Below are 106,777 nucleotides of genomic sequence, written 5' to 3' on the forward strand. Positions count from 1 at the left end.
CACACCATCACACCTACTGGCTCCCGAACTCACCGAAGAACCACTGGCTCCCCAACAGACCGAATCCGTGGCTCTACTTCACCCCGGTGAAAACAGTCTACCGTTACGTCCCCGGTTTGTCCTCCCCGGCCTGCGCCCCGCCGCGTCCACACCGCGTCGGGGCGCAACCGTGACAGCCTCAGCACGTCGGCGGTTCCCCGTCCAGCTGCACACTGCCCACCCAATCGACCTCCCAGCCGAGCCGCTCGGCTGCATCCCAGACCGCGGCGGCCTGCTGCTCGGGGCCGGACTCCGAGCCGTAGGTGGACCGGCGCCGGGAATTGACGACGATCCGCGGGATGTCGTTCATGAGAGATCCTCGGCGTCAGGGCTGTTCGTGTGGAGGCGCAACCCAAGCTCCAGCGCCGCCATGTGGATCTCCGGCGAGGGCGTCATGCCTTGCCGCTCCAGCTCGGCCGTGACCTGGTCCGCGAACGCCCCCGCCGCGTCGAGGTCCTGCTGCGACAGGTCAGCCATGAGGCTTCTCCCCTGCGGCCTCGGTAAGGACTTCCTCGACTGCGGCCTTGTACCGCTGCTCCACCCGGCTTCGGATGTCGTACAGGTACGGGCGAACCGCCCGCTCGACATCGCCAGGCCTGGTCTCTGTGAGCAAGTCGAGAACGGCCCGCCAATCCTCGCGGTGTACGGCAGCGTGGAGGGGCTTGAGGTGAGCGCGAAGCTTCTCCATGTCCTCATAGGTGGCGCGGTCCCGGTCGGACAGGCCCGAAGCCCAGGTTCGCCGCTTCGTTGGGTCGGCGGGGATCTGCGGGAGCTGGTAGAGCGCTTGGGCGTAGTGGATCTCGTTGGTACTGATCCAGTCTTCGGCGTGCTCGGCGATGGTGTGGATCTCGTCGGGATCGAGTTGGCGGGCGGCGTGGCCGGCGGGGAGGAGGTCGTCGGGGTGGACGCCGAGGTGCTGAGGCATGTGGGCTCCGATCAGCTGGCCGGGGTGGGTGATGCTGTCACAGGGCAGGGCTTGTGTCATCGGGCCGGCTTGATGACGCGCAGCTCGCTGGCGTGGCACAGAACGGGCCCGATGAAGAAGCCGACGCCGTTGACGGTCCACCGGCCTTGAGTGAGCGGGCCAGGCGGGGCCTCGTCGACGATGTAGCCGGTGCGGCCGGCGGTGAGGGGGTCGTTGCGGTCGGCGTCGTCCCCGAAGGGCCAGGCGGTGGTCATGGTCCGATCCATTCCGTCTTGTGTTCGGGGCAGTACCAGACGTCCCGCGTGACGCCGTCGAGGTCTTCGAATTCGTCGCCGTTCCTGCCCGCGTAAGCGCAGTCATCCTCAGCTCGGAGGCAGGCGCAGATGCTGATGCAGCAGGGGTCTTGGGGACTGCACTCGTCTTCGATGCACTGCTCGTCGGTGCAGTACAGGGCGTCCCCGGCGGTCACTGCTGCTCCTCGCTGTCGATCCAGGTGGTCTGCGGCACCTGCCGGATCACGGTGCGGTCGCGGACGATGTACCGCCACGGGTCGCCGCTGGGGTCTAGGGGCTGGGCTTCGATGGCGCCGGCGAACTGGTGCTCGGGGAAGCCGTCGATGATGGCCTGCAGTTCGGTGTGGATGTGGTAGCCGCCGTAGGCGCCGTACTCGGTGAGCGGGACGATGGCCTCGCCGGTGACGGTGGTGACCGTGCCGGTTGGGGTGTGGTCGACGGTTTCGGTGGTGCGGATGCGGAGGTCGTTGAGCGGGCCCGCCTGGGTGTTCCTGATCTGGACCCACGTGAGGGGCGGGGTGATGTCGATGTGTCCGGTGAAGTGCGAGTCGTAGGCGCCCACGGTGTTACTCCTTCTCGTAGTTCGGCCAGGTGTGCCCGTCAGGGTCTTCGCAGTCGCCATCGTGGCCAGGATCGAGGATGCAGAAGGTTTCCTGGCCGATCCCGTTGTGGTCCATGGAGTCGCAGTGGGGACCGGTCCCGATGCGGGCTTCCCGTTCGGCTTCCAGGGCATCCAGGGTGGCTTGTGCAGCCAGTTCGCCGTTTTCGCGGTTACGGCGGTCGATCCAGCCGCGCCGTGCTGCTTCGGAGCGGACGGCGCGCGCTTCGGGGGTGTTGCGGCGCGCCTTGGCGGCTTGGCGTCTCGCCTCTTCGGCGGCGGTGAGGGCGGCATCCAGGCGCCGCATGAACGTCCAGATTCCGTCCGGGTCGGTCACGGCTGCGCCTCGTTGTTGCAGCCGATCTGGTGGTCGCCGCCGGTGCCGGTGCACGTCGGGCACGGCAGCGCCGGAGAGGCAAGCAGGAACTCGTGGATCCGCCGGTTGTACTTGGCGTCCGCGAGGGCGTGATGCTCACCGCCGTCCTGCTGCGGAAGCTTCGGGTCGCCGGCCTGCCAGGCGAGGGACTGCAGTTCGTGGAACCACCGGGGGATGTCCTCGGGCATGCGGGACCAGTCGTTGCCCCAGAGGGAGTGGAGGCGGCACAGGTCTTGGGCGCCGTACCAGGCGTGAAGGTGGGCGGGTTCGTGGTCGCCGAAGTAGCGGGTGATGTCGTCCCGGATCTGCGCGAGCGGTTTGACGTCGGGGTGGAAGTGGTCGAGGAAGCTGGCGTTGTTCTTCGGCAGGTGGGGCCAGACGTGTTTGCCGAGCCAGGGGTGGAAGGCGACGTCGGGCAGGTTGATGTTGGCGTTGATGGCGTAGTAGTCGCGGCCGTGGTTGTCGGTGAGGGCGATGCTGATGAGGCCGCCGGTGGTGGGGTCGGTGGGGATGAACTCGGTGTCGAGGTAGACGTTGCGAATCACCTGGGCTCCTTCGTCACGGCTTGGCGGGGTGCGAAGTTGAGGGTGGCGTGCCACATGTCGCTCGGGTCGCTCTCGTATCGGACGTCGGCGACTTGGTAGCGGGTGTCACGGTCATGGTCCTTCTGGAGGAGCAGGTAGTCGCCTTCGCGGATGCGCGGACCGATGAGCGGGCCCCAGCCGGAGACCTTGAGTTGCCGGCCGCCGTCGGCGGTCTGAGTGACGGCGTAGTCGTGGCCCCAGACGCGTTGGCCGGGGCCGTAGTTGTGGGTGGTGTTCACGCGTGGTCTCCGTCTCTGACGCAGGCCTCGTCACGGAGGCGTTCGAGCTCTGCGTGGTCTCGTTCTTGCGTGTGTGCGATGAAGCCGCGGGCGGCCTGGCGTCGGGTGCAGCCGTGGTCGGGCAGGGTCTCCAAGGTGCGGGTGGTGACCATGGTGTGGCAGTCGGAGCAGCGGATGCGGCCAGTGCGCTGCCACTCGGCTTCCTCCGCGGCGATCTGGTCGTGGTCGGCGTTCACTGCTGCTCCCCTGTGGTACATCCGGTCTGGTGGTCGCCGCCGGTGCCGTCGCAGACCAGGCAGTAGGTGCCAGGCACGTGGACTCGGATGGACTGACCGGGCCGGGACGGCTCCTCGACGAACCCGTCCGCGGTGAGGATCGCGACCAGGGCGGTCTCCATCGCGGCCTTGACGGCCCTGTATCGGGCGACCGTCGGGTGCCGTTCGTCCCAGCCGGCTTGTTCCGCGTCGTAGCTGCCGATGGCGAGGTCATCGTGGACATTCCAGGCGACGATGACGCACCCGTAGGGGATGTCCGCGGTCATGGCGACGCCGGTGTCGAAATCGTCGTCGGGGTGGTCGTCCATGTCGATGAGGTGGAAGCCGGCTTGGGTGAGGCTGTGGCGGACGGCGTCTTCGAGGTCGATGAGGGCGGGGCTGGCGGTCACTGTGGCTCCGTTGTGAGGTCGATGGTGAGCTGGCCGGCGGCCTCGATGGCGGCTCGGCGGGTGGCGGCTGCGGTGTGCCGGTGGTGGTCGCGGTCGTAGTGGAGGTGGCATCCCTGGCACATGGCGCGGAGGTTGGCGGGGTCGCAGTTCTCGGGGGTGTGGTCGAGGTGGGCGACGGTGAGGACGACCTTCGAGCCGGTGCCGTACGCGGCCTGGCCGTTGATGTTCGGGCACCGTCCGTCGTGGGTGCCGCGGCCGCACTCGCCGACGCACTCGCAGCGGCCAGCAGCACGGTTGGTGCGGATGCCGAGACTGATGGCGGGCCAGTCGGCCGGGTAGCGGCCACGGTTCTCCGGGCGTATGGGCACGGTGTCTCCTCGGTCAGGCCGCTGCGCTCTGAACGGCTGACGGGATCACTGCTGCTCCCCTGCGTGGTGGATGGCGAAGCCCTGGGCGAGGTCGACGGGGTGGCGTCGGCCGTCGGCGGTCTCAACGAAGAAGGTGAGGTGCTTGTCGTTGGCGAGGGTGCTGGCGACGACGGTTCCGGTGAACGTCACGGTGACGCGGGCGCCCCGGGGGAAGTTGGCGCGGAGTTCGTCGAGAGGACCCGCAGCGCGGAGGCGGGGATGGGGCGCCTCGACGGGGACGGAGATCGTCGTGGTGTGCGGGCGCAGCGCGGGGACCGGACCAGTGGCGCACTTGCAGAGGGAGCGCGAGGCCGGCTCGGAGCGGTAGGGCTGCTGGCACCGGCCGCACCGCCACTCAGTGACGGTGGTGGTCGCCCGGCTCACGGCCGCCCCCCGGGCTGGGAGCCGGCCCGCTGGCCCGCGTTGCCCAGCCGGATCCGAAGCTCCTGGGCGTACTGGGCGGACACGCCGTGCGGGGAGCAGTAGTCGGCCATCTCGTCGGCGAAGTCGCGGGCCGCCATTTCGACGGCGCGGAGGCGGTGGACCTCGGCGAGCAGGGCACCCACGTCGCCATGTGCGTGGAGGACGAACCGGCGGTTCTCCTCGGCGTACGGGGCGTTGAACTTGAGGACGCCGATCTGTCGGGGATAGCCGTCGATGTGTGTGCGGACCGTGTCGCGGTTCTTGTGAGGCTCGGGGTCGAGGTGCCAGTGTCCGCCCTCGGCGGCGGCGTAGCGGTCGTGGATGGCTGCGAGCCACTGATCAGGCAGTCCGCTGTGCGGGAGGGCTGCGAGGGACGTGTTGGGCTGGGTGGCGGTCATCGTGGGGCTCCTCAGTCGTGATGGCGGGTAGCGATGTGCCAGAAGTGGTCGCCTCGGTCGGCGCTCACTGCTGCTCCTTGTGCTGCTCGCGGGCGGCGAGGTCCGCGACGGGCAGCTCCGCAAACTCGGCTTCGGTGGTGGGTCGCGCCGGAACCTCGTAGTCGAGGGCGAACGGGGCGGCCGACAGCACCGCGTCGGGCCCGGCGTGCTCGCCGGTGTAGCCGCCATCCTGCTCGGCTCCGCAGCTGCAGTAGGCGCCTTCGTAGGCGTAGCAGTGCTTGAAGTGCCGCATGCTGGCCCCTCCTAGAAGAAGTTGGCTTCGAGGAACACGTGCGGGCCGTCCTGGTGGTAGCCGGGCAGGCCGCGCCGGGCGCCGTAGCGGGTGCGCAGCGGCCAGCCCCGACTGTTGCGGGCCTCAGTCATGAGGGCGTCCATCTCCTCGGGCGTGACGTCGTAGCCGGATTCGGCGCGGACAACGACGTCGGGGCGGCGGATGAACGTGGACCAGGCGGCGTAGGTGGTGAGGCCGAGGTCGGGGTGGGAGTGGAAGAGGAATCGGACGCCGCTGGCAGCCTGGCCGATGTGGAGGCCTTCGCGGGTGCTGGCGGGGCCGTTGTCTTCGCCGCCGGGGAAGGGGCCGAAGGCGTAGAAGTTGGTGCTCATGGTGGACCTCCCTCTCAGTCTGTCTATTTTTTAGACACTCCCAGTGTGACCGACCATCAGCCAACCTGTCTAGGAAATAGACAGAACCCGTGGAACCATTTGCCCATGACCGCAGAACACTGGCCCCACACCCTCAGGGAACGCGCTCTCAAGATCCGCGCACAGCTCGACGCCCTCGACGACGAGATCCTCCTCGCCCACGCCGCAGGCCTCTCCTGGCGCGACATCGGCACCTCCGCCGGCATCAACCACGAAAAGGCCCGCCAGGCAGCCGGTCGGGTCGCCAAACGACCCGACCGAAAGCCGCTCCCACCCCTCTCCGGGGCCGGGTAGCCGCTCAGACCGCGCGGCGGGAGTCGTCGTACTCGGCGAACGCCGCCGCGGCCTGCTCGACGTACCGGCACTGCCAGCCGCACTCGCCGTCGGCGTCGTGGAACTGCAGGTGCAGCTCCTCGGGACTGGACCAGGTCACGTCGGCCGGCGTCTTCCGGGTGCGTGAGCAGGGCCGGAACATCCACTGGGCGAGGAACGTGACCGGGTTGTCGCGGTAGTCGCGGCGGGCGGCGTGGGCGTGGAGCCAGCGGGCGAACGTCATGTCGAGGCGGATGGCCGGCGGCTGATTGGAGCCGGGGCAGCCGTCGCTGTAGAACGTCGCCATGGGGTCGAACGGGGCGTGATGGAGTTTCAGGCACCCGTCTTTGCGGATCGGCAGCGTCTGCTCACACGTGCCGCAGATGCCCTCAGGAGGGGGCGAGAACGGCCTCACGGCACCTCCCCCTCCCCCGGCTGCAGCGCGGGCTGTTCGGCGCCCACAGGGGCACCCTGGGCCTTCCTTTCGGCTCGCATGCCGACGAGCCACTTCTCGTACCGGACGGTGGGGTCACCGGAAACACACCAGCAGCCCATCCACTTTGCGTGCACACCGGGGCGATGCCACTCGACGTACCTGTGCTCGACCTCGGTGCCGGGGCACTCGGGGTTGCTGCACGACTTGCTGTCGTCATGGTGGTGCGTCAGGTGACCGTCGCAGTAGAAGCTCCGGCGCCTACCAGCCCCGGCCGCGGCCCACTGCCTGTCGTACGCCTTCAACGCGGCCTGGCACGATCCACGAAGGTGGAACATCGCGGAGCCGTCGCCAAGGTCGGGCCGGATCAGATTCGGCCCGTCGAACCGGTGGTACTTCTGCCGGCTGGTGATGGGCTCCCGGCATCCGTGACAGGAGCCGGGCATGATCGCCATCTGCTGCTCGAAGCGTTCGGACGCGCGCTCGGCAATCCGCTCATTGTGGACCTCGGAGCAGGGCGGAAGCTCACCACAGCGTCGGCACACAGCGTAGTGCTCGGGCAGGGTCCACCACCTGGCAAACGCCGAGCACTGCAGGTGCAGCGCCTTGCCTGTGCCGTCACGTTCGTCGCGCACGACCAGAACGACGGGCCGCTGGTACCAGGTTTCCGGATCGGGGCAACCGTGTTCGGTCCAACTGTCGAGGTACTTGGCGGGCCAGTTCACAGTGTCGACAGTGCGGGTCTCGATGACGCGGTACGGCTCGCGTTCGAAGATGACGATCTGGCCGGGGGCCAGCTTGCCAGCACTGGTGTGGCCAGCGTCGCGCTGTGCCGGGTACCAGGCGTCGGGGTCGACGCGGATGATCACGGGGTCTCCTCCTGCCAGGCGGGTTCATTGCTGCCTTCGGGGCAGCAGTCGTCATCGCGGTTTTCGACGGGGTTGCCGCACCAGGTGCAGTACCAGTAGTCCGGGTTGGGATCGGCCATCGGTCAGGTCTCCCGCCGGGTGCGGGCGGCGAGCAGGGCGTCCGCGGCGCGGTTCTGGCCGAACCGGTACCAGTGCTGATCCGGGCCGGTGTGCGGAGCCGGTGGAAGCGCCTGGATCAGTGCGGCGCCTTCGGCGAGCGTCTCCTCGCGAACCTGCGCCGCGTACTCGTCGAGCAACTCCGCCGCCTGTCCGGGCAGCATGAAACTGACGTGGAACGCCCGCTCGATCCGCTCCCGCGGGGTTCGCTTCGACCTGGCCATCGGTCAGGCCTCCTTCGGGGCGTGGGCGGCATCGAGGGTGAGCGACGTCGGGCACGGGGCGGGAACGAGCACATGGCGCCGCGGTCCGCCGCCAGCCATGACTGAGCACTCGTCGCAGATAGTCAGAGCGCCGCGAACGATGGGCTGGTGCAACTGCCTGATGGCATCAAGGACGCCGCGGATCCGATCAACCTCGCCAAGCATCGCGGCGTAGTCCGCTCGGATCGTCTTGGCGGTGTACTGACTGGGGCGTTCACCGCGGTCACGAATGTCGGCAAGCTGGCCGGTGGTGAGCGGCAGGGCGTCGCTCACTCGTCGCCTCCGCTGGTGTCGTACGGGCGGGCGGTGACGGTCACGGTGCCGTGGTAGCCGGCGGCGCCGAGGGCGGTGTCGATGATCTCGGTGATGCGGTCGGCCTCATCCTCGCTGTCGAGGTTGCCGATCCACACGTCAGCCGTCGCGTAGTAGTCCGCCATCAGTCAGGCCTCCAGGAAGTCAGGCTTGGAACTGCGGTCCACCAAATCCTCCAGCGGCGTCGACCCGTTCGCGACCTCCAGCAGCCAGTCCCCGTGGCACGGCGCGCCAACACGGCACCAGCACATCAGAGTCCGGCCAGCGAGCTGCTCGCGGATGACCCGGAGGAACTCGACGTCGTGGGTGCGGGAGTTGCGGAAGCAGGCGACGGCCTGCTCGGCGGTGAGCGGGCCGTGCGGGCGGCGGTCGGTCCAGCCGCCGGGGAGAACGGTCCAGCCGGTGGAGCCGACGCGCCACGCGTTTCCCCAGGCACTGCCGCGGCCTACGTACACGGCATCGTCGGGGGCGCGCCAGCCTTTGGTGCGGAGGCGTTGGATGCGGGCGGGGGTGGTGACAGTCATGGTTGATTCCTCCCGATCTGAGATGAATTGTTCCAGTTTTGCGGGCGTGCGAATAGCCCGCTGACGTGACGAAATGCGCTCAACTCCCCTTCGGTGTGCCGGAGTCAGTGGGCAGGCCCACGCGTCCCGACCCACTCACGGAGCCGGTTGCACGTCTTGCAGTACCGTCGCCCGTCGTACAGGTACGTGTTCTCTGCGTCGTACGCATGGCCGGCCGGGCAATGAGTCTTGATGGCGTTCCGCACCCCGCCGCGGCCACGCCGCGTGTTCTCGGCGAGCGTGGCCGGTTCGAGGTGTTCAACGTTGATGCACCTGCGGTGCACGCACCGCGGACCCCCCTGGCACGACAGGTCCAGGTTGTGGCACGTGTGGTCAAGAGCCAGCCCCGCCGGTATGGGGCCGACCTTGAGTTCGTAGGCCACTCGGTGCGCGAGCCGGGAGGCCCCGTTCACACTCAACTCCCCGTAGCCGCGCGGGTTGATCGTGCCGGTGTAGAGAACACAGCCACCGGGGCCCGGCTCCGTGCGGGCGTTCAACTTCTCCTCCGCGTGACCGTGGAGAAGGATCGGCGCGAACTGGCCCGTCTGCTTCAGCAGCGCGCGCAGCTTGAGGTAACAGCGCTGGCAGCGGTCTCGTGCATACATTGCCGACGACCCGCAATCGGCGCATCGCCGCGCAGAGGCGGCCATCACTGCTCCCTGGCGAGGTCGGTGAAGCGACTGTAGTGCAGCTGGCTGGCCACGGTGATCGTCGCCGTCGGCCCGTTACGGTGCTTCCCAACGATCAGATCCGCCTCACCGGCCCGCGGCGACTCCTTCTCGTACGCGTCCTCACGGTGCAGCAGGATCACCATGTCGGCGTCCTGCTCGATCGACCCGGACTCGCGCAGATCCGACACCACCGGCCGCTTGTCCTGCCGCTGCTCCGGGCCGCGGTTCAGCTGCGACAGCGCCACCACCGGCACGTTCAGCTCCTTCGCGAGCGTCTTCGCTCCGCGGGAGATCTCCGACACTTCGAGCTGCCTGTTCTCGGCCTTCCCCCCACCGGACTGCATGAGCTGCAGGTAGTCGATGACGACCAGGCCAAGCGGGTGCTTCTGCGCGAGCCGACGCGCCTTGGTGCGGATGTCCATGCCGGTGAGCTGCGCCGAGGCGTCGATGTACAGCGGAGCCGCGGTGATGGCCGGCATCCGGCGGGCGATCCGCGTCCAGTCGTCGTCGGTCAGGTTGCCGGAACGCACCCGTTCGAGCAGGACCTTCGCCTCGGCCGACAGCAGCCGGTCATGGATCTCGCCGCGGCTCATCTCCAGGCTGAAGATGACGGTCGGCAGGCCGTGCTGGATCGCGGCGGAGCGGGCGAAGTCCAGGGCGAGGGTGGACTTGCCCATCGCCGGCCGCGCCGCCACCACGATCATCTGACCGCCGCGCAGCCCTCCGGTCAGCGCATCAAGGTCGGCGTAGCCCGTCGGAACGCCGACGAGCTTGCCCTGGTTCGCCTTGCGGGCCTCGATGTCATCGAGGTGGCCGCCCATTGTGTCAGCGACCGCGAGCATGTCCTCCTCGGCGTGCTCGTCGGCGACCTCGAAAAGCTCCTTCTGTGCGGCGTCCACGATCTCCCGCACGTTGCCCTCGGCAGCCCGGCCCATGTCGGTGATGCGCATCCCGGCCTTGACGAGGCGGCGCAGCACGGCCTGCTCGTGGACGATGCTCGCGCAGTACGCCGCGTCCAGCGCGGTCCTCGCCGTCTCCATCAGGGCGTGGAGGTAAGGGGCACCGCCGACCCGCTGCAGGTCGCCGGTACGGGTGAGCTCCGCGGTGACGGCGATCGGGTCAGTGGGCTCGCCACGGGAGAACAGGCGGACGATGGCCTTGTGGATCTCCTCGTGCGCAGGCCGCTGGTAGTCGCGGGGCTTGAGGACGGAGCAGACTTCGCCGACCTTGTCGCGGTCGAACATCATGCCGCCGACGGTGGCCTGTTCGGCCTGGAGGTTGCTGGGGCCGCCGGCCGGGATGACGTCCGACTCCGGCTCGGGTTCGGGCTCGAAGTCCTCGGGCTGGGGTTCGACGAGGTACATGGTCACAGGGAGGCTCCTGGAGGGTCAGGCCGCGCTGGCGTGGACGTTGGGGTGACAGGCCGGGCAGGGCTGCCCGCTGCGGGTGCGCCAGCGGGGGTTGTGGGCCGCGTGCGGGTTGTTGTCGAGGCAGGTGCCGCACGCCGGCGGGAGGCTGCCGCGGCGGCCGTGGACCTCGGCGTAGGGGCGGAGGTTCGGGATGCGCCGTTTGGCGAGCACCTCCGCCGGGTTGGTGATGCCGTTGGGGTTGGTGCACAGCTCGGCAACGAGCTGGTCGTCGAGCTTCCAGCCGAGGCGCTGTGCCGTAGCAGCGAGGCGGGGGGCCAGGCTCCGGGCGTCGAGGGGGCCGAGGGTCCAGGGCCCCGGGAGGCGGCCGAGGAGAAGCCGGGCTCGGTTGAGGTTTTGGTTCGAGTCCTCCTCCTCCGGGCCGTTCGGGAGGGTTGGCGGCGAGGGCTCGCTCGGCGCGGTCTCCCTGGAGGAGGAGGTAGTTGAGGAGTAAGGAGGAGTAGGGGTCATCTGTTGGATGAAGCATTCGGGGTTTGCTTCACCTGTTGGATGAGGCATCGCGCACGATGCTTCATTCGTCGGGTGAGGAATCCCGTCCAATGCTTCATCTGTTGGGTGAAGATCACCGGATTCTTCATCTGATGGATGAGGAATCCGGGGCGCCAGGACGGGGATCCGATACGTCGCAGTCCGCCCCTTCACCCCAGCGGTCACCACCTCCAGCACACCCTTGCGGATCAGTGCACTCCGCAGGTTCGACCACGCTGCCGGCTTCATCCTCACGCGGCGAAGAATCACCGGGTCGTTGACCGGTGTGAACGTCCGACGTGTCATGTCGTTGGCGTCCCGCGCCAACACCAGCAACCCCTTCCACTCCCCAGTCGTCAACGAGTCCGGGGCGAAGTCCATGACTTCCTCGACCAGCTTGATCCCCATCACGACACCGCCGATGCGGGTACGGGGGTACGCAGGTACACGGCTTCTCCAGCTGGACGTGAAGGTGAAAGAGAATGGGGCCGCCCGCAGTGGGGCGGCCCACAAGGGATGTCAGCGGCCGAGGATCCGGTCGATCGTCCGCTGCGCCGACGCCGCCGGCAGATCACCGGTCACCGTGTGGTGACCCGTCTGCGGCTCGTAGTGCGTCTCGACGTTCTCGAACCCGAGCCGGCGGGCATCCGCAGCGGTCGCAGCGATCCTGCTCGCGGCGCCGGCCTGGTTCTCGTGGAGGGACTGGATCTGGCTCACTCCGGCACCCCCTCGACGAACGTCACGTTGTCGCCGTGCACCGACTGCAGGACCATCACGACCAGCTCGGCGGTCAGGAACCGCGGGTCGAAGCCGACCAAGACCATGTCGGGGGCAGTCCAGACGGTGCGCATCGCGGGCCCATCATCGGGAAGGGTCACGGCGATCAGACCGGCGGTGATACGCGGGCTGGCGGCGCTCAGGGTGGTCTGCATGGCGCTCACTCCCCCACCCGGTCGCAGTTCACGGCCCGCAGGTAGCGGTGCGCGAACAGGCGGGCGCCCTCACGGTCGCCGCGGCGCAGCGCCCAGTTCATCAGGCGCAGCAGGAAGCCGGGCTCGGAGGAGGAGGTCGGCCAGCGGCTGGCGAGGCCGACAGCGAGGTTCTCGGTAGGACGGGCCACAGTGACGGCGATCATCGGGCCACCGCCGGGGTGACGTCGAAGAGGTCACCGAACAGGTTGGTCAGGACGGACCAGGCGTCCTTGCGGTCGATCTGCGCCGGCGAGTACGCGGCGATCACGCCGGCGCCGAAGCGCTGGAAACGCAGCGGGTGCGGGGCGTCGTCGGGCAGGAGGCCGGCCAGAGCGGCCGGGGCAGGGTTGGGGGTAGCGACAGAAGATGCCATGATGGATCTGCTCCTTTCGCGTGCGCCACGGTTTCCAGGCCAGCGGGCGCGCGCGTTGGGTTGAACGGCCCCCTTGCGGGGCCGTTCACTGTTTGATTCCTCAGATACTCATTGCTTGGGCTGACTGCGTAGTTCGTCGATGAAGCGGACGAGGACTGCGAAGCCCTGTGGGCTCATCCGCTCTCGTAGCGTTCGAGCGATGTCGGCGGGCTTGTCGAGGTCGACGGCGATGCTGTTCTGACCCAAGCTGCTTACCGCCCAGAGAATCGCGCGGTAGTCGTGCAGGTCAGACCAGATCTGCACCGAATCTGCAGTGACTGAGCCCTGATCCTGCCATTCGCCGCCAAGGGCTCTCGCAAACCAGGCACGGGCCGAGTACGCGTCAAACGCCCGAAGTGACCTACGAGAGCGCTTCGCCCAGAAGCGCAGTACCGTGTCGAATCGACCGAGGTACATGTTGCAGCGGTAGCAGACGAGCCCGCGCACGACACTAGTCCCGTATCGATGATCGTGGTCGATCACCAGTGGCTTGTCTGCACCACAGAACTCGCAAAGGCCCCGTGACCGCTTCCCGAGAGCGTCGTAGTCATCGCAGGTCAGCGAGTATTTGCGGTGAAGGCCGCAGTTTCCGCTGGCTCGTCGATGCGGAAATGGCTGGGGCATCAGGCGGCGAGCGGGTGACCGTCGGCGCAGAGAAGCTTCTCCACGGGAACGCCGTACTCGGCCGCGAGCCGAACTGCAGTGTCGAGAGAGGGGGCATTCTCGCCCCGGGTAACTCGACTCAGGACCGTGAGATCGATGCCCGTCCGCTTGTGGATCCTGTACAGGCTGGTGTCGCCATTGTCGGCAGCTGCGGATCGGAGCCGCTCCGTGTGGAGCGTGTAGGTCGCCACTTCAAGGCCCCCAAGGTCGATTGGCTGCACCCATTGTGCGGCCACAACCACACCTTAGCAGTCTCTAGTGCGCCTAGACTAGTCCACCTTGGGAGTTGGTTGACCCGTCGAGGCCCGGACGTCTCGACGATCGGAGTGCGGAAACCCCGTATCGGCCCAGGCGATATCGGCTACCCTCCTTCGGGGGGAGGGTCTGCCGAATGATGGGGGTCGCCTGTGCCCAGACGCTGGGAGCTCTACCGATCGCCGATGGGGGCCGACGTCGTACGTCGGGAGATCGACAAGTGCAAGCTGAAGCGCTTCGAGATCGCAAAGCTCCAGGCGATCATGGGGCGCGCCGCCACAGGCACGCTCCGTCCTCCCGACGTCAAGCATCTGGGTGATGGCCTGCTGGAGCTGCGTTTCGAGGGAGAGAAGCGGATCTTCCGTCTCTTCTACTCCGAGGTCGACGACCAGGGGCCTGTCCTGCTCGCGCTCAAGTTCATCAACAAGAAGTCCACACAGGGCATCGCCACGCAGCCCGGCGACATCGACTCTGCGCGCAAGCGGCTGACGGAGTGGTCCGGACGCCAGCGCCCGTGACCGGAGTAGAAGCCCGCCGTTGATGGAATATCTGGCTTAGGCGATACTCGGAGCATTCTTCAAGGGGAGAGAGCACCATGGATGAGCACTTGGCATCACTACTCGGCATCGACCCGGACGACTCGGACGCGAAGCGCGCTCATGAGGACGCGGAAGCCCTGATGCAGCTCATCCAGACGCTCGTGGCGCACCGGAAGTCCTCGAAGCTCACGCAGAAGGCGGTCGCTGCCGACATGGAGACGACGCAGTCGGCGGTGTCGGAGTTCGAGCGGCAGGGTGGTGACCCCCGCCTGTCGACGATCATGAGATATGCGCGGGCCGTCGGCCTGAAGATCTACATCAAGGCACACACTGACCAAGAGGTCGCCCAGCCGTCGAGCAGCTGGACGCAGGTCGCCGAGACGGAAGAGCGTGTCCCCAGCTCTCCTGGCCGGCGGAAGGCAGCATGACAGACAGCACCGCACGGAAGATCACGACCGTCGACGAGCTGCTCGCTGTGGCGCACCTGCATCACATCCAGTACTTCGAGGTGAGCGGGCGCCGCTTCGACGGCTTCGAGCCCCCCAATGACGGGCTGCCCGACGAGGGGTTGGCGCAGGTTCGGCTGATGCAGCTCTTCGACGGCAAGGTCATCGCCGCACGAGCGCGCGCCGAGGTACACGCCGAGGAGGGCGCCCTGGTCGCGGACGTGGCCGCGTTCTTTCACGCCTCCGAGGAACTCAGCGTCACGCCGGATGTCCTTGCCGGCTTCGTCAAGCGCGTCGCCTCGCCCATCATCCGCCCATACCTGCGCGAGGCCATTCACGGCACCGCCATGAAGCTGGGCATGGCCGAGGTGCCCCTCCTTGCCCCACTGGATCATGCAGGCGACGAGGTTCCCAGCCCGGACTTGGCGGGCTGAATCGATTCACCAGCCTTCGCGCACAGCTGCGCCCCGCACCGGGTCCCACCGGGCGGGGCGCAGCTGTGTGTTCAGCGGACGTGGTTGATGAAGGCGCGCGACCCGTCACGCAGGTCGATCGTGGCGCCGTAGCCGACAGCCGGCGGGGTGGGCTGGGATGAGTAGCGCTCGACGGCGGCAATCTCGCCCGGGTCGGCGGCCAGCAGGGCGGCAATGAGCCCGCGCTCGACGCCGCCCAAGCTGTCCATCTCTGCGTCCTCAGGCTTGCCGTACCCGGCCGGCTTCTCCCCCAGCGTCGGGTCCAGCTCGGGGTGGTCGCCCCACTTCTCGCCGGGTGCGCTCATGAGCACGATCTGCCAGTTGGTGGTCCGGCCGCCGGCCTCGACGACGACGCCGTACGGGTGCCGGGTATTGCCGGTGTCGGCAAAGGTCTTCGCCGCCGCGCCCGGCAGGGACGACGCGGCGTCGAGGAGGAGCTGCTGAAAACGGGCAGGGCGCATGAACGTGTCCTTCAGATCGTGGGGGTCTGATCCACCGTACTGGGCTTGACCTTGGACGCAGGGCGACAGCCCCGGAGCCACCAACGACTCCCCCGCCCTTCGAGCACGTGCTGCTGCGCCAGCTCCCAGAACAGAGTTGAGATCGTGGCTGGCGAGGTTCCGTACCTGTCGGCAAGGACGGTGGCGTAGGGAAGCACCTGCCCCTGCCGGTACGTGTCGCAGTTGATATCAGCGCGCAGGAGCGCCTCTATCTCCGCCTTCCGCGGGTCTTCGTAGATGTGAACGGCGTTGCCGAGCGGAGGGTGAGGGTTTAGATGCGACGCGTCGAACCTCGGACGCTCGTTCGTCAGGACCTGCGCCTCAGCCGCTTCGGCCAGTCCCCTGCAGTCGTACCACTCAGCGGTCTTCCGGTGGACGAGGTGCCACCAGGTCTTGTAGAGGCGATGGGTAGTCCACCGCTTCTCAAGGTCGTGGGTGATACCCGCGTACAGCAGCGCATCGTCAATGTCGTAGAACCGATAGAGGGCAGTGCGCCGCTGCGCGAGTGACTCCTTCACAGGTCCCCCCAAGCGAAATGGCGATCGGCTATCGCGGACCGCAGCACCAAGACTTCTCTTGCGATAGAACGAGCCGCGCCGGGTTCGCCCGGCGCGGCCCTACCTCAGCTTGTCCTCGGCCAGGCTGCAGATGCGTCCCTCTGCACGCGGTAGGTCAACGCGAACCGCTCCGACGACATGCTGGTCTCATTGACCTCAGCGGCAATCAGCTCGCCTTCCCGGCGGATCCGGGCAACCCGGGTCACCACAAGGACGGGGATCGCCTTCGAGATCTTCAGCTCTTCCTGCTCACGCTCGGTCGGCTGTCGCGACCAGGCGGTCTCCTCCCATTCAAGAGGGGCCTGGAAGTGCTCCTCCAGGCGGTCGTAAATGCCGCCAGGCCCCGATTTCTCGGCACCCAGCACGGGAAGCTCCGCCACGAGAGCCATCGGCAGATAGCTGGTCGTCAGCTGAAGCACCTGCCTCGGCTTCTTCGAACCCATCTTCCGGTCTCGTACGAGAACGTCCTGGCCCCGAGGGACTCCCAGGAGATCTGCCACATGGTCTGGGGGGATCGCCAGGCCACGGGTGGGTGGCTCGACGGCATCCCAGGTCTTCGCGTTCTGGTCGAAGAAGTAGCCGAGTTCGTCGCGGTAGACGGTGCGGTCCCGGACGATGAGCCGGCTCCGCGGACGCTCTCGCACCCTGGCCGTCTGCCGGTGGGCGACGGTCACGTGCCCCTCAGCTGCGAGCAGATGGAGCGCCTTGTACACGGTCTCTCGGACCACGCCGAAGCGCTCCATCAGGTTTTTCGTCGTAGGCAGGGCCTGGCCGGGGACCAGCCCACCCTCCTCAATCTCCGCGCGCAAGGCGTCCGCGATACGGCGGGATGCATCTCCAGTCATCGGCCCTCCTTCTCTCTGTTCAAGAAACTACCTTCTAGACTAGTCCAGCATCCCTAGCGGGTGCTAGAGTCGTACTGCACCAAGCAAGACGGCCCTGGCGGTGGTCGCACACCGGCCAGGGCTTGGAACGCCCACCTGCAGTTTCAGGAGAGGCACGCCATGCACGATCGTACGGCCGCTGACGCCGGTAGCACACGCCAGCAGGGCCAAGCGTCATCCAGTGGATCTCCTCATCTGCGGCAGCGAAGCGGCCTGTGGTCCGGCCTCGACCCTGTCGAACCCGGCCCGCAGCCTTCTCGCCCTACCCCCGCCTACGGCGCGCCCGACATCGGTCAGCGCCGTTTCCCCAGCAAGGAGGACCCCGTGCTCCACAACCAGGACGACCCGAAGGGTGACCACTCGGCGAACGGTGGTTACGGCCACGACCCGCTGCCGCCGCTGCCGAACCCGCAGCCGGCGAAGTGAGCGGCTGGGACAACCGGCCGGTGATCCCGAGGATCCCGCGGCCGCGTAAGCCGATCGACCCGATCAAGAAGGAAGGGGAGAAGTGATGGCCGTCAGCGACATCGTTCCGTCCGACCTGTACGACCCGACCGGCCGAGAGCTCGCCGAGGTCCTGGCCGCCGCACCTCTCGAAGAGACCGAGAATCCCGACTGGCACTGCACGGTGCATGGCGAGTGGGGTGACGGCGAGTACGCCTGCTCGTACCGGGAGCCCGGCCCGTCCGGCTGCTACGGCCAGTACTGACCCGCCATGGAAGGAGTTCAGCATGCAGCCCCACGAGACGGCGGACGCCTACCGCGCCGCCCGACAGGCCGGTGACGACGTGCTCTGCCAGGTGATTCTGAAGGAGGTCACGGACCGGTTCGACACGCGGACCACCGACGGCAGTGAGCTGGCCGCCCTGTACGGGGCGAACCTGGACACCCCGCTGGCGGAGAAGTGACGCGTACGTTCTGTGACGCGGCCCGGGCCGCTGCGGACCGCAGCCGCCAGGCGCAGCCCGACTGCGACGGCCCGGTCGTCGCCTACGTCACCTGCAGGAAGACCCCGTCCCACGCTTTCGGATGCGTCACCCACGCGGCTCGGATGCTTGCCGCAGTCCCCAGCGCGGATGTGTTTGCCCTGGAGGACTCCCCGCTCGGCACCGTCGAGGCGGTCCGCCGGGCCGCCTCCCAGTTCTGAAAGGTGAACTCTCATGGCCACGATGCAGGAGCGTTACGACGGCATCGTCAGTGTCGAGATCGCTCTCGGCCGGCTGCGGCCGGACGCGACGGCGGCGGAGCGTGAGGCCGCGGTCGATGCGGTCCTCGACGACCTCGACCACACGGTTGACGCCCGTGCGACCGACCTCTACCACCGGCTCGGTGCGGGCGACCGCTACCCGGCCGCTGCCTGAAGGGAACCATCATGCTGTCGCCGTACATGATGCCCACGGGTCGCTGGCCGGCCGACCTGCCGGACCGCGCCACGATCTCCGCTGTGTTCCAGGCCTACGGCCCCAGTCACACCGCCATTCTGCGAAGCCGGGACCTGTCGGACAGCAGGTCCGATGTCTGGGTGACGTGCAGCTGCGGTCTCTCTACCGCCCCCAAGCGTGTGGACCGTGGCAGCTTCCTCGCCGCGATGGACGAGGCCGAGGTTTTCGCGGACCGGCACGTCGAGGAGACCCGCGGGTGAAGCCCGAGGTCCTGCCGCACGAGCGTCGGCGAGGGGTGGACGGTCCTTTGGGATGTCGTCGCTACCACGAGGGTCGCCGCGTCCACGCACATCACTGAGATCCACACCAACTAGCTTGAGAGGAAAGCGTCATGACCGCCATCGACAAGCTCATCGGTGAGCCCGCCCACCTGATCCTGCGTCACCCTGACGGCCGGGACCCGCTGTACAAGCCCGTCCACACCTACGGTGACGTCGACGATACGACCGTGAAGGCGTTCGCGGAGCAGGTGCTGCACCTGCCCGCTGGCCAGGTCGACGTCTACCGCTACAACGGCCAGGCTGCCTGATGGGCTGGTCCTGGGATCACAACCAGACCGGCGGCACCCGTTCCTGCACGGCGCACGCTGAGCTTGGCGAGTACCTGTCCCGGATCGCTCCCCGGCGCGAGTGGGAGGCCGTCAAGGGCCTCTTCAACCGCGGTAGCGGCGACCCGCACGACATTCAGCCCGAGCAGGCCCGGCGCATGGGCGAGGCGTTCAAAACCCTGGCGCCGTTCGCTGACTGCCAGTGGCGCGGCGCTTGCTACGAACTCGGCGCGGCTGCTGCCGAGGCCGGCCGCACCAACTCGGTGTGGCACTGGTCCTAACCGCCCGGGGGCGAGAAGAGATCCGCCAGCCGGTCAACGCAATCTGATTGGAGCGCCACATGTCCAACCTCGGTGTCACGTACGCCAAGTACCCGACCTGCGGCAACGCGAGCAAGACCACGGATGTCATGAGCAACGGTGATGACGCGCTCTGGTGGTGCTGGAACTGCAACGAGCAGGGCGACCGCACGCACATGGGCCGGTACCGGGATGACCAGGTCATCAACCAGATCCGCCGCAAGGCCAAGGCCCACGCCGACGCCTGCGTCATCTGATTTCGCCCCGGGGCGGCCGCACAGCCTGCCAGCAACGCCGGCCGCCCCGGGCCCCTATCAACCCAACTGAGCAGACAGGAGTACCCATTATGAGCCTGCGCGCCCTGTTCCGCGGTATCGATGACCGCCTGACTGGCAACCGTGCGATGCGGGAGGTCCGCGAGGAGCACGACACGTGGGCGCGCACCGCCCAGAAGAACGCCATGTACTACACGATGCTGCCGGCCCTGGGCGAGGACCTCGTCAACGCCGGCCGGATCAGCCGCCCCCTCCACTCCGCCTTCGTCTTCGACCGCCGCTCGAAGGCGGGCCCGCTCACGGGCCAGTGGCTGGTCCGCGGCGGTAACAGCACCAGCTGGGGCCTGTGGAAGCAGCTCGGCCCCCTGACGCTGGAGAAGCAGTGGACGCACCTCGACCAGGTACTCCTCGACCTGCGGCGTGACCTTGAGGTCGAGAGTGGCATGGGCGCGCTGGTGCTGGAGCGGCTCCACGCCTCACCCGAGTACCGGTCCCTCACACAGCGCGTGGGCCGCCAGTACCCGGCCACCGTCGCCGCCATGGCGGCCTGACCGGCCGCCAGCCCCGATGTCCCGTAGCTCGCAGAGATGAGAGGACTCCCGATGACCACCACAATCCTCGCGGTCGCCGACAGTGAGTGGCCCCGGATTTACGCCCTGTTCGACCGCGCGATGACCCACGAGATCGCCGCACAGGCCGGCGTCCCGTTCCCGGACGACGAGTCGTGCCTGGAGGACGTCGTCGACCTCGTGGGCGAGATGTACGGCGTCGACGCGTTGCACATGATCTTCACCGGCCGCTCGCCCCGGGCCTAGCCACCGTCTACCCGCGAGGACGACGGGCGCCACGGCCTCGGGCCGGGCCCCTGTACCGCCGAGCAACCCAACTGAACCAGAGAGGAGGGCCGAGATGCCCGCCACCATCGACCTGGACCTGGACGTCGACCTACTCGGCCCCCTCCTGGTCCGCGAGATCGAGTCCTACCTCGCCGCCGCCGCACCCACGCCAGCGTGGCGCAGCCGCCTTCGCCAGGCCATCGCCGAGCCCTACACCGCCACCACGCCGGTCGAGGCCACCATTGGCGCCACCGAACAGTGGTGGCACGGAGCCCCCACCCCCACCCACACCCTGACCGACCGGATCCTGCGTCGGCGCCCGACCGTCCCGGTCACCGCCCGCCAGTACCTGCAGCTCATGGACAGCTACATCCGGCAGCACGGCTGGACTCAGGGCCGCCTCTGGGACGACACCGGGGCCGTTTGCGTCCTCGGCGCCCACATCCGCGTACTCGCTGCAGGCTACGGCACCCCGGCGACCGCCTGGCAGGCCCGGCTGCTGATCGGCAACGCCCTCGGCTACCAGGGCACCCCGGTGCCCGTCGACACCTGGAACGACCTCCCCACCACCCGCCAGAACGACGTCCACATCCTGCTGCGGGCCGCCGCAGCCTGAACCGAAAGGCCCCACTGCCATGGCCACCATGTCCCTGCGCCACCACGGAGCCAACACCCCCGTCCCGCTCGGCCGCTACCTGATGACCCTCCACACCGACCGGGGAAACAACACCAGCACCAACACGGTCACCTCCCCGCACACGCTCGGCTCGCTCGCCACCGGCCTCGCCACCCTGCATCGCGTGCCCGGGACCGTGGTCGACCTCGTCATCACCACGAAGTAAGGAGCCCCGAATGACCGACACCCAGCAGACCGGCAACGGCATCAACGACAACGCGACCGTCAACGGACACGTCACCCAGGCCGGAACGATCACCGGCACCAACGTCAACCTCGGCACCCTCAACGGCGGCCAGACCGTGATCAACGTCGGCCGCAACTACAGCCCCACCGACAAGAAGCACTGACCCCAACCCGACCACCAGAGGAGATCGAAATGTTCGGACGTAAGGCCGCTGCTGAGCGCCGCCGCGAGGCCGAGGCCTTCAACGCCCAGGTCAGGGCCGAGATCGAGGCCGACCGAGTCAAGGACGACATCCTCGACCTGACCCGCGAACCCCCGGTCCGCATCACCACCCACCTCGACGGGCGCGTCGAGTACCGGCGCATCGACAGGGACTGACCAACCCCCGGGGGTGGCCGACGTAGCGCCGGCCACCCCCGGCCCCCGACCGAGTCCAACCCGAAGGATCACCCGATGAAGGACTACCTGCGCTTTCTCGTGAAAGCCCAGCGCGACTCCCGCGACGAGCTCCTCCGCGTCAGCATCCTCGCCGGACTCGTGCTCTTCGCCGTGCTCTTGGCCGCCACCACCATCTACGCCCTGACCACCCCGTAGCCGATCGGAGCCCGCGATGGCCACCTTCAAGAAGGGCGACCGCGTCCGGATCGCCCGCGACAACTTCGCCAAGCACGAGGCGCCCACCCGCTTCCTCGGCCGCACCGGAACGGTAACCGCCTTCCGCCAGGGCTGGGTCTCCGTCAACGGGCTCCAGGACCCCGGCCAGCCCCACGACCCCAAGTCCTACGGCTTCGAGGCCAGCGAAGTCGAACCCGCCTGAAAGGAGGCCCCAGTGGCCCGCACCGCCGCCCCAGCCGAACAACACGCGCTCACCAGCATCAGCCTCGCCCTCGCCGGCCTGGCCGCCACCCAGACCCCCGGGGCGGCGGTCACCACCATCCTCCTCGCGAGCGTCGCCCACTACGCCATCCTCGCAGTCGCCGCCGTCGCCCTCCGCCTCAACCTCCCCCACCTCCTCGACGGCCACCACAAACAACTCCGCGCCACCGCAGCCCTCATGCTCCTCGGCGCAGCCCACGGACTCCGCGTCGTCGCCACCGCCATCCTCTGGGCCCTCACCACCACAGCCCACGCCATCGACCCCAACCAGCCGCCCACCACCTGACCCGAACAGGAGCCCAGCCGTGACCGCCACCACCGACCAGCCGGCCGCCCCGGCCGAGGCGCCCCGACTCGTCCTCAACCGCGCACAGCGCGGACTCATCGGCACCGTCGCCGCCGGGGCTGTCACCATCGCCGGCATCGGCTTCGCTGGCTCGTACCAGGCCGTTGCCAAGCTCGCTGCGGACAAGCACTTCGGTGACTTCGCCAAGTGGTTTCCCATCGGCATCGACGCGGGCATCGTGGTACTCCTCGCCCTCGACCTGGTCCTCACCTGGGTGCGAATCCCCTACCCCCTGCTGCGCCAAGCCGCGTGGGTTCTCACCGGCGCCACGATCTCCTTCAACGCCGCGGCCGCCTGGGGCGACAATCTCGCCGTCGCCATGCACGCCGCCATCCCCGCCCTCTTCGCCATCGTCGTCGAGGCAGCCCGCCACGCCGTCGGCCGCCTCGCCAACCTCCACGCCGACGCCCACTACGAGAACCCTCCGGCTTCGCGCTGGCTCCACGCCCCATGGCCGACCTACCGGATCTGGCGGCGCATGCGCCTGTGGGGGATCCGCTCCTACGCCGAGGTCATCGAGATCGAGCGGCAGGCCATGATGCTGCGGACCACACTCAAGGTCCGCCACGGACGAGGGTGGAAGAAGGCAGCCGACAAGCGGGAGATCCTCGCCCTCCGACTGGCATCCCGGCTTGGCATCCCCGTACGGGACACCCTGGCAAGCCGCTACGAGTCCGGCGTTGCCAGCCGCCCTGCCACCCCCCGCAAGGCTGCCACCCCTGGCGCCGCCAGGCCCGCCCTGGCACCTTCCAGCACTGCCACTCCCCCGGTTGCCAGTGCCAGCACCACGGCTGCCACCCCCGCTGCCACTGCCAGTGCCCGACCACTGCCAGAGCCCGCCGAGACTGCCAGTGCCACTGCGGCGTCGGTGTGCGTCACTGCCACTGCCAGCGAGACCGACACCGCTGCCAACGCAGACACCCCCGCTGCCAGCACCTCGGCGGCGCCCGCCAGCAAGCCGCGCCCCGCTGCCAGCAAGGCCCCCGCCAGTAGCGAGCAGCGCGACCTCGACGAGGTGGCCGACACCTTCCGGAAGCTCCGCGAACGCCTTGGCCGCAACCCCTCCGACCAAGCCCTCGCCGACGAACTCGGCGTCGGCCGCTCCCGCGCCCAGCAGCTCCGCACCGCCGCCATCAAGGCGGGTCACACCGACCTCGAAAAGCCCCTCCGGGCCGCTTCCTAAGGACAGTGACGTGACGTCGACCATCCGAGCCGAAATCGCCGAGAACGGCCCGCAGACGGCCGTGCGGGGCCGCGTCACGTCGCGTCCCGTCAAGGCTGAACCCGCAGGCCAAGCCCCCTCCACCATCGCGCGCCTGTGCACCTGGTGCACCCGCCGCCGGTACGAGATCGCCCCCGCCGGTGCGCACGTCACCGTCACCGGACTCGCCTGGGCACAGCACATCGCCGGCGTCACCCCCGGCGCCGGCCTCGCCTACACCCTCGGCACCCTCGCGCTCGGCAGCGCGACCGGCTGGGCCCTCCAGAAAGGCCACGCCAAGCTCGCCGTCGGCACCGGCACGGCCGCCGCCGCGGTAGCGGAGGCCGGCATCAATGCCGTCGTCGGCCCCGGTGCCACCGGGCTCGTAGCCACCGCCGTGGCAGCCATCGGCAGCTACACCCTCTACTGGCCGTGGCTGCTAGACCGCCGCCGCAAACTGGCACCCGCGGCTTCCCCCACCGCTGTGGCGGCAGCCCCCGCCGGCACTGAGGCCACCATGATGGCAGTCGTCACCCCTGGCACTGGCAGCGCCGCACTGGCAGCCCCGGAGGGCCCGGCACTGGCAGACAGCCCGGCTGGCACCCGCGACACCCAGAACCTCCGCGACGCCCTGGCAGCGCTCGGCATCGCACCCTTGGCAGTGGACAACTACACCGCCGATGCCAACGGCTGGTCCGCGCTCGTCACCCTGCCAGCCGGGCGCAGCACCAGTCCTGCCACCGTCAAGGCGCAGCGCGAGCAGCTGTCCAACAACATGGGCCTGTCCGGTCGCCTTCGGCTCAGCACGGGTCCGAGCGGCAACCAGCTGCTCGTAAAGGTCGACCTGCACGACGCGCTCGCGGACCCGATCCCTTGGCCGGGTCCCTCCATCACCACCGTGAAGGACCCGATGTCGCTCGGTCTCTTCGAGGACGGCGAGGAGATCCTTCTCGACCTGATGAAGGACCACATCCTGATCGGTGGCGCCACCGACGCTGGCAAGTCCGGCGTCGAGAACGCCATCCTCGGAAACCTTGCGGCCTGCTCTGACGCGCTGGTCCTCGGCATCGACATGAAGCCGGGCGCGCTGGAACTCGGCCCATGGGAGAGCACGATGATGATGCTCGCCGAGGACGCCGACCAAGCGGCCGAGGTCTTCTCGACGGTCAAGGCGGAGATGATCCGACGCGGGAAGTACCTTTCGACGCTCACCGGCCCGGACGGCGCGCGGGTGCGCAAGTGGGTCGCTGGCGACCCAGAGGCTCCGGCGGACTCCGCCGAGTGGGGACACGGCCCGTTCTGGTACCTGATCATCGACGAACTGGCCGAGCTGTTCCGCCAGGCCCCCGATCTGGTGAAGGAACTGCTCTCCCTGAACCAGGTTGCCCGCGCCATGGGCATCCGCATCATCGCGGCCACCCAGTCCCCGTCGGAGAAGGCCTTCGGGGGCCAGGGCACCGATGCCCGGCAGCAGTACGGCACGCGGATCGGCCTTGGTGTGAACGAGCCGATCACCGTCAACCTGATCCTCGGACCCGGCTCCTACGGCGCCGGCTGGACGCTCGACGACCTGGACAAGCCCGGGAAGCTGATGATCTCCAACAAGATGCATAAGAGGCCCCGCGAGGGCCGCTGCTACTGGATCTCGGACGCGCAGATCCTGGCCACGGCCAGGCTGCACCCGAAGACCGGCATGCGCCCCACTCCGCCCAACGGCGGCCCGGGCGGCCGGTTCCTCAAGTCAGTACCCGCGTACCCGGACGGCACCCGGATTCCGGACAACCGAGTCGAGCTGTGGCAGGCGATCGACCGGCGCGGCGCGTCCGGCGTCACCATCAACGGACTTCTCGCCGACGGGTTGACTGGGCTGAACACCCGGACGGCGATCTCGGATCCCGTCCAGACGTGGAAGGCGCGCGGCTGGGTGGTCGAGGTCGGCGTGGCGGAGGACCGCTCCAAGATCTTCGCTGTTGTGAGTCACCTGAAGGCGGCGTGATCATGATTGGCCTCGACTGCCTTGCGGCCGACCGTGGCGTCCGGTGCACATCCGGACCGGTGATCGTGAAGCCGGTCCCGCTGTGCCGGCGCCACCTGGCCGATGTCGTACACCAGGCAACGCAGACCTTCATCGCAGCAAAAGCGGTCCCGCCGTCCCGCGCCGGCGATGACCAGCTCATCGCCAGCGCTGTGGTCGTGACCTCGGAGGCGTTCCTGCATGGTCGCCACCCCGGAGTCGTCTATTTTCTCTCGAATGGGTCCCGGGTGAAGATCGGCTACTCGACGAATCTCAAGGAGCGGATCAGCGCTCTGTCCCTCCGTGAGGACGACGTCCTGCTCTTGCTTCGCGGCGGCATGGATCTGGAGAAGGCCCTACACCGGCGATTCGCCGACGTGCGGGTCACCAGGACGGAGTGGTTCACCTTGGAGGGCCCAGTCGCCGACTTCATCGCCACCCACACACCAACCGCTCCCCCCAACCCCCGTCCAGTGCCTGCGGTCCACTGCCTCCTGCGCTACCCCGATGGCCAGCCCGTTGGCCGCGAGGAGTGGCCTGGCCTCTACAAGGTCTTCTGCCAGCTGTGCGAGGACCAGGGCCACGCCACGAAGCAAGACCTGGTCGACCACGGCCAATTCGGGTCGCGGGACACGGTTCGGCGGGCGCTCGATGTGTGGGTGCAGCACGGCGTCGTGGCGGAGAAGGTCGGCACCGTCAAGCAGTACTCGCTGCCTGCAGCACAGTCGAACTGACGCAACATCCGGCGAGGCGCCCAAATAGGGTGACAAGTCAGCCTTGCGGAGTACGATCGGCGCAACAACTTCATGCACCTCCCGGTGCGCAGAAGTGCGGCTACTTCATGGGTTGAATCAACGCCGCGCTTCGCATTGATCTCGGGAGGCACAGCATCGGGGTGCCCGGTGCGCAGGACACGGCTACTTCTCCTGTCAAGAGGGAGACGCGGGTTCGAATCCCGTCGCCAGCCGCAAAGCTGGTGTCGTCTAGCGGCCCAGGACGCCTTGTCGCCGTATCCGCCCTCGATCTCGGGCACCCCGCTGCTGAAGCCTCCCCTCCACAGTGAGGGGTTTCTTCATGTCCAGGTTCAACACCCGCGGCACCCGCCCGGCTGCCACATCACCCGTCACCACCACCGGCGTGACGACCCGCACAGCCGAAGGCGCCACCGGCCACCTCCGCGACGACCGCAGCGACCTTTTCCTTCTCGCCGTCGCAAACACCGTCAGCACCGACACCTTCTACGAGAAGGCCGGTGAGCGCGACGACCGCTACCGCAGCCTCGTCCGCAAGCTCGCCGTCGAAGACCCCGACTGGACCGCCAGCCTCCTGCGCTGGCTGCGCTCCGAGGCGAACCTGCGTACCGCGTCCCTCGTCGGAGCCGCCGAGTACGTCCATGCCCGTCTCGCCGCGGCCGGCAGCCGCGTGCCCCGCCAGCACGAGACCCACGACCGCTCCGGCCGATGGGAAGGCGACGCCCTGTCGTACAGCACCTCCACCAACCGGGCCGTCATCGCCTCGGTCCTGCAGCGTGCCGACGAGCCTGGTGAACTCCTCGCCTACTGGACCAGCCGGTTCGGCCGCAACGTGCCCAAGCCGGTCAAGCGCGGCATCGAGGACGCCGTCGGGCAGCTGTACACCGAGCGGGCGCTCCTCAAGTACGACAGTCCCTCGAAGGGCTTCCGTTTCGGTGACGTCCTCGAACTCACCCACCCCAGCCCGAAGGCGGCCCGCCAGGGCGACCTGTTCAAGCACGCCATCGACCGCCGCCACAACCGCGACAACCCGATCCCCGAGACGCTGACGACGCTGCACGCCCGCGCGTTCCTCGACACCATCCCGGCCGACGATCGCCGCACCTACCTGAAGACCTCCGGGGCGCAGCTGGCCCTGAAGGACGCTGGCATGACGTGGGAGTCCCTCGCGGGATGGCTGCAGGGGCCGCTCGGCGCCACCGAATGGGAGTCCGTCATCCCGTCCATGGGCTACATGGCCCTGCTGCGGAACCTGCGGAACTTCGACCAGGCTGGCGTGTCCGACGAGGTCGCGGAACAGGTCGCAGCCAGGCTCGCAGACCCGGCGGAGGTCGCCCGTTCACGTCAGTTCCCGTTCCGGTTCTGGGCCGCACACAAGCATGTCCAGTCGCTGCGGTGGGGTCATGCGCTGGAGAAGGCGCTGTCGGCGTCGCTGGCCAATGTGCCTTCGTTGCAGGGGCGGACGCTGATCCTCGTCGACCGGTCGCCGTCGATGTTCCCCGGCTACGGATACTCCACCCCGAACAAGTCGGATATCGCTCTGGCCGAGCAGGCAGCCCTGTTCGGGTCCGCGCTCGCACTGCGCGCCGCCGAGCCCACGTTGGTGGAGTTCGGCGGGTCGAGCCGGGAGATCGCGGTGCCGCAGGGCGGGAGTGTGCTGCGGCTGATGGAGGACTTCGGGCAGGACGGCGGCACGGACATCCCGTCGGCAGTCACCAAGCACTACCGCGGGCACGACCGGGTGGTCATCGTCACCGACGAGCAGACCCAGCCGGGTTTCCTTCCGTCGAACATGCACGGCTACGGCGGCGCCAGGGAGACTGCCATCGACGACCTGATCCCCGCGAGCGTGCCCGTGTACATGTGGAACATGGCCGGCTACAAGGCGGGCGCCATGCCGTCAGGGTCAGGTAACCGGCACGCGCTGGGCGGCCTGACGGACTCTGCGTTCGCCCTGATCCCGCTCTTGGACGCCGGCCGGAACGCGGACTGGCCCTGGACGAAGTAGCTGCAACGCCCGCCCCGGTGCTACCCGGGGCGGGCATCCGCGCGAGAGGATGAGTGCATGGACAGCAGCAACCGCGAGCTTCCGCCCAGCATGGTGCTCCTGACGACCACCGTCGAGGTTAACGGCCAACGGATCCAAGCGCGGGTCCACGCCAGCGTTGAGATGTGGAGCCAGGACGAGCAGTACCAGGAGTTCATGAAGGCCGACCTGCTGCGGTCGCTTGGCGAGGCCATCGTCACGAAACTCAACCCCGAGATCACGGTCACCACGCCCCCGACCACACTGCATGCGGCAGTTACCGAGGCGCTTCGGCCCTTCGACTACCCGACCGAGTACTGAGCAATGACCGCCGACCTGGTGGCGTTCCTTCGCGACCGCCTCGACTACCGGCCCGAGTGAGCGCCAGCGGCCTGAACCCAGCGCCGGGGTGACAGATTCCGGATTGGTGCCACACTGGTCTGATCACCCCGCCGCCCCGGGAGGACCAGCATGCCCGCGCCCGAAGAACCCGAAGTCGACACCCGGTGCGCGCACTGCCCGCGCCTCCTCCGCTGCAACGAACTCCACCGACTCGCCTGCTACGCCTGCGAAGACCGCGCCACCACCCAACTCCGCGCAATGCCAAGCCTCTACCGGAACCTCGGCGACAAGCTCACCCCCACAACCCAAGCCAGCAACACTGGTCGCGTCACCGGATCCCCCGGGAGCGCCCCGCTCGGAGCCGCCCTCACCCCGCTCGACCTTCGTGGCCCCGGCGGCATCGTCTCCCTCCTCCTCGGCTGCGAGCAGCGCTGGCGCATCCACCTCGACTGGGAGCAGCTCCCCCACCGCGGCGACTACGAATCCAGCCTCGCTGGCTGCGTCACCATGCTGACCAACAACCTGCCGTGGGCCTGCGAGCAGTACGCGGACGTCGGCGCAGACCTGCGACTGATCGGCAGCCTCTACTCGCAGGCTGAATCGACGGTCACCGGCCAGTGGGAGGTGCGGGTGCCGGTCGGCTGCTGCCCGGCCCAGACGGAGGACGGCGGGCCGGCGTGCGGCGAACGGCTGAAGGTGTCCCCGTGGGCCATGGAGATCAAGTGCCGAGGCTGCGGCGCGAGATGGGGCCGAGCCGAGTGGCTGAAGCTCGGCGCGACAATCCGCGGCATCGACATGCCTGTCGCGGCTTGACAACCCGTCGGACCGAAGCGACTATCTGATCAACTAGAACATCTGTCGAAAGGGCCGCCCTACACCGGGCGGTCCTTTTCGCGTTCCAGCGGGGCGGTGCAGCAGGTGGACCCCATACTCGTCACCGCCAAGGAAGCCAGCCTGTGGACCGGCCGGCCCGTCGGCACGATCTGGCGCTGGGCCAGTGAGGGCCGGATCAGCCGGCACGAGACGCCGCGAGGCACTCGCTACGACCTTCGCGAGCTGTCGCCTGCCACCGAAGACGGCCCCGGGGCCGTTCCCACCCTCCCCGAAGGCCGCCGAGCGGCCTGAACCCCAAAGCTCCCCGCTGCGTGCCGCCCGCGCGAGCTGGCCGGTGGGGACGGCCCGCCCTGAGGGCGGCGGGCCCCAGCTCGCGGCCTGGCACCACCGCTTCCCGCCAGGCCGCGAGCACCCAACCCCGGGAGGTGCACATCGCCACGGAAGACACCCACACGCCCATGCCAGCCGCGGACCCCGTCACCTTCGAGTCAGCCCTCGGCCACGCCGCAAGACTGCTCCTCCACGCCGAGCTCGAAACGAACCTGCCGCTGATGGAGCGCCTCGAACGCCTCGCGGACTCCTGGATCGCGATCGCCCGCACCCTCACAGAGGCCAATTCGTGACGGCCAGCCCGCAGCGCGCCCTCGACGCCCCCTTCACCCTCCCCGCCGCCTGGACGCCGATCCCCGGCACCTGCTCACGCTGCGGCGCCCGCGCCTGGCTCGGCGAACAACGGTGGTGGCACCAAGGCCCCACCTGTCGAGCCCGGCCCACCAACCGCGTCACCGCCCCCGTCACCGCCGAGTTCATCCCGGACAAGCGGCCGCGCTGACGCCCGCCCACGCACCCGCCCTCACCCGAAGGAGCGCCACGGTGACCGCCCCCATCGGCTACAGCGCCGCCACAGCCACCAGCGGCGCGTTCGGCGCCACCGACACCGGGTTCGTTGAGAACAGCAGCCAGGTTGGCGGCTGGGACGTCTCCGCGTCCCGGTTCAACCTCCTGGAGGTCATGCAGCAGGACGCCAGGCTCGCCATCGACACGCGCGACAACCTGAACCTGCTCCGCAACCAGCTCCTGCCGGCCCCCGCCACTCAGGTCCGGGTCATGGCGTGCGGCGACTCCATCACCGTTGGCTTCGGCTCGACCGATGGCCAGGGCTGGCGCGGCTGGCTGGCCGACCTCATCGCCCGGCAGCGCGTCGCCCCGGTCATGTCGCTCTGCGCGCATGGCGGCTGGTACCTCGCCGACCTCAAAGCCAACATCGGTGCCGCGCTGGCCGCGAACAGCCCCGACCTGGTGCTGATCAACATCGGCACGAACGACAGCAACTTCACGAGCGCGTTCACCGCCACCACCTACGGCGCGCTGATCGACCAGATCCTCGCGTCCAGCCCCACCGTCAAGGTCGCCTGCGCCCTCGTCGCCCTCAGCCAGCAGAACACCGGCATCCTCGCCAGTGAGCAGCAGGCCAACGCCGTCATCACGCAGGCCGTGAACGCCCGTACGTCGACCGGCCGGGTCGTCCTGTCCGACCACACGCACACCACCACGGCCCGCTGGGAAGTCGACGCCACCCAGCCCGGCAGCGCGCCGCCACCCGGCCGATGGACGATTGACGGCGTCCACCCGACCGATGCCGGCTATCTCCAGATGGCTCGCGCCTGGTTTACCACCATCCAGCCGCTCGTTCCCGGCCTCGCCCCGCTCTGACCCGCCCTCAAGGAGTAGCCCGTGTCCATCGCCGACGCCGCCCGCGCCATCGCCGCCCGACTCCAGGCCGAAGGCCATCACCTCGCCGACGACGCGCACAAGCTGTGGGCCCACCTGCACGACGACGAGACCGCCCTGGCCGGCGAAGCCGCCACCGACGTACGCCAGGTGACGACCGACGCCGACCCCGTCATCACCGAGATCAAGACCGACGCCCAGGCCCTCGGCAGCGAGGCCGTCCAGGACGCCGAGGCGCTCGCGGCTGAGGCTGCCGCCGACGTCAAGGGCGCGGTGCAGCCCGAGACCCCGAGCGCGCAGGTCTGACCGTGGCCAGGGGCAACGGGCCGGTCTGCGGCGCGAAGACCCGGCAGGAGGAGTCTGCGGAGCAGTGCGGGCTCCCCGCCGGGTGGGGCACCGACCACTCCGGGACCGGGCGGTGCAAGCTGCATGGCGGCAAGACCCCCGGGCAGAAGCTGAAAGCCGCCCACGAAATCGCCGAGCGGGAGGTTCGGGCCGTGCTCGCCGAACTCGACGTCCAGCCCGTCGATGACCCCCTCACCGCCCTGATGCAGCTCGCCGGCCAGGTCGTCTCGTGGCAAAAAGCCACCGCCGTCCTCGTCAACCGCATCGGCGACGAGATCCGCTACGAAGGACACGCCGGCGCCGAACAGCTACGCGCCGAAGTGCAGCTGTACGAGCGGGCCATGGACCGGGCGAACACCGTCCTGTCCTCCATTGCCCGTCTCGACATCGAGGCACGGCTCGCCGCGATCTCCGAGGCGCAGGCCGACCGGGTCCTGAGCGCGATCGACGCCGTCCTCGCGCACCTCGGCGTCAGCGGCGTTCAGGCTGCGGAGGCCAAGACCGTCGCGGCCCGCCACCTGCGCTCCGTGTAGGCCGCGAGGGGGTGGCAGGTGCGGGCCGACCCTCTCGCTCTCGCCGCCCGGCGACTCGAAGAAGACGGCGCAGCTCGTGCGCGGGTCGACGAGTACGCCGCGGACCCGGCGCTGTGGGCGCGGGAGAAGCTCGGCGAGCACCTGTGGTCGAAGCAGGTGGAGATTGCGGGCTCGGTCCGGGACCATCGCATGACCGCCGTCCAGTCGTGTCACGGCGTCGGCAAGTCGTTCGTTGCCTCCCGGCTCACCGCCTGGTGGCTCGACACCCACCCCGCCGGTGAGGCCCGCGTTGTCACTACCGCCCCAACCGGCGACCAGGTCAAGGCCATCCTGTGGTCCGAGATCAATGCGGCGTTCTCCACCGCCGCCGCCCGCGGCACCCCACTGCCCGGCCGGATCAACGAGACCGACTGGAAGCTCGGGAAGCGGCTCATTGCGTTCGGCCGTAAGCCGAGCGACTACAACCCGCACGCCTTCCAGGGCATCCACGCCAAATACGTTCTTGTCATCCTCGACGAGGCCTGCGGCATCAACAAGCAGTTCTGGACCGCCGCGAACGCCATCGCCACCGGCGAGCACTGCCGCATCCTCGCGATCGGCAACCCCGACGACCCGGGTTCCCAGTTCGCCCGGGTCTGCGCCAACACCGGCCGTTGGAACGTCATCCGCATCTCGGCGTTCGACACTCCGAACTTCACGGGCGAGGCAGTGCCGGCCGAGCTGCAGCCGATGCTCGTCTCGCACGCCTACGAGGCCGACATGCGTGCCGAGTTCGGCGCCCAGTCCCCGACCTACATCTCCAAGGTTCTCGGCGAGTTCCCGTCGGACGCCGAGGACGGCGTTGTGCGGCTCTCCGCGATCCGCGCCTGCGGTCTGCCGCCCGAAGAGCCGCTCAGGTACACCGGTCTCGCCCCCGTCGAGCTCGGCGTCGACCTCGGCGCGGGCGGCGACGAGACCGTCATTCGCGAGCGCCGCGGCATCCGTGTCGGCCGCGAGTGGCGCAGCCGCGAGAAGGACCCCACCAAGGTCGTGCACCTGATCGTCGCGGCGATCCGCGAGTCGAAGGCCACCAGGGTCAAGGTCGACAGCATCGGCATCGGCTGGGGCATCGTCGGAACCCTGCGGGAGCGCCGCGCGCAGGGCGAACACGACGCGGAGATCATCGGCGTGAACGTGTCCGAAGCCAGCAGCGAGCCCGCGAAGTTCGCCCGGCTGCGTTCGCAGATCTGGTGGCAGGTCGGCCGGCAGCTGTCCGAGGACCGCGGCTGGGACCTGTCCGAACTCGGCCCGGACGACAGGGAGCGGCTCGTCTCCCAGTTGACCGCACCCAAGTACTCCACTGACGCGGCCGGCCGGATCGTGGTGGAGCCGAAAGCCGAGACGAAGAAGCGGATCGGCCGCTCCCCCGACAACGCCGACGCCCTGCTCCTGGCGTTCTACAGCGGCAGCGGCCTCGACGCGCACGCCTGGCTCTCCTACGGCCGCCGCAAGGCCGCCGAAGCAGCCCCGGCGGACGTGCCGGACAACCCCAAACCCGGCGCGGCGCCCGACGACCCGGCCCTCGCACGCAAGCAGGCCCGCGACGCAGCCCTCCGCAGACAACGCCAACCCTGAGATGGGAGGCAGCGTGGGCATCCGGGACCGCATCGCCAAGGTCTTCGGCCCCGGCACCCGCGTGCCTGCGGAGATCGTCGCGGCCGAGCAGGCCGCCCAGATGACCATGCGGACGCCGTTCGCGCCGGGCACCCCCCAGATGCCGTTCGACGGCTACTCGCGGCAGCCCCGTTCCAGGGACTTCCCGGCTGGCGTCAACATCGCCGCCCGGCCCCGCATCAACGAGCGCGTCGCCTTCCACACCCTGCGCGGCCTGATCGAGGCGTACGACGTCGCCCAGGCCTGCATCTGGCACCGCATCGATTCCATCCGTGCCCTCGACTGGTCGCTGACCCCGGCGCCCGGATTCCATGGCGACGCCGCCGCGGCCATCGCGCAGGGCATGGCCGTCCTCGCCAAGCCGGACCGGCAGACGCCGTTCGCGAACTGGCTCGCCAAGTGGTTGTACGACGTTTTGGCGTACGACGCGGGCACCCTGTACCGGCTTCGGAACCGGCGCGGCGACGCGATCGGCCTGCGGGTCGTCGACGGCACCACCATCGCCCCGCTGCTCGACTACTGGGGCAACATCCCCGAGCCGCCCGCCGAGGGATACGTCCAGTACGTGCAGGGCCTCCCCTGGAACTGGCTCACCCGGGACGACCTCATCTACGAGCCGTTCCGGCCGCGCGCCAACAGCCCGTACGGCACCGCTCCGCTGGAGACCGTGTTGCTCAACGCCAACACCGACCTGCGGTTCCAGGCCCACTTTCTGGGACGGTTCACCGAAGGCAACGTGCCGGAAGCGTTCGCGTCCGCACCGGAGACCTGGAGCCCCGACCAGATCGAAGAATGGCAGACCGTCTGGGACGCCATGATGCTCGGTGACCAGGCCGCCAAACATCAGATTCGATGGATGCCCGGCGGCAGCGGCATCACTTGGAGCAACGAGAAGGATTTCTCCGACACGTTCTCGCTGTTCTTGATGCGCAAGACCTGCGCGGCGTACCACGTCGTCCCCACCGACCTTGGGTTCACCGAAACCGCCAACCTGTCCTCGTCCGAGTCGCAGGGTGACGTGCAGCACCGCGTCGGCGACCTGCCGCTGATCGCCCACATCACCTCCGTACTGACCGACTTCCTCCAGAACGACCTCGGCCTGCCGGTCTGCTTCACGTTCGACACCGGCCAGGAAAAGGAAGACAGGCTGCAGCTCGCGCAGGCCTGGCAGGTCTACATCGAGACCGGTATGGCCTCTGTCGACGAAGGCCGCGAGGCCCTCCTTGGCCTACCCGGCGACCCCACCCGGCCCACCCCGCGTTTCTACTCCACCCCGCGCGTCGGGCCGATCCCCCTGCTCGCCATCGACGGGGTCGCAGGGCGGGTCGACCCGGAGACGTTCGGCCCCGCCAAGGACCAGCCGGTCCTCGACCAGCCGTACGTACCCCCGCCCGGCGCCGTGCCGGCCGCGGGCACCACCGACCAGGCGGCCGCGGCCGCCGCCGAGGACGCGTACCAGACCCGGTACAACGCGATGGTCCACAACACCGAGGTCGCCAAGGACGGCGGCGCCCAGACCGGGCCCACCACGGGCATCACCTCGGCGACCGGCATCACCGGCTACGACCTCGTCCGCACCACGGACGACGAGGACGAGGACCGGGACCAGCTGGTCAAGCGGGAGCTCGGCTCTTTCCACCGTTTCTCTCGGGCGCGCCGACGCGACGGCCGCTGGAGGGACTTCACCTTCCAGCACGTCACCACCCGACAGGCCCGGCGCCTCAACCAGGCAGGCCGCCTTGCCGTCCGCAAGGCCACGGGGGAGGTCGCCGTCGCCGGACTCGCCGTTCGGGCGGCCGACACCGGTCGCGTCCTCATGCTGCAGCGGGCACTCGACCCCGACGACCCCGCGGCTGGCATGTGGGAGATGCCCGGTGGCCACCTGGAAGGCAACGAGACGCCCCTCCAGGGCGCCTGGCGCGAATGGGCCGAGGAAACGGGCTACATCCCCCCGCCGGGCACACTCACCGGCACGTGGACCAGCGGCGACGGGATCTACCAAGGCACCGTGTGGACCGTCGACTCCGAGACCGCCGTCCCGGTCAGCACAGGCCGCGGCCAGGTCACCAACCCGGACGACCCCGACGGCGACCAGGTCGAAGCCATCGCGTGGTGGGACCCCTGCCTCCTCGCCGGGAACCCAGCCGTACGGGCGGAGCTCCTGGACGGCCTGCCCGGCGTCCTCGCCGCACTCGGCCTCGACAGCCCCGCAGACGTAGAAAAGGCCGACGACGGCGGTGACGCGGACCCAAAAGCCCCGACGCCTGGCCCGGCTGGGACCACGATGAGCGCACCGCCCGCTACTGGGCGCCGCTGATCGCCGCCGCGCTCGGCACCGCACTCACCGTCACGGCCGCAACCCGACTGGCCCAGGCCTTCGCCTCCAACAACGGCGGCAATCGCACGGACCGGCAGACGCTGACCGCGGCCGCCGCCACCTACCTCACGAGCCAGGACATCACTCCCGGGCCCGCGCTCACCGACGCGCTCGCCGGCCTCTACGCCGACGCCTATCTCGTCGGCGCGGTATCCGCCGCGACCGTGACCACCGGCACCACCAGCAACCTGAACAGCTGGCAGCCCGGCGGCGCCCCCGCAGCACAGGCCGGCATCGAGGACCACGGCACCGGCCCGGCCCTCACCATGCTCACGCTCGGGGCCGGCGCCACCGCCGCAGCCCTGACCGCATCACGCATCAATAACGCGGCCAAGGCCCTCGCAGACGGCACCGCAGCCGGCGACACACCGCACAGCATTGGCGCCGCCATGCACGCCGCCCTGGCCGACCCCGACCGCGCCTACGCGGCAGCCGTCACCGAAACGACCCGGGCCATCGCGGCAGGAGCAGCCGACGGCTACCGGCGCAGCGGCGTCGCGCACGGCCGCTGGCAGACCGAGCCAGACGGCCGTGTCTGCCCGGTCTGCGAAGCCAATGCCGCCGCCGGGACGCTTCCGCTTGGCAGCACCTATCCCAGCGGCGACGCCTACCCGCCGGCCCACCCCCGGTGCCGATGCGCCGTCCTTCCCGCCTAGGAGGTCCCCGTGCCCGAGCAGCGCTACGTCCTCGGCATCGCCTACCAGGCGGGACCCGACCCGCGGATTCAGAAGGGCGCCGACGGCGGCCGTGATTTCTTCACCCCGGAGGAGCTGGAGAAAGCCGCGTGGAGCTTCCTCCGGGACGGCGGCTCCCAGGTCGGCCTCAACCACATCGACGGCACGACCGGCGCGGCCACCGTCGTCGAGTCGTACGTGTGGCGCGGCCCCGACTGGGACCTCGGCGACGGCGTCGTGGTGAAGGCCGGTGACTGGCTCGTCGGCGCCGTCCTCGACGAAGCCGCCTGGCACCTCTACAAGTCCGGCCGGATCACCGGTTTCTCGCCGCAGGGAACGGCGCGGCGCATCCCCAACAGGAGCAGCTGATGACCACACCCGCTGACGACGAGTTCACCGAGCTGCGTGACGCGACCATCCCCCGCGTGGACCTGGTCGACAAGGCCGCCAACGGCACGCGGTTCCTCATCGCCAAGAACGCCGCCGACAGCCGGGGCCTCATGGCGCCCGGCTTCGTGCGAGACCTGATCGGCAAGACCGCCGAGCCCACGCCCCAGGAGGAGACCGTGACGATGACCGGCAGCCCCGGGGCCATCGCCAAGCTCATGCACGAGGCCGCGCAGCGCGCACGCCGCCGCGACGACGTTGCCAAGGACGCCGGCATCGGCGCCGACCTCGACGACTCCGAGGACGGCCTCGACCCCACGATGGTCCTTGCGGCCCCCGACGACGACGCGCCCGGCGACCCCAACGACCCCGGCTCCCCCGCTTGGGAGGCGATCGACGCGGCCACCGCCCAGAAGTGGACGAGCATCGCGGTCCGCCTCAAGAACGCCCTCGGCGTCCTCGCCGAACGCGAGATGCTTGAAGCCGCCGGTGCCGACCCCGACGACGCCTACGACGCGTGGGACCTGCAGGACGCCCAGTGCGCCCTCGACTACGTGATCGACACTCTCGCGTCGTTCGCCGTCGGCGAGCAGGCCGCAGCAGACCTGGCCGGCGAGGCCATGGCCACCGTCGGCAAAGCCCTCGCCGGGCTGGAACCCGCCGCGCTCGACACCGTCGAGGCCCTCGGCCAGGTGGCCAAGGCCGGCCGCGTCCTCTCCGCGGCGAACGAGGCCGCGATCCGCACCGCGACCGAGCACCTGCAGAAGGTGCTGGCGTCGCTGCCCGAAGCCCCGGTCGTCAAGACCGCCCACGAGGAGCCCGACATGCCCACGCCCACCCCGTCCGAGGACCGCACCGCAGCGGCCGGCGAGGAGCCCGCGATGGGCACCGCCGAGGTCGAGAAGACCACCGAGCCCCACGCCGGCGAGCCGGTGGCCAAGGCCGACGGCGAGAAGCCGCCCGTGGTCGTCGTCTACGACCAGGCCGGGCGGCTCATCGGCATCGTCGACCCCGCCGACGTCACCCCTGTCGCCAACTCCGAAGCCGAGCCCGACGCCACCGGCACCGGCGACACCGCGGACGCCGAGGACGACTCCGCCGACGACGACACCCCCGACCTCGAACCGCAGCCCGCAGCCGACGCCGGCACCCCCGCCGACGCGCCGCCGGACGACGACGAGACCGTCACCAAGACCACCGACACCGACACCATCTCCGACATGTTCAAGAGCAGCCTCCTGGCTGCGGTCGAAGACGTCCTGACGAAGAACAGCGCCGACCAGGCCGAAAAGATCGCCAAGACCGGCGATGCCGTCCTGGAACTGGCGGAACTCGTCGAGACACTCAAGGGCCGCATCGGGGTGCTGGAGGAACAGCCCGCCCAGCCGAAGATCTTCACCAACGGAGCGACCCCGCCGCGCGAGCACATGCGCGGCCAGGACCACGGCGCACCCCCGGCCGTCGACGTCGCCAAGGCCCGCGAACTCAAGGGCGTGCTCTACCGGGGCACCGCCGCCGAGCAGAACCGCGCCGCCAACGACATGCAGGCCGCCGCCATCGCCGCGCTCCAGGCGATCCACCAGCCGCGGTAACCACCCGCACCCAGACACCCCCCAAGCCTCCGGACGAGCGCCCAGCGCCCCCGGGGGCTTTCGCATGCCCAGGAGGCACCCCTTGACACCGCTCGGCAGCATGACCGAGGACACGCTGGCCGCCATCAGCAAGGCGCAGACCAGCGGAATCCTCAACACGACCGGCATCTACTCGTACGACCTGAGCCAGCTCGTCTCGCTCATCCCGGTCGTCACCCCGTTCCGCGACATCGTCGCCCGCGTGCAGAGCCCCAACGGCAACCCGTACGCCGTGTGGCGGGCCATCATGAACCTCACCAACTCCCAGCCGTCCCCGGCCATGGGGTTCGACTACGCCGCCAACGAAGTGGTGTTCCAGGAGCAGGACTTCCAGGCCCGCTACAAGCCCACCGGGTTCGCCGGCCTCGTCACCCAGGACGCGTACGACCTGGCGCAGGGCTACGGCGACCCGTTCGCCATCTCCACGTTCCAGGTTCTCAACCAGGTCCTGATCGGCGACGACCGGCAGCTCATGGGCGGCCAGTCGTTCCCGCTTGCCCGGCCCGCCGCGCCGACGCTGGCCACCTCGACCACGGGCGGCACCATGGCCGCGACCACCACCGTGTACGTCGGTGTCGCGGCCCGCACCGGCACCGGCTACTACTATGGCAACGGCAACAGTCAGGGCAATAGCGCCAGCATCGCGACTGGTGCCGGTTCCACCAACTCCGTCTCGGCGACGGTCGGTTCGGTGCGCGGCGCGGTCTGCTACGACTGGTTCCAGTCCGCCAACGGGACGACCTGGTACTACTACTCGACCACCACGGTGAACGCGGTCACCATGACCAAGATCATCAACGCGAACCAGGCGCTCCCCACCCTCAACGCCGCCCCTGACCTGTCCACCTCCTGGCAGGGCACCAGCAACGCCTCCCCCACCTACAACGCCGCCGCCGACAACGGCTCCGCCGCCCCCGCCGAATACGACGGCTTCCTCGCCAGCCTCGCCGGCGACTACAACGGCGCCGGCCAGTGGGGACAGCCCGGCACCGGAACCGCCAACCCCTCCATCAACAACTCGCTCAACGGCGCCGCCCTCACACTCACCGGCGGCAGCATCACCGAGATCGAGAACCTGCTCTTCCTCCCGCTCTGGCAGCAGGTCAAGTGCTCGCCCACCGCCATCATGGTCAACGCCGTCCAGGCCCAGTCGATCGCCAACCTCATCCTCGGCTCGTCCTCGGCGACCACCTACCTCAACACCGACTCCGCCGGCCGCGTCTCCGTCACCGCCGGTGGCCGCGTCGGCGAGATCGTCAACGCCCCCGCGGGCGGTGTCACGGTCCCGATCGAGGTCCACACCTCCCTCCCGCCGGGCACGATCATCGCCCGCACCGACCGCGTGCCGTTCCCGCAGGCCAACATCCAGAGCGTCCTGGAGTACCGCGCCCTGCGCGACACCGCCCAGTTTGACTACGGCGTCTCCCGCATCGCCAACACCGCAGGCGGGGGCCCGAGGCGCGAGTACGAAATCCGCAGTGTCGGAGCCTTCCTGAACCGCGCGCCCGTGGCGATGGCGTCTTTGCAGAATGTCGCGTGACACCCGGCGATGACCTGCAGTCCGTCCACGCCAGTTGCAGAGCCGACAACGGCCTTCCTGCCGAACTGATGACAGGAGGGCGGTTCGTAGTGGCCGGGAACTAAGCACTCCCGGCCACTCTGCAACCGTCGACAAACAGAAGGAGGCCCAGATGCCGCCGGCCCGTGCGGGTGTACCTATGCCGAACTTCACTGCCACACAGGAGCTTTTCCGCGCTGACGGGCTGACGCTGAACAGCAACTCGGACAGCGTGACGGCCAACATCACCAACCAGGTCAACGGTGCAACCGGCGGCCTGATTGATGTCTCGTCGGTGTCGAACGGCCTGCTGGTCGTCAACGCCCGCAGCCACGACGGCTCAACCCGATCGTTCTCCGGCGCCGCCCTCGGATTCGCGGGCACGGTCGCGGGCAACATCTCGACCGGCTACGGCCTCACCTACAACGGCCGGATCCGCTGGACGGTCACCGGGACTGGCAGCCCGACTTTCACTGGGGTCAGCTTCAGCCTTTTCGGCCGCTGACCCGCCCTCATCCGCTCCATCACCCTTCGAGGAGAGCAGGCATGCGCCTCTACTCGCGTACGGGCGCGACCGCGCTCGAACACCCCGTCCATGGCCGTATCGAGGCCGACCCGGTTCACGGCGGGTTCGACCTGCCGGAGGAACTCGCCGAGGAGCTGCAGTCGTTTCCGACCTGGGAGACGGACGTGGCTCGGCAGCACCGTCTGATCGCGGAGGAGATGGAGCGGCGCAAGGACCCGGCGACGCTCCTCGACGCGGTACAGCAGCTGGTGCAGGCGGCTCAGGCCGTGAGCGCGGCGCGGCAGGAGTCCGGCGCTGCCGGGCAGGCCGAGGAGTCTGCTCCCGCGAAGGCCGCCCGCGGGCGGAAGGCCGCCGCGAGCCGTCCGGACCCGTCCTCCGAGTAGCCGCCTCATCAGGCCGAGCGCGCAGTCGCGCACCGATCCGAGCAGGGGGTGAGTGGCTGTGGCTACGCCGTACATCACGCCGGGGATGCTGCTGGCGCAGCCGGCGGGGATCAGCTGGAAGGTGATGCCGACCTTGACCGCTGATGCCTCGTCGCAGTTCGCTCAGCTTCAGCAGGTGTGCTGGAGTGCCACGGCCGTCGTGGACACCTACTGCCGGCAGCCTCTGCGGGCGACGGTGGTGACGGAGACGCAGGCCGGTCCGGGCGGGCCGCGGGTCTCGGTGGACCGGCACACCCGCATGGGCGCGGTCGTCGCGCGGCACCGGCATCTGTCGGACGTGTGGGCGGTGCTCTTGTCACCGGCGCGCACCTTTCCTTCGGTGTGGTCACCGGTGCCTGCCGGCCAGTTCCGGCTCCGCAGTTCAGCGGCCTTCGCCGGGCCGGTTCCGGCGACGGGCCCGTCGGGTGGCAGTGCCATCGACGTGGCTCCGGGCTGGATCGACTGGCGGCAGGGGCGGGGCGGCTGGCAGGTGCAGACGTCCTATACGTCGGGTTGGCCGCACGCAGGCCTTACCGCGCCTGCTGCCGCGGGCGCCATGTCGATCAGTGTGGACGACGTGACGGGCTGGGGCGGTGCGCATGGCACGGCCGGGTTTTGCTACGACGGGGCGTCCACGGAGACGATTGCCGTGAGCGGCGCGACTGCCACCGCCCCGGTGGTGCTTCCGAACACGGCAACTGCGGTGCAGACCGGGCCGGGCACCGTTCAGCTCGCCCAGCCCCTGACTCAGAACCACGCGAGTGGGGCTGTCGTGTCGGCACTCCCGCCGAACGTGATTCACGCCGCGGTTCTCGCCGCCGCAGTGGAGGCCCTGGAGGGAATCGACGCCATTGCGGCTCAGTCTCTGTCAGGGCAGCTGGCAGGCGGAACAGGGGCTCTGGCGACCGAGGTCGAGATGCTGCTCGACGACTACCGGCGGGTCGGCTGATGGCCCGCCGCCGGCCGAACCTCGGCAGCGGGGGTGCTTCCGGAACCGCCGGGGTCCTTCGGTTCTGGAACCGCACGATCACGATCATGCGCGGCACGGCCGTCAACGCGTACGGCGACGCGACGGACGTCGGGGTTCCCCTCTATACGGGGGTTCCGGCGGCGCTGGCGGAGACCGAGCAGGTGGCCTTCGACTCGGCGAGCCAGCGGCAACAGATCATCCGCTCGATCACATGCAACGTGCCGAACTGGGCCGATGTACGGACCACGGACACCATCCGGGACGAGACGACCGGCCGCTACTTCATGATCGAGAACATTCAGGAGCAGCCCGGCATCGGCTACTACCCGCCGCCGAAGACACTGACGCTGCGCCTGAGGTCGGGCGTCACCGCCGCATCGGACTGAGGAGGCTGCCATGGCGCACGCTGAGATCGACGGAGCCTGGGAACACGAAGTGACGAGCGCCCTGGGCCGGCTGTTCGTCGAGCGGCTCGGCCCGGCCATCGCAGCCGACGCCGCCCGCTACTGCCCCCAGCACACCGGGGCGCTCGCCGCCAGCATCGAGCACCACATGGAAGGCCAGGATCTCATCGTGTCCGCGACTGGCGGAGCTGAGGGCCGCACCTACGCCGCCTACGTCGAGCTCGGCACCGGCCCGCACATCATCCGCCCCAACGGCAAGCAGGCCCTGTACTGGGAAGGCGCCGCGCACCCGGTCCGAGAGGTGCACCACCCGGGCACCCGGCCGCGACCTTTCCTGCGGCCCGCGCTATACCAGCAGCGCGGCGACTGACCGAGGGAGGCGAGGTGACCACTCCCCTTCCGCTGGAGGCCACCGACGAACTCGTCTGCGCGCAGTGGATCGCCACCATCCCAGGGTTCACCCCGGCCATGGTCGGAACGACTCTGCCTCCGGACGTCAACGCCGACGGCTCCCTCGCCCCGTGGGTCGCCACCGGGTTCGTCACCGTCGCGGTGGTTGGCGGCAACCCTGACCCGCTTCTGCCAGTCAACTGGCCTGTGCTGCAGGTCGACTGCTGGGCCACCGTGCCGGGCAGCAACAAACCGCCGTGGCACCAGGCCGCAGCCCTGGCCGGCGCCATCCGCCGAGCCACCTGGGACCGGCGGGCCGTCTCCCGGCCCTTGCAGATCACCGCGAACGGGGTCGCCTACCCGGCTGCGGCGGTGCGCTCCGCCTACCTGACGACCGCGCCCCGCCGCCTGTACGACGACCAAGGCGACTACGCCCACTACCAGGCCGATCTGTCGCTGTCGTGGGTGACCGTCAACGACCGCCTCTACTGAGCGAGGAATCCATGCCTCTGGTCCGCACCACCTTCTTCGACGACCTGGTCGAGGTCCCCGACGACGAGATCCCGGTGCTCCGGGCTCAGGGCCTGCTGGTCGGGGAGTCCGCGCCGCAGCCCGCCGCCGACCCTGTTCCCGTCAAGCCGACCGCCTCCAAGACGAAGGACGCCTAATGGCCCGCCTCGCCCTGACCGCGACCAGCCAGCCGAAGACCGGCGCGGCATCCCCCCTCAACCTCACTGCCCTCCTCACCGCCGGCACCCTCGGCGCCAACACCGGCGTGAGCTTCGTCAACACCGGACGCGAGGTCCTGCACATCTCCATGGGCGCGGGCGCCAGCACGGTGATCGTCAACATCGGGACGACCATCGAGGGGCAGTCCGTCACTGCCATCACGGCGTCGCTGACCTCAAGCGCGACCAACATCGTCGGGCCGTTCCCGTCGGACGAGAACCAGCCCAACGGGCAGATCTACGTGGACTTCGGTACCCCGGCGAGCGTCAACGGTGTCGCCCTGCTTCAGAACGCCGGCGTCTTCTAGCCCGGTCCCGCAGTACCGCCCCCCGGCCCGCTGTGCGGGCTTTTTTCATGCCCGCGCCCGGCAGTGGCGCCTGAACCAAGGGGATGAGTCCCATCGCCGTCAACGCTGCAAATCTCGTACTCGGCCCGGCGCGACTCTACGTCGCCCCATTCGGCTCGACCGAGCCCGCCGACTCCACCGTCACTCCGAACGGCCCCACGACCCCGCCGTCCTCCCCGTGGACCGATGTCGGCGGGACCGACGGCGGCGTCACGTGGGAGGTCGACAACACGTACACCGGACTTCAGGTCGACCAGATCACGATGGAGGTCGGCGCCCGCCTGACCGCCATGAAGATGACGGTGACCGCCAAGCTCGCAGAGATGACGCTCGGCAACCTGCAGACGGCGCTCAACAACATCGGCACCCTGGCCACCAACAGCGGCTACTCAACGCTCGACATCCCGGTGACCTCGGCCTCGACGCAGCCCAGCTACGCGGCCCTGATCATCGACGGCTGGGCGCCGATGCTGTCCAGCGGCCAGCCGGCACTGCGCCGCGTCATCGTCCGCAAGGTCCTCAGCCAGGTCAAGGCGCAGCTGTCGTACGACAAGAAGACCCAGCAGGCCTACGACTGCACTTTCTCGGCGTACTACGTCAGCAGCAGCATCCCTCCGGTCCACATCGTCGACCAGACGGCGTGAGCTGAACCGATCCGTTCCTGCCGCCCTGAAGGGGGACCATGGCCGCGAAGGTCACCGCCAGTAAGAAAGCCGCCGCCCGCCGCCCCACTCCCGCGCCCGCGGCAAGCCCGGCCGAGTCTGACTTCGGGGTGCTACGCCTCACAACAAGTCCGCAGGTGGATGAGGAGCGGGTGCCGCTGTTCTACATCGACGACGTCGAGTACTGCATCCCGAAACGGCCGCGGATGAACATCGCCCTGCAGTACATGCACCTCGCCAAGGACCAGGGCGACGCAGTCGCGACGGACTACCTCCTCGGCAGTCTCCTGGGCGAGGAAGGCTACCGGGCTCTGCGCGAATTCGACCAGCTCACCCCGGAGCAGTTCCAGCACATCACCGCCATCGCTACCCGGCAGACCATGGGCGCTCTGGAGCTCCCAAAAGCGTAGTCGACCGGGTGGTCCAGGTGGGCTGGGTGCTGGACCATCTCGACGATCTGGCCAGCGACTTCTCTGTCTTTCACCGGATTCCCGACGTCACGGTCCTGGACGGGCCGACGTTTCTGCGGCTGGCGTGGCGGATGCCCGCCTACGAGGGCGTGATGCGGGCCAGGGCTGCCGCCTCCCAGGAGGAGGACACCGGCGCCGGGCCTACGCCTCGGATGGCGCCCGGCCGCCACGAGGAGATCAACCCCGGGACCCGCACGGCTCTGATGGCCGACCCGGCATTCGCCGGCCTGTTCAGTTACGGATCGTCTCGGGGGTGAGCTGTGCCCGAGGGCTTTCGTATTGCGAGCGCGTGGGTGCGGGTCTCACCTGACTTGGAGGGCTTCCGGGAGGAGCTCCAGGCCAAGCTTGACGAGGCAACCACCGGTGTCGTGGGCCGGGTGCGGGTCGTCCTGGACTCGGCGGAGTTCGACGCTCAGTCGGGCGAGGTCAAGGCCAAGCTGGACGAGCTCAGCGGCGAACGTGCCACCCCTGCGGTCCACTTGGAGGTTGCAGGGTTCGAGGCCAAGGCCGAGGACGCGCGCGCCCAGCTGGACGAGCTGGGCGGGCGGCGGGCGGGTCCTGAGCTGCACCTGGAGGACGCAGAGTTCGAGGCCAGGGTCGACGACGCCAGGGCGCGGATCGACCGCCTGAGTCACGACCGTGCCCGTCCTGACATCACGCTGGACACGGCCGCGTTCGATGCCCGGCTGGACAGGGCCGAGGCCCGCCTGCACGCTTTCGGGACCAGGGAGGCGTCTGCCCGCCTGAACGCGTCCGCGAGCCGCTCCAGAGGCGGTAGCGGGGGTGGTGGTAGCGAGGGCGGCAGTCTGCTCGGGGGCCTGGGCGAGCACCCGATGCTGGCTGGCGTCACTGCTGGCATCACCTCCCTGCTGCCGAGCGTCGGCGGGGCCGCGATGGGTGGCGGCCTCCTCGCAGGCGCGGGCGCCCTGGCTCTTGGGCCGGTTGCCAAGGCGCTCAGCGACGCCCACCAGGCCTCCCTGAACATCGGCATGACCCCGCAGCAAACTGCGGCGATCCAGTTCTCCAACTCTGTGCAGAAGCAGGGCGCGCAGGAGCAGGTCACCACAGCTCGCATGCAGCAGGCTCAGGACGCGATCACCGCGGCCCGCACGATCGAGACCGCGCAGATGAACCTGGCGTCGGTCGAGCGCAGCACCGCGGCGCAGCAGGTGCAGGCCCTGCAGTCGGTGGTGCAGGCCGAGCAGGGCGTCCAGCAGGCCGACTACGCGCTGTCCGAGGCGCAGTACAACCTGAACCAGGCGTGGGAGCGGGCGCGGGAGAACCTGCGGGAGCTGAATGACCAGCTCGCGGACAGCCAGTTGAACGTCGAGCAGGCGCAGCTCGGCATCCAGCAGGCCGTCTACCAGCAGAAGTTGACGAACGAGAACGCCTACTCGACCGCCCTGGACCGGCAGCAGGCCGCTCTGGCTGTCGCGCAGGCTCAGCAGCGGCTCGTTGACGCGCAGGACCAGTTGGCCGCTTCCCAGTACAACGCGAACCGGGCGAATCAGGAGGGGATCGACGGTTCGCAGGAGATCATCAAGGCGAAGCAGGCCGTCATCGCGGCGCAGTACGGGCAGACCGACGCCCAGGCCCAGTACTCGATCGCGCAACAGGACCTGACGAACACGCAGCTCAATAACGCGACGCAGCTCAAAGAAGCGCAGATCCAACTGGCAGCAGCGGAGCAGGATGCTGCCTACCGGCGGCAGATGGACGCTCGCAGCGTCGAACTGGCCGAGCGGAACGTCGCCAACACGGTCAAGGAGCAGGAGCTCCAGTGGGCGTCGATGAAGTCCACGGAGAACGAGGCGGCGAACGCTCTCGCGAAGGACCTGGCGCGCATGACGCCTGCGATGCGCTCCGTGATGGAGCAGATCTTCGGGATGAGCGGCGCTTTCCGGGAGATGAGGGATGCCGCTCAGAACGCGGTTGCCCCGGGTTTGTCGCAGTTCATCACCGGCCTGTCTGAGTCGATGCCGGCGCTGACTGCCGGTGTGACGGGCATGGGGCAGGTCATCGGGCAGGCATTCGGCTCGATCGGCAAGGCGCTGCAGTCGACACAGGGCAAGGAAGTCCTGCAGGGGCTGATCGACAACGGCCTGCAACTCGTTAAGACGGTCGTCCCCGCGATCGGCGGCTTCGTCAGCGCGCTGGCGAAGCTTGGAGCGCAGAAGGGCGCAGCGGACGGTCTCGCAGGCGCGGTTGTCGGAATAGCCAACGCCTTGACCGCCGTGGCAAAAGGCTTGTCGCCGTTCGTGGGGTCGCTGTCGTCGGTTCTCGGCACTCTCGGCCAGGCGCTGGCGCCGATCGGCTCGCTGCTGGCTACGGTCGTCGGGCAAACGTCCCAGGCGCTCGCCCCTGCGCTTGCGGCTCTGCTGCCCGCCGTAACCACGCTGGCCGGCGCGCTCGGGCAGGGGCTGAGCCCGATCTTCCAAGCCCTGGGCGTGCTGTTGCTGCCCGTGGCCCAGGCGATCACTGGCGTCGTCCAGGCGTTCGCGCCGCTGCTGCCGGTCATCGGGGAGATCATCGGGCAGATCGGCCTCAGCCTGGCGCCGCTCCTGCAGGCGCTCGTGCCGATCGTGCTCCAGCTCGCCCAGATGCTGACGAAGGACCTGCAGGTCGGCCTACTCCAGTCGCTGCAGGCGATGCTGCCGCTGGTGCCGGTCGGTGTCAGGCTGATCGAGTCGCTTCTGCCGCTCGTCAGCCTGATTCTCAAGCTCGGTGGCATCTTCATCGACTTCGCCGCCAAGCTGATCGGCCCGGTGATCAGCGGGATCGTTGCCGTGGTCGCAGCGGTCGGCAACTTCGTTTCGAACTGGCGCGAAGCAGTCGACTGGGTCGAAGCCAAGGCCTCGTGGCTGTGGCACGGGGTGTTCGAGCCGCTATGGAAGGGCATTTCGGACGGCTCCCTCGCGTTCATCGGAATTTTCAAGACAGGGTGGGATTCCCTGAAGGAAATTTTCAAAACGCCGGTGAACTTCCTGATCAACACGGTCTACGACAACGGCATCGCGAAGCTCTGGAACTCGGTCACCGGCGCGATCGGCATGCACAGCCTGGACCTGCCGATCATCACCGGTTTCGCCACTGGCGGCGTCATCCCCGGTTATGCCCCCGGACAGGACACCGTGCCGGCGATGCTCTCGCCTGGCGAGGGTGTGCTGGTGCCGGAGGCGGTGCAGGCCATCGGCCCCGACGTGGTGCACAGCCTGAACGCGGCCTACGGCGGCGGCCGGCAGTCTGTCGGCAACCACTTCTCCGGCGGCGGCATCATCGGCGGCATCGGAAAATTCGTCGGCGATCTGATCGACAAGGCTGTCGACATCGGGAAGATCACCGCCGCTCTCGCCACAGGCAACGGTGAGGCCTTGTCCAATGCGCTGAACAAGCTGGTCGGAACTCAGGGCGACGTCGGGAACTTCACCAAGTTGATGCTCGGCATTCCCACGTCGCTGATCAAGAGCATGGTGCAGGCGATCCTCGGATCGCACCCTGCCGCCCCCTCTGGCGGGGGCGGCGGGGTGATCCCATCCGGCGACCACCTCAGCATCATCGACCAGGCACTCCAGGCCGCCGGCGTGCCCCCGCCGGGCACGCAGGACGAGTGGCGGGCCGGGCTGAACACGTTGATCACGCGCGAGTCCGGCTGGAACCCGCGGGCCATCAACAACACCGATTCCAACGCTGCCGCTGGCGACCCGTCACGCGGCCTCGCACAGACGATCATGTCGACGTTCCTGTCGAACCACGTAGCGGGGACCAGCACCGACATCTACGATCCCGTAGCCAACGTTGCCGCGGCGATCCACTACATCGTGGGCCGCTACGGGAACATCAGCCGGGTACAGCAGGCCAACCCGAACCTGCCGCCGAAGGGCTACGACCAAGGCGGGTGGCTGATGCCGGGCACGATGCCAGTGAACGGGCTCGGCCGGCCCGAGGCGGTGCTGACGCCGGAGCAGTCGGAGGCGTTCATCGCCCTCGCGAGGCATCTCGCCGCACAGGGCGTCGGGGGCGCATCGGTCGGCCGACAGGTCACCGTGGAGCAGCACTACCACGGCACTCAGCTGCCGACGATCGAGCAGCAGGCCGACATGCAGCGGCGCCTGGCGCTCACGCTCAGTGGCGCCTGACCGCCCGCAGGAGAACACCGCAGAGCCACCGCGGTGTTCTCCTTCCGGGGCGGGCCGCCTACGCCTTGCTGATCCGGGTGACGCCCACCCACAACTGCTTGAGCTGGGAGGGAGTCAGTGACGGGTCGGGGTTGAGATTGACCTTCAGCGAAATCGACTTGCCCGGCCCGATGGGTGCCGTTGTCGCGTCGACTCCAAGGCCGCCAGACCGTCCGGTCGCGCTGCCGATGGCCTGGGCGACGTGGAAGGCGTACCGAACCGGCGCAGAGCAGGGGTTCGTGAACTCGAAGGTCACGATCGCCACGCCCACATCGGCCTGGGCGTCGAGGAGCTGGGCCTCGTTTCCAGAGTCGTCGGCCGGGATCGCGCACGGGTCGGCGGCGCTCTTCACGACCTTGACGTCGTCGAGGTCGGGCGCGCCCTGCGCCGGCTTGTACGGGAGGCGTGCGGCCGGGATGGCCACCTCCAGGCGCCCCGGCGTCTGCGATGCAGTGCCTGGCGCCGGGTCCGGGCCGGAGGCTGTCGTCGGAGCCGGTGCGGGCGCCGAAGTCGTCGCTGCCGCAGGCGACGCTGGCGGGCTCTCCGTCTGGGCCGGCGTCCGGCTCGGCGGTGCAGCGGCCGGATGCGTGGTGGTACTGGCGCAGGCGGCAGTCAGCAGGACGACACCGGCGAGGGCCGGGATGACACGGCGCACTGATTCCCCAGGGGCTGTGACGAAATGGTGCGGCCAGTGTGGCAGCGCCGCGGGCCGGGCCTTGTGGCCCTTTGCCGGACTGTGACCGATTGCAGCGTGACGTGCCGGAGGTGGTGACGGATGGTTCAAGCCGTCGCAGGCCAGCCCTGGACGCTCTACCTCAACTTCTACAACCAGACCGGCGGCGCGCTCACTGATCCGTCCACGGTGCAGCTCGACATCACCTACGGTCAGCAGGTCGGCTTCGTCGCGGACGTCGCCGGCCCGTACACCTACCAGGGCGCCAGCCAACCCGTCTCGGGCCAGGTGTGGCGGATCGGCGTCGGCCAGTACGCCTGCACCTGGAACGTTCCCCCCACTGCTACGCAGGGCGTCTACGTCGCGAACTGGGCATGCCAGTACGGCAGCAACACGTTCCTCGGCGTCGAGGACTTCTCTGTCACTGGCGGGTTCACTCCGCCCGTCCCGGCGAGGGACACCGGGTTCTGGACCGGCGGCCTGATCTTCGGAAGCCTGGACATCGAGTTCGGGCAGGTGGACAGCAACGGCATCGCCTGGCTGTGGCAGAAGTTGGAGGGTTGGGACGGCCCCGACGTCCAGGGCGCCGGCGTCATCCCCCGCTCCGGCGACCACGGAGGCTGGGCGTCACCCCAGTTCTACGCCCCCCGCACCCTGACCTGGACCGTCACCGCGTCGGCCCCGACACAGGCCCTCCGAGACCAGGCCCGCGCGCTGCTCCAGCAGGCGGTGCCCATCAGTGGGCTGGCGCAGCTGCGCTACGACGAGCCGGTCCCCAAATACGCGTGGGTGCGGCGCAGCGGAAAACTGACCGAGGCCTACCCCACCCTGACCGACGTCACCTTCACCGTCGGCCTGGTGGCACCGGACCCGCGCAAGTACGGCACCGTGCAACGGTCGCTCGTGATCGGCGTGGTGCCCGCCACCGCGGGCGGCAGCATGGTGACCCCGTTCACGGTGCCGTTCACCGTCAAGGCGTCGCCGCCCCCGGGCGTGTCCGTCGCGAACAACGCCGGCGGTTTCGCATCCCCGCCGGTCGTGGTCATCACAGGCCCGGTCACCGGGCCCACCCTGACCAACCTGACCACCCGGCAGACGGTCTCGTGGTCGACCCTGACGCTCAACACCGGCGACACCCTCACAGTCGACTTCCTGAACCGCCAGGGCTTCGTGAACGCCTCCACGATCTCCACCACCCCGGGCGTTCCGTCCGCCGGCGGCACGTTCTGGCCGGCCGACCTCAACTCCGGCTGGTGGCAGTTGTCGGCGGGCTCCAACCAGGTGCAGTACGGCGGCGGAACAGGCACCGGATCCACCGCGACCATCTACTGGCGGGACGCGTGGGTGTGACACCGCGCCGCAGGGAGGGACTCCAATGGCAACACAGGTGACCACCAGCCTGCCCATGTGGCTCACGGGCGCCACCTACGACGCCAACAGCGGCAACGACCTACGTAACAGTGGGGTCACCGCCTATTTCTACGACCAGGGCATCGCCACTGGCACCACGATCGGCGTCCTGGGTGGTGTCGTCGGCGGCACCGGCCTGGCGGTGTCCGCGGGCACTGGCATGACGGTCACGGTGCAGCCCGGCTCGTACGTGGTTCCGAACTCGTCGACCCCGACGGCAGGCGGCTACGCGTCGACCCTGTCAACCCAGGCGACGCTGACCGTGCAGACCGCGGATCCGTCGAACTCCCGGATCGACATCATCGTCGCGTACGTGTCCGACGTCGGCAGCTCATCCTCGTTCGGGGCGATCCAGATCATCACCGGCGTGGCCGGGCCCTCGCCGTCGGTCCCTACGGCCCCGGCGAACTCGATCACCCTGGCGCGACTGACGGTCACCGCCGCAGCAACATCCATCACGGCCGGGATGCTCTCGGACGTACGGCCGTTCACCGTCGCCACGGGCGGCATCCTCGTCGCGCCGCGCGGCACGGTGAACGGCTACAAGGGGCAGATCGCCTACGACCCCGCGTCGAACGCGTTCTACCACAACAACGGCACCACCAACGCCACCCAGCTGCACGTGCTGCCGTGGGTGCCGATCATCCAGACTCGGAACACCAACTTCGTCTTCGATGGCAGCGAGCAGACCGTACTGTCGGCCACGATCACCACCGACGGCAACACCGACATCGAGATCTACTTCAAGTACGCGGGAATCGGCTGCAGCCTCGGCGGCACGTTCATCGCGACTTTCCGCATGTACATCGACTCGTCGGCGGTCGACGGCACGTGGACGCCAAGCCTGCCCGGCGACGGCACGATCTACAACGGCTCCGCCTGGTCGTACTTCACGAGTTCGGGCGCGGGCGACACGCCTAGCGCCGGGACGCACACGGTGAAGGTGACCGTCCAGAACGGCAGCGGCCTGTACTCGACGACGATCGCCGCCAGCGCCACCGCCAAGACCTTGCTGCGCGTTGGGCCGGGCGGGATGTGAGTGAGCACCTACACGTACGCCTCCACCGACCTGATATCCGGACGGGTCCTCGCCGACAGCCTGCCCCTCACCGTCCAGTCGTTCGGAATGCAGCTCAACGGCTCCGGCACCCTCACCGGAAGCCTCGCGCTCAACGCCGAGCCCGCGGTCAACGCGCCCGCCATCGCCGCGCTGGAGCCGCGTCGCTCCGTCCTGTGGGTCCTGCAGGACGGCTACCCCGTGTGGGCAGGCATCGTCTGGGACTGGCCCGACCAGGGACGACAGCCCGGGACCCTGCCGATATCCGCGCAGACCATCGACACTCTGTGGTCACACCGCCTGGTCACCGACACCATCATCTACCAGCAAGTCGACTTGTTCACCGCCTTCATGGACCTGTGCCGGTACGGCACGTCCAAGCAGTCGGGGTACATCTCATCCGTCTCTCCGGCAGCAACCCGGACCCCGGCTTACCTGGCGATGGTCGCGCAGAACGGCGGCGTGGCACGTCTGGTGATGCCGCAAGGGGCCGCGGGCACCGCCGGGGTGCCGTGGACCGCCTCCTACACGTACTCAGACCTGACTCAGATCAGCGGCGCCTGGCAGGACATGTGCGCATCAGGGAACCTGGAGTACGCGTTCGTTCCCGGCCTCGACTCCTCCGGCAACCTCGCCATCTTCCTGCGGCTCGCCTACCTGCGGATGGGGCGCACCGCCGCCTCCTCCGGCTACAACCTGATCTACCCGGGCAACGCCATCGACTACGGCTACCAGCGCACCGGCAGCCAGAGCAGCAACATGGTGTGGGCCACCGCCCCGCCGAACGGCGCCGCTCTTCAGTGGCAGTCCGCCTACCCGCACGGCTCCGACCCCGTCGACCTCGCCGACGGCGTGTACCCGCTGATGGAATCCAACGTGTCCTGGCAGGGCTCATGGGTCGTTTCCCAAGCCCAGATCGACGGCTTCGCCGACGGCGAGGTCGCGATGAAAACCCGGGCCATGACCAACCCGATGGTGACCGTCGGCGCCGGATACCCCAGGGTGCGGGACATCATCCTGGGCGACGCCACCACCCTGGTCGCAACCTCGCCACTGCACCCGCCCGGCCCGAACGGCCAGCCCGGCCTGCAGCAACGGGTGCGCGTCGTCGGCTGGACGGCATACCCGCCGGGCCCGCAGCAGGCCGAGAAGATCCAGCTCCAGACATCCGCCGTCGGCGCCTGACCAGGAGAAAGGGAGCTGCTGATGACCCGCTACCCCGACCCGCTCGAATCGAGGTTCTCCGCAACGCTCCAGAACGCCTTGCAGCGAATCGGCCGGCTAGAGAACCGAACGACCAGCATCGACTCCGGTTTTCCGCTGGCCGCGCTGCCCGCAGTCATCGACCCGGCGTACAGCAGCGGCCAGCCCCGGGCATACATCAACGGCGCCACCGTCCTCACAGGCCCGTACCGGCGCCTGTCGTCCTACACCCCGGCTGCCAACGACAGCGTGCTCGCCATGCCGGTACGGATCGGCCAGGTCGGCACGTACGTCATCCTCGGGAAGCTCCTGTGACCGCGTCGATGTACGGCGCGGCGGACCGCGTCGCCAAGGCCGGCGACACCATGACCGGCCCGCTCGTACTCACCGGCAGCCCGCCCGCCCAGGTTCCCGCCGGCGCCGCCGTCGGCAGCGTGCTCACCTCCGACGCCTCCGGCAACCTCACCCTCCAGGCCCCCGGCGCGGTGTCCGGCACCGACTACCTCAACGTCAAGGCGTACGGGGCCAAGGGCGACGGCACCACAAACGACACCTCGGCGGTCCAGTCCGCACTGACCGCAGCCGCAACCAAGGGCGGCACCGTGTACTTCCCGGCCGGAACGTACGTGCTGTCCTCCGCGCTTGCCCCGGCCAACCAGGTCAGTCTCCTCGGCGCCGGGCCGGGCGCCACCGTGCTCAAGCAGACGTCCACCAGCGCGCACGGCGTCGCCTACAACCCCACCACCCTCAACTACGTCTCCGTCCGGAACCTGACCCTGCAAGGCCCGGGATCCGGTACGGGAGTCGGCCTGTTCGTGCAGGCCAACAGCGGCGCGAACCCGGTCACCTCTTGCCAGGTCAACAACGTCGCCGTCACCGGGTTCGGCAGCCACGGCGTCCAGTTGGTCACGCTCACCGGATGCAGCCTCGCCTCGGTCAGCGTCTCCAGCGTAGGCGGGCACGCCTTCTATCTGTCCGGGGGCACCGGAAACGCGCTCGACGCCTGCGCCGCCGTCGGCAGCACCAGCACTCAGCAGGGCTTCAACCTGTCGTCGGTCTCGTACACCACCCTCACCGGGTGCAAAGCGTCCGCGTGCGGCGGCGGCTTCCTGATCACCAGTGGGTCCGGCAACGTCCTCAACGCCTGCGGCGCCGACACGATCGTCGCCCAGGCCAGCCAGGACGGATCCGGGTTCAAGGTCTCCGGCGGCTCCGTCCACACCCTGACCGGCTGCTACAGCACCGTCAACAAGGCCGCGGCGTTCTGGGTCACCGGGAGCGCCACGGGCGTGTCCCTGATCGGCGTCCAGGAGGCCTCTCCCGGCGCCGGCGCGACATCGTCCATCAAGGTCGACACCGGATCCAGCGCCACTGTGATTGACAGCTCCACCGTCACCGCGACCAGCTACGCCTCATCCACCACGAACAGCGTCACCGCCGCCACTGTCACCCTCCCGGGCGCCGTCACGGCCGGCAGTGCCACCGTTACCGGCAGCCTCACCGCGGGCAGCGGATCCGTCTCCGGCAACCTGTCCGTCACCGGGAACCTGACGGTGTCGGGCATCGGACAGCGGGTCGCCGCCTACAAGGCCTCCAACCAGTCGGTGACCAGCTCGACAACCCTGGTCAATGACTCCGCTCTCGTCGTGGCACTGGCGGCCAACGCTACGTACCGGATCGACGGTTACATCTCCTACACCGGTGACAACTCGCCCGCCGGCGACCTTCAGTGCACCCTCACGGTCCCCAGTGGAGCCACCGGCTCCTGGTCATCGTTCGGGGTCCCAACCGGCGCCCTGACGGCTTACGACGCGGTGGCGATCGGCTTCGCGACGACCCGGCGGCTCGGCACGAATGGCGCCGCAACGCCGATGGCGCTCAGGCCCGGCGGCGTGGTGGTCACCAGCGCGACGTCCGGCAACCTGCAGTTCCAATTCGCGCAGGGCGCGTCCAGCACCACGTCTACCACCGTCAGGTCCGGCTCTGTCCTGATCGCCACCCGCATCGCCTGACGGGCACCACCTCGCTATCACACCCCTGGAGGACCCATTGGCGCTTGCCAGCCTCGCCTCTCTTGACCAGCACAAGACCAGCGGATTCCCGCCCGGCTACCCGCAGGACGTGCGCACCTGGTACTCGCCGGTCGACGACGTCCACGGCGTCCTGCTCGACCTCGTAAAGTCGGCGAGCACCTCGCTGGTGGTCGCCATGTACGGGTTTGACGATGACGATCTTGCCGACGCGATCCGGGAGAAGCTCGCCGACGAGCACGTGTTCGTGCAGCTCACCCTCGACTCCAGCCAGGCCGGCGGTGTGCATGAGCGGGCGATCCTCTCCCGGGAGGGCTACCCGGCGTCGAGTGTCGCGATCGGGCGCAGTGAGCACGGCCAGATCATGCACATGAAGATGGTGATCGTTGACGGCCTTGACGTTGTCACGGGCTCGACGAACTGGTCCCATTCCGGCGAAGCGCTCCAGGACAACCAGACGACCGTCATCCGGGACCCGCTCGTCGCCGCCGAGGCCCGCGCCCGCATCGACGCCATCCACCACCACATGCTGAACGCGACGAAGCAGACAGGCTCGTGAGGGCCGCCGACGCCCCGGGGCCCTCGGAGCACCTGCACCCGGCGAACCAGGCCCGGCACGACGATCGGACGCTCGGCGACCGTGTCGCCGACGGTCTGGCCGGCGGCATGGGCAGTTGGCGGTTCATCATCGCCCAGGCGGCGTTCACCGGCGCCTGGATCGTGGCGAACACCGTCCATGGCTGGTCCCGCTGGGACGAGTACCCGTTCGTCCTGCTCAACCTCGTCTACTCGTTCCAGGCCGGCTTCACCGGGCCGATCCTCCTGCTCAGCCAGAACCGGCAGGCGGAACACGACCGCCTGCGCGCGGAGCACGACTACGAGGTGGACAGGGAGGCCCTGGCCTGGACGAAGGCCATCGCCGCACACCTCGGCATCCCCGATCCGGCGGCCGAAGTGACCGCCATCGACGGCACTCTCACCCGCAAGGAGGACCGATGACCCGAGCCCTCGGACGGTTCGTCGACCACGACCCGCGCTCCCTGGCATACGCCCACGGGGTCCTGCCGCAGTCGGCACTGACCACCACGTCGTGGACCCGGCGTATACCCGTGCTCGACCAGGGCCAGCTCGGGTCGTGCACCGGAAACGCCGCGACCGGCCTGCTCGGCACGGACAGTGCCGGCCGCATGGGGGCCGTCACCGTCACCATCAGCGCGGCCGGTGCCGCCGCATCCCACGGCGCCTTCCAGGCCGGCGAGCACGTCCTCGACGAGGCCTTCGCCGTCAGTCTCTACTCGCTGGCCACCGTGTTGGACGGCGCGCCCGGGCAGTACCCTCCCGCCGACACTGGGAGCAGCGGTCTCGGCGTCGCCAAGGCCCTCAAGGCCCTGGGCCTCGCGACGTCGTACACGCACGCTTTCGCCCTGTCCGCGGTGCGCTCCGCCCTGCAGTCCGGTCCTGCGCTGCTCGGCATCCCCTGGCTGAACTCGATGTCCGATCCCGCCTCCGACGGGCGGATCCCGGTCGACCAGTCCTCCGGGGTCGCGGGCGGCCACGAGATCGAGATCACCGGCTGGGACGCCGAAACCGACCGGTTCTGGCTCACCAACTCGTGGGGCGGCGATTGGGGGCAGGGCGGGCGCGGCTACCTCGCCGCGCCGGACCTGCAGTGGCTGCTGTCCCAGCAGGGCGACGTCACGGTGCCCGTGCTCTCCACCCCGCCCACCCCGACCCCGGCGCCGGCCGACCCGGACGCCGCGTTCGCGGCTGCGGCCCACTCCTGGCTGGCCGCCAAGGGCCTGTGAGAGGAGGGACCGTGGCGCTCGCACGCGGTTACGACGTCTCCGACTACCAGTCCTCGATCCCTGCGGACGCGCAGTTCGTCTTCATCAAGGCGACCGAGGGTGCCCGGACCAGCCAGCGGGGCTACACAGCCAAGCTCGCCGACGCCCGCAGCCGCGGGCTGGTCGTCGGCCACTACCACTTCATCCACTGCGAGAACCCGGTCCAGGGCGAGATCGATCACTTCTGTCAGGTGATTGGCACCGTCCCGCCTGGCGAGCTGCTGGTGCTGGACTTCGAACCGTACGGTCAGCCTGTCTCAGACGGTACCGCGACGGCGGCGAAGAACGCGTGGCTGGCGGCGATCAAGCAGCGCTACCCGAACAACCGGGTCGGCTTGTACACCAGCGCCGATTGGTGGCGCCGGACCGATGACAACGCTGGCGACTTCCTCTGGATCGCCGACTACGTCCAAGCTGGCTCCCCGAGGATCCAGGCTGCCTGGCGTTTCCACCAGTTCACGGACACGCCGCTTGACATGGACGTCTACAACGGCAGCTTCGACGAGCTTCGGGCCTGGGCCGGCGGGACAGTTCCGCAGCCCGTCCCGCCTCCGACGCCGGGCGCACCCGCGGCGTGGACGTCGCCGGGACGAGTACCCCGAGCTGCGTGGGGCGCGGCGGCCCCGACAGGCGCCTACACCCCGATGGCAGGTGCCCTCGGCGTAAAGATCCACTACCTGGGTGAGGCCTACCAGTTCGGCGACCACTCCACGTGCGCCACGTACGTCCGGAAGGTCCAAGCCGCCCACATGGTTGACCCCGTCCAGCACTGGATGGACATCGCCTACAACGAGCTGGTGTGCGAGCACGGCTATCGGTTCGAAGGCCGTGGCCACAACGTCAGGTCCGGCGCCAACGGCGACCAGACGCTCAATGCCCAGCACTACGCGATCTGCGCACTCGTCGGATCGTCCGGCTACACCGTGCCAACCGACGCCCAACTCCAGGGCCTGCGCGACGCCATCGAGGACTACCAGGCCAACGCCGCCGCCGGGCCCGAGATCAAGGGCCACAGGGACGGCTACCAGACCGGCTGCCCCGGCAGCCCGCTCTACGCGTGGGTCCAGGCCGGGGCCCCGCGCCCCATCGAGGAGGACGACGACATGGCCGCACGTACCGACGACGAGATCATCGCCCTGGTCACCAAGGGGGTGTTCGCTGCCCGCGACGACGTGACCTGGTCAGGCCGCCACTATGACGGCGACGGGTCCCCGAGCCTGCTCGACCTGATCGCCCAGATCCCAGCCGCCGTATGGGAGCACGGCCTTCCGAACGTGGATGTCAACTGGCAGCAGCGAGCCGGCGACGACGCTCTCGTGCCCGCGAAGTGGTTGGCCGCCGCGGTTAACCCGCTGCAGCTGCAGCTTGCTGCGGCCCGCGCCCAGATCGCCGCCCAGGACGCCGTCGTCCAGACCCTCCTCGACCGCACCGCCAGCGTCGACACCGCCACCGTCACCGCCGCGATCGAGGCCGCCGTCACCAAGGCCCTCGCCGCCGGCGTCGACATGCACGTCACCACCACCAAGGGGGCCTGATGTCCGACTCGACCCGTCGCACCATCCGCACCGTCGTCGCGGTGGTCCTGGCGCTCGCCTCCGGCCTGCCGCTCCTGGTCCGTACCGCGGGCCTGCCCGAGACGCTGCCCGGCCTCGGCACCGTCCTCGCGGTCGCCGCTGCGATCACCCGCCTGATGGCGCTTCCGCAGGTCAACGCCTGGCTGCCTGGCTGGCTGCAGGCGACACCGCCGAAGGCGCCGCTGCCCGACCCGGTCGCGCCGGTTCCGATCGACCCGGCCGGGACCGTCGAGTGACCAGCCCGGCCCCGGACGCCGGGGTCGTGATCACGGCCACGCAGATGTATGAGGAGGTCCGGCGGGTGGGCGATGGCCTGATCAGGCTGGAGGCCAAGCTGGACGCGCTCGGCGCCGCCGATCGGGACGTGGACTCCAGACTCGCCGACCACGAGTCCCGGATCCGGCGACTCGAAGCCAGCCGTTGGCCGCTGCCGACGATCGGCGCCCTCGGCGGCATCGCCGGGGCGGCGGCGGCCGTGTACGCCGCACTCCACCCCTGAACGCCCCCGCCCCCGCCCGGCCACGTGCCGGGCGGGGGCGATTCGTCGTATCAGGGCTCAGGCTGCGGTCAGCACGCGCGCCCGCTCGGTGAAGTCGGCGACAAGCCGGTGCCTCCCGAAGGGCTCCATGCGCTTCCCCAGGTCAGCAACGGCCTCGATGGCCCTGCTGCTCTTGACCTTTCCCGCAAGAGAGAGCGTCCGCAGCCCCGCGGCATGAGCCTGCTCCAGGTCGCCGCGCTGAAGGTGGGTACTGGCAAGCGCGGCTTGAGAGAGCGCACCGCGGCGGGCGCGGCCCTGCTGGCGGGCGTGGTCGATGCTCAACTTCGCATGCTCGGCTGCGCCGGCGTGGTCCCCGGAATCCCGCAGTGTCATGGCGTGCTCGCCGTGCAGGTACGCCGGATCGATGAATAGCGCCCACTCCGGCTCTTCGTCCGGGCGGATCTGTTCGGCAGCCGCCTCGGACTGGGTCACGGCGCGGGTGGCGCCGGTCTTGTCGTCCATGGCGGCCAAGGCCCGGCCTTCGAGGGCCCACAGGTCGGCGAGTGCGGCGGCGGAGGAGCCGCGTAGGCCGTGGCGGCCGGCCTGCGCGAGCCGCAGGCCCTCTTCGGGGTGCCCGAGGAGTGTGGCCTGGTCGGCCATGCCTGCGAGAACGTGAGCTCCGAGCGGCACGTTCGTCGACTCCTGTGCGAGTCGGAGTGACTGGATGAGGTATCGCTGGGCCGTGCCGTGCTCGCCGTTGTCGTAGGCCATCCATCCGAGGAGGTATGTCTGTTCGGCTGCGGCCTCGCAGAGCGCGCGACGCACCTCGTCGTCCTGTGGTCGTTGCAGCAGCGGGTAGACGTGGACGTTCATGTAGGCGGCGAGGACGAGCCGGCCGGAGCCGCCGCCTTGGAAGATGTCGATCTTCTGGAACTCGCCGAACATATTGCGCACCGCCATGACGTCTTCGAGGCGGACGCGGGGGCCTGGCTGGGGGACCTGGTCGAGGGTGGCAAGGAGCCAGTCCCGGGACGGGCCGGTGGCAGCGACAGCGGCGAACGGTGCAGCGGCAAGAAAACGGCGGCGGTCCACGTCTGCTCTCCCCAGGTCAGCGACGGTGTTTACCGTAACTTCCCAGTCGCGGTTGTACAGCAGCGAGCGGTCCTCGGCAGGGCTCTCACCCAGTCCGAGTTCGTCTGATGTGACCCGGTATCCGACCTTGGCGGAGATGACGTCCGCGATGATGCCGGGGATCGGCCGGCGGGGCTGATTCCCTTGTCGCCAGCGGCGTACGGCGGTCGCGTCGGGCAGAACCTGCGGGTGCCCGGCCTGCTGAGCTGCAACTTTGACGCGGCGTGCAAGCTCGGCGTTGCTGAGTCCTGCGCGCACCAGCCACTCAGCGAGCTTGGTGTTAGGCGTCTTCGTCGTCTGCATGTCCTTGTCCTACCCCTCGCTGCCACCCCGTGCAGAAGTGCCACCCTGTGCCACCCCTTGGGACCTCACGCTCTGGCGATCACAGGACGACGCTTGGTGGTGATGGTAGACCCGGCGTTGTAGGAGGGGGCACATGTTGACGGCTACCGGCCGCGACTCGGTTCCGTTGTCGTTATCGGCGTGGACGTGGATCGACTCGACTCCTGACGGGCTCGTCTCGTTCATGCTGTTGACGCCGTCGTCTGGTGAGGCTCGCGGCCTGCGGCGGCTCGCCCTGGACTCGGGCCTCGCGGCACCGGACCACCCGCTGCCGTCACCAGGCATCCGAGTCGTACTCGCGGGGGCAGACGCTCTCGTCCTTCTGCCGGGTGCGCCGGGGGCCATCCGCGTGCCAGCCGATGACGGTTGGGCTGATTTCGTTCGCCGAGGGGGCGCCGTCGTCCTCATCATGGGCCAGCGGCACATGGACGCTGGCGCCCGCCGGATTGAGGTCGACGAGTACCTGTCGGACGCGTTGCTGTCCCGTCAGGTATGGCTGGGCAAGACCTCTCTTGCGGCTGACTACACGGCCCGTCAGTGCCGCGGCGAAACATGCATCGTGTGCGGCCGAGACGAGCCGCCGATGTCGCCCATCGGTCACGCCTACACCGCCACGTCCGGGGCCCCGCTTGGGTGGTCTGTCGCGGCTCATCCGACCTGCTGCACCAAGGAGCGTGCTTGATGATCGAGGGCGACCTCACGGTAGCCGTGGACGGCCACCTGGACCGCGTCACCAAACCGGTGCCGGAGGCAATGGAGGTGCTGTGGGAGACGGTCCGTCAGCTGCCGATCAGCGACTACGAGCTCAAAGCCATGGGGTGGCTGCTGAACAGCGGCAATACGGAAGACCTTGAGCGCATGATGGCCGGGTCCGGCGTCGTCGACTGGCCCCTCGGCCTAGTGGGCGGCGGCCAGGCGATCGTCCGCGTCTGGTGCGGCGACGGCCTGACCCGCGCTCAGCGAATCGCCGCCAGGTACACCGTCGTGCAGCTGCCGACTGATGAACTGGGGCGGCGTATGTGGGCGATTGAGGACGCCGAGACTGGTGGCCTGGTCACCGCTGGCACCGGCCGGCGCCCGCTAATGTTCCCGATCCGGGAGACCGCCGGCGAGTGGATCCGCGGCCGGGTGAACCTCGCCGGGTATCGCAGCGGCGCTTTCCCGGGCGGGTCGGTGGGCCTGTGAGCACCGTCGGCGGGAAGCCGGTCCACCCCGGGACCACCATGGGCCACTGCCCGCGCTGCTACGCGTACACCCGCGGCCGTCCGATCCGCACGATCGACGAGCGCCGGGAGTTGGTCGAGCACGACGACTGTCCCGGTGAGCCTCCGCGCGGGACCCGCACCCGTACCTACAACGGCTGAACTCCAGCGCCGCAGTCCTCGGGGCCGCCACGATGGTGGGTTCAGCACTACGAGAGGACAGCCCATGAGCGGCACGGTCCACCCGCACGAGCAGGGCCGGTGGCACGGACAGCGCGGCCGCGGGACCCGAGGCCCGACCAGGACCACGTGGCACCCCACGATGCCTCTGCCGGATGAGCTGCCGGCAGTCGAGGAGATGGAGGAGAGCATGGACGACGACGGTCAGAACCCCGCATCTGGCGGAAGTGGCGGGATCGGAGGCCCCAAGGCGCCGCCGACCGGCCCGTCGACCCCGCCGCCGCCGAACCCGCCGAGCGAGTAGGCGGCGCGACTCCCTTGGCGGCCGTACGGCGGTACGGCCGGCCATCACCCATAGAGCAGCCGCCAGGTCTCGACGCCGAACACGCGCGCCACGGCCACGAGGTCGTCGAGGCTGGGCGGCGTCTTGCCGTTCTCCCAATTCGAAATCGACTGGCGGTCACGATCGATCATCTCGCCTAGGCGTTCCTGACTCACGCCCCGCTGGCGCCGGAGGAAGCGGATCCGATCGCCGACCTCGCGACGTTCCCGCTGCTGGCGGGCGTCTGGTGGGCGTTGAGGTGGGGTCGGCACCCCTTGACGCTGGCGCGACCATGATCAATTGTCTGCATACCAGGGCAACCATTTGATCGATAACACGTTCGATAGCATGCAGCGGAACCGGAAGGGTATCCACCACAAACCATCCGTCGGTCACGCACGCACTGACACCGCCAAACACAACCGCGAGCTTGATCACTCGTTCGACATATCGCTAGGTGCACCCACCAAACGCATGCAACCATCCGCTCGATCGCCCGACCGACCACACGCAAGGAGGGGCCGTGCCAGGCTGCCAAACCCCACACACCGCAGCCGCCAACCACCCAACCCGCCAGGCACCTGGACACCCATTAACCCCGCCCCACACAGGAGACCCCACCACCAGGCCTGACAGGACGACAGCGTGCAGCCAGACCCTCACACCCTCATCGACCAGATCCGCATAGCCGGCCTCCAGCTCCTCATGACAGGGCACGCCGACGACTTCCGGCGCATCATCAGCCCGCTGTTCGAACCCGGCACATTCGACACCGACACATGCCGCGTCTACATCGCCCACGGGCCCTCGCCCGACCGCAGCCGCGTCCTCGCCGCGTGCCAGGACGCCGTCGGGAAGCGCGCGTTCGTGACCAGGTGCCTGGCGTACGAGGGCGACGTCATCGTCATCGCCCCCCTAAACACGCCCCCCGGATCACCGGCCACAGGCTGGGACCGGACAGGCACGCGCCTGCGGGACCTCCTCGACTCACTCCCCGCCTGGCATCTGGGCGGCAGCGGGATCTCCAACCTCAACCAGGTCGCCCAGGCCTACAGGGACGCATCCAACGCCCTGCTCAGCGCCCGGTACATCGACGCCCGGGCCGCTCTCTACAGCTCCGACATCCGACTCGCCTGCGTGCTCGGAGACAGAGCTGTGAACTGGGCGGCAAACTTCTTGGCCCCTCTACTCCAACAGCCGACGGGCCGTACCGAGCAGTTGGTCGACACGGTGCGTCTCGGCCTAGTCTTCAACCACTCGGCCGCCGCCAAAATGATCCCGACGGGCCGGAACGTGGTCGCCAAACGCATGCAGTACGTGGGTGACCTGCTCGGCCTGAATCTGGACAGATTCCCGGACAGGGCAGCGCTGGACCTGGCACTTGAGGTCAATGCCACCTCCGACTGCGGCAGCTCCCCAGCGAGGCCGACGCCCACCCTGGCCGAGCTTCTCACCACCTCGGAGGTCCGCAACTGGGCAGACTCGCTCCTCGGGCGTCTCGACTCTGACTCGCGCCCCCTGCGCCGGACAGTGACGGCTTGGCTGAGTCACGACGGTCATGTCGCCGAGGCTGCCAACGCGCTCGGACTGCGGCCGGCGGCGGTTCGAGATCACCTCCGGGCCGCCGAGTCGCTCCTCCGCCGCCGACTTCTCGGTTCGCTGCCGAGCGAGGCCGACGAGTCGGACCTGGGGGTCGTCGGCAGCGGAGGGGTCTACCTGGCTGCGGCGGCGCTCGGCGAGGTAGAGGTCGGCGAGTGGCCGGACAGAAGGCCTCGCTCGTGATGATGATCTGACAAAAGGTGCAGATGTTGTGGGTTCGCGGCGAAACAGGTGCACATTTTCCGTTCCGTGCGCCGGGCGTGCGCCCCTACCGTAGTCCTCCCGCGCCAGGAGATCGATCAATCTCAGCCAGCCTGGAGGCCTAGGTGACCACCCTCACGATCCTCGGCAACATCCCGCACGCGCACACGATCACCAGCCTCCTCACAAACGCCGGCTTCACCCTGAATGCCCCCGCCACCCACGGACCCGCAGACGCACCCGCAGGCGAGGAGCCCCCCAGAGTACTCCTCACCGCCTTCGGCTCGGCCGCCGCCTCAAGGCAGGCGGCGGCCCGCGCCTTGCCGTCCATGGCCCCGGGCGGCTACTGGATCGACCTGAGCCCCGCCTGTGACGACGCCACCAGCGCCTCACTGGCCGAATGCCACGGCGCCACCCGCATCCAGGCCCCGCTCGCGAACCATCGCGGCGTCCTCGTCGCGACCGTCCACCCCGACGTCGACCTGGCCGGGCTCCCGCTGTGCGACCTGATCCTCAACTCCGCCGCACACCTCGTCATCCGGAGCACCCACCCCGACCGCGGCCTCATCGGACTGGACCTGGAGGCGCAGCTCGGCATCCCGTCACCACGATCCAGCAACGACCCGACTCTCGGCTGACCAAGGACCCTCAGAACATGCGCGCGGCACGTGCAGTCACACCCCTTCCGATCAGCCGACCCCAGCCACAGCCTCCGAGAGTCACCGCACCAGCGGCGCCGTCGGCCCTTGAGGCCGTCCGCATTGAGATGGCCCTGGAGGCGTCATCCCGGGCCACCGAGAATGCGCTCAAGGGTCTCGCGCCCGCGGACCTCATCCTGCTCGTTGAGAGCCTGCGAGGAGCCCTTGCAGACCTGCTGCGGCTGCATCGTGGGCCCCTACGATGCTGGGCGAGCCTGCGGGAGGCTGAGGAAGTCAACCTGGCGACGATGAGCGTCGGTGACATGACGGCCTTGACCCGCCGACTGCGCGACGAGGTAGTCGAGCTCGCGGCCTACGCCACCTGACCTGCGGCAATCCAGCGCACACATCCCGCAGGCCTTTGTACCCCCTTTTACGAAAGCCGCGCACGCGGCCTTCGGCGGGTACAAGAACTCCGGCATCGGACGGGAGAACCACAAGGCGCTGCTGGAGCACTACCAGCAGACCAAGAACCTGCTGGTCAGCTACTCCCCCGACGCGGTCGGCTTCTTCTAGGCCGGCCCTGCGGAAATGTGGAGCGGGAGACGGTTCCGGTCTCCCGCTCCACCGCCACTCCCCGCGGCGGGCACTCGGGTCGAGCCATCACTCGGGTCAAGCCGTGGGGCCGAATCACCCATTTCGGGATCCAAGCACATGAATCCTGCCATTTTCCCGACGCGCCGCCGACATGCCCGGACGGCCCCCGCGAACGTCGTAGACAGGACTCCCCGACCCCTCACCCGTCTCCGGGAGTCCCACATGACCATCGCCCCCGCCAAACTCACCGACCCCGCCGTCCGCGCGTTCGTCACCGCGATCAACGCGGGCGACCGCGAGGCCTTCTTCGCCTTGCTCGCGCCGGACGCGGCCATGTCCGACGACGGTTCCGAGCGCGAGCTGGCGGACTGGGTCGACCGGGAGATCTTCGGCCCGAACGGCCGGATGGCCGTCCAGACCGAGTCGAACGGCGGCCACGCGCTCGTCGCCGAGTTCACCAACGACACCTGGGGCATGATGCGCACCGCGTGGCGCTTCACCGTCGAGGGCGGCAAGATCCGCCGCTTCGACACCGGCCAGGCCTGAACCCAGCGGGCGCAGGACGGCTGCCGGGCTCAGGACAGCCCGCAGGCGCAGGACGGCTTCCGGGCTCAGGACGGTCTGTGGGCTCAGGACAGCCCCAGGCACCCCCGCACCGCACGGATCAGGTTCCGCGAGCGGATGTCCCCGGTGACGCCCGGCTGCATGCCGTTGGTGACGTAGCCGAAGCCCAGCCCCAGCTCCGGGTCGGCGAAGCCCAGCGAACCGCCCCGCCCGGGGTGCCCGAAGCTCGCCGGGGAGGCCATCGGCGCGGTCGGGCCGTGCCGCCAGAAACCCAGGCCGAAGGTGGAGTTGACGATCAGCACCCGGTCGGGCCCGTGCACGGCCGGCCCGACCGCGCGGGTCAGCACCTCGGGTCCGAGCAGCGGCGGCAGCAGCGCGCCGGAGCCGTCGGGGCGGTCGGCCGCGCCGATCAGCGCCGCGTAGAACCGGGCCAGCGAACGGGCGGTGCCGATACCGCCGGCGCCGGGGATCTCGGCGGCCTGCACCGCCGGGTCGTTGAGGTCCACCCCGGGGCGCACCGAGGCGAACGACCGCGCGGTCAGCGAACTCGGGTCCTCGTAGGCGTCCCGGACGGACTGCTTGGGCCGCAGCCGCAGCCCGCTCGGTCCGGTCCGGGCCGCCTCCGGGGCGGGCAGGTCGACCAGCTTGCCGACCCGCGGCGCGGCCCCGGCCGGCAGCCCGATCCACAGGTCCAGTCCGAGCGGCCGGGCGATCTCCTCGGCGAAGTACTGTCCGATCGTCCGATCGCTCACCCGCCGCACCACCTCGCCGACCAGCCAGCCGAAGGTGTACGGGTGGTAGCCGTGCGCCGTGCCGGGCTCCCAGGCGGGCGTCTGCGCGGCGACGGCGGCGGCCGCACGCTCCCAGGTGAGCACGTCCTCCAACCGCAGCGGCACGTCCAGCGCGGGCACCCCGGCCCGGTGCGAGAGCAGCCAGCGCACCGGCACCCCGCCCTTACCCGCCGCCGCGAACTCCGGCCAGTACGAGGCCACCGGCGCGTCCAGGTCCAGCAGTCCGCGTTCGACGGCCAGCAGCGCGGTGGTCGCGGTCAGGCCCTTGGTGACCGAGCGCAACACCTGCGCGGTGTCCGCCGTCCACGGCACCGCCGGCGCGGGCCGCCCGCCGACCTCGGGCCGGGCGTCGCCGCCCCACAGGTCGACCACCTTGCGGCCGTGCGCGTACAGCGCGAAGGCCGCGCCGAGCTCGCCGTACTCGGCGAAGTTCCGTGCGAAGGCCGCCCGTACGGGCTCGAACCCCTCGGCCGTCTCGCCCCAGATCTCCACCATCGCGCGCCGCCTTCACCCCGGTAACGATCGTCATGGTCCACCCGTGTTCGAAGGATCGTGAAGATCCGTTCGAGTCGGGCCCCGAAACCCTAACCTGTCCGTCATGACCAACCCTGCCGAAGAACTGCTGGACATCGTCGACGAGCACGACCGGGTGATCGGGACCGCCCTGCGCGGCGAGGTCTACCGGCGCGGCCTGATCCACCGCTGCGTCTTCATCCTGGTCCGCGACCCGGCCGGACGGATCTTCGTCCACCGCCGCACGGACACCAAACTGTTCGCCCCCGGGGCGTACGACATGTTCGTCGGCGGCGTGGTCGGCTCGGGCGAGACCTACGCCGAGGCCGCCGTCCGCGAGGCCGAGGAGGAACTCGGCGTCCACGGCATCGTCCCGCGCCCGATGTTCAAGTTCCTCTTCCGGGAGCCCGACGGTGGCAAGCTCACCTGGTGGTGCGACATGTACGAGGCCGAATGGGACGGCCCGGTCGACCCGCAGGAGTCCGAGGTCGCCTGGCACACCTGGCTCACCCCCGACGAACTCGCCGAGCGCCTCGCCCGTGACACCTTCGTCGCCGACGGCCGCGAGGCCTACCGCCGTTATCTGGACTTCCGGGCCGCGTAGACGGCCACAGACGCCGCGTGGACGCTGCACAGCCGCCGCACGGAGGCCGCATGGGCCCCCGGACCACCGCCGGATAGGCTGGCGCGCATGGCCTCCCGTACGCCGTCCCCGACGGCCGACCGCGCAGCACGGACCTCCGCACCCGCCCGGGCGGCGGCGGGTGACCGGCCCCGTCGGCGGCTGAGCGTGGACGAGCGGCGGGAGCAGCTGATCGCCGTGGCCCTGGAGCTGTTCAGCCGGCGGCCGCCGGAGGAGGTGTCGATCGACGACATCGCCGCCGCCGCGGGCGCCTCCCGGCCGCTGGTGTACCACTACTTCCCCGGCAAGCAGGCGCTGTACGAGGAGTCGCTGCGGCGGGCCGGCCAGGAACTGTCGGCCCGCTTCGAGGAGCCGATGGAAGGGCCGCTGTCGGAGCGGCTGTACCGGGTGATGGGCCGCTACCTGGACTTCGTGCAGAGTCACGGGCCGGGCTTCGCGGCGCTGCTGCGGGGCGGCTCGGTGGCCGCCAGCGCGGGCACCTCGGCGGTGATCGACGAGGTCCGCCGGGCCGCGCAGGAGCAGATCCTGGCCCACCTGGCGATCCCCTCGCCCAGCCCGGCGCTGCGGCTGACCGTCCGCGCCTGGATCGCCAACGCCGAGATCACCTCGCTGGAGTGGCTTGGCGAGCGCTCGGTGCCGCTGGAGGAACTGCAGCTGCACCTGGTGCAGGAGTTCGTCGCGGCACTCACCATCACCGCCGCCCGGGAGCCGGCGCTCGCCGCCGAGCTCGCCTCCTTCTTCGCCGACGAGCGCCCGCAGGGGCCGACCGGGCGTCTGGTGCGGGACCTCGCCGGGCTGCTCGCCGTCCCGGGGATCCTCGACGCGCTCACTGCGCTCGCCACCGAGGCCGCTGAGGTTGCGGAGGCCACCGAGGTTGCCGAGGCCGCCGGTGCCGCTGAGGCCACCGAGGAGCCCCCGCCGACGCGCTCGTCCGAGTGATCATCCGGTCATCCTGCGGTTCGGTCAGGACGGCGGGCTCTGATAGGAATGGGCAGGGATCTGACGGTGCGCCGCCGCGACCGGCCCGATTCCACCCGAACCACCGACGGCAGACGGAGCAGAGCGGGGGGCTCACCAGTTGACCCAGGACGTCCAGTTCAGTGCGGAGGCCAACCCCTTCGCGGCAGCCGAGCAGGTCTGCGCGACCCTCGGCACGCTCACCGACGCCCTCTTCGACGAGCACACCTCGCGCCACCCGGCGGCCTCGCTGAGCGCCCTGCGCGCGACCGCGCACCCCGCCGCCGAGGCGCTGTTCGGCCTGCCGCTCGCCCCCAACGGCCCGGTGCACGCCGCCCTCGACCGGCTCGGCACGGTGATCACCGTCGGCTCCGCCCGTCCCGGCACCGGCGCCCGGATCGCCGACCGGGTGATCGACGCGCTGCAGTCCCGCTACGGCGGCGGACCGGTGCGCGGCGCCATCGCCGACCGGGGCACCACCTCGGCCGCGCTCTTTCAGCTGCCGGTCACCGGTGAGTTCGCCGACGCCATGCTGCGCCCGCCGTTCGCCCCGGCGCTCGCCGCGCTGGCGGCCGGACAGCAGACCCGGCAACCGGTCGAACTGCCCACCGGCGCGGGCGCCGAGGTCCGGCTGGTCGTCCCGCCCGGTTTCCACCCGCTGACCTCCCCCGGCGGGCCCCCCGGGGTCTCCGCCCGTACGGTGCCCCCGCTGCCCGCCGACGCGGACCCGGCCGACGGGACCGCCCCGGCTACCGCGGCGGCGGCCGCCGAGCTGTCCGGGCACCTGGCGGAGGTCGCCGAGGAACTGTTCAGCACCACCGGTACCGAGCCACGCCGCGACTTCGCGGTGGTCGCCGCCACCCTGGCCGACCTGATCCAGGACGCGGGCGTCGCGTACGCGGGCGTCTGCGCCCTCGAGCTCGACGACCGCACCTCGGACGCCGCCCTCGTCGTCTCGCTCGCCCGGCACCCGCTGCCGATCACCGCGCTCGCCACCGAGCTGGCCACCGTCCGACGGCACGCCGAGGTGTGGACGGTCCTGCTGCCGGCCGGCCCGGCCGCCGTCCTGGTCGAGGGACGGACCGTCCCGGTGCCCGGACCGCTGGCCGCCGACGGGCAGCGACGCTGGGTGGTCACCTCGGCCGTCCAGGCCTTCGTACCGCTGCCGGACGGCGGGACGGTGCTGTGCGCCCAGCTGTCCACGGCGCGGCCGGAGGACTGGGAGCTGTACACCGAGGCGTTCGCGGAGCTGCTGAAGAGCATCCAGTTCGGCTGGGACGGCGAGCCGGCCCCGACCGGCGCCGCGCCCGCCACCGTGCCGGCTCCCCCTCAGGCACCGGCACCGGATCCGGAACCGGTGCCGGTCGAGGAGACGCAGACGCAGACGCAGACGCAGACGGAGGAGCCCACGGAGCTGCCCGTCCACCTGCGCGGCACGCCGGTGCGGGTTCCGCCCGCGGACTTCAACCCCTTCGCGCCCGTCGCCGAGTCGTCCACCACCGAGGCCGAGCCGACCGCGGAGGACCGCCCGAAGGGCACGCCGGTCATGGTCCCGCCGCCGGACTTCGACCCCTTCGCCATGCCGGACCTCCCGTCCACACCGGCCGCCGCGCCCGCAGCGCAGCCCGCCGCCGCCGACCCGTTCGGCACGACGGTCGCGGCCGACCGGAAGAGCGACCCGTTCGGCACCACCCTCGCCCCGCAGGGCCCGGCCATCCCGCCGCCGCCGTCGACCCCGCCGGTCATCCCGGCGCCCGTCGCGGCAGCAGTCGCGGCGGAGGCCGAGCCGACCACGGAGGACCGCCCGAAGGGCACGCCGGTCATGGTCCCGCCGCCGGACTTCGACCCCTTCGCCATGCCGGACTTCCCGTCCACGCCGGCGAAGGAGCCCGAGGCAGCGGCGGACGCGAACGCGACGCCGGAGCACCGTCCGTTCGGCTGAGCCCGGCAGCTGCGCGCGCGAGCAGGTAACGGCGAACAGACGACACGCTACGGGTGACGGGTCACAGCTGACAGGTTTCAGATTTCAGATTTCGTTCGCTGAAATCTGTTACCTGTCACCGGTCAGCCGTCGGCTGCCCTCCGCCACCCGTCACGCGCGCCGCCGCTCGATCACCGCCGCGATCCCGTCCAGCATCCGCGCCATCCCGAACTCGAACAGCGCCTCCAGACTCAGGTCGATCTCCGGACCCCGGTTCATCGCGTCGAACATCGGGAACCGGTCCGGGTCCGACATCAGCCGGTCGTGGTCCTCGTCGTCCAGACGGTCCATCCACTCGTCCGCCGACAGCCCGCTGTCCTGTTCGGCCTGCGCCTCCCGCTCAAAGTGGACGGCCAGCCCGCACACGAACGCCGCCAGCGCGACGGAGGCCTGGGCCATCTCCTCCCGGCTCAGCCCCAGTCCCGCCAGCACCGCCATCGAGCGCTCGGTGTGCAGCGCCGCGTCCGGCGCGAGCACCGGCCGGGTGAAGGACATCGTGGACGCCAGCCACGGGTGCCGCCGGTAGATCCGCCATTGCAGCCGCGCGACCGACTCCAGCCCCTCCCGCCAGTCCGACGCCGACACCGACGCCGGCCGCTCGGGCAGCGGCTGCTCGCCGAAGGCCACGTCCAGCATGAGCCGCAACAGCTCGTCCTTGCCCGGCACATGACGGTAGAGCGACATCGTCGCGACCCCGAGGTCCGTCGCGACCCGTCGCATCGACAGCGCCGCCAGCCCCTCCACGTCCGCCACCCGGACGGCCGTCGCCACGATCCGCTCCCGGGTGAGGTCCCGCTCACCGCCGGCCCGCGCACGCCGAACGGCGGCCGGAGCCAACGCCGCAGCCGCCTCGGCCCCAGCCCCCTTCGCCCCGGCAACCCTCGCCCCAGCCACCGCAGCCTCGACCGCCGTAGCCCCGGACGCCTTGGTCCCGACCACCACCGTCCCCACCCCCGGAACGGCGCGGACCAGCCCCTCTTCCCGCAGGCGGTTCAGCACCTTGGTCGCCGTGGCCATCGCCACGCCCCATTCCCGGGTGATCCGCCGGGTCGACGGCACCCGGGCCCCCGGCGCCAACTCCCCTGCCACGATGCGCCGTCGAAGCTCGGCCGCGATCCGCTCCGAGGGAGTACCGCTCTCAGCCACCACCCACCACCGCCCGCCAGACCCTCCACTGCCCCAGGGAGAAGTCCCATGGGAGAAACCCCAGCAGCCGATCCCCGCCAACCGCCGTTCGCGTCGGCCGGGTTCGCTCTCAGCCCGCGCGCCGCGCCAGGTGCACCACGTCCGGCACTCCCCGGGACACCGGGATCTCGTGCGTCACCACGTCCGAGAAGCCCGCCCCCCGCAGCGCCTCCTCGAAGGCCTGCGACGGCTGGGCGCTCCACACCGCCAGCACCCCGCCCGGCTGCAGCCGGTGCCAGAGCACCGCGAGTCCGTCCGCGCCGTAGAGCCCGTTGTTGGAGTCGGTGACGGTCCAGTCCGGCCCGTTGTCGATGTCCAGGCACAGGGCGTCGTAGCGCTCGCCGTCCGCGGCCGCGAGGTACTCCAGCAGGTCGGCGTGGAGCACCGCGACCCGCTCGTCCTCGAGCGCGCCGTCCGAGAAGGCGCCGAGCGGGCCGTTCCGGTGCCAGTCGATGATCGCGGTCTCCCGCTCGACGATGGCGATGCGGCCCCAGCGCGGCTCGGCCGCCGCGTACGCGAGCGAGAAGCCGACCCCGAGGCCGCCGATCAGGACCGCCGGCCGCTCGGGCCGGCTGCCCGTACGGTCGAGTTCGTCCAGCGCGGCCTGGATCAGCAGTCGCTCCGAGCGTCCATCGGCGGTGTCCATGAGGAAGCAGCCGTTGGCGATGATCTCGAAGTGCCGTCCGCGCTGCCGCAGCACCACCTCGCCGAACGGGCCTTCCCGTCGGTCGAGCGTGACGACGGCCTCGGGGCCGTCCCGTTCGGGCAGTGCGGTGGTCATCCGTCCTCCTCGACGAACCCAGGCGAACTCGGGCGAACTCAAGTGAACTCAAGTGAACTCGGGCGAACTCGACTGCGGACCGTCCCGGTGTGACCGCGGGACCGTCCCGGTGCGGACGAGTACCCGCCCGACAATAGCCGAGTCCGCACCGGGGCCCGTCAGGTCGTGATCAGTACCCCCGCGTAGGAGACGCCGGCCACGACCACCCAGGAGCCGAGCCCGAGCAGGGCGATCCGCCCGCCGGTACGGATCATGGTCGGCAGGTGCACGGCACTGCCGAGGCCGAACAACGCGGCGGCGAGCAGCAGTTCCTGGGCGTCTCCGGCCAGGCCGAGCGCCCGCTCGGGCAGCACGCCGGTGGTCCGCAGGACGATCATCGCGAGGAACCCCGCCACGAACAGGGGCACGATCGGCGGACGGCTCCCGGTCTTCACCGAATTCGCAGCCGCCCCCTCCAGCGCACCCGACAGCGGTCCCGCCGGCGGTCCTTCCAGCGGTTCCGCCATCGCCCCCGCCGGCGGTCCCCCGCCCGAGGCCCCACCGGAGCCCGCACCCACCGCCTGCGCCACCCGCGCCACCCGCGCCGCCTGCGCCGCCCGCAGGTTCCGCCGCACCGCGACGGCCACCCCCGCGACCAGCGGCGCCAGCAGCACCACGCGCATCAGCTTGACCAGTACCGCCTCCCGCAGCGCCGCCGCCCCGCCGGTCTGCGCGGTGGCGACCACCTGTCCGACGTCGTGCACGCTCGCGCCGACCCAGCGCCCGAACTCCACGTCGCCGAGCCCAAGCGGCTGCTGGAGCAGCGGCAGGACGGCGATCGCGAGGGTCCCGCACAGGGTGACCAGCGCCACCGAAGCCGCGACGTCCTCCTCCTCACTGCCCGCGGCCTGGCTGACCGCGCCGATGGCCGAGGCCCCGCAGATCGAGTACCCGGTGGCGACCAGCAGTGGCTGGTCGCCGGGCAGGCCGAGCCGCCGGCCCAGCCAGAGCGTGCCGGCAAAGGTGGCCGCGACCACCACGATCACCATGGCGACGGTGGCCCAGCCGAGGCCTAGCACGTCGTCCAGGCTGAGTTTGAGCCCGAGCAGGACGATCCCGACCCGCATCAGCCGCTTCCCGGCCGTGGACAGGCCCGGCCGGGCGACCCCGCGGACCACCGGGCGCAGCCCGGGCAGGTGGGCCGCCGCCATGCCGAGCACGACGGCGGCGGTGAGCTTGGGCACGGCCGGCACCACGGCGTGGACGCCCAGGGCGGCGGCCACCCCGAGGGCCGCGAGCAGCAGTCCGGGGGCGTCTCCGCGCATCGGGGGCAGCGAGTGGGTGCGGGCGGCGCGTTGCCGCAGGGTCAGTGCCACGCCGCCGCTCACTGCTCCTGGTCGGCGGGCAGCCGGTAGACCCGCCGGATGCTGGTGCCGAGCCGCGAGACGTCCGCGCCGTACACGTGGATGGAGATGGCCGTGCTGCTGCAGGAGTTGCGCACCAGGTGGATGTCGCCGGGCGGGGCGAAGGCGGCGACGGTGCCGGCCGGGCCGGCCACGTGCTCGGTCTCGACCAGCCGGGCGGTGCGGCCGTCGGGGACCAGTCGGTAGCGGGTCTCGCTCTCCTGGCCGCGGTGGACGCCGGCCACGCACCAGGAGACGTGGTCGTGGATCGGGGTGTGCTGTCCGGGCAGCCAGACCAGGGCGACGACGGAGAAGCTGCCGTCCTCCTCGGCGTGCAGGACGTGCTGGCGGTACCGCTGCGGGTCGCCCTCGCACTGGGCGGGGGTGAGCAGCGCGTCGGGTCCGTCCTGGTCGGCGTGCAGGTGCGGGGCGAGGCGCTCGCCGACCAGGTAGGCGGTGAGCTCTGGGGGCAGTCCGCGGTCCACGACGGCGCGGATCTCGCTGATCAGCGCGGTCATCCGCTCGGTGAGCCGGTCGCTGCCGACCGTGGCTGAGGGCGTCATGCCAGCAGGTTCGGCCCTAGCGACCTATCACGTCCAAGGAGGTTTTGTAAGCAATATCCCCACCAAGGCTTATATGTCAGCAGCCGACCCGGCTCGCCGCCGCCTGCCGCAGGTGGTCCAGGACCAGTCCGGTGGCCGGGATCCGGCGGTGCTCGCGCAGCACGTACGCGCTCACCTGCCGCCGCAGGTGCGGCTCGACGGCCCGCCCGGTGACCTTGCGGTGACACATGAAGGAGAGGACCAGCGCGGGCATCAGCGCGATCCCGACCCCGGCGGCGACGAGCGACTGCACCGCGAGGTTGTCGTCGGTGGAGAAGACGATGTCCGGCGCGAAGCCCTCCTCCGCGCAGACGTGCAGCAGATTGGCCCGACATCGTGGGCAGCCGGCGATCCAGCGCTCGCCGTCGAGGTCGGCGAGCCGTACGGCGTGCCGGCGGCCGAGCGGGTGCCCGACCGGCAGCAGCACCGTGAGCAGGTCCTCCATCAGCGGGATCTCGTCCAGCCCGTCCGGGACCTCGGTGGCCGCGCCCGGGTAGCGGAAGGCCAGCGCGATGTCGCATTCCCCGCGCAGCAGCCGCTGGACGGAGTCGGGTGGCTCGGCCTCCAGCAGCTCGACCCGTACGCCGGGGTGCTCGGCCAGCAGCCGGGCCATCGCCTCGGGTATCAGGGTGGCGTTGGCGCTGGGGAAGGCGCAGACCCGGACCCGCCCGGCGCGCAGCCGGGCGAGCGCGGCGAGCTGCTGCTGGGCGGCGGACATGCTGCCGAGGATCAGCTCGGCGTGCCGGGAGAGCGCCTCGCCCGCTTCGGTGAGCCGCAGTCCGCGCCCGGCGCGGGTGAACAGCGGGACGCCGACGGTGCGTTCGAGCGCCTTCATCTGCTGGGTGATGGCGGGCTGGGTGTAGCCGAGTTCCCGGGCGGCGGCCGAGTAGGAGCCGGCCCGGACGACCTCGTGGAACGTCCTGATGTGCCGCGAGTCGAACACCGGCTCCATGGCCCTCCCGCCCGGGTCGTCGTCGTCCGGACCGTTCACGCGGTCCCGTCCAGCCCCGCAATCATAAGAGGAATTTGGAGGTACCGGCCCCGGCCCCATCCGTACCTATGGTTCAGCGTCGAACCAAGCCTCTCACTGCTGCGCCGACGGCGGCAGCCCCATCGCCACCCCGGCCTTGACCACCGGCGCCCCGCCCCGCACGGTCGGGCTGCGCCGGCTGCGCTTCTCGACGAAGCGGGCGAGCCAGGAGAGCAGCAGGCACATGCCGATGTAGATCGGCGCGATCACGATCACCACCGGGATGAACGGCAGGTCGTAGTCGAGGTTGGTGGCGATCAGCTTGCCCGCGTGCAGGAACTCCTCGTAGGTGATCAGGAAGCCCAGCGAGGTGTCCTTGAGCGCGACCACCAGCTGGCTGATGATGGCCGGCAGCATCGCCCGGTTGGCCTGCGGCACCAGCACGTAGGACATCACCTGGGTCTTGCGCATGCCCAGCGCGTACGCCGCCTCCCGCTGCCCCTTGGGCACCGCGAGCACGCCGGCCCGGAACACCTCGGCCAGCACCGACCCGTTGTAGAGCACCAGCCCGGCCACCAGCGCCCACAGCGGCTGCACCTTCAGCGCGACGAAGACGAAGAAGATCATCACCAGCACCGGCATGGCCCGGAAGAACTCGACCACCAGCGTGGAGAACCAGCGCACCACCCGGTGGTCCGACAGCCGCCCGGCCGCGAACAGCGCCCCGAACGGCAGCGCGAACAGCACCGTCCAGCCGAACGCCTTCAGCGTGTTGCCGAGCCCACGCAGCAGCAGCTCCTGGACGCCTCGGTACTCGAAGGGCTGCCACTTGGCGTAGGTGAACTGGTGGGTGTGGAACAGCATGTAGACGACCCAGGCGACCCCCGCCGCGATCAGCAGCAGCGCGATCCCGCCGTACAGCCGGTGGCGGGCGAGCGCCTTCGGCCCGGGGATGTCGTACAGCGCCGAGGATTCAACGGTCATCGGGACACCGCCACTCGTCGTTCCAGCAGGTTGAAGACGGCGCTGATGGCAAGGGTGATGATCAGGTAGCCGACGGCGATCCAGACGAAGGTCCAGACGATGCTGTAGCCCAGCTCGTTGATGGTCCGGTAGGTGCCGAGCAGTTCGGTGACGCTGAACGAGCCGGCGATCGCCGTGTTCTTCGCCAGCGCGATCATCACGCTGCCGATCGGCGCCACCACCGAGCGGTACGCCTGCGGCAGCACCACCAGGCTCATCGTCTGCCCGAAGGTCATGCCCAGGCTCCGGGCCGCCTCGCCCTGCCCGGTCGGCACGGTGTTCACGCCCGAGCGCATCGCCTCGCAGACGAAGGCCGAGGTGTAGCAGCCGAGCGCGAGCACCGCGAAGGTGTAGAAGGGCAGCGTGATGTCGAACCGGGGCAGGCCCAGCACCACGATGAAGAACAGCAGGGTCAGCGGCGTGTTGCGCAGGATCGTCACCCACACCGTCCCGAACACCCGCAGCGGCCTGACCGGCGAGACCCGGAAGCTCGCGATCAGCACCCCCAGCACCAGCGACAGCACAGCGCTCACCGCGAAGAGCGAGAGCGTGCCGAGGAAGCCTTCCCAGTAGGTCGACCAGTTGTCGGTCAGCGTTTTCACGGCGCGGCCCTCTCAGTACCGGTTGATCTGCGGCGGGGTCGGCGCGGCTTCCCCGGAGAGACCGAGGGTGGCCTCGAAGGCCTTCTTCCAGTCGCCGTTCTGCTCGCGCTGCTCCAGCGCGTCGTTCAGCGCCATGCGCAGCACGGTGTCGTTCTTCGGTACCCCGATGCCGTACGGCTCGGTCGAGAACAGCGGGCCGACCACCTTGAGCTCGTCCGGCACCTTGGCCGCGTAGCCGAGCAGGATCGCGTTGTCCGTGGTCACGGCGTCGACCTGGTTGGTGATCAGGTTGTCGACGCACGCCGAGTAGGTGTCGTAGCCGATCAGCTTGGCCTTCGGGTACTGCGACTGGATGCGCTGGTACGGCGTCGAACCGGCCGCCGAGCAGACCTTCTTGCCGTTCAGGTCCTGCGGGCCGTGGATGGTGGTGTCGTTCTTGCGCACCAGCAGCGACTGGCCGGCGACGAAGTACGGCCCCGCGAAGCCGACCAGCTTCTTCCGGTTGTCGTTGATGGTGTACGTGCCGACGTAGTAGTCCACCTGGCCGTTCTGCAGCGCGGTCTCGCGGTTGGCCGAGGCGATGGTCTTGAACTGGATCTTGTCCGGCGGGAAGCCGAGGGAGGCGCCGACCATCTTGGCGATCTCGATGTCGAAGCCGGAGTACACGCCGGTGGCCGGGTTCTTCTGGCCCAGGTACGGCTGGTCCTCCTTGGCGCCGACCACCAGGTGGCCCCGGCTGCGGGCGGCGTCCAGGGTCGGCGAGCCGGTGATCGAGGAGGCGTTCTGCACCTGGTAGCTGGGCAGCGCGCTGGGCTGCGGGCCCTTGGGCGGCGGGGTCCCGGCCTTGCCGCAGCCCGCCGCCAGCGCGGTGAGCAGCAGGGCGGCGGCGAGCACGCGCTTCCTCCCCCGCGCCGCGGGCTTCGCCGGGCGCGCTGCGCTGGGCTTCCCCGACCCCCCTGCGCCGGGCGCCGTCTCATCGTTCACGGCGCCGCCTCAGTGCTTCAGGATCTTGGACAGGAAGTCCCGGGCGCGCTCGCTCTCGGGGGCGCTGAAGAAGCCCTCCGGGGCGCGGTCCTCCACGATCCTGCCGTCCGCCATGAACACCACCCGGTTCGCGGAGGCCCGGGCGAAGCCCATCTCGTGGGTGACCACGACCATCGTCATGCCCTCGTGCGCGAGCTGGCGCATGACGTCCAGCACCTCGTTGATCATCTCGGGGTCGAGCGCCGAGGTCGGCTCGTCGAAGAGCAGCGCCTTGGGGTCCATCGCGAGCGCGCGGGCGATCGCGACCCGCTGCTGCTGCCCGCCGGACAGCTGGGCCGGGTACTTGTCGGCCTGCGACGCGAGGCCCACCCGCTCCAGCAGCGCGCGGGACTTGGCGTCGGCCTCCGTCCTGGGCCGGCCGCGCACCTTGATCTGCGCGAGTGAGACGTTCTGCAACACGGTCTTGTGCGCGAACAGGTTGAAGGACTGGAACACCATGCCGACCTCGGCGCGCAGCCGGGCGAGGCCCTTGCCCTCCGCGGGCAGCGGCTCGCCGTCGAGCAGGATGGTGCCGTTCTCGATCGGTTCGAGCCGGTTGATCGCCCGGCAGAGCGTGGACTTGCCGGAGCCGGACGGGCCGATGACCACGACGACCTCGCCACGGCCCACCGTCAGCTCGATGTCCTGGAGTACGTGCAGGTCCCCGAAGTGCTTGTTGACCCCGCGCAGCTCGATCAGCGGGGCGAAGTCCGCGGTGGCGCTCCGGGCCGGCTCGGGAGCTGTGGTCACCTGCTGCGCCGTCCCTTCAGCAGCCAGCCCAGCACGCTGCCCGCGACGAGCGTGGCCAGCAACGCGATCCAGAGCGGTGCGGTGACGGTGAACACCCAGAACTGGATCTTCACCTTTTCGAGGTTGGCGAACAGGAACCACACGGCGAGGATGACGATGACGCCGATCCCGATGTACCGCGTGGGGATCCCGCCGATCTCACCGCGCGGGGAGCGGGACGAGCCGTCTGAAATCTTGGTCACCGGAGCAGTCTGCGGGCCGGGCCGCCGATTTGCCCGGTTACGCGCCCTTCCGGGGCGGGGAGTAACCCGCACGGGGCAATCCGACCCCGTGCGGGTTTACCGATCTACGGCTACGGCCCTCCGAACTCCTCGGCTGCTACCGCTCGTCCCGCCACGAGCGCCAGAGCGCCGCGTACGGACCGCCGGCCGCGACCAGCTGCGGGTGGCTGCCGTACTCGCTGATCCGCCCGCCCTCGACCACCGCGATCACGTCCGCGTCGTGCGCGGTGTGCAGCCGGTGGGCGATGGCGATGACCGTCCGGCCCTCCAGCACCCGGGAGAGCGAGCGCTCCAGGTGCCGGGCGGCGCGCGGGTCCAGCAGCGAGGTGGCCTCGTCCAGCACCAGGGTGTGCGGATCGGCCAGCACCAGCCGGGCCAGGGCCAGTTGCTGGGCCTGCGGCGGGGTCAGCGAGGTGCCGCCGGAGCCGACCTCGGTGTCCAGCCCCTCCGACAGGGCGTCCACCCAGTCGCCGGCGTCCACCGCATCCAGCGCGGCCCGCAGCTCGGTGTCGTCGGCGTCGGGCGCGGCCAGCCGCAGGTTGTCCCGCAGGGTGCCGACGAAGACGTGGTGCTCCTGGTTGACCAGGGCCACCTCCGCGCGCACCCGCTCGGCCGGCATCCGGGACAGCGCCGCCCCGCCGAGGGTCACGCTGCCGCGGCCGGGGGCGTAGATCCCGGCCAGCAGCCGCCCGAGCGTGGACTTGCCCGCCCCGGACGGCCCGACCAGCGCGACCCGGCTGCCCGGGGCGACATCCAGGCTGATCCCGTGCAGGACGTCCGCGCCCTCGCGGTAGCCGAAGCGGACGTCCCGGGCCTCCACCCGGCGGCCGTCCGGGCGGGCGGACTCGTCCTCCTCGTGTTCCGGCACCTCGCGCACGCCGACCAGCCGGGCCAGCGAGGCCTGCCCGATCTGCAGCTCGTCGTACCAGCGCAGGATCAGGTCCACCGGACCGGTCAGCATCTGCGCGTACAGCACGCCGGTGGTCAACTGGCCGACGGTGATCCAGCCCTTGAGCGTGAACAGCCCGCCGAGTACCAGGGTCGCGAGCACCGCCGCGGTGTAGACCGCGTCGATGGTCGGGAACCAGACCGAGCGCAACCACAGGGTGTACCGCTCCCAGGCGAGCCACTCGCGCAGCTTGCGGTCGGTCAGCCCGATCCGCCGGCCGCCCAGGCGCAGCGCCTCGACCGTCCGCCCGGCGTCCACCGTCTCGGCCAGCACGGTGTTCACCGCGGCGTACCCGGCCGACTCGTTGCGGTAGGACTGCGGCGCCCGCCGGAAGTACCAGCGGGAGGTGGCCAGCAGCAGCGGCAGCCCGATCAGCGAGGTCAGCGCGAGCACCGGCGAGGTGACCAGCAGGGCGCCGAGCACCAGCAGCAACGAGACCACGGCGACGGCGAGTTCGGGCACCGCCTCGCGCACCGACTTGTCCAGCCGGTCGACGTCGGTGGTGCCCCGGGAGACCAGGTCCCCGGTGCCGGCCCGCTCCAGCACACCGGTCGGCAGCGCGACCGAGCGGACCAGGAAGTCCTCGCGCAGGTCGGCCAGGACCCGCTCGCCGAGCACCGCGCCGCGCATCCGCGACCAGCCGGTGAACGCGGCCTGCGCCACGAGCGCCAGCAGGTACCAGGCGACCGCCACCGTGATGGTGGACCCGGCGGTGCCGGTGGCCAGCGACTCGACCAGGTGGCCGAGCACCCAGGGCCCGACCAGCCCGGCCAGCGTGGCCACCGAGTGCAGCGCCACGACGGTCGAGAACCCGCCCCGGTGCCGCCGCGCGAGCAGCAGCAGGTACGCGCGCACGGCGGCCGGGGAGCCGACCGGCAGGGTGGCGGCCGGCCCCTGCTCCTCATGGACGGGGGGCTTCATGACGTACTCCTCGGGTACGGGGCGGGACTGCCGGCGAACCTGTTCATGACGCTGTTCACACGGCCTCACCCACCGGCTGGGCGGCCTCCTCGTCGCGGGTGACCACGGCCCGGTAGGCCGGCTCGGACCGCATCAGCTCGCGGTGCCGCCCCGCCGCGACCACCCGGCCCTCGCGCAGCAGCACCACCCGGTCCGCCTGGTCGAGCAGCAGCGGACTGGTCGCGAACACCACGGTGGTGCGGCCCGCCCGGGTGTCCCGCAGTCCGGTGGCGATCCTGGACTCGGTGTGGGCGTCCACCGCGCTGGTGGGTTCGTCCAGCACCAGGACCGGCGGGTCCGCCAGCAGCGCGCGGGCCAGGGCGAGCCGCTGGCGCTGGCCGCCGGACAGCGAGCGCCCGCGCTCGGTGATCCGGGCGCGCATCGGATCGCCCGCGCACTCCGGCGAGCCGTCCACCAGCGCCTCCAGCACGTCGTCCGACCGGGCGGCCACCAGCGCCTCGGCCGCCGAGACCCGGCCCGAGGACGGGATGTCGAACAGCTCGGCCAGGGTGCCGGAGAGCAGCACCGGCTCCTTGTCGTGGACCAGCACGGCCGCCCGCGCCTCGGCCAGCGGCACCGTGTCCAGCTCCGTCCCGCCGAGCCGTACGGAGGGCTGCGCCTGCTCGCCCTCGGCCAACGGGACGTGGCCGCCGAGCCGCTCGGCGAGCGCCCCGGCGAGGTCCGGGTCCCCGCAGACCACCGCGGTCAGCTCACCGGCCCGCGCGGTCAGCCCGCTGACCGGGTCGTACAGGTCCGCCTTGGCCGGCCTGGTCCGTGGGGCCGGCGTGATTGTCGTGGTCGTCGTGGCCTCGCTCGCTCCACCGCTCCGGCTGAGGGACAGCACCCGGACGGCCCGCCCTGCGGAGACCCGGGCGACGCTCCAGGCGTGCGCCGCCTCGCCCAGGATCCGCAGCGGCGCGGCCAGGAATGCGGTCGCGCCGTACACCGCGATCAGGGTGCCGACGGAGAGCTCGCCGGAGGCCGCCAGCCGGGCGCCGTACCAGGTGACACCGATCACGAACAGGCCGGGCAGCAGCACCTGTTGGGCCTGCATCAGCGACCAGATCCGGGCCGAGCGGACGGCGGCCGCCCGCACCTTCTGGGAGGCCGCCCGGTACCGCTCCAGGAACAGTTCCTCACCGCCGATGCCGCGCAGCACCCGCAGCCCCGCCACCGTGTCGGCGGCCAGCTCGGTGGCCTTGCCGCCGAGCGCGCGCTGCTGCTCGTAGCGCCGCTCGAACGGCCCGATCAGCGGCCAGACGGAGGCCGCCAGCACCGGGACGCCGAGCAGCACGCCGATGCCCAGCACCGGTTCGACCACCAGCACCACCGAGCTGACGGCCAGCCAGACGATCACCGCGGACCGGACCCGGGCGATCAGCTCGACGTACCAGCCGATCCGCTCGACGTCCCCGCTGCCGACCGCGACGACCTCACCGGTGGCGATCCGGCGGGACAGCCCGGCCCCGAGGTGCGAGGCCTGCCGGGCCACCAACTGCCGTACCTGGCAAGCCGCGTGGATCCAGTTCCAGACCGCTTGGCGATGCGACAGGACGGTGCCCAGCGCGGCGCCCACGGCAAGCAGCAGGGCGAGCCCGCCGGCCTGCCAGATCCCGCCGGCGTCACCGTCGACGGCGGCCTGCACGCCCGAGCCGAGCGGTATCGGCAGGGCGGCCTGGCACCCCATCTCGAGCAGCGTCCAGCAGGTCGCGAGCAGTTGCCCGCGCCGCTGACTGCGCTGCAGCCAGCGCAGGAAGGCCAGGGGTGAGGAGAGATCGGGACTGCCGGGGTCGGCCGGCGGCAGCGGGGTGAGCGGCATGACACTCCGATACGAACGGTGCGGAGGTACGGGGGAACCGGGCGAACGGGGGTGCGGGCGAACGGGGCACGGACGGGCGCGCGCCGTCCGGCACGGCGGACCGGTTCACGCGAGCAGCCCGAGCCGACAGGCGAGGGCAATGGGCGACGGACGCGCGGCGCAACGGCGCGGCGGCGTCGACACGTCCGGTGGGAGCCCCGGACGGGACATGGGAAGGGCACGAAGGGCCCTGATTTCAGGAGGCCATGTCCGCGAGCCTGCCAACCCCGGTGTGACCCGCGCAACAGGTTTTCCGCCGCCCCGCCCGCCCGGCTCCCCGCCCGGCCCGCCCGCCCAGCCCGCCAGGGACCTCCGCCGGGCCTCCGACGGGCCTGCGACGGACCTCCGACGGGCCTGCGGGGGCCCGCGACGGGCCTGCGACCCCGCCCCCGACGCTCGTCCGCCCGGGGCGAGCCACTGCAAACCTCCACCCAAAATTCGCCCGTTTGGCGGGAACAATCAGGTTCCGGTGCCAGTTGCCCCCCACTGGAAAGACCTACGACCAGGAGGGCATCCCGTCCCGTGAGCACCATCCCCAGCGTCACTCTCAACGACGGCGCGCAGATCCCGCAGCTCGGTTTCGGCGTGTGGCAGGTCCCGGACGGTGAGGCCACCGCCGCCGTCAACTCCGCGATCGGCGCGGGCTACCGCTCCATCGACACCGCGGCCATCTACGAGAACGAGGCCGGCACCGGCGCGGCGATCGCCGAGGCGCTGGCGGGCGGCATCGCCCGCGAGGACCTCTACATCACCACCAAGCTGTGGAACTCGGGCACCCGCGACTGGTCCGGCGAGCAGGGCCGCGACGCCGTGCTGCGCGCGTTCGACGCCTCGATGGACAAGCTCGGCCTCGACTACCTCGACCTGTACCTGATCCACTGGCCGCGCCCGATGCACGGCAGCTACCTCAACATCTGGAAGGCCTTCGAGCAGCTGAAGGCGGACGGCCGGGTCAAGTCGATCGGCGTCTCCAACTTCGGCACCGAGCAGCTGACCCGCCTGCTCGACGAGGCCTCGGTCGCCCCGGTCCTGAACCAGGTCGAACTGCACCCGTACTTCCCGCAGGAGGAGCTGCGCGCCTTCCACGCGCAGCACGGCATCGCCACCGAGGCGTGGAGCCCGCTGGGCCAGGGCGGGGAGCTGCTCGCCGAGCCGGCCCTGGTGAAGATCGCCGAGAAGCACGGTCGCACGGTCGCCCAGGTGGTCCTGCGCTGGCACCTGCAGAGCGGCGTGATCGCCATCCCGAAGTCGGTCACCCCGTCCCGGATCCGGGAGAACCTGGACGTCATCGGCTTCGAGCTGGACGCGGAGGACCTCACGGCGATCGCCGCCGTCGCCACCGGCAAGCGCATCGGTCCGGACCCGCAGGGCTTCGACTGGAACTGACGTGGACCCGGGGTGCCGAATCCGGTCCCCGAGCATCCGCGACCGGCCCCCACGGGGCCTGACGGCCGCCATGACGAGGACCGCCCGCCCCGAACGGGGCGGGCGGTCCTCGTCATGCGCGATTCACAACATCACCACACCAACGGCCAGGGACCCTCGGTGCGTTGGCGAATCGTTTTGGCTGTTGTTACCAAGGCTTGGTCTAAAGCCTGCCCGCCTTGGCGATGAGCGCGAGTGCAGCCTCGTGCTCAGCCTCCTCCAGCGGAGCCAGCAGCAGCCGCTGGACCTCGGCCACCCCGGCGGCCGAGCGGTGCAGCAGGTCCTGTCCCGCCGGTGAGAGCGAGAGCAGGTTGCGCCGTCCGTCCGAGGGGTCGCGCCGGCGCTGCACCAGACCGCGGCGCACCAGCCGGCTCACCATCTCGGCCATGGTGGCCTTGTCCAGCGAGGCCAGCTCGCCCACCGTGCGCTGGTCGGCGCCCGGCTCCTGCTCCAGGGCGTCCAGCACCGCGTACTGCGGGGCCGTCAGCTCCGCGCCGACGTGCTCCGACCAGAGCTTGGTGTGCACCTGCTGGCTCACCCTGATCAGGTAGCCGATCGCCCGCTGGGCGTCCAGTATCGGCCGCGCGTCCGTGAAGACGGCGACCGCCGCGGGCTCCAGCCTGGCTATCTTGGCCATCACCCGGACGACCTCGACCTGCTCCTCCGCCGTCAGCGGCTCGAACAGGACGCGCTGCACGCGGACCACACCACCGGTGGCCTCGCGCACCGCCTGGGCGCCGCTCTGCGAGAGAGCGAGCAGCTTGCGTCGGCCGTCGGCCGGGTCGCGCCGACGCAGCACCAGGCCGCGGCGGACCAGCCGCGCGACCATCTCGGCCATCGTGGCCTTGTCCAGCGACGCTCGCTCGCCGACCGTTCGCTGGTCCGCACCCGGCTCGAGGGCCAGGACCAGCAGCACGGCGAACTGCGGAGCCGTGAGATCGGCTCCGACGTGCTCCGACCACAGCCGGGTGTGAACCTGCTGTGCAACGCGAATGAGGTGTCCGGGCGACTGCTGCAGTCGCGCGGACACGCGGGTTGTCGGGATCTCCCCCAGCACCATGTATCCGTCCCGATGTCACACCCGGTGTGTGTGGGACACCCGGGTGGGGCAGTAACGGCGAGTGGGCGTCCAGCTATGAGGGAGGGCGCTCCAGCCGTGCAGCCGGTGGCTGCTGGCGGACACTATACAAACGGCTGGCCCCTGCTGGCAGGCAGGGGCGGATAGTAGACGCAGGTTCGGCAACATTGGCATATTTACGCGCTGCCACACCGTTGCAGTAACCCGTTCTCAGCAGAAAGCCGACCGGTCGGTCCTTACCGACCGTCACCTGCGTCTCTCCACTCTGGCCGCCTTCCCTACTCGCCGGTAGGGTGTGGCCACCCTCCCCCGGGGGCTCTCCCCCGGAGGCAACCCCCGAGAGAGACGAGAGCGAGCATGACCGAGCAGAGCACCGCCCCCCGGGTCGCCGTCGTCACCGGCGCCGCCCGCGGCCTGGGTGCCGCCACCGCCGTCCGGCTGGCCGCCGACGGTTACGCGGTCGCCGTCCTGGACCTGGACGAGGCGGCCGGCAAGGACACCGTGGACCGGATCACCGCCGCCGGCGGCAGGGCCGTGGCCGTCGGCGCCGACGTCTCGAACGCCGAGCAGGTCCAGGCCGCCGTCGACCGCGTGGTCGCCGAGCTCGGCACCCCCGTCGTGCTGGTCAACAACGCGGGTGTTCTCCGCGACAACCTGCTCTTCAAGATGTCCGAGTCCGACTGGGACACGGTCATGAACGTTCACCTCCGCGGCGCCTTCCTGATGACCCGCGCAGTGCAGAAGCACATGGTCGACGCCGGATTCGGCCGCATCGTCAACCTGTCCTCCTCCTCGGCCCAGGGCAACCGCGGCCAGGCCAACTACTCGGCCGCCAAGGCCGGCCTGCAGGGCTTCACCAAGACTTTGGCCATTGAGCTGGGCAAGTTCGGCATCACCGCCAACGCCGTCGCCCCCGGATTCATCGCCACGGACATGACAGCAGCCACCGCCGCCCGGGTCGGCATGGACTTCGAAGACTTCAAGCGGGCTGCCGCCTCTCAGATCCCGGTCCAGCGGGTCGGTCTGCCTGAGGACGTCGCCCACACCATCTCGTTCCTGGCGAGCGAGGGCGCCGGCTTCGTCTCCGGCCAGGTGATCTACGTCGCGGGCGGGCCCCTCGACTGAGCACGGAACCTACACAGGGTTACCACGGAGTGGGAAGCCGGGCAGGCCGGCCTCCCACTCCGTTTCCTTTACCGGGGCTTTTGGGGAACCATTCGAAGACCACACTGGCATTCGATCCCGAAATAGCGGAAATCGCTCGCCGGACCACCCCGGACAGCCCAAATTGTCGATTTCACGGGAAAATGACAATTACCCCCGGAATAGCCCTGTCCGGATGGGTAAGGTCGCCCCGTGCAATCCGGAAGTACCCCCGCCCCCATTCCGCGACAGGGGCGGCGACACCACACCGCCACCACCGGCCGGGGACGCCCCACCACCCCCTGCGGCCCGATCGGCCCCATCAGCCGCGACCCCGACCGCCGCAGCCCGATCGGCCCCGTCAGCCCCATGATCCCCGCCGGCCGCGACCCCGGCTGGCCGCCGATGAGCCGACGGCAGGCCGCCCTGCTCGCCGCCACCGTCGTCGTCTACCTGCTGGTACTGGCCGGTGTCCTGCTCAACACCGCCCTGGTCGACCTCGACTGGTCGGTCCGCCTGCTGCGCCCGTACGAGCGGTGGCCCCGGCTGGAGCCGCTGCTCGACTCCTGGGTGGTCGCCGGGCAGCGCGGGCCCTCGGCGATCGCCGCCTTCGCCTGGCTCGCCTGGCGCGCCCGCCGACTAGGCCGACTGCGCCCGCTGCTGGTCATGGGGATCGCGCTGCTTTTGCTGAATGTCACGGTGGGCGCGGTGAAGATCGTCACCGGCCGGCTCGGCCCGCACTACGCCCAGTACGTCGGCTCGCCCGAGCTCTTCTCCGGCGGCACCATCTTCCCGTCCGGCCACACCGCGAACGCCGTGGTCACCTGGGGCGTGCTTGCCTACCTCGCGGTCCGCTGGCGTCGCACCGGCGCGGTGATCGCCGCCGGAACCGCCTGCTCGATCGGCCTGACCACGGTCTACCTGGGCACCCACTGGGTCACCGACGTGCTGGCCGGCTGGGCCGCCGGGCTGCTCGTCCTGCTCTCGCTGCCGCTGCTGGAACCCCTCGTGACCATCGTCGAGCAACGGCTCCACCGCCGCTTCGGCCGCCGCGCCCTCCCCTACCGGGCCGCCACGGCGGTGGGGGCGAGCGCTACCCCTCCCAGCTCCGCTCGACCACGCCGTCCCGCACCGCGAGGTTGAGCCGCCCCTGCCGGTACTCCATGGTCATCAGGTCCCCGGGCTCCAGCACCCGGACCGAAGCCCAGCCGTGCCGCCGGGCCAGCTCCCGGGCCCGCTCGACCCGCAGCCCCGCGTACCCCTCGGCGTCCGCCCCCGCCGTACCCGACCCCACCGCGTCCGACCCCGACATCGTGCCTCCCCCGGCCAGCCTCCTCGGACGTACGCTGGAATCGTAGCCCGACCCGCGCGGTCCGGAGGTGAAGGCCATGCGCACCACCACCCCGCGACGGTGGCGCAGCGGCACCGAGCCGACCACCGCCCGCAGCGACCTCAAGCTCCGCTACCTGCTCTCGCTCATCTTCACGCCGCTGTTCGTGCTGGCCACGGTGGGCTTCGCGGTCTGGGCGGCCGTCTCGCCCGTCAACGGCGCACCCAGCCGGGGCACGCTCACCGGCTTCGCCGTCGCGTGCGGCCTGCTCTCCCTGTTCGCCATCGTCGATCTCGTGGTGGTCGTCCGGCGTCGCCGGACCGAGCTCTGACGCGGTGTCTCCCATGGAGTGTGAAGTCGGCCCGGCCGACTTCCCACTCCCCGCACCCAAACCACCCGGCCCTCGGCCTCAGCGACCGCCGACCGCCTGCTTCACCAGCGTCCGCCCGAAGTCCCACATCAGGCCGCTCCCCCGGTGGGCCTCGTCCATGATGTCGGTGAAGGCGTCCATGAAGCGGTCCACGTCCCGCTCGGTGATGATCAGCGGCGGAAGCAGCTTGATCACTTCCAGGTGGTCCCCGGACACCTGGGTGAGGATCCGGTGCCGCTGCAGCAGCGGGACCACGACCATCTGCGCGAACAGCCCCTTGCGTGCCGCCTGCAGGGCCGTCCACCCGGTGCGCAGCTTGAGCGACTTGGGCCGGCCGAACTCGATGCCGATCATCAGCCCGCGCCCGCGCACCTCGGCGAGCAGCTCGTACTTGTCGACCAGCTCGGTCAGCCGCTCGCGGAACCGGTCGCCGACCGTGCGGGCGTTCTCCACCACCTTCTCGTCCCGCATCACCTCCAGGGTCGCCAGCCCGGCCGCCATGGCCTGGGCGTTCGATCCGAAGCTGGCCGAGTGCACCAGCACCCGGTCCATCGAGGAGTACACCTTCTCGAAGATCCAGCCCTTGCCGAGCGTCGCCCCGACCGGGACGTACCCGCCGGAGAGCGCCTTGGCCGCGCAGACCAGGTCGGGCAGCACGCCGTCCTCGTGCTGGTAGGCGAAGAACTCTCCGGTGCGGCCGATCCCGGTCTGCACCTCGTCGCAGATGAGCAGCGCCTTGTGCTCGTGCAGCAGCGCCTGGGCGGCGCGCAGCCAGCCGGGCGGCGGGGCCTGGACGCCCTTGCCCTGGATCGGTTCGACGATCAGGGCCGCGACGTCGCCGCGCTTCAACTCCTTTGCCAGCGCCGACAGATCGCCGAGCGGGATGGCGGTGTCCGGGAGCAGCGGGTCGAAGCCCTTGCGGAAGCCGTTCTCCCCGTTGACCGAGAGCGAGCCGGTGGTCAGCCCGTGGAAGGCGTGGTCGGCGTAGAGGATCCGCCGGCGTCCGGTGGCGTACCGGGCGAACTTCAGCGCGGTCTCCACCGCTTCCGTCCCGCTGTTGCCGAAGAACACCCGGTCCAGCCCGGGGGCGTACGACAGCAGCCGCTCGGCCAGCAGCCCGGGCAGCGGCGAGCAGTCGAAGCGCACCAGGTCCGGCAGGTCCAGGTCCATCACCTGCTGGATCGCCGTGCGCACCACCGGGTGGTGGCGGCCGAGCGCGAAGATGCCGAAGCCGGCCAGCATGTCGAGGTACTCGTTGCCCTCGGCGTCGTAGAAGTACTGGCCCTTGGCGCGCTCGTAGTACTTGTCGAAGCCGATGGTGTGGAGCATCCGGGACAGCTGCGGGTTGAGGTAGCGGCTGTTCAACTCGTAGCGCTCACCGCCGCGTTCGGCGAGGAGGGCGGCGAGGTCGAAGGCGGGGCGGTCTGGGTCAGCCGGCATGACGCGGGTTCGCTCCTCGGGTCGGTAGCAGGTTCTTGGCGAAGACGGCGGTCTGGGCGGCGACCCCGGTCCCGGTGAGCCCCGCCTCCTCGAGGATCTCTCCGCGCGAGGCGTGCCCGAGGAACTCCTGCGGCAGGCCGAGGACCCGCAGCGGTACGTCCACGTCGGCGTCGCGCAGCGCCTGGGCGATCGCCGAACCGACCCCGCCGGTCCGGCCGTTGTCCTCCACGGTGACCACCAGCCGGTGGGCGGCGGCCAGCTCGGGCAGCGCCGGGTCGACGGGCTTGACCCAGCGCGGGTCGACGACGGTCGCGGTGAAGCCCTCGGCGAGCAGCAGCCGGGCGGCGTCCAGGCAGGCCGGGGCGGTGGTGCCGACGGCGACCAGCAGGATCTCGGCCGGGCGCCCGGTGCGCAGCAGCACGTCCACCCCGCCGATCCGCTCGACGGCCGGCACGGCGGGCCCGACGTTCCCCTTCGGGAAGCGCACGACCGTCGGCGCGTCCCCGACCTCGACGGCCTCGCGCAGCTGGGCCCGCAGCTGGTCGGCGTCGCGCGGTGCGGCGAGCCGCAGGCCCGGGACGACCTGCAGGATCGACAGGTCCCACATGCCGTTGTGCGAGGCGCCGTCCGGTCCGGTCACCCCGGAGCGGTCGAGTACGAAGGTGACGCCCAGCCGGTGTAGGGCGACGTCCATCAACACCTGGTCGAAGGCCCGGTTCAGGAAGGTCGCGTACACCGCGACCACCGGGTGCAGTCCTCCGGTGGCGAGCCCCGCGGCGCTGGTGACGGCGTGCTGTTCGGCGATCCCGACGTCGAAGGTCCGCGTCGGGTACGCCTTGGCGAACGGCGCCAGGCCCACCGGCTGCAGCATGGCCGCGGTGATCGCCACCAGGTCCGGCCGCTCGGTGCCGAGCGCGAGCAGTTCCTCGCCGAACACCGAGGTCCAGGAGACGCCGCTGCTGGGCGAGATCGGCAGGCAGGTGTACGGGTCGATCGGGTTGACGGCGTGGAAGCGGTCGGCTTCGTCCTGCTCGGCGGGCCGGTAGCCGCGTCCCTTGACGGTGAGGCAGTGCACGATGACCGGCCCGCCGAAGTTGCGGGCCTGGCGCAACGCCTGTTCGACCGCGCCCAGGTCGTGGCCGTCGATCGGGCCGAGGTACTTGAGGCCGAGGTCCTCGAACATGCCCTGTGGGGCGAAGGCGTCCTTGAACCCCTTCTTGGCGCCGTGCAGCGCGTCGAAGATCGGCTGGCCGACCAGCGGGGTGCGTTGCAGCGCTTCCTTGCCGAGGGCGAGGAAGCGCTCGTAGCCCTGGGTGGTGCGCAGGGTGGCGAGGTGGTTGGCGAGGCCGCCGATGGTCTTGGCGTAGGAGCGTTCGTTGTCGTTGACGACGATGACCAGCGGCCGGTCGCGGGCTTCGGCGATGTTGTTGAGCGCTTCCCAGGCGAGTCCGCCGGTGAGCGCGCCGTCGCCGATCACCGCAACGGTGTGCCGGTCGTGCTGGCCGAGCAGCCGGGCGGCTTTGGCCAGGCCGTCGGCGTAGGAGAGCGCGGTGGAGGCGTGCGAGTTCTCGACCAGGTCGTGCTCGGACTCGCCGCGCGAGGGGTAGCCGGACAGTCCGCCCCGCATCCTCAGCCGGGTGAAGTCCTGGCGGCCGGTGAGCAGTTTGTGGACGTAGCTCTGGTGGCCGGTGTCGAAGACGATCCGGTCGTACGGCGAGTCGAAGACCCGGTGCAGCGCGATGGTGAGCTCCACCACGCCGAGATTGGGCCCGAGGTGTCCGCCGGTGCGGGTGACGGCGTCGATCAGGAAGTCCCTGATCTCGTCGGCGAGCAGCGGGAGTTCGGCCGCCGGGAGCTTGCGCAGCTCGGCCGGCGAGGTGACGCGGGAGAGCAGTGACATGGGTACACCTCACGACTCGGAGCGGTGCGGTGATGCCTCCGCCCGGCAGGGGCGGAGCCGGCCCGGGCGCGGGGCCCGGGCCGGGGTGCCGACTTGGCGGTCAACTCCCGGCTCAGCGGCCGTGGTTGCCGCCGATGGTCTCGGTGATGGCGCGCAGCGACTGCTGGAGCGAACCCATGGTGGCGAGGACGGCCGTCGGCTCGTAGCCGCAGTGGGCCATGCAGTTGGCGCAGCGCGGGTCCCGGCCGCGGCCGTACTTGCTCCAGTCGGTCTTCTCGACCAGCTCGCGGTAGGTCGGCACGTAGCCGTCGGCCATCAGGTAGCAGGGCCGCTGCCAGCCGAACAGCGAGTAGTTGGGGATGCCCCACGGGGTGCATTCGAAGTCGGCCTTGCCCTCCAGGAAGTCCAGGAAGAGCGGGCTGTGGTTGAGGCGCCAGCGCTTGCGGTTCCCGCCGGCGAAGGCTTTGCGGAAGAGTTCCCTGGTCTGTTCGACGCCCAGGAAGTGCTCCTGGTCGGGGGCCTTCTCGTAGGCGTAGGCGGGCGAGATCATCATCTCGTCCACTTTCAGCTCGTCGTTGAGGTAGTCCAGCACCTCGATGACGGTCTGCGGGGTGTCGGTGTTGAAGAAGGTGCTGTTGGTGGTGACCCGGAAGCCGCGCCGCTTGGCCTCCTTGATCGCGGCCACCGCCTCGTCGAAGGTGCCCTCCTTGGCCACCGACTCGTCGTGCCGCTCCCGCATGCCGTCGATGTGCACGGCGAAGGTGAAGTACGGGGAGGGCGTGAACTTCTCGATCTTCTTGCGCAGCAGCAGCGCGTTGGTGCACAGGAACACGTACTTGCGGTGCTCGACCAGCTGGCGGACGATCTCGTCGATCTGCGGGTGCATCAGCGGCTCGCCGCCGGCGATCGAGACCATCGGGGCACCCGACTCCAGGACCGCGCCGACCGCCTGGGCGACGGGCATCCGCTGCTTCAGGACGCCCGCCGGGTGCTGGATCTTGCCGCAGCCCTCGCAGGCGAGGTTGCAGGCGAACAGCGGTTCCAGCTCCACGATCAGCGGGAACTTGTCCCGTCGTTTGAGCAGCTTCTGCTGCATGAGGTAGGTGCCGACCCGCACGGTCTGGCGCAACGGCATGGCCATGGCTAGCTCGCCTCCTGAGGGAGCGTCGAGGATGTGGGGTGGTTCAGGTCTGCGGAGCGGGGCGCGAGCTCCTGCCGGTACCAGTCGACCAGGGCGGGCACCGTCGCCCGGAGGGTCCGCCAGGCCCGCACCCCGGCCGGGAGGGTGCCGGGGCGCAGCAGTTCGTGCTCGGGGGTGTCGACCACCACGCGCAGGACGGCCGCGGGCAGTGTCGGCCGCACCTCCCGCAGCGCGGCCAGCACGGCGGCGGCCTCCATGTCGACGGCGAGCGCGCCCTGCAGGTGCAGTGCCCGGCGCTCGATGCCGCGCACGACGTGGTCGGCGGTGTGGTGCACCCCGGTGTGTACGGTCAGGCCGCGTTCCTTCAGCGCCCGGGTGAGCTCCGGCCCGGAGTCGACCGGGTAGAGGTGGCCCTCGGCGTCGCGCACGCCGTCGGCCGCGACGACGTCGCCGGGCTGTACACCGGGGCCGAGCGCGGCGCCGAAGCCGGCCACCACGACCGCGCCGTAGCCGCCGGAGACGGAGCCGAGCAGCCGTCGGACGGCCATCCCGGCGCGCCGCCGGCCGACCCCGGTGCGGACCAGCACCGGGGCTCCGCCGGCCGCGCCGCGCCAGTCGCCGCCGCGCAGGGCCCAGACCTCGGGGCCCAGTGCGCAGAGCACCAGCAGGGGGGCGGTGGTCACCGCGCCGCCCCAATCGCCGGGGTGCCGTTCGCCCGGCCCCCACCGTCCCGACGGATGGTCGGGCTGCCGTGGAGGTAGCGGCCGAGCGCGGTGACCGGGAAGACCAGCCGGTACAGGTGGTAGTTGATGGAGAAGTCCCACGGGAAGCCGGTGCCGGTGAATTGCGGCTCGTCCCAGGTGCCCTCGGGCAGCTGGGTGCGCACCAGCCAGTCCACGCCGCGTTCCACCGCCGGGTTGGTCCGGCCGTCCGGGCCCTCGCCGGCTGCGAGCAGCGCCATCAGCGCCCACGCGGTCTGCGAGGCGGTGGAGTCGCCGCGCCCGGCCCAGCGCGCCGGGTCGTCGTAGGAGCGCATGTCCTCGCCCCATCCGCCGTCGGCGTTCTGCCGGTCCTCCAGCCAGCGCACCGCCCGGCGGATCGCCGGGTGCTCGTCCGGGACGCCGGCCGCGACCAGGGCGGGCAGCACCGAGCCGGTGCCGTAGATGTAGTTGGTGCCCCAGCGGCCGAACCATGAGCCGTCCGCCTCCTGGTTGCGCAGCAGCCACTCGATGCCGCGCCGGGTCCGGGGGTCGCGGGCGCGGCCGGTCTCCGCGAGCATCTCCACCACGTGGGCGGTGACGTCGGCGGACGGCGGGTCGACCACCTCGCCGAAGTCGCAGAACGGCAGCTTGTTGGGCAGCGTGCTGGTGTTGTCGACGTCGAAGGCGCCCCAGGCGCCGTTCTTGGACTGCATGCCGAGGTTCCACAGCACGCCCCGGTCCACCGCCGCGTCGACCTTGGCCGGGTCGGGGTGGGCCACCCGGCGCAGCGCCAGGACCACCTCGGCGGTGTCGTCGATGTCGGGGTAGGTGTCGTTCTCGAACTCGAAGGCCCAGCCGCCGGCGGGGAGCCCGGGCCGTTGGACGGCCCAGTCGCCGCGCTTGCGGATCTCCTCGCCGAGCATCCAGTCGACGGCGGAGACCAGCGCGGGGTGGTCGGCCGGCAGCCCGGCGTCGGCCAGCGCGACGGTGGCCAGGCAGGTGTCCCAGACCGGGGACTGGCAGGCCTCCAGCCAGCGCTTGCCGTCCTCGGTGTGCACGGTGAAGCGGTCGAAGGAGGAGAGTCCGGCCTGCATCACGGGGTGTTCCAGCTCGTAGCCCTCGAGGTGCAGGGCGATCAGCGAGTAGACGGCGGGGGGCTGGATGCCGCCCCAGCAGCCGTCGGCTTCCTGCCGTTCGACGATCCAGCGGCAGGCCTGGGCGACGGCCAGGCGGCGCAGCGGGCGGAAGGCCCGGCGGTGGTAGGCGTGCAGTGCCTTGTCGAGGCGCTCGAACAGGCCGTCCCAGGTGGTGGCGGGGGCGAGCGGCCGTTGGGGGTAGGGGTCGGCCGGGTCGGTGTGCAGCTCGGTGAGCTGGAAGGGCGCCGGACGGACGGGCCGGTGGGCGGAGACGACGGTCAGCGGGACGATGGTCTGGCGGGCCCAGCACCCGAAGGCGTAGATGTTCAGCGGGAGCCACTTGGGCAGGAAGATGATCTCGGGCGGCATCTCCGGCAGCCGCTCCCAGGGCCACCAGCCGAACAGCGCGAGCCAGATCCGGGTGAACACCCGGGCGGCCGCGATGCCGCCCGCCGAGCGGACGTACCGGGCGGCGGCCAGCATGTGCGGGGCGTTCGGCTCGTCGCCGGCCAGCCTGAGCGCGACGTAGGCCTCGACGGTGGTGGACAGTTCGGGCGGCCCGCCGTGGAAGGTGGCCCAGGTGCCGTCCTCACGCTGATGGGAGCGGATCCACTCGGCGGTGGCGTTCGTCTGTTCGTCGGTCCGGATCCCGAGGAACTGCCGGAGCAGTAAATCCTCGGCGTCCATGGTGACGTTGGTCTCCAGGTCGCCTTTCCACCAGCCCTCGGAGGACTGCAGCGAGAGCAGGTGGGTGGTGGCGCGGGCCAGGGCCTCCCGCGCGTCGGCCGGTCGGAGGTCCGCCTCGTCGGTCGGCCGGAGCTGGTCGGCGTCCTCGGGCTGCCACCGCCCCGCGCCCAGGAGGGCCGGGGGGCGGTCGCCCACCGCGACCGGCTCGGAATCGTACTCAGGGTCGAGCCGGCCGTCCGCGGTTGCTGTCAACGTAACGTCACCTCTCTCGTACCACCACGAATTCGGCGAGTGCGACGAAGTGCTCGCGCACCTCGTCGGACATGGGCACCTCGTCCAGGGCGGAGAGGGCAGTCGTGTGCTGGCGGCGGGCCTCCTCCTGGGTCCAGGCGCGGCCGCCGGCCTCCTCGATCAGCGCGGCCCGGGCGGCGAGCTCGGGCTCGCTCTCCTCTCCCCGCCCCTTCGGGTCGGCCAGCTGCCCGGCGAGCCGGCGCGAGGCCGGGCCGCCCTCGGCCAGGGCTGCGGCGACCGGCAGGGACTTCTTGCGCTGGCGCAGGTCTCCCCAGTGCGGCTTGCCGGTGACCTCGGTGGCGCCCCAGATGCCGAGCAGGTCGTCCACCGCCTGGAAGGCCAGGCCCAGGTGGTGGCCGTAGCGCTGGAGGGAGTCGGAGACCTTGTCGTCGGCCCCGGCCAGGACCGCGCCGATCGCCGAGGCGGCGGCCAGCAGGGCCGCGGTCTTTCCGCCCTCCATCTCCAGGCACTCCGCGACGGTCACGCTGTCGCGCTGTTCGAAGGCGACGTCCATGGCCTGGCCGTCGATCAGCCGGCGGGTCGCCGTGGTGAGCAGCCGGACGGCGCGCGCGGCGTCGGTGGGACTCGCGCCGCCGGTCACCGCGGCGTCGAGCAGCACCTCCGTGCCGAGCGTCGCCAGGGCGTCGCCGACCAGGATCGCCTGGGCCGGCCCGAAGACCGTCCAGGCGGTGGCCCGGTGCCGCCGGGTCTCGTCACCGTCCATCAGATCATCATGGAGCAGGGAGAAGTTGTGCACCAGTTCAACGGCCACCCCACCGGGCACCCCCACCTCGGCCGCCGCACCGGTGGCCTGGGCGGACAGCAGTGCCAGCGCCGGGCGTACGGCCTTGCCGCCGTCCCCCGAGACCGGCGTGCCGTCCCGGTCGATCCAGCCGAAGTGGTAGGCCCCGACGGTGTCCATCGGTGCGGCCAAACGGGCGACGGCGGCCCGTAGCGGCGGGGTGCAGAGCGTACGGCTGCGGGCGAGCAGCTCCGGCACCGAGACCGGTTCGGCGTGCGCCGTACCTCCGACGGCGAAGCCGGTGCGTGACTCCACGTGCGTTCCCTCTCCCTGGTGGTGCCGGACCGCACGGGGCGGCCGGGTGCTGTCGGTGCGGCTGGTGTCGATTCGGGTGGTGCCGGTGCCAAGGGCGTCGGTCCGGCCGGTCCGGCCGGTCCCGCTGATTCCGCCGACGCGCTCGACGGTACGCCCGTCGGCTCTCGCGGGCTCTCCGGCGGCGGGGCCCGCCGTCACCTGGGCCACCTCCCGTCGCCGCGGTCCACCGGCACCCGGGCGCCGGTCGCGGCGAGCGCGGCGTCGGCGGCGGCGTGGCCGCTGCGCACGGCGCCCTCCATGGTCGCGGGCCAGCCGGTGGCCGTCCACGAGCCGGCCAGCAGCAGGCCGGGGACCTCGGTGCGGGCCGACGGGCGCAGCGGCCCGCGGCCCGGGGCCGGGTCGAAGGTCGCGGTGCGCTCGCGGGTGACGAAGAAGTCGAGCACCTCGGCCCCGACCGCGGCCGGCAGCAGCCGTTCCAGCTCGGGCAGGTAGCGGCGGCGCAGCTCGGCGACCGGCAGGTCGATCTCGTCCTGCGCGGCGGACTGCGAGAGCGCCAGATACTGGGCGCCCGGGTGGGCCCGGCCCAGCTCGGTGGCGGCCAGGCCGGAGTGCGCGGTGCGGTCGAAGACCCACTGGACCGGGGAGCCGAGGGCGGCGAAGAACGGCCGACGCAGCAGCTTGCGGTCGTAGATCACGTGCACGTTGAGGATCGGCGCGGTGCCGAACCCGGCCAGCCGTTCCTGCTCCGGGATGGCGTTCGGCGGCAGTAGGGCGGCCGCGCTGTCCTGGGCGCCGGCCAGCACGACAGTGTCGGCGGTGAGCAGTTCCCCGCCCTCCAGGAGGACGGCGTGCTGCGGCGCGGCCGGCTTGAGTTCCGCCACCCGGGTGCGCAGCAGCACCTTCACACCGGCGTGTTCCAGCTCGGCGAGCGCCCGGTCGTGGTGGATCGCGCCGAGCGGGGCGGCGGCGATGCCGATGTCGGCGGCGCCCGGGTCGGAGAGCAGGCCGGTCTGGAACACCTTCGCCGCGAGCGCCATCGACACCTGGTCGGCCCGCCCGTTCAGGGTGGCGACGCCGACCAGGTCCCACAGGGCGGCCTGGGTGGCGGCGTTCTGCCCGTTGCGGCGCAGCCACTCGCCGAAGGAGATCCGGTCCAGCGCCGGGTCGTCGAGGTCCAGGCCCTTCAGGGCGAGCGCGCCGCGGACCACCCGGGCGCGGTCGACCGGGGACAGGTGCGGGTAGCGGGCGAGGCTGGCGGCCAGGTGCAGGGGGACGGGCAGGCCGGCCCGCTGCAGCCGGCCGAGGGTGCGCACCGGTGCGGCGTCGGGGCCGGTGACGGAGAGCACCGGGACGTCGAGGCGGTCCTGCAGGTGGACCAGGCGGGTGGCGCCGAGCCGCTCCAGCAGGCCGCGGTAGGCGGTGCAGCAGCGCAGGTAGACGTGCTGGCCGTTGTCGACGGTCAGCTCGCCGCGTCGGAAGGAGAACGCCAGGCCGCCGAGCCGGGGCCGCCCCTCGGCGAGGGTGACCCGGTGGCCCGCCTCGGCCAGGCGCAGGGCGGCGGTGATTCCGGCCAGGCCGCCGCCGACCACGACGTCGGCCGGGCGCGCGGCATCGGCTCGCCCGGTCATCGGCCCTCCCCCTCGCAGTCGCTGGACCGCCGGCAGGCGGTCGCTGAAGCCGGTCCTCGTTCGGTCAACACGGAACTGCCCGCACGTGATTCCCCGCTGACACAGCGTGACAGAACTGTCGCGAGAATCAAGAACGCCCCCCGGCGAGCCCGGAAAGCGCCACGTACGCCTTCTCCCAGCCCGGCAGCGAGACCCGGCCGCGCAGGACCGACTCGGGGTCGGCGGCGATCCGGCCGAGCAGCCGGTGGTAGATCCCGGCCATCGCGGCGGTGCAGGCGCGGCTGCGGCGGTCGAGCATCGGCAGCAGCCGCAGGCCCTCCTCGAAGGCGGCCTGGGCGCGGGCGGCCTCGAAGGCCACCAGGCCGGTGAAGTCCGCGCCGACCGGCGGCTTGGGCAGCGCGAAGCCCTGCTCGCAGCCGAACCGGACGAGGTCCTCGGTGGGCAGGTAGGTGCGGCCGTTCAGGGCGTCCTCGCGCAGGTCGCGCAGGATGTTGGTGAGCTGCAGCGCCAGGCCCAGGGTGTCCGCGTACCGCGCCCCGAGCTCGGGGTCGTCGCAGCCGTAGACGCCCAGGGAGAGCCGGCCGATCGCGCCGGCCACGCAGCGGCAGTAGACCTTCAGCTCCTCGTACGTCTGGTACTCGGCGCCCTTGAGGTCCATCTCGACGCCGTCGATCAGTTCGTCGAAGCCGCCGAGCGGGATCGGGAAGCGCCGGGCCGTGTCGGCCAGGGCGACCTTGATCGGGTCGGTGTCGTCCTCGGCGACCACCCCGGAGCGGACCTCGTCCACCAGTTCCCGGGTGCGCAGCAGCGCCTCGGCCTTGCGGTCGGCCGGGAGGTCGCCGTCGCCGATGTCGTCCACCCGGCGGGCCAGGGCGTACAGGGCCGACATGGCCAGCCGCTTGGGTTCGGGCAGCAGGCGGATGCCGTAGCTGAAGTTGCGCGCCTGCAACCCGGTGACTGCCTCGCAGTACCGGTATGCCGCCATGACCTGGGCCGACGCCAGTGGTGATGCCGCCACTCGGGCGTTCACCTTCCCTTCGCGAAGATGGCCGCCGCCTTCGCTGCGAGGCGGCGCTTGTCCGGCTTCGCCTGCCGGGCGAGCACGTCGTACCCGGCGTCCTCGACGGCAGCCAGGGCCGCGTACCCGCCGGCGGTGAATCCCGCCAGGAGCAGTCGAAGCCTCCCCCGAACCGTACCTACCAATGGTGCGCCGCGATCGAGCAGGGTGCGGGCCCGTTCCGCTTCGAAGGCGATCAGCTCCCGCACCGCGCCGTCGGCGGAGGGGGCGGCGAGGTCGGCCTCGGTCACGCCGAAGCGCTCCAGGTCCTCGGTGGGGAGGTAGATCCGGCCGTGGCGCAGGTCCTCGGCGACGTCCTGCAGGTGCTCGACCACCTGGAGGCCACTGCAGATGGCGTCGGAGAGCTCGATCCGCTCGGGCGTGGAGACGCCCGCGATGGCCAGGACGAGGCGGCCGATCGGGTCGGCGGAGAGCGTGCAGTAGCCGATCAGGTCGTCGTACGTGGCGTAGCGGGCGGTGGACTGGTCCACCCGGTTGGCCTCGATCAGACGGCGGAACGGCTCGGGCGTCAGGCCGTGCCGGTCGACCAGCGGAACCAGGGCCCGCATCAGCGGGTGGCGCGGGCGGTCGGCGCCGGATCCGGCGGAGCCGCCCGGGTGCAGCGCGGTCTCGAAGACCCGGTCGAGGTCGTGCTCCAGCCCGTCGAGCAGCGCGAGCCGGAAGGCGACCTCCTGCGGAGTCGGCGGGCCGGACTGGCCCGAAGGGGTGGCCGGGGGCGCCTGCTCGACGCCGAGCAGCCGGGCGGTGGCGGCCGGGTCGGCCAGGTCGCCGTCGCCGGAGTCGTCGACGAGGCGGGCGAAGCCGTACACCGCCATCAGGTCGTCGCGCCAGGCGGCGGGCAGGAAGAACGGGGCGACCGGGAAGTTCTCCGCACCCGCCTTGTCCAGGGTCTGACCCGCGGAACGGTTCACCGGCGTATCACTGGGCTGGGCCGAAGCCGACACTGCTGTCACTCCCCCGTTCTACACCGCTGGGTACGACCGGTCCGACTCGGACACGCGTCCGAGCGCGGGCGTCACGTCCGGCACACCGCCCCCGCGCCCACCAGCCTGACACCCCGGGGCGCGCCGGTGAAGACCGCCCCGCCCGCCCGGCGGGGTGCTCACCCCTGCGGGGGCGGCCACCTGGGGTAACGGCGGGGGCACGCCGAAGGGCCGGTCCCGGATGTCCCGGAACCGGCCCTGGAGGCGGGGGTGCTACGGGCGCTCGCCGCGCTCGTAGCGGCCGACGACCTCGTCGGTCGGCCCGTCCATGACGAGCTCGCCGGCCTCGATCCAGATGGTCCGCTCGCAGACCTCGCGGATCGAGTTGTTGTCGTGGCTGACGAGGAAGACCGTACCGGCGGACCCGCGCAGCTCGTCGATGCGCCGCTTGCTGCGCTGCTGGAAGGCCTGGTCACCGGTGGCCAGGGCCTCGTCGATCAGCAGCACGTCGTGGGTCTTCGCGGCGGCGATCGAGAAGCGCAGGCGGGCACCCATGCCGGAGGAGTAGGTGCGCATCGGCAGGGAGATGAAGTCGCCCTTGTCGTTGATGCCGGAGAACTCGACGATGTCCTGGTAGCGCTCCCGCACGTCGGCCGGGGACATCCCCATCGCCAGGCAGCCCAGGACGACGTTGCGCTCGCCGCTGAGCTCGTTCATCAGCGCGGCGTTGACGCCCAGCAGCGAGGGCTGGCCGTTGGTGTAGATGCCGCCCTTCTCCGTCGGCAGCAGGCCCGCGATGGCGGAGAGCATGGTCGACTTGCCGGAGCCGTTGGAGCCGATCAGGCCGATCGCCTCGCCCTTGTACGCGGTGAAGCTGATGCCCTTCACCGCGTGCACCTCGCGCACGCCGGCCCCGCGCTTGCGGCTGAGGATGCGGCTCAGCGCCGAGGTGGCACTGCCCTTGCCGGAGCCGGCGCCGTGCACCCGGTAGACGATGTGCACGTCGTCGACGACGACGGTGGGCTCGCGGGCCACGTCCGTGTCCCGGACGAAGTCGTTCTTGTTCAGGTCGACGTCAGCCACGGCCGTACTCCTCCTCGGCCTTCCAGAAGAAGACGTATCCGATGACGAACAGCCCGACGCCCCAGGCGAGCCCGTACACCCACTGGTGCGGCGGCAGGGACTGGTACACGGACTGGTGCTTGTTGTAGATGACCGGCGCGAAGGCGTGCCGCAGCAGGTCCATGTAGACCGAGGCCGGGTTCACGTTGCAGATCACCTGGATGTAGTGCGGCCACTTGTGGACCCGGTCCTGGATGCTGAACATCACGCCGGACAGGAACATCCAGGCCCGCATCACGAACGGGATCAGCTGGGAGATGTCACTGGTCTTGGCGCCGATCCGGGCCATGATCAGGGAGATGCCGGTGTTGAACATCGTCTGCAGGATCAGCGCCGGGATGATCAGCAGCCAGGTCCTGCCCGGGGCGATGCCGCTGGCCAGGACGGTCACGACCAGCACGACCATCGAGATCATCAGCTGCTGGAGCTGGATCACGGTGAAGGCGATCGGCAGGCTGGCGCGGGGGAAGTGCAGGGCCCGGATCAGGCCGAGGTTGTCGGAGATCGCCCGGGTGCCGGACTGCACTGCGTTCTGGGTGAACTGGAACACGAAGACGCCGATGCAGAGCCAGGCGATGTACGTGTCCGGCGGGAAGCCGTCCTTGCTCGACAGGATCACGCCGAAGACCAGGTAGAAGACCGCGCAGTTGAGCAGCGGGGTCACGACCTGCCACAGCTGGCCGAGCTTGGCGTCGGTGTACTGGGCCACCAGTCGGGCGGTGGCGAAGGCCCAGATGAAGTGGCGCCGGGCCCAGAGCTGCTTGGTGTAGGCGAACAGACCCGGCCGGGCGCCGCTCACCGACAGACCGTACTTGTCCGCAAGCTGCTTCGCGGTCAGGCCCGCGTCCACCCCCCTGGGGGTCGAGAGGCTGACGGGTTCACTCACTGTCGACACATTCGTCCTTCACGCGGGATCGGTCGGGGCGGCCGGTCGACGGGGGGTCCGCCGGCCGTGCGCCGATGGGGATCCACTGGGATCTCGGGGGAGCCGGCCGGTGTGTGGTCACCGGCCGCAGCAATCGATCATTTGATCAGATCAGATGATCGGAGGTCGGCCCAGCCTGGTCAGTTGCCAAACGGTACGCCATCGCATGGGCCGTCGCGGACCGCAGGATTCGCGCCAGCCCGCCCGGAATCCGCCCCACCAGGCCTTCAGCGCCTCGGGGGAAGGGCGGCGGGCCAGGGTGAGCAGAAGCCAGGTTCCCAGATAGAGAGGCACCAACAGGGCCGGAAGGTTCCGCCTCGCGAGCCAAACCCGGTTGCGGGCCACGTTGTGGAAGTAGGTGGCGTGCCGGGCCGGGGAGGTCGTGGGGTGGTGCAGCACCACGTCCGCCCGGTAGTCGATGCCCCAGCCCGCGTCCACCGCGCGCCACGCGAGGTCGGTCTCCTCGTGGGCGTAGAAGAACTCGGCGGGCAGCTGGCCGGCCTCCTCGAACACCTTGCAGCGCACGGCGCTCGCGCCGCCCAGGAAGGTGGTCACCCGGGACGAGCGCAGCGGGTCGCTGGCACGCAGCCGGGGGACGTGCCGGCGCTGGGTGACACCGGTGTCCGGGTCGGCGATCCGGAAGGACACGATGCCCAGCTCCGGGTCGGCGGTGAAGGCCTCGCGCAGCAGACGGGCGGAGTCGGTGCGCGGCAGGCAGCCGTCGTCGTCCAGGAACAGGACGGCGTCCACGTCCGCGCCGTCCCGGCCGAACAGCTCGATGCCGACGTTGCGGCCGCCCGGGATGCCGAGGTTCTCCGGCAGCTCGACGGTGCGCACGCCCTCCGGCAGCGGGGGCAGCGGGGCGCCGTTGACGACCACGGCCAGCTCGACCGCGGGGCCCTCCTGGGCGCGGACGGACTCGATCAGGGCGTTGAGCTCGGCGGGCCGGTTGCCCATGGTGATGATCACGGCGCCGAGGCGGAAGCTCTCCGCGTTGGTCACGGCGTTCATGCACCCACCTCGCCGCGCTCGGCAGGGGCATGCGCCCACGCGCACCTGTCGATCATTCGCTCGCTCCGCTCGCTCATCGCAGCCTGCTCGAGAGGACGATGCTCAGCAGGTGCAGCACGGTCTGCAGCATGGCGATCGCCGCCAGGACGACCACCGCGAGCCGGGTGAAGAAGAGCCCGCCGTGCACGGTGTCGGCGATCCCGGCGGCCAGGATGAACAGCGAGGCCTCGACCGCGCCGACCAGGCGGTGGAACTTCAGGAGCGAGGCCGCCCGGCGGGCCTTGGCGACGGTGGCCGAGCGCGGCACCGAGGCGCTGTCCTCGACGGCCGTCAGACCGGTGCGGGCCCGGGCCACGTCCACCAGGTCCGTCTCGGACTTGATCAGGATCGCGCCGAGCGCGGCCAGCGTGCCGAGAAAGGCCCACTCCCAGTGCGAGCCGCCGCCCTCGCGGTGCAGCAGGTCGGTGGCGCGCAGGCCGAGGCCGGTCAGCAGGGCCGCCTCGGACATGTAGTGGCCGACCCGGTCCAGGTAGACGCCGGTGAGCGAGGTCTGCCGGCGCCAGCGGGCCACCTCGCCGTCCACGCAGTCCAGCAGCAGGTAGACCTGGATCAGCAGGGCACCCAGGACCGCGCCCGCGATGCCCGGCACGACCAGCGCGACGCCGGCCAGGATGCCGGTGCACATCATCAGGTACGTCAGGCCGTTGGGCGTGATCGCCGTCACGGTGGAGAGCACGCGGGTGATCCGCAGCGAGATCCTCCGCATGTACAGACGCCCGGCCCAGTGCTCGGCGCTGCGGCGCTGGAGCATGCCCTCCGGGTGGATCACCGCGCGCAGCTCCTCGATCGAGGGCCGGCGGGTCAGGTCCACCGGGGGCCGTTCGGCGCCCGCGGTGGAGGGGTCAGCTGTTGAGGGCTTGGACATAGTCGGCGTACGCGTCCCTGATAGCGGAAGGGGAGAGGTCGAGGTGCTCAAGGATGGTGAAGCGTCCCGGGCGGGTGTTCGGAGCGTAGTGCACCGCTTCGGTGAACTCCGCTTCGGTGAAGCCGATCTGAGCGGCGGTCACCGGCAGCCCGTGGCTCGCCAGGCGCTCCACGATCAGACCGGTCAGCTCGCGCTCGCCCCGCAGGAAGCTGGCGAACGCGGCACCGAGGCCGACCTGTTCGCCGTGCTGGGCGGACCGCTTGGGATACAGCACGTCCAGGGCATGCGAGATCTCGTGGCAGGCGCCTGACGAAGGCCGGGTGCTGCCAGCGATGTTCATCGCGATGCCGGACAGTACCAGGGCTTCCGCGAGGGCTGTCAGGAGGTCCTGATCCTGAGTGTTTCCTGGGTGCCGCAGCAGGTTCTCGCCCGCCGAGCGGGCCATCGCGACGGCCAGCCCGTCCACCGGCTCGCCGGTGACCGCGTGCGACAACTCCCAGTCCGCGCAGGCCGAGATGTTGGAGACGACGTCGCCGATGCCGGCCGCGACGAAGCGCTGCGGGGCCTCCCGGATCACGTCCAGGTCGACGATGATGCCGATCGGGCTGGGCACCCCGTAGGAGCCCCGGCCGGCGTCGTTGTCGAGGGTGGAGACCGGCGAGCAGATGCCGTCGTGGGCCAGGTTGGTGGCGACCGCGACCAACGGCAGGCCGACCCGGGCGGCGGCGTACTTGGCGGCGTCGATGATCTTGCCGCCGCCGAGGCCGACGATCGCGTCGTAGTGCCCGCCGCGCATCGCCTCGGCCAGCCGCACCGCGCTGTCCAGGCTGCCGTCGTCCACGTTGTACCAGTCGGCGCCCGGCAGGGCCGGCTCCAGGCGACGGCGCATGGCCGCGCCGGAGCCGTTGCTGATCGCCACCGCGATCCGGCCCGAGGCCGACAGCCGCTGGTCCGCGAGGATCCCGCCGAGCGCGTCCAGCGCGCCCGAGCGGATCTCCACGAACAGCGGCGACGGGACCAGTCGGGTCAGTACTGGCACGCGATCTCCCGCGCCTTCGCCAGGTCGTCGTGGTTGTCGACCTCGACCCAGGAGACCTCGCCGATCGGCTGCACGTCGATCCGCAGGCCGCGGTCGACCATCTCCTGGTAGCCGTCCTCGTAGTACAGCTGCGGGTCGCGCTCGTAGGTGACGCGCAGCGCGTCGGTCAGGTCGGCGGCGGCGGACGGGTTGATCACCGTGACGCCGATGTACTCGCCGCTCGCCTCGGCCGGGTCCATCAGCTTGGTGATGCGGCGCATACCGGCGGCCGGGTCGACGACGACCTTCATCTCCTCGTCGGCGAGCTTCTTCACCGTGTCGAGGGCGAGCAGGATGCCGGGGGCGGTGCCGCCGTCGAGGAGACGCTGGTTGCCCTCCAGCATGGTGCGCTGGACGGAGGCCGGGTGGACGGTGTCGCCGTTGGCCAGCAGCAGACCCTCGCCGAACAGGTCGCGGGCGCACCAGAGCGAGTACGCGTTGTTCCACTCCTCGGCCTTGTCGTTCTCGACCAGGTGGAGCTTGACGCCGTACTTGCTCTCCAGGGCGTCCTTGCGGTCGTACACCGCCTCCTTGCGGTAGCCGACGACGATCGCGGCCTCGCGCAGTCCGACCTCGGCGAAGTTGCCGAGGGTGAGGTCCAGGACGGTCCGCTCCCCGTCGACCGGCACCAGCG

At 70.5% G+C, this 106,777-nt stretch carries 143 protein-coding genes and 1 pseudogene (1 of these 144 cut by a window edge); 76 read left to right on the forward strand and 68 right to left on the reverse strand.

Annotated elements, in window-relative coordinates; translation table 11 throughout:
- Positions 1-178: 178 nt before the first annotated feature.
- The 15 genes from ACZ51D_RS30780 to ACZ51D_RS30850 form a co-directional block, all read right to left on the reverse strand.
- A complete protein-coding gene (locus tag ACZ51D_RS30780) occupies positions 179-349 on the reverse strand; it encodes a hypothetical protein (protein ID WP_465664063.1) in 171 nt (56 codons plus the stop codon).
- Positions 346-516 (reverse strand): hypothetical protein, encoded by a 171-nt coding sequence (locus ACZ51D_RS30785; RefSeq protein ID WP_465664065.1) that lies wholly within the window; start codon positions 514-516, stop codon positions 346-348. Before ACZ51D_RS30785 ends, ACZ51D_RS30780 begins: the two co-directional genes overlap by 4 nt.
- The gene (locus ACZ51D_RS30790; protein WP_465664067.1) at positions 509-964 is read right to left on the reverse strand and encodes a hypothetical protein; all 456 of its coding nucleotides are present in this window, start codon (positions 962-964) and stop codon (positions 509-511) included. Before ACZ51D_RS30790 ends, ACZ51D_RS30785 begins: the two co-directional genes overlap by 8 nt.
- Positions 965-1,020: 56 nt before the next feature.
- Positions 1,021-1,218, reverse strand: a complete 198-nt coding sequence (locus tag ACZ51D_RS30795; protein WP_465664068.1) for a hypothetical protein — start codon at positions 1,216-1,218, stop codon at positions 1,021-1,023.
- 211 nt (positions 1,219-1,429) lie between these two features.
- A complete protein-coding gene (locus tag ACZ51D_RS30800; RefSeq protein ID WP_465664070.1) occupies positions 1,430-1,819 on the reverse strand; it encodes a DUF6205 family protein in 390 nt (129 codons plus the stop codon).
- Between the two features lie 4 nt (positions 1,820-1,823).
- Positions 1,824-2,192 carry a hypothetical protein gene (locus ACZ51D_RS30805; protein WP_465664072.1) on the reverse strand — a complete coding sequence of 123 codons (369 nt, stop codon included), beginning with the start codon at positions 2,190-2,192 and terminating at the stop codon, positions 1,824-1,826.
- Positions 2,189-2,776, reverse strand: coding sequence for a 3'-5' exonuclease family protein (locus ACZ51D_RS30810; protein ID WP_363567691.1), 588 nt, complete (start codon positions 2,774-2,776; stop codon positions 2,189-2,191). The genes ACZ51D_RS30805 and ACZ51D_RS30810 overlap by 4 nt, the downstream gene beginning before the upstream one ends.
- On the reverse strand, positions 2,773-3,054 hold the full coding sequence (locus ACZ51D_RS30815) for a hypothetical protein (protein WP_465664073.1): 282 nt from the start codon (positions 3,052-3,054) through the stop codon (positions 2,773-2,775). Before ACZ51D_RS30815 ends, ACZ51D_RS30810 begins: the two co-directional genes overlap by 4 nt.
- Positions 3,051-3,290: a hypothetical protein gene (locus tag ACZ51D_RS30820; RefSeq protein ID WP_465664074.1), complete on the reverse strand. Its 240-nt coding sequence runs from the start codon at positions 3,288-3,290 to the stop codon at positions 3,051-3,053. Before ACZ51D_RS30820 ends, ACZ51D_RS30815 begins: the two co-directional genes overlap by 4 nt.
- Complete coding sequence (locus tag ACZ51D_RS30825; RefSeq protein ID WP_465664075.1) at positions 3,287-3,718, reverse strand: hypothetical protein; 432 nt, start codon at positions 3,716-3,718, stop codon at positions 3,287-3,289. Before ACZ51D_RS30825 ends, ACZ51D_RS30820 begins: the two co-directional genes overlap by 4 nt.
- On the reverse strand, positions 3,715-4,086 hold the full coding sequence (locus ACZ51D_RS30830; protein ID WP_465664077.1) for a hypothetical protein: 372 nt from the start codon (positions 4,084-4,086) through the stop codon (positions 3,715-3,717). Before ACZ51D_RS30830 ends, ACZ51D_RS30825 begins: the two co-directional genes overlap by 4 nt.
- A 45-nt stretch (positions 4,087-4,131) precedes the next feature.
- Entirely contained in the window at positions 4,132-4,509 is a 378-nt protein-coding gene (locus ACZ51D_RS30835; RefSeq protein WP_465664078.1) for a hypothetical protein, read from the reverse strand.
- The gene (locus ACZ51D_RS30840) at positions 4,506-4,946 is read right to left on the reverse strand and encodes a hypothetical protein (RefSeq protein ID WP_465664080.1); all 441 of its coding nucleotides are present in this window, start codon (positions 4,944-4,946) and stop codon (positions 4,506-4,508) included. The genes ACZ51D_RS30835 and ACZ51D_RS30840 overlap by 4 nt, the downstream gene beginning before the upstream one ends.
- Before the next feature lie 64 nt (positions 4,947-5,010).
- Positions 5,011-5,238 carry a hypothetical protein gene (locus tag ACZ51D_RS30845; protein ID WP_465664081.1) on the reverse strand — a complete coding sequence of 76 codons (228 nt, stop codon included), beginning with the start codon at positions 5,236-5,238 and terminating at the stop codon, positions 5,011-5,013.
- Between the two features lie 11 nt (positions 5,239-5,249).
- Complete coding sequence (locus tag ACZ51D_RS30850; protein ID WP_465664083.1) at positions 5,250-5,609, reverse strand: hypothetical protein; 360 nt, start codon at positions 5,607-5,609, stop codon at positions 5,250-5,252.
- A 105-nt stretch (positions 5,610-5,714) separates the two neighbouring features.
- Between ACZ51D_RS30850 and ACZ51D_RS30855 the strand changes: the two genes are divergently transcribed.
- Positions 5,715-5,942: a hypothetical protein gene (locus tag ACZ51D_RS30855; RefSeq protein ID WP_465664085.1), complete on the forward strand. Its 228-nt coding sequence runs from the start codon at positions 5,715-5,717 to the stop codon at positions 5,940-5,942.
- 4 nt (positions 5,943-5,946) lie between these two features.
- Here ACZ51D_RS30855 and ACZ51D_RS30860 read toward each other — a convergent pair whose 3' ends face one another.
- The 16 genes from ACZ51D_RS30860 to ACZ51D_RS30935 form a co-directional block, all read right to left on the reverse strand.
- A complete protein-coding gene (locus ACZ51D_RS30860) occupies positions 5,947-6,267 on the reverse strand; it encodes a hypothetical protein (RefSeq protein ID WP_465664087.1) in 321 nt (106 codons plus the stop codon).
- 104 nt (positions 6,268-6,371) lie between these two features.
- Entirely contained in the window at positions 6,372-7,262 is an 891-nt protein-coding gene (locus tag ACZ51D_RS30865) for a hypothetical protein (RefSeq protein ID WP_465664089.1), read from the reverse strand.
- A complete protein-coding gene (locus tag ACZ51D_RS30870) occupies positions 7,259-7,381 on the reverse strand; it encodes a hypothetical protein (RefSeq protein WP_465664090.1) in 123 nt (40 codons plus the stop codon). The genes ACZ51D_RS30865 and ACZ51D_RS30870 overlap by 4 nt, the downstream gene beginning before the upstream one ends.
- Before the next feature lie 3 nt (positions 7,382-7,384).
- Positions 7,385-7,642, reverse strand: a complete 258-nt coding sequence (locus ACZ51D_RS30875) for a hypothetical protein (protein WP_465664091.1) — start codon at positions 7,640-7,642, stop codon at positions 7,385-7,387.
- Between the two features lie 3 nt (positions 7,643-7,645).
- Positions 7,646-7,954, reverse strand: a complete 309-nt coding sequence (locus ACZ51D_RS30880) for a hypothetical protein (protein ID WP_465664093.1) — start codon at positions 7,952-7,954, stop codon at positions 7,646-7,648.
- Complete coding sequence (locus ACZ51D_RS30885; RefSeq protein WP_465664094.1) at positions 7,951-8,118, reverse strand: hypothetical protein; 168 nt, start codon at positions 8,116-8,118, stop codon at positions 7,951-7,953. The genes ACZ51D_RS30880 and ACZ51D_RS30885 overlap by 4 nt, the downstream gene beginning before the upstream one ends.
- A 3-nt stretch (positions 8,119-8,121) precedes the next feature.
- A complete protein-coding gene (locus tag ACZ51D_RS30890; RefSeq protein ID WP_465664096.1) occupies positions 8,122-8,517 on the reverse strand; it encodes a DUF4326 domain-containing protein in 396 nt (131 codons plus the stop codon).
- Positions 8,518-8,621: 104 nt separating this feature from the next.
- On the reverse strand, positions 8,622-9,206 hold the full coding sequence (locus ACZ51D_RS30895) for an HNH endonuclease signature motif containing protein (protein ID WP_465664097.1): 585 nt from the start codon (positions 9,204-9,206) through the stop codon (positions 8,622-8,624).
- Positions 9,206-10,591 (reverse strand): replicative DNA helicase, encoded by a 1,386-nt coding sequence (gene dnaB, locus ACZ51D_RS30900; protein WP_465664226.1) that lies wholly within the window; start codon positions 10,589-10,591, stop codon positions 9,206-9,208. Before dnaB ends, ACZ51D_RS30895 begins: the two co-directional genes overlap by 1 nt.
- 24 nt (positions 10,592-10,615) lie before the next feature.
- Positions 10,616-11,104, reverse strand: coding sequence for a hypothetical protein (locus tag ACZ51D_RS30905; RefSeq protein WP_465664098.1), 489 nt, complete (start codon positions 11,102-11,104; stop codon positions 10,616-10,618).
- Between the two features lie 537 nt (positions 11,105-11,641).
- On the reverse strand, positions 11,642-11,839 hold the full coding sequence (locus ACZ51D_RS30910) for a hypothetical protein (RefSeq protein WP_465664100.1): 198 nt from the start codon (positions 11,837-11,839) through the stop codon (positions 11,642-11,644).
- The gene (locus tag ACZ51D_RS30915; RefSeq protein ID WP_465664101.1) at positions 11,836-12,054 is read right to left on the reverse strand and encodes a hypothetical protein; all 219 of its coding nucleotides are present in this window, start codon (positions 12,052-12,054) and stop codon (positions 11,836-11,838) included. The genes ACZ51D_RS30910 and ACZ51D_RS30915 overlap by 4 nt, the downstream gene beginning before the upstream one ends.
- A 5-nt stretch (positions 12,055-12,059) precedes the next feature.
- On the reverse strand, positions 12,060-12,257 hold the full coding sequence (locus ACZ51D_RS30920) for a hypothetical protein (protein WP_465664103.1): 198 nt from the start codon (positions 12,255-12,257) through the stop codon (positions 12,060-12,062).
- Entirely contained in the window at positions 12,254-12,466 is a 213-nt protein-coding gene (locus tag ACZ51D_RS30925) for a hypothetical protein (protein ID WP_465664104.1), read from the reverse strand. Before ACZ51D_RS30925 ends, ACZ51D_RS30920 begins: the two co-directional genes overlap by 4 nt.
- A 108-nt stretch (positions 12,467-12,574) precedes the next feature.
- A complete protein-coding gene (locus ACZ51D_RS30930; protein WP_465664106.1) occupies positions 12,575-13,129 on the reverse strand; it encodes an endonuclease domain-containing protein in 555 nt (184 codons plus the stop codon).
- Positions 13,129-13,410, reverse strand: a complete 282-nt coding sequence (locus ACZ51D_RS30935; protein ID WP_465664107.1) for a helix-turn-helix domain-containing protein — start codon at positions 13,408-13,410, stop codon at positions 13,129-13,131. The genes ACZ51D_RS30930 and ACZ51D_RS30935 overlap by 1 nt, the downstream gene beginning before the upstream one ends.
- A gap of 198 nt (positions 13,411-13,608) precedes the next feature.
- Here ACZ51D_RS30935 and ACZ51D_RS30940 point away from each other — a divergent pair, with 198 nt between their 5' ends.
- From ACZ51D_RS30940 to ACZ51D_RS30950, 3 genes are all read left to right on the forward strand, one after another.
- Positions 13,609-13,941, forward strand: coding sequence for a type II toxin-antitoxin system RelE/ParE family toxin (locus ACZ51D_RS30940; protein WP_465664109.1), 333 nt, complete (start codon positions 13,609-13,611; stop codon positions 13,939-13,941).
- A gap of 77 nt (positions 13,942-14,018) precedes the next feature.
- Positions 14,019-14,390 (forward strand): helix-turn-helix domain-containing protein, encoded by a 372-nt coding sequence (locus ACZ51D_RS30945; RefSeq protein ID WP_465664111.1) that lies wholly within the window; start codon positions 14,019-14,021, stop codon positions 14,388-14,390.
- Positions 14,387-14,842, forward strand: coding sequence for a hypothetical protein (locus ACZ51D_RS30950; RefSeq protein WP_465664112.1), 456 nt, complete (start codon positions 14,387-14,389; stop codon positions 14,840-14,842). Before ACZ51D_RS30945 ends, ACZ51D_RS30950 begins: the two co-directional genes overlap by 4 nt.
- Before the next feature lie 71 nt (positions 14,843-14,913).
- Here the strand turns inward: ACZ51D_RS30950 and ACZ51D_RS30955 are convergent, their stop codons facing one another.
- The 3 genes from ACZ51D_RS30955 to ACZ51D_RS30965 all read right to left on the reverse strand — a co-directional run bounded on the left by ACZ51D_RS30955 (position 14,914) and on the right by ACZ51D_RS30965 (position 16,783).
- A complete protein-coding gene (locus tag ACZ51D_RS30955) occupies positions 14,914-15,342 on the reverse strand; it encodes a hypothetical protein (protein ID WP_465664114.1) in 429 nt (142 codons plus the stop codon).
- Between the two features lie 11 nt (positions 15,343-15,353).
- Positions 15,354-15,899: a GIY-YIG nuclease family protein gene (locus ACZ51D_RS30960; protein WP_465664115.1), complete on the reverse strand. Its 546-nt coding sequence runs from the start codon at positions 15,897-15,899 to the stop codon at positions 15,354-15,356.
- Positions 15,900-16,003: 104 nt separating this feature from the next.
- Positions 16,004-16,783, reverse strand: coding sequence for a GntR family transcriptional regulator (locus ACZ51D_RS30965; protein WP_465664116.1), 780 nt, complete (start codon positions 16,781-16,783; stop codon positions 16,004-16,006).
- 550 nt (positions 16,784-17,333) lie between these two features.
- On the opposite strand from ACZ51D_RS30965, the gene ACZ51D_RS30970 reads away from it, so the two are divergent.
- From ACZ51D_RS30970 to ACZ51D_RS31200, 47 genes are all read left to right on the forward strand, one after another.
- Complete coding sequence (locus ACZ51D_RS30970; protein WP_465664117.1) at positions 17,334-17,531, forward strand: hypothetical protein; 198 nt, start codon at positions 17,334-17,336, stop codon at positions 17,529-17,531.
- Positions 17,532-17,553: 22 nt separating this feature from the next.
- Positions 17,554-17,730 carry a hypothetical protein gene (locus tag ACZ51D_RS30975; RefSeq protein WP_465664118.1) on the forward strand — a complete coding sequence of 59 codons (177 nt, stop codon included), beginning with the start codon at positions 17,554-17,556 and terminating at the stop codon, positions 17,728-17,730.
- Positions 17,727-17,969, forward strand: a complete 243-nt coding sequence (locus ACZ51D_RS30980) for a hypothetical protein (RefSeq protein WP_465664119.1) — start codon at positions 17,727-17,729, stop codon at positions 17,967-17,969. Before ACZ51D_RS30975 ends, ACZ51D_RS30980 begins: the two co-directional genes overlap by 4 nt.
- 13 nt (positions 17,970-17,982) lie before the next feature.
- A complete protein-coding gene (locus tag ACZ51D_RS30985; protein WP_465664120.1) occupies positions 17,983-18,183 on the forward strand; it encodes a hypothetical protein in 201 nt (66 codons plus the stop codon).
- 11 nt (positions 18,184-18,194) lie between these two features.
- Complete coding sequence (locus ACZ51D_RS30990; protein WP_465664121.1) at positions 18,195-18,464, forward strand: hypothetical protein; 270 nt, start codon at positions 18,195-18,197, stop codon at positions 18,462-18,464.
- A 131-nt stretch (positions 18,465-18,595) separates the two neighbouring features.
- A complete protein-coding gene (locus tag ACZ51D_RS30995) occupies positions 18,596-18,793 on the forward strand; it encodes a hypothetical protein (protein ID WP_465664122.1) in 198 nt (65 codons plus the stop codon).
- Positions 18,793-19,092, forward strand: a complete 300-nt coding sequence (locus tag ACZ51D_RS31000) for a DUF7739 domain-containing protein (protein WP_465664123.1) — start codon at positions 18,793-18,795, stop codon at positions 19,090-19,092. The genes ACZ51D_RS30995 and ACZ51D_RS31000 overlap by 1 nt, the downstream gene beginning before the upstream one ends.
- Before the next feature lie 59 nt (positions 19,093-19,151).
- A complete protein-coding gene (locus ACZ51D_RS31005) occupies positions 19,152-19,367 on the forward strand; it encodes a hypothetical protein (protein ID WP_465664124.1) in 216 nt (71 codons plus the stop codon).
- 89 nt (positions 19,368-19,456) lie between these two features.
- Positions 19,457-19,936 (forward strand): hypothetical protein, encoded by a 480-nt coding sequence (locus ACZ51D_RS31010; RefSeq protein ID WP_465664125.1) that lies wholly within the window; start codon positions 19,457-19,459, stop codon positions 19,934-19,936.
- Between the two features lie 51 nt (positions 19,937-19,987).
- Positions 19,988-20,200 (forward strand): hypothetical protein, encoded by a 213-nt coding sequence (locus ACZ51D_RS31015; protein WP_465664126.1) that lies wholly within the window; start codon positions 19,988-19,990, stop codon positions 20,198-20,200.
- 94 nt (positions 20,201-20,294) lie between these two features.
- Positions 20,295-20,837, forward strand: coding sequence for a DUF6197 family protein (locus ACZ51D_RS31020; RefSeq protein ID WP_465664127.1), 543 nt, complete (start codon positions 20,295-20,297; stop codon positions 20,835-20,837).
- A 19-nt stretch (positions 20,838-20,856) separates the two neighbouring features.
- Positions 20,857-21,063: a hypothetical protein gene (locus tag ACZ51D_RS31025; RefSeq protein ID WP_465664128.1), complete on the forward strand. Its 207-nt coding sequence runs from the start codon at positions 20,857-20,859 to the stop codon at positions 21,061-21,063.
- Between the two features lie 10 nt (positions 21,064-21,073).
- Positions 21,074-21,247 (forward strand): hypothetical protein, encoded by a 174-nt coding sequence (locus ACZ51D_RS31030; protein ID WP_465664129.1) that lies wholly within the window; start codon positions 21,074-21,076, stop codon positions 21,245-21,247.
- Positions 21,248-21,276: 29 nt separating this feature from the next.
- The gene (locus tag ACZ51D_RS31035; RefSeq protein WP_465664130.1) at positions 21,277-21,462 is read left to right on the forward strand and encodes a hypothetical protein; all 186 of its coding nucleotides are present in this window, start codon (positions 21,277-21,279) and stop codon (positions 21,460-21,462) included.
- A gap of 75 nt (positions 21,463-21,537) precedes the next feature.
- Positions 21,538-21,678: a hypothetical protein gene (locus tag ACZ51D_RS31040; RefSeq protein ID WP_465664131.1), complete on the forward strand. Its 141-nt coding sequence runs from the start codon at positions 21,538-21,540 to the stop codon at positions 21,676-21,678.
- Between the two features lie 16 nt (positions 21,679-21,694).
- Positions 21,695-21,901: a hypothetical protein gene (locus ACZ51D_RS31045; RefSeq protein ID WP_465664132.1), complete on the forward strand. Its 207-nt coding sequence runs from the start codon at positions 21,695-21,697 to the stop codon at positions 21,899-21,901.
- A 12-nt stretch (positions 21,902-21,913) separates the two neighbouring features.
- Positions 21,914-22,246 carry a hypothetical protein gene (locus ACZ51D_RS31050; protein ID WP_465664133.1) on the forward strand — a complete coding sequence of 111 codons (333 nt, stop codon included), beginning with the start codon at positions 21,914-21,916 and terminating at the stop codon, positions 22,244-22,246.
- A 19-nt stretch (positions 22,247-22,265) separates the two neighbouring features.
- Positions 22,266-23,489, forward strand: a complete 1,224-nt coding sequence (locus ACZ51D_RS31055) for a DUF2637 domain-containing protein (RefSeq protein ID WP_465664134.1) — start codon at positions 22,266-22,268, stop codon at positions 23,487-23,489.
- A gap of 10 nt (positions 23,490-23,499) precedes the next feature.
- Entirely contained in the window at positions 23,500-25,503 is a 2,004-nt protein-coding gene (locus tag ACZ51D_RS31060) for an FtsK/SpoIIIE domain-containing protein (RefSeq protein ID WP_465664135.1), read from the forward strand.
- Between the two features lie 2 nt (positions 25,504-25,505).
- Entirely contained in the window at positions 25,506-26,255 is a 750-nt protein-coding gene (locus ACZ51D_RS31065) for a GIY-YIG nuclease family protein (RefSeq protein WP_465664136.1), read from the forward strand.
- Between the two features lie 340 nt (positions 26,256-26,595).
- Positions 26,596-28,281: a TROVE domain-containing protein gene (locus ACZ51D_RS31070; protein WP_465664137.1), complete on the forward strand. Its 1,686-nt coding sequence runs from the start codon at positions 26,596-26,598 to the stop codon at positions 28,279-28,281.
- 57 nt (positions 28,282-28,338) lie between these two features.
- Positions 28,339-28,620: a hypothetical protein gene (locus tag ACZ51D_RS31075; protein WP_465664138.1), complete on the forward strand. Its 282-nt coding sequence runs from the start codon at positions 28,339-28,341 to the stop codon at positions 28,618-28,620.
- Between the two features lie 150 nt (positions 28,621-28,770).
- A complete protein-coding gene (locus ACZ51D_RS31080; RefSeq protein ID WP_465664139.1) occupies positions 28,771-29,454 on the forward strand; it encodes a hypothetical protein in 684 nt (227 codons plus the stop codon).
- A gap of 96 nt (positions 29,455-29,550) precedes the next feature.
- A complete protein-coding gene (locus ACZ51D_RS31085) occupies positions 29,551-29,766 on the forward strand; it encodes a helix-turn-helix domain-containing protein (protein ID WP_465664140.1) in 216 nt (71 codons plus the stop codon).
- A 167-nt stretch (positions 29,767-29,933) separates the two neighbouring features.
- Positions 29,934-30,098 carry a hypothetical protein gene (locus ACZ51D_RS31090; protein WP_465664141.1) on the forward strand — a complete coding sequence of 55 codons (165 nt, stop codon included), beginning with the start codon at positions 29,934-29,936 and terminating at the stop codon, positions 30,096-30,098.
- Entirely contained in the window at positions 30,095-30,307 is a 213-nt protein-coding gene (locus ACZ51D_RS31095; RefSeq protein ID WP_360251480.1) for a hypothetical protein, read from the forward strand. Before ACZ51D_RS31090 ends, ACZ51D_RS31095 begins: the two co-directional genes overlap by 4 nt.
- Before the next feature lie 41 nt (positions 30,308-30,348).
- Positions 30,349-31,188 (forward strand): SGNH/GDSL hydrolase family protein, encoded by an 840-nt coding sequence (locus ACZ51D_RS31100; protein WP_465664142.1) that lies wholly within the window; start codon positions 30,349-30,351, stop codon positions 31,186-31,188.
- Between the two features lie 21 nt (positions 31,189-31,209).
- Positions 31,210-31,512, forward strand: a complete 303-nt coding sequence (locus ACZ51D_RS31105; protein WP_465664143.1) for a hypothetical protein — start codon at positions 31,210-31,212, stop codon at positions 31,510-31,512.
- 2 nt (positions 31,513-31,514) lie between these two features.
- Positions 31,515-32,084: a hypothetical protein gene (locus tag ACZ51D_RS31110; RefSeq protein ID WP_465664144.1), complete on the forward strand. Its 570-nt coding sequence runs from the start codon at positions 31,515-31,517 to the stop codon at positions 32,082-32,084.
- Between the two features lie 18 nt (positions 32,085-32,102).
- Positions 32,103-33,698, forward strand: coding sequence for a hypothetical protein (locus tag ACZ51D_RS31115; RefSeq protein WP_465664145.1), 1,596 nt, complete (start codon positions 32,103-32,105; stop codon positions 33,696-33,698).
- A 13-nt stretch (positions 33,699-33,711) separates the two neighbouring features.
- Positions 33,712-36,054: a phage portal protein gene (locus ACZ51D_RS31120; protein ID WP_465664146.1), complete on the forward strand. Its 2,343-nt coding sequence runs from the start codon at positions 33,712-33,714 to the stop codon at positions 36,052-36,054.
- Between the two features lie 224 nt (positions 36,055-36,278).
- Positions 36,279-36,770, forward strand: a complete 492-nt coding sequence (locus ACZ51D_RS31125; protein WP_465664147.1) for a phage minor head protein — start codon at positions 36,279-36,281, stop codon at positions 36,768-36,770.
- A gap of 9 nt (positions 36,771-36,779) precedes the next feature.
- Positions 36,780-37,157 (forward strand): XkdF-like putative serine protease domain-containing protein, encoded by a 378-nt coding sequence (locus tag ACZ51D_RS31130; protein ID WP_465664148.1) that lies wholly within the window; start codon positions 36,780-36,782, stop codon positions 37,155-37,157.
- A complete protein-coding gene (locus ACZ51D_RS31135; RefSeq protein ID WP_465664149.1) occupies positions 37,157-38,767 on the forward strand; it encodes a hypothetical protein in 1,611 nt (536 codons plus the stop codon). Before ACZ51D_RS31130 ends, ACZ51D_RS31135 begins: the two co-directional genes overlap by 1 nt.
- Before the next feature lie 100 nt (positions 38,768-38,867).
- The gene (locus tag ACZ51D_RS31140) at positions 38,868-40,346 is read left to right on the forward strand and encodes a hypothetical protein (protein WP_465664150.1); all 1,479 of its coding nucleotides are present in this window, start codon (positions 38,868-38,870) and stop codon (positions 40,344-40,346) included.
- Positions 40,347-40,524: 178 nt separating this feature from the next.
- On the forward strand, positions 40,525-40,869 hold the full coding sequence (locus tag ACZ51D_RS31145; protein WP_465664151.1) for a hypothetical protein: 345 nt from the start codon (positions 40,525-40,527) through the stop codon (positions 40,867-40,869).
- A gap of 41 nt (positions 40,870-40,910) precedes the next feature.
- Complete coding sequence (locus tag ACZ51D_RS31150) at positions 40,911-41,273, forward strand: hypothetical protein (RefSeq protein WP_465664152.1); 363 nt, start codon at positions 40,911-40,913, stop codon at positions 41,271-41,273.
- An 85-nt stretch (positions 41,274-41,358) separates the two neighbouring features.
- The gene (locus ACZ51D_RS31155) at positions 41,359-42,261 is read left to right on the forward strand and encodes a hypothetical protein (protein ID WP_465664153.1); all 903 of its coding nucleotides are present in this window, start codon (positions 41,359-41,361) and stop codon (positions 42,259-42,261) included.
- Positions 42,262-42,347: 86 nt separating this feature from the next.
- The gene (locus ACZ51D_RS31160; RefSeq protein ID WP_465664154.1) at positions 42,348-42,668 is read left to right on the forward strand and encodes a hypothetical protein; all 321 of its coding nucleotides are present in this window, start codon (positions 42,348-42,350) and stop codon (positions 42,666-42,668) included.
- Between the two features lie 10 nt (positions 42,669-42,678).
- Entirely contained in the window at positions 42,679-43,056 is a 378-nt protein-coding gene (locus ACZ51D_RS31165) for a hypothetical protein (protein ID WP_465664155.1), read from the forward strand.
- Positions 43,057-43,070: 14 nt separating this feature from the next.
- The gene (locus tag ACZ51D_RS31170; RefSeq protein WP_465664156.1) at positions 43,071-43,568 is read left to right on the forward strand and encodes a hypothetical protein; all 498 of its coding nucleotides are present in this window, start codon (positions 43,071-43,073) and stop codon (positions 43,566-43,568) included.
- Between the two features lie 11 nt (positions 43,569-43,579).
- Positions 43,580-43,744: a hypothetical protein gene (locus ACZ51D_RS31175; protein ID WP_465664157.1), complete on the forward strand. Its 165-nt coding sequence runs from the start codon at positions 43,580-43,582 to the stop codon at positions 43,742-43,744.
- Complete coding sequence (locus ACZ51D_RS31180; protein ID WP_360251427.1) at positions 43,744-44,112, forward strand: hypothetical protein; 369 nt, start codon at positions 43,744-43,746, stop codon at positions 44,110-44,112. The genes ACZ51D_RS31175 and ACZ51D_RS31180 overlap by 1 nt, the downstream gene beginning before the upstream one ends.
- Before the next feature lie 83 nt (positions 44,113-44,195).
- Positions 44,196-44,795: a hypothetical protein gene (locus ACZ51D_RS31185; protein WP_465664158.1), complete on the forward strand. Its 600-nt coding sequence runs from the start codon at positions 44,196-44,198 to the stop codon at positions 44,793-44,795.
- Positions 44,796-44,950: 155 nt separating this feature from the next.
- Positions 44,951-45,223 (forward strand): hypothetical protein, encoded by a 273-nt coding sequence (locus ACZ51D_RS31190; protein ID WP_465664159.1) that lies wholly within the window; start codon positions 44,951-44,953, stop codon positions 45,221-45,223.
- Between the two features lie 26 nt (positions 45,224-45,249).
- Positions 45,250-45,540, forward strand: a complete 291-nt coding sequence (locus ACZ51D_RS31195; protein ID WP_465664160.1) for a hypothetical protein — start codon at positions 45,250-45,252, stop codon at positions 45,538-45,540.
- A 3-nt stretch (positions 45,541-45,543) separates the two neighbouring features.
- The gene (locus ACZ51D_RS31200; RefSeq protein ID WP_465664161.1) at positions 45,544-49,419 is read left to right on the forward strand and encodes a hypothetical protein; all 3,876 of its coding nucleotides are present in this window, start codon (positions 45,544-45,546) and stop codon (positions 49,417-49,419) included.
- A 58-nt stretch (positions 49,420-49,477) separates the two neighbouring features.
- Here the strand turns inward: ACZ51D_RS31200 and ACZ51D_RS31205 are convergent, their stop codons facing one another.
- Positions 49,478-49,882: a hypothetical protein gene (locus ACZ51D_RS31205; protein WP_465664162.1), complete on the reverse strand. Its 405-nt coding sequence runs from the start codon at positions 49,880-49,882 to the stop codon at positions 49,478-49,480.
- Between the two features lie 351 nt (positions 49,883-50,233).
- Between ACZ51D_RS31205 and ACZ51D_RS31210 the strand changes: the two genes are divergently transcribed.
- From ACZ51D_RS31210 to ACZ51D_RS31260, 11 genes are read left to right on the forward strand one after another with little or no spacing between them, the layout of a single operon-like run.
- On the forward strand, positions 50,234-51,481 hold the full coding sequence (locus ACZ51D_RS31210) for a phage distal tail protein (RefSeq protein ID WP_465664163.1): 1,248 nt from the start codon (positions 50,234-50,236) through the stop codon (positions 51,479-51,481).
- Positions 51,482-51,518: 37 nt separating this feature from the next.
- Positions 51,519-52,580 (forward strand): hypothetical protein, encoded by a 1,062-nt coding sequence (locus ACZ51D_RS31215; RefSeq protein WP_465664164.1) that lies wholly within the window; start codon positions 51,519-51,521, stop codon positions 52,578-52,580.
- Entirely contained in the window at positions 52,581-53,783 is a 1,203-nt protein-coding gene (locus ACZ51D_RS31220) for a hypothetical protein (RefSeq protein WP_465664165.1), read from the forward strand.
- Between the two features lie 21 nt (positions 53,784-53,804).
- Positions 53,805-54,116, forward strand: coding sequence for a hypothetical protein (locus tag ACZ51D_RS31225; protein WP_465664166.1), 312 nt, complete (start codon positions 53,805-53,807; stop codon positions 54,114-54,116).
- Positions 54,113-55,813 carry a glycosyl hydrolase family 28-related protein gene (locus ACZ51D_RS31230; RefSeq protein ID WP_465664167.1) on the forward strand — a complete coding sequence of 567 codons (1,701 nt, stop codon included), beginning with the start codon at positions 54,113-54,115 and terminating at the stop codon, positions 55,811-55,813. Before ACZ51D_RS31225 ends, ACZ51D_RS31230 begins: the two co-directional genes overlap by 4 nt.
- Positions 55,814-55,850: 37 nt before the next feature.
- Positions 55,851-56,390, forward strand: a complete 540-nt coding sequence (locus tag ACZ51D_RS31235) for a phospholipase D-like domain-containing protein (protein WP_465664168.1) — start codon at positions 55,851-55,853, stop codon at positions 56,388-56,390.
- Entirely contained in the window at positions 56,387-56,830 is a 444-nt protein-coding gene (locus ACZ51D_RS31240; protein ID WP_465664169.1) for a DUF1003 domain-containing protein, read from the forward strand. The genes ACZ51D_RS31235 and ACZ51D_RS31240 overlap by 4 nt, the downstream gene beginning before the upstream one ends.
- The gene (locus tag ACZ51D_RS31245) at positions 56,827-57,636 is read left to right on the forward strand and encodes a hypothetical protein (protein WP_465664170.1); all 810 of its coding nucleotides are present in this window, start codon (positions 56,827-56,829) and stop codon (positions 57,634-57,636) included. The genes ACZ51D_RS31240 and ACZ51D_RS31245 overlap by 4 nt, the downstream gene beginning before the upstream one ends.
- Before the next feature lie 11 nt (positions 57,637-57,647).
- Positions 57,648-59,210 (forward strand): GH25 family lysozyme, encoded by a 1,563-nt coding sequence (locus tag ACZ51D_RS31250; RefSeq protein WP_465664171.1) that lies wholly within the window; start codon positions 57,648-57,650, stop codon positions 59,208-59,210.
- A complete protein-coding gene (locus ACZ51D_RS31255; RefSeq protein WP_465664172.1) occupies positions 59,210-59,485 on the forward strand; it encodes a hypothetical protein in 276 nt (91 codons plus the stop codon). The genes ACZ51D_RS31250 and ACZ51D_RS31255 overlap by 1 nt, the downstream gene beginning before the upstream one ends.
- Complete coding sequence (locus ACZ51D_RS31260; protein WP_465664173.1) at positions 59,482-59,748, forward strand: hypothetical protein; 267 nt, start codon at positions 59,482-59,484, stop codon at positions 59,746-59,748. Before ACZ51D_RS31255 ends, ACZ51D_RS31260 begins: the two co-directional genes overlap by 4 nt.
- Positions 59,749-59,805: 57 nt before the next feature.
- Here the strand turns inward: ACZ51D_RS31260 and ACZ51D_RS31265 are convergent, their stop codons facing one another.
- Together ACZ51D_RS31265 and ACZ51D_RS31270 are read right to left on the reverse strand one after the other, a co-directional pair.
- Positions 59,806-61,161, reverse strand: coding sequence for a transcriptional regulator (locus ACZ51D_RS31265; RefSeq protein ID WP_465664174.1), 1,356 nt, complete (start codon positions 61,159-61,161; stop codon positions 59,806-59,808).
- Positions 61,162-61,474: 313 nt separating this feature from the next.
- Positions 61,475-61,801, reverse strand: coding sequence for a hypothetical protein (locus ACZ51D_RS31270; protein WP_465664175.1), 327 nt, complete (start codon positions 61,799-61,801; stop codon positions 61,475-61,477).
- Between the two features lie 80 nt (positions 61,802-61,881).
- On the opposite strand from ACZ51D_RS31270, the gene ACZ51D_RS31275 reads away from it, so the two are divergent.
- Both ACZ51D_RS31275 and ACZ51D_RS31280 read left to right on the forward strand, forming a co-directional pair.
- The gene (locus ACZ51D_RS31275; protein ID WP_465664176.1) at positions 61,882-62,385 is read left to right on the forward strand and encodes a hypothetical protein; all 504 of its coding nucleotides are present in this window, start codon (positions 61,882-61,884) and stop codon (positions 62,383-62,385) included.
- Positions 62,382-62,564 carry a hypothetical protein gene (locus ACZ51D_RS31280; RefSeq protein ID WP_465664177.1) on the forward strand — a complete coding sequence of 61 codons (183 nt, stop codon included), beginning with the start codon at positions 62,382-62,384 and terminating at the stop codon, positions 62,562-62,564. The genes ACZ51D_RS31275 and ACZ51D_RS31280 overlap by 4 nt, the downstream gene beginning before the upstream one ends.
- Before the next feature lie 366 nt (positions 62,565-62,930).
- On the opposite strand, the gene ACZ51D_RS31285 is transcribed toward ACZ51D_RS31280, so the two are convergent.
- The gene (locus tag ACZ51D_RS31285; protein WP_465664178.1) at positions 62,931-63,176 is read right to left on the reverse strand and encodes a helix-turn-helix domain-containing protein; all 246 of its coding nucleotides are present in this window, start codon (positions 63,174-63,176) and stop codon (positions 62,931-62,933) included.
- A 373-nt stretch (positions 63,177-63,549) separates the two neighbouring features.
- On the opposite strand from ACZ51D_RS31285, the gene ACZ51D_RS31290 reads away from it, so the two are divergent.
- The 5 genes and pseudogenes from ACZ51D_RS31290 to ACZ51D_RS31310 all read left to right on the forward strand — a co-directional run bounded on the left by ACZ51D_RS31290 (position 63,550) and on the right by ACZ51D_RS31310 (position 66,485).
- Positions 63,550-64,686 (forward strand): helix-turn-helix domain-containing protein, encoded by a 1,137-nt coding sequence (locus ACZ51D_RS31290; RefSeq protein WP_465664179.1) that lies wholly within the window; start codon positions 63,550-63,552, stop codon positions 64,684-64,686.
- A gap of 143 nt (positions 64,687-64,829) precedes the next feature.
- The gene (locus tag ACZ51D_RS31295) at positions 64,830-65,342 is read left to right on the forward strand and encodes a hypothetical protein (protein ID WP_465664180.1); all 513 of its coding nucleotides are present in this window, start codon (positions 64,830-64,832) and stop codon (positions 65,340-65,342) included.
- Between the two features lie 128 nt (positions 65,343-65,470).
- Positions 65,471-65,728, forward strand: a complete 258-nt coding sequence (locus tag ACZ51D_RS31300) for a hypothetical protein (RefSeq protein WP_465664181.1) — start codon at positions 65,471-65,473, stop codon at positions 65,726-65,728.
- A gap of 58 nt (positions 65,729-65,786) precedes the next feature.
- Positions 65,787-65,918: pseudogene (locus ACZ51D_RS31305) on the forward strand (aldehyde dehydrogenase family protein); the annotation flags it as partial.
- A gap of 243 nt (positions 65,919-66,161) precedes the next feature.
- Positions 66,162-66,485 carry a nuclear transport factor 2 family protein gene (locus ACZ51D_RS31310; RefSeq protein WP_360489716.1) on the forward strand — a complete coding sequence of 108 codons (324 nt, stop codon included), beginning with the start codon at positions 66,162-66,164 and terminating at the stop codon, positions 66,483-66,485.
- 83 nt (positions 66,486-66,568) lie between these two features.
- Here the strand turns inward: ACZ51D_RS31310 and ACZ51D_RS31315 are convergent, their stop codons facing one another.
- Positions 66,569-67,789: a serine hydrolase domain-containing protein gene (locus tag ACZ51D_RS31315; RefSeq protein WP_360489718.1), complete on the reverse strand. Its 1,221-nt coding sequence runs from the start codon at positions 67,787-67,789 to the stop codon at positions 66,569-66,571.
- Positions 67,790-67,892: 103 nt separating this feature from the next.
- Between ACZ51D_RS31315 and ACZ51D_RS31320 the strand changes: the two genes are divergently transcribed.
- The 3 genes from ACZ51D_RS31320 to ACZ51D_RS31330 all read left to right on the forward strand — a co-directional run bounded on the left by ACZ51D_RS31320 (position 67,893) and on the right by ACZ51D_RS31330 (position 71,349).
- Entirely contained in the window at positions 67,893-68,411 is a 519-nt protein-coding gene (locus ACZ51D_RS31320) for an NUDIX hydrolase (RefSeq protein WP_360489720.1), read from the forward strand.
- A gap of 180 nt (positions 68,412-68,591) precedes the next feature.
- Positions 68,592-69,389, forward strand: a complete 798-nt coding sequence (locus ACZ51D_RS31325; protein ID WP_465664227.1) for a TetR/AcrR family transcriptional regulator — start codon at positions 68,592-68,594, stop codon at positions 69,387-69,389.
- A gap of 139 nt (positions 69,390-69,528) precedes the next feature.
- A complete protein-coding gene (locus tag ACZ51D_RS31330; protein WP_465664182.1) occupies positions 69,529-71,349 on the forward strand; it encodes a hypothetical protein in 1,821 nt (606 codons plus the stop codon).
- 150 nt (positions 71,350-71,499) lie between these two features.
- Here ACZ51D_RS31330 and ACZ51D_RS31335 read toward each other — a convergent pair whose 3' ends face one another.
- The 12 genes from ACZ51D_RS31335 to ACZ51D_RS31390 form a co-directional block, all read right to left on the reverse strand.
- Entirely contained in the window at positions 71,500-72,537 is a 1,038-nt protein-coding gene (locus tag ACZ51D_RS31335; RefSeq protein ID WP_465619966.1) for a TetR/AcrR family transcriptional regulator C-terminal domain-containing protein, read from the reverse strand.
- Between the two features lie 106 nt (positions 72,538-72,643).
- Entirely contained in the window at positions 72,644-73,354 is a 711-nt protein-coding gene (locus tag ACZ51D_RS31340; protein WP_465664183.1) for a spermidine synthase family protein, read from the reverse strand.
- 158 nt (positions 73,355-73,512) lie between these two features.
- Entirely contained in the window at positions 73,513-74,658 is a 1,146-nt protein-coding gene (locus ACZ51D_RS31345; protein ID WP_465664228.1) for a YeiH family protein, read from the reverse strand.
- 59 nt (positions 74,659-74,717) lie between these two features.
- On the reverse strand, positions 74,718-75,299 hold the full coding sequence (locus tag ACZ51D_RS31350; protein WP_465619963.1) for a cysteine dioxygenase family protein: 582 nt from the start codon (positions 75,297-75,299) through the stop codon (positions 74,718-74,720).
- Positions 75,300-75,375: 76 nt separating this feature from the next.
- Positions 75,376-76,281 carry a LysR family transcriptional regulator gene (locus ACZ51D_RS31355; protein WP_360490658.1) on the reverse strand — a complete coding sequence of 302 codons (906 nt, stop codon included), beginning with the start codon at positions 76,279-76,281 and terminating at the stop codon, positions 75,376-75,378.
- A 141-nt stretch (positions 76,282-76,422) separates the two neighbouring features.
- A complete protein-coding gene (locus ACZ51D_RS31360; RefSeq protein WP_360489730.1) occupies positions 76,423-77,292 on the reverse strand; it encodes an amino acid ABC transporter permease in 870 nt (289 codons plus the stop codon).
- Positions 77,289-77,933, reverse strand: coding sequence for an amino acid ABC transporter permease (locus ACZ51D_RS31365; protein WP_360489732.1), 645 nt, complete (start codon positions 77,931-77,933; stop codon positions 77,289-77,291). Before ACZ51D_RS31365 ends, ACZ51D_RS31360 begins: the two co-directional genes overlap by 4 nt.
- Positions 77,934-77,945: 12 nt before the next feature.
- Positions 77,946-78,827, reverse strand: coding sequence for a glutamate ABC transporter substrate-binding protein (locus ACZ51D_RS31370; RefSeq protein ID WP_465664184.1), 882 nt, complete (start codon positions 78,825-78,827; stop codon positions 77,946-77,948).
- 99 nt (positions 78,828-78,926) lie between these two features.
- The gene (locus ACZ51D_RS31375; protein WP_465619959.1) at positions 78,927-79,706 is read right to left on the reverse strand and encodes an amino acid ABC transporter ATP-binding protein; all 780 of its coding nucleotides are present in this window, start codon (positions 79,704-79,706) and stop codon (positions 78,927-78,929) included.
- Entirely contained in the window at positions 79,703-79,948 is a 246-nt protein-coding gene (locus tag ACZ51D_RS31380; RefSeq protein WP_360489736.1) for a LapA family protein, read from the reverse strand. Before ACZ51D_RS31380 ends, ACZ51D_RS31375 begins: the two co-directional genes overlap by 4 nt.
- A gap of 136 nt (positions 79,949-80,084) precedes the next feature.
- Entirely contained in the window at positions 80,085-81,857 is a 1,773-nt protein-coding gene (locus ACZ51D_RS31385; protein ID WP_465619956.1) for an ABC transporter ATP-binding protein, read from the reverse strand.
- 55 nt (positions 81,858-81,912) lie between these two features.
- Positions 81,913-83,715, reverse strand: coding sequence for an ABC transporter transmembrane domain-containing protein (locus ACZ51D_RS31390; RefSeq protein WP_465619954.1), 1,803 nt, complete (start codon positions 83,713-83,715; stop codon positions 81,913-81,915).
- Positions 83,716-84,276: 561 nt separating this feature from the next.
- Between ACZ51D_RS31390 and ACZ51D_RS31395 the strand changes: the two genes are divergently transcribed.
- Positions 84,277-85,140, forward strand: a complete 864-nt coding sequence (locus ACZ51D_RS31395; protein ID WP_465619952.1) for an aldo/keto reductase — start codon at positions 84,277-84,279, stop codon at positions 85,138-85,140.
- A gap of 202 nt (positions 85,141-85,342) precedes the next feature.
- Here ACZ51D_RS31395 and ACZ51D_RS31400 read toward each other — a convergent pair whose 3' ends face one another.
- Positions 85,343-86,209 (reverse strand): MarR family winged helix-turn-helix transcriptional regulator, encoded by an 867-nt coding sequence (locus ACZ51D_RS31400; protein ID WP_360489744.1) that lies wholly within the window; start codon positions 86,207-86,209, stop codon positions 85,343-85,345.
- Positions 86,210-86,614: 405 nt separating this feature from the next.
- Here ACZ51D_RS31400 and fabG point away from each other — a divergent pair, with 405 nt between their 5' ends.
- Both fabG and ACZ51D_RS31410 read left to right on the forward strand, forming a co-directional pair.
- A complete protein-coding gene (fabG, locus tag ACZ51D_RS31405) occupies positions 86,615-87,382 on the forward strand; it encodes a 3-oxoacyl-ACP reductase FabG (protein WP_360489746.1) in 768 nt (255 codons plus the stop codon).
- A gap of 231 nt (positions 87,383-87,613) precedes the next feature.
- Positions 87,614-88,543: a phosphatase PAP2 family protein gene (locus ACZ51D_RS31410; RefSeq protein WP_465664185.1), complete on the forward strand. Its 930-nt coding sequence runs from the start codon at positions 87,614-87,616 to the stop codon at positions 88,541-88,543.
- Here the strand turns inward: ACZ51D_RS31410 and ACZ51D_RS31415 are convergent.
- Positions 88,494-88,712: an I78 family peptidase inhibitor gene (locus ACZ51D_RS31415; protein WP_360489750.1), complete on the reverse strand. Its 219-nt coding sequence runs from the start codon at positions 88,710-88,712 to the stop codon at positions 88,494-88,496. The genes ACZ51D_RS31410 and ACZ51D_RS31415 overlap by 50 nt on opposite strands.
- Positions 88,713-88,788: 76 nt before the next feature.
- Between ACZ51D_RS31415 and ACZ51D_RS31420 the strand changes: the two genes are divergently transcribed.
- Entirely contained in the window at positions 88,789-89,061 is a 273-nt protein-coding gene (locus ACZ51D_RS31420; RefSeq protein WP_360489752.1) for a DUF6343 family protein, read from the forward strand.
- A 78-nt stretch (positions 89,062-89,139) separates the two neighbouring features.
- Here the strand turns inward: ACZ51D_RS31420 and ACZ51D_RS31425 are convergent, their stop codons facing one another.
- From ACZ51D_RS31425 to ACZ51D_RS31495, 15 genes are all read right to left on the reverse strand, one after another.
- Complete coding sequence (locus ACZ51D_RS31425) at positions 89,140-90,540, reverse strand: aspartate aminotransferase family protein (protein WP_465664186.1); 1,401 nt, start codon at positions 90,538-90,540, stop codon at positions 89,140-89,142.
- On the reverse strand, positions 90,530-92,440 hold the full coding sequence (gene dxs, locus ACZ51D_RS31430) for a 1-deoxy-D-xylulose-5-phosphate synthase (protein ID WP_465664187.1): 1,911 nt from the start codon (positions 92,438-92,440) through the stop codon (positions 90,530-90,532). Before dxs ends, ACZ51D_RS31425 begins: the two co-directional genes overlap by 11 nt.
- Positions 92,441-92,552: 112 nt before the next feature.
- Positions 92,553-93,581, reverse strand: a complete 1,029-nt coding sequence (gene hpnH / locus ACZ51D_RS31435; protein WP_465619945.1) for an adenosyl-hopene transferase HpnH — start codon at positions 93,579-93,581, stop codon at positions 92,553-92,555.
- A gap of 2 nt (positions 93,582-93,583) precedes the next feature.
- Complete coding sequence (locus ACZ51D_RS31440; RefSeq protein ID WP_465664188.1) at positions 93,584-94,264, reverse strand: 5'-methylthioadenosine/S-adenosylhomocysteine nucleosidase family protein; 681 nt, start codon at positions 94,262-94,264, stop codon at positions 93,584-93,586.
- Positions 94,261-96,357 carry a squalene--hopene cyclase gene (gene shc / locus ACZ51D_RS31445; protein WP_465619943.1) on the reverse strand — a complete coding sequence of 699 codons (2,097 nt, stop codon included), beginning with the start codon at positions 96,355-96,357 and terminating at the stop codon, positions 94,261-94,263. Before shc ends, ACZ51D_RS31440 begins: the two co-directional genes overlap by 4 nt.
- 7 nt (positions 96,358-96,364) lie before the next feature.
- Entirely contained in the window at positions 96,365-97,453 is a 1,089-nt protein-coding gene (locus ACZ51D_RS31450; RefSeq protein WP_396287639.1) for a polyprenyl synthetase family protein, read from the reverse strand.
- 194 nt (positions 97,454-97,647) lie between these two features.
- Positions 97,648-99,081, reverse strand: coding sequence for a hydroxysqualene dehydroxylase HpnE (hpnE, locus tag ACZ51D_RS31455; protein ID WP_465664189.1), 1,434 nt, complete (start codon positions 99,079-99,081; stop codon positions 97,648-97,650).
- 127 nt (positions 99,082-99,208) lie between these two features.
- On the reverse strand, positions 99,209-100,066 hold the full coding sequence (hpnD, locus tag ACZ51D_RS31460) for a presqualene diphosphate synthase HpnD (RefSeq protein WP_360490667.1): 858 nt from the start codon (positions 100,064-100,066) through the stop codon (positions 99,209-99,211).
- 41 nt (positions 100,067-100,107) lie between these two features.
- Entirely contained in the window at positions 100,108-101,070 is a 963-nt protein-coding gene (gene hpnC / locus ACZ51D_RS31465; RefSeq protein WP_465664190.1) for a squalene synthase HpnC, read from the reverse strand.
- A 285-nt stretch (positions 101,071-101,355) separates the two neighbouring features.
- Positions 101,356-102,165, reverse strand: a complete 810-nt coding sequence (locus tag ACZ51D_RS31470; RefSeq protein ID WP_360489768.1) for an ABC transporter ATP-binding protein — start codon at positions 102,163-102,165, stop codon at positions 101,356-101,358.
- Positions 102,158-103,099: an ABC transporter permease gene (locus tag ACZ51D_RS31475; protein WP_360489770.1), complete on the reverse strand. Its 942-nt coding sequence runs from the start codon at positions 103,097-103,099 to the stop codon at positions 102,158-102,160. Before ACZ51D_RS31475 ends, ACZ51D_RS31470 begins: the two co-directional genes overlap by 8 nt.
- Positions 103,100-103,240: 141 nt before the next feature.
- The gene (locus ACZ51D_RS31480) at positions 103,241-104,140 is read right to left on the reverse strand and encodes a glycosyltransferase family 2 protein (protein WP_360489772.1); all 900 of its coding nucleotides are present in this window, start codon (positions 104,138-104,140) and stop codon (positions 103,241-103,243) included.
- Positions 104,141-104,213: 73 nt separating this feature from the next.
- Complete coding sequence (locus ACZ51D_RS31485; RefSeq protein ID WP_465664229.1) at positions 104,214-104,951, reverse strand: CDP-alcohol phosphatidyltransferase family protein; 738 nt, start codon at positions 104,949-104,951, stop codon at positions 104,214-104,216.
- A gap of 91 nt (positions 104,952-105,042) precedes the next feature.
- Complete coding sequence (locus ACZ51D_RS31490; protein ID WP_360489774.1) at positions 105,043-106,104, reverse strand: iron-containing alcohol dehydrogenase family protein; 1,062 nt, start codon at positions 106,102-106,104, stop codon at positions 105,043-105,045.
- On the reverse strand, positions 106,092-106,777 hold the 3' portion of the coding sequence (locus ACZ51D_RS31495; RefSeq protein ID WP_465619937.1) for a phosphocholine cytidylyltransferase family protein. It continues 70 nt past the right edge of the window; 686 of the gene's 756 nt are visible here — the last part of the coding sequence; the start codon falls outside the window, past its right edge; the stop codon is at positions 106,092-106,094. The genes ACZ51D_RS31490 and ACZ51D_RS31495 overlap by 13 nt, the downstream gene beginning before the upstream one ends.

This window comes from Kitasatospora sp. NPDC033851 (genome assembly GCF_055576085.1).

What these genes read in the sequence shown, in the direction of transcription:
- ACZ51D_RS30780 (WP_465664063.1), bottom strand. Translation starts at nt 349, where the DNA reads ATGAACGACATCCCGCGGATCGTCGTCAATTCCCGGCGCCGGTCCACC.
- ACZ51D_RS30785 (WP_465664065.1), bottom strand. Translation starts at nt 516, where the DNA reads ATGGCTGACCTGTCGCAGCAGGACCTCGACGCGGCGGGGGCGTTCGCG.
- ACZ51D_RS30790 (WP_465664067.1), bottom strand. Translation starts at nt 964, where the DNA reads ATGCCTCAGCACCTCGGCGTCCACCCCGACGACCTCCTCCCCGCCGGC.
- ACZ51D_RS30795 (WP_465664068.1), bottom strand. Translation starts at nt 1,218, where the DNA reads ATGACCACCGCCTGGCCCTTCGGGGACGACGCCGACCGCAACGACCCC.
- ACZ51D_RS30840 (WP_465664080.1), bottom strand. Translation starts at nt 4,946, where the DNA reads ATGACCGCCACCCAGCCCAACACGTCCCTCGCAGCCCTCCCGCACAGC.
- ACZ51D_RS30845 (WP_465664081.1), bottom strand. Translation starts at nt 5,238, where the DNA reads ATGCGGCACTTCAAGCACTGCTACGCCTACGAAGGCGCCTACTGCAGC.
- ACZ51D_RS30850 (WP_465664083.1), bottom strand. Translation starts at nt 5,609, where the DNA reads ATGAGCACCAACTTCTACGCCTTCGGCCCCTTCCCCGGCGGCGAAGAC.
- ACZ51D_RS30855 (WP_465664085.1), top strand. Translation starts at nt 5,715, where the DNA reads ATGACCGCAGAACACTGGCCCCACACCCTCAGGGAACGCGCTCTCAAG.
- ACZ51D_RS30860 (WP_465664087.1), bottom strand. Translation starts at nt 6,267, where the DNA reads ATGGCGACGTTCTACAGCGACGGCTGCCCCGGCTCCAATCAGCCGCCG.
- ACZ51D_RS30870 (WP_465664090.1), bottom strand. Translation starts at nt 7,381, where the DNA reads ATGGCCGATCCCAACCCGGACTACTGGTACTGCACCTGGTGCGGCAAC.
- ACZ51D_RS30875 (WP_465664091.1), bottom strand. Translation starts at nt 7,642, where the DNA reads ATGGCCAGGTCGAAGCGAACCCCGCGGGAGCGGATCGAGCGGGCGTTC.
- ACZ51D_RS30885 (WP_465664094.1), bottom strand. Translation starts at nt 8,118, where the DNA reads ATGGCGGACTACTACGCGACGGCTGACGTGTGGATCGGCAACCTCGAC.
- ACZ51D_RS30890 (WP_465664096.1), bottom strand. Translation starts at nt 8,517, where the DNA reads ATGACTGTCACCACCCCCGCCCGCATCCAACGCCTCCGCACCAAAGGC.
- ACZ51D_RS30895 (WP_465664097.1), bottom strand. Translation starts at nt 9,206, where the DNA reads ATGGCCGCCTCTGCGCGGCGATGCGCCGATTGCGGGTCGTCGGCAATG.
- dnaB (WP_465664226.1), bottom strand. Translation starts at nt 10,591, where the DNA reads ATGTACCTCGTCGAACCCCAGCCCGAGGACTTCGAGCCCGAACCCGAG.
- ACZ51D_RS30905 (WP_465664098.1), bottom strand. Translation starts at nt 11,104, where the DNA reads ATGACCCCTACTCCTCCTTACTCCTCAACTACCTCCTCCTCCAGGGAG.
- ACZ51D_RS30915 (WP_465664101.1), bottom strand. Translation starts at nt 12,054, where the DNA reads ATGCAGACCACCCTGAGCGCCGCCAGCCCGCGTATCACCGCCGGTCTG.
- ACZ51D_RS30920 (WP_465664103.1), bottom strand. Translation starts at nt 12,257, where the DNA reads ATGATCGCCGTCACTGTGGCCCGTCCTACCGAGAACCTCGCTGTCGGC.
- ACZ51D_RS30925 (WP_465664104.1), bottom strand. Translation starts at nt 12,466, where the DNA reads ATGGCATCTTCTGTCGCTACCCCCAACCCTGCCCCGGCCGCTCTGGCC.
- ACZ51D_RS30930 (WP_465664106.1), bottom strand. Translation starts at nt 13,129, where the DNA reads ATGCCCCAGCCATTTCCGCATCGACGAGCCAGCGGAAACTGCGGCCTT.
- ACZ51D_RS30940 (WP_465664109.1), top strand. Translation starts at nt 13,609, where the DNA reads ATGGGGGCCGACGTCGTACGTCGGGAGATCGACAAGTGCAAGCTGAAG.
- ACZ51D_RS30945 (WP_465664111.1), top strand. Translation starts at nt 14,019, where the DNA reads ATGGATGAGCACTTGGCATCACTACTCGGCATCGACCCGGACGACTCG.
- ACZ51D_RS30950 (WP_465664112.1), top strand. Translation starts at nt 14,387, where the DNA reads ATGACAGACAGCACCGCACGGAAGATCACGACCGTCGACGAGCTGCTC.
- ACZ51D_RS30955 (WP_465664114.1), bottom strand. Translation starts at nt 15,342, where the DNA reads ATGCGCCCTGCCCGTTTTCAGCAGCTCCTCCTCGACGCCGCGTCGTCC.
- ACZ51D_RS30965 (WP_465664116.1), bottom strand. Translation starts at nt 16,783, where the DNA reads ATGACTGGAGATGCATCCCGCCGTATCGCGGACGCCTTGCGCGCGGAG.
- ACZ51D_RS30970 (WP_465664117.1), top strand. Translation starts at nt 17,334, where the DNA reads ATGGCCGTCAGCGACATCGTTCCGTCCGACCTGTACGACCCGACCGGC.
- ACZ51D_RS30975 (WP_465664118.1), top strand. Translation starts at nt 17,554, where the DNA reads ATGCAGCCCCACGAGACGGCGGACGCCTACCGCGCCGCCCGACAGGCC.
- ACZ51D_RS30985 (WP_465664120.1), top strand. Translation starts at nt 17,983, where the DNA reads ATGGCCACGATGCAGGAGCGTTACGACGGCATCGTCAGTGTCGAGATC.
- ACZ51D_RS30990 (WP_465664121.1), top strand. Translation starts at nt 18,195, where the DNA reads ATGCTGTCGCCGTACATGATGCCCACGGGTCGCTGGCCGGCCGACCTG.
- ACZ51D_RS30995 (WP_465664122.1), top strand. Translation starts at nt 18,596, where the DNA reads ATGACCGCCATCGACAAGCTCATCGGTGAGCCCGCCCACCTGATCCTG.
- ACZ51D_RS31000 (WP_465664123.1), top strand. Translation starts at nt 18,793, where the DNA reads ATGGGCTGGTCCTGGGATCACAACCAGACCGGCGGCACCCGTTCCTGC.
- ACZ51D_RS31005 (WP_465664124.1), top strand. Translation starts at nt 19,152, where the DNA reads ATGTCCAACCTCGGTGTCACGTACGCCAAGTACCCGACCTGCGGCAAC.
- ACZ51D_RS31010 (WP_465664125.1), top strand. Translation starts at nt 19,457, where the DNA reads ATGAGCCTGCGCGCCCTGTTCCGCGGTATCGATGACCGCCTGACTGGC.
- ACZ51D_RS31015 (WP_465664126.1), top strand. Translation starts at nt 19,988, where the DNA reads ATGACCACCACAATCCTCGCGGTCGCCGACAGTGAGTGGCCCCGGATT.
- ACZ51D_RS31020 (WP_465664127.1), top strand. Translation starts at nt 20,295, where the DNA reads ATGCCCGCCACCATCGACCTGGACCTGGACGTCGACCTACTCGGCCCC.
- ACZ51D_RS31025 (WP_465664128.1), top strand. Translation starts at nt 20,857, where the DNA reads ATGGCCACCATGTCCCTGCGCCACCACGGAGCCAACACCCCCGTCCCG.
- ACZ51D_RS31030 (WP_465664129.1), top strand. Translation starts at nt 21,074, where the DNA reads ATGACCGACACCCAGCAGACCGGCAACGGCATCAACGACAACGCGACC.
- ACZ51D_RS31035 (WP_465664130.1), top strand. Translation starts at nt 21,277, where the DNA reads ATGTTCGGACGTAAGGCCGCTGCTGAGCGCCGCCGCGAGGCCGAGGCC.
- ACZ51D_RS31040 (WP_465664131.1), top strand. Translation starts at nt 21,538, where the DNA reads ATGAAGGACTACCTGCGCTTTCTCGTGAAAGCCCAGCGCGACTCCCGC.
- ACZ51D_RS31045 (WP_465664132.1), top strand. Translation starts at nt 21,695, where the DNA reads ATGGCCACCTTCAAGAAGGGCGACCGCGTCCGGATCGCCCGCGACAAC.
- ACZ51D_RS31065 (WP_465664136.1), top strand. Translation starts at nt 25,506, where the DNA reads ATGATTGGCCTCGACTGCCTTGCGGCCGACCGTGGCGTCCGGTGCACA.
- ACZ51D_RS31070 (WP_465664137.1), top strand. Translation starts at nt 26,596, where the DNA reads ATGTCCAGGTTCAACACCCGCGGCACCCGCCCGGCTGCCACATCACCC.
- ACZ51D_RS31075 (WP_465664138.1), top strand. Translation starts at nt 28,339, where the DNA reads ATGGACAGCAGCAACCGCGAGCTTCCGCCCAGCATGGTGCTCCTGACG.
- ACZ51D_RS31080 (WP_465664139.1), top strand. Translation starts at nt 28,771, where the DNA reads ATGCCCGCGCCCGAAGAACCCGAAGTCGACACCCGGTGCGCGCACTGC.
- ACZ51D_RS31090 (WP_465664141.1), top strand. Translation starts at nt 29,934, where the DNA reads ATGCCAGCCGCGGACCCCGTCACCTTCGAGTCAGCCCTCGGCCACGCC.
- ACZ51D_RS31135 (WP_465664149.1), top strand. Translation starts at nt 37,157, where the DNA reads ATGACCACACCCGCTGACGACGAGTTCACCGAGCTGCGTGACGCGACC.
- ACZ51D_RS31140 (WP_465664150.1), top strand. Translation starts at nt 38,868, where the DNA reads ATGACCGAGGACACGCTGGCCGCCATCAGCAAGGCGCAGACCAGCGGA.
- ACZ51D_RS31145 (WP_465664151.1), top strand. Translation starts at nt 40,525, where the DNA reads ATGCCGAACTTCACTGCCACACAGGAGCTTTTCCGCGCTGACGGGCTG.
- ACZ51D_RS31150 (WP_465664152.1), top strand. Translation starts at nt 40,911, where the DNA reads ATGCGCCTCTACTCGCGTACGGGCGCGACCGCGCTCGAACACCCCGTC.
- ACZ51D_RS31155 (WP_465664153.1), top strand. Translation starts at nt 41,359, where the DNA reads ATGCTGCTGGCGCAGCCGGCGGGGATCAGCTGGAAGGTGATGCCGACC.
- ACZ51D_RS31160 (WP_465664154.1), top strand. Translation starts at nt 42,348, where the DNA reads ATGCGCGGCACGGCCGTCAACGCGTACGGCGACGCGACGGACGTCGGG.
- ACZ51D_RS31165 (WP_465664155.1), top strand. Translation starts at nt 42,679, where the DNA reads ATGGCGCACGCTGAGATCGACGGAGCCTGGGAACACGAAGTGACGAGC.
- ACZ51D_RS31175 (WP_465664157.1), top strand. Translation starts at nt 43,580, where the DNA reads ATGCCTCTGGTCCGCACCACCTTCTTCGACGACCTGGTCGAGGTCCCC.
- ACZ51D_RS31180 (WP_360251427.1), top strand. Translation starts at nt 43,744, where the DNA reads ATGGCCCGCCTCGCCCTGACCGCGACCAGCCAGCCGAAGACCGGCGCG.
- ACZ51D_RS31185 (WP_465664158.1), top strand. Translation starts at nt 44,196, where the DNA reads ATGAGTCCCATCGCCGTCAACGCTGCAAATCTCGTACTCGGCCCGGCG.
- ACZ51D_RS31210 (WP_465664163.1), top strand. Translation starts at nt 50,234, where the DNA reads ATGGTTCAAGCCGTCGCAGGCCAGCCCTGGACGCTCTACCTCAACTTC.
- ACZ51D_RS31225 (WP_465664166.1), top strand. Translation starts at nt 53,805, where the DNA reads ATGACCCGCTACCCCGACCCGCTCGAATCGAGGTTCTCCGCAACGCTC.
- ACZ51D_RS31245 (WP_465664170.1), top strand. Translation starts at nt 56,827, where the DNA reads ATGACCCGAGCCCTCGGACGGTTCGTCGACCACGACCCGCGCTCCCTG.
- ACZ51D_RS31255 (WP_465664172.1), top strand. Translation starts at nt 59,210, where the DNA reads ATGTCCGACTCGACCCGTCGCACCATCCGCACCGTCGTCGCGGTGGTC.
- ACZ51D_RS31265 (WP_465664174.1), bottom strand. Translation starts at nt 61,161, where the DNA reads ATGCAGACGACGAAGACGCCTAACACCAAGCTCGCTGAGTGGCTGGTG.
- ACZ51D_RS31275 (WP_465664176.1), top strand. Translation starts at nt 61,882, where the DNA reads ATGATCGAGGGCGACCTCACGGTAGCCGTGGACGGCCACCTGGACCGC.
- ACZ51D_RS31300 (WP_465664181.1), top strand. Translation starts at nt 65,471, where the DNA reads ATGGCCCTGGAGGCGTCATCCCGGGCCACCGAGAATGCGCTCAAGGGT.
- ACZ51D_RS31310 (WP_360489716.1), top strand. Translation starts at nt 66,162, where the DNA reads ATGACCATCGCCCCCGCCAAACTCACCGACCCCGCCGTCCGCGCGTTC.
- ACZ51D_RS31315 (WP_360489718.1), bottom strand. Translation starts at nt 67,789, where the DNA reads ATGGTGGAGATCTGGGGCGAGACGGCCGAGGGGTTCGAGCCCGTACGG.
- ACZ51D_RS31320 (WP_360489720.1), top strand. Translation starts at nt 67,893, where the DNA reads ATGACCAACCCTGCCGAAGAACTGCTGGACATCGTCGACGAGCACGAC.
- ACZ51D_RS31340 (WP_465664183.1), bottom strand. Translation starts at nt 73,354, where the DNA reads ATGACCACCGCACTGCCCGAACGGGACGGCCCCGAGGCCGTCGTCACG.
- ACZ51D_RS31345 (WP_465664228.1), bottom strand. Translation starts at nt 74,658, where the DNA reads ATGCGCGGAGACGCCCCCGGACTGCTGCTCGCGGCCCTCGGGGTGGCC.
- ACZ51D_RS31350 (WP_465619963.1), bottom strand. Translation starts at nt 75,299, where the DNA reads ATGACGCCCTCAGCCACGGTCGGCAGCGACCGGCTCACCGAGCGGATG.
- ACZ51D_RS31360 (WP_360489730.1), bottom strand. Translation starts at nt 77,292, where the DNA reads ATGACCGTTGAATCCTCGGCGCTGTACGACATCCCCGGGCCGAAGGCG.
- ACZ51D_RS31385 (WP_465619956.1), bottom strand. Translation starts at nt 81,857, where the DNA reads ATGAAGCCCCCCGTCCATGAGGAGCAGGGGCCGGCCGCCACCCTGCCG.
- ACZ51D_RS31390 (WP_465619954.1), bottom strand. Translation starts at nt 83,715, where the DNA reads ATGCCGCTCACCCCGCTGCCGCCGGCCGACCCCGGCAGTCCCGATCTC.
- fabG (WP_360489746.1), top strand. Translation starts at nt 86,615, where the DNA reads ATGACCGAGCAGAGCACCGCCCCCCGGGTCGCCGTCGTCACCGGCGCC.
- ACZ51D_RS31415 (WP_360489750.1), bottom strand. Translation starts at nt 88,712, where the DNA reads ATGTCGGGGTCGGACGCGGTGGGGTCGGGTACGGCGGGGGCGGACGCC.
- ACZ51D_RS31420 (WP_360489752.1), top strand. Translation starts at nt 88,789, where the DNA reads ATGCGCACCACCACCCCGCGACGGTGGCGCAGCGGCACCGAGCCGACC.
- ACZ51D_RS31425 (WP_465664186.1), bottom strand. Translation starts at nt 90,540, where the DNA reads ATGCCGGCTGACCCAGACCGCCCCGCCTTCGACCTCGCCGCCCTCCTC.
- dxs (WP_465664187.1), bottom strand. Translation starts at nt 92,440, where the DNA reads ATGTCACTGCTCTCCCGCGTCACCTCGCCGGCCGAGCTGCGCAAGCTC.
- hpnH (WP_465619945.1), bottom strand. Translation starts at nt 93,581, where the DNA reads ATGGCCATGCCGTTGCGCCAGACCGTGCGGGTCGGCACCTACCTCATG.
- hpnE (WP_465664189.1), bottom strand. Translation starts at nt 99,081, where the DNA reads ATGACCGGGCGAGCCGATGCCGCGCGCCCGGCCGACGTCGTGGTCGGC.
- hpnD (WP_360490667.1), bottom strand. Translation starts at nt 100,066, where the DNA reads ATGGCGGCATACCGGTACTGCGAGGCAGTCACCGGGTTGCAGGCGCGC.
- ACZ51D_RS31480 (WP_360489772.1), bottom strand. Translation starts at nt 104,140, where the DNA reads ATGAACGCCGTGACCAACGCGGAGAGCTTCCGCCTCGGCGCCGTGATC.
- ACZ51D_RS31485 (WP_465664229.1), bottom strand. Translation starts at nt 104,951, where the DNA reads ATGCTCCAGCGCCGCAGCGCCGAGCACTGGGCCGGGCGTCTGTACATG.